Annotated in this window: 92 protein-coding genes, 4 tRNA genes and 1 pseudogene; 60 read left to right on the top strand and 37 right to left on the bottom strand. The window is 39.8% G+C overall.

The window, feature by feature from the left end; translation table 11 throughout:
* From A7P55_RS05965 to A7P55_RS05955, 3 genes are all read left to right on the top strand, one after another.
* The coding region (locus A7P55_RS05965) for a BapA/Bap/LapF family large adhesin (protein ID WP_171551445.1) at positions 1–3700 on the top strand (3700 nt) is incomplete at its 5' end.
* A 116-nt stretch (positions 3701–3816) separates the two neighbouring features.
* Entirely contained in the window at positions 3817–5490 is a 1674-nt protein-coding gene (locus tag A7P55_RS05960; RefSeq protein ID WP_171551447.1) for a poly alpha-glucosyltransferase, read from the top strand.
* Positions 5491–5501: 11 nt separating this feature from the next.
* Positions 5502–7238 carry a CapA family protein gene (locus A7P55_RS05955; protein WP_171551444.1) on the top strand — a complete coding sequence of 579 codons (1737 nt, stop codon included), beginning with the start codon at positions 5502–5504 and terminating at the stop codon, positions 7236–7238.
* On the opposite strand, the gene A7P55_RS05950 is transcribed toward A7P55_RS05955, so the two are convergent.
* Positions 7235–7960: a metalloprotease gene (locus tag A7P55_RS05950; protein ID WP_171551443.1), complete on the bottom strand. Its 726-nt coding sequence runs from the start codon at positions 7958–7960 to the stop codon at positions 7235–7237. The two genes, A7P55_RS05955 and A7P55_RS05950, sit on opposite strands and share 4 nt — an antisense overlap.
* 90 nt (positions 7961–8050) lie before the next feature.
* Between A7P55_RS05950 and A7P55_RS05945 the strand changes: the two genes are divergently transcribed.
* Positions 8051–8371 (top strand): MGMT family protein, encoded by a 321-nt coding sequence (locus tag A7P55_RS05945; protein ID WP_171551442.1) that lies wholly within the window; start codon positions 8051–8053, stop codon positions 8369–8371.
* Between the two features lie 82 nt (positions 8372–8453).
* Here the strand turns inward: A7P55_RS05945 and A7P55_RS05940 are convergent, their stop codons facing one another.
* The 6 genes from A7P55_RS05940 to carA form a co-directional block, all read right to left on the bottom strand.
* Positions 8454–8891 carry a universal stress protein gene (locus tag A7P55_RS05940; protein WP_171551441.1) on the bottom strand — a complete coding sequence of 146 codons (438 nt, stop codon included), beginning with the start codon at positions 8889–8891 and terminating at the stop codon, positions 8454–8456.
* A 235-nt stretch (positions 8892–9126) separates the two neighbouring features.
* Positions 9127–9747, bottom strand: coding sequence for a CatB-related O-acetyltransferase (locus A7P55_RS05935; RefSeq protein ID WP_171551440.1), 621 nt, complete (start codon positions 9745–9747; stop codon positions 9127–9129).
* A 167-nt stretch (positions 9748–9914) separates the two neighbouring features.
* Positions 9915–12158 (bottom strand): TonB-dependent siderophore receptor, encoded by a 2244-nt coding sequence (locus tag A7P55_RS05930; RefSeq protein ID WP_171551439.1) that lies wholly within the window; start codon positions 12156–12158, stop codon positions 9915–9917.
* 444 nt (positions 12159–12602) lie between these two features.
* The gene (gene greA / locus A7P55_RS05925) at positions 12603–13079 is read right to left on the bottom strand and encodes a transcription elongation factor GreA (RefSeq protein WP_004651928.1); all 477 of its coding nucleotides are present in this window, start codon (positions 13077–13079) and stop codon (positions 12603–12605) included.
* Positions 13080–13171: 92 nt separating this feature from the next.
* Entirely contained in the window at positions 13172–16405 is a 3234-nt protein-coding gene (gene carB, locus A7P55_RS05920) for a carbamoyl-phosphate synthase large subunit (protein WP_171551438.1), read from the bottom strand.
* 14 nt (positions 16406–16419) lie between these two features.
* Complete coding sequence (gene carA / locus A7P55_RS05915; protein ID WP_005269672.1) at positions 16420–17559, bottom strand: glutamine-hydrolyzing carbamoyl-phosphate synthase small subunit; 1140 nt, start codon at positions 17557–17559, stop codon at positions 16420–16422.
* A gap of 360 nt (positions 17560–17919) precedes the next feature.
* Here carA and A7P55_RS05910 point away from each other — a divergent pair, with 360 nt between their 5' ends.
* The gene (locus tag A7P55_RS05910) at positions 17920–18501 is read left to right on the top strand and encodes a hypothetical protein (protein WP_016543037.1); all 582 of its coding nucleotides are present in this window, start codon (positions 17920–17922) and stop codon (positions 18499–18501) included.
* 57 nt (positions 18502–18558) lie between these two features.
* Here the strand turns inward: A7P55_RS05910 and A7P55_RS05905 are convergent, their stop codons facing one another.
* Together A7P55_RS05905 and yhbY are read right to left on the bottom strand one after the other, a co-directional pair.
* Positions 18559–19095 carry a DOMON-like domain-containing protein gene (locus A7P55_RS05905; RefSeq protein WP_171551437.1) on the bottom strand — a complete coding sequence of 179 codons (537 nt, stop codon included), beginning with the start codon at positions 19093–19095 and terminating at the stop codon, positions 18559–18561.
* Positions 19096–19100: 5 nt separating this feature from the next.
* Positions 19101–19427 (bottom strand): ribosome assembly RNA-binding protein YhbY, encoded by a 327-nt coding sequence (yhbY, locus tag A7P55_RS05900; RefSeq protein ID WP_004651934.1) that lies wholly within the window; start codon positions 19425–19427, stop codon positions 19101–19103.
* A 229-nt stretch (positions 19428–19656) separates the two neighbouring features.
* On the opposite strand from yhbY, the gene rlmE reads away from it, so the two are divergent.
* From rlmE to A7P55_RS05870, 6 genes are all read left to right on the top strand, one after another.
* Positions 19657–20307 carry a 23S rRNA (uridine(2552)-2'-O)-methyltransferase RlmE gene (gene rlmE / locus A7P55_RS05895; protein WP_171551436.1) on the top strand — a complete coding sequence of 217 codons (651 nt, stop codon included), beginning with the start codon at positions 19657–19659 and terminating at the stop codon, positions 20305–20307.
* A gap of 136 nt (positions 20308–20443) precedes the next feature.
* Positions 20444–22339, top strand: coding sequence for an ATP-dependent zinc metalloprotease FtsH (ftsH, locus tag A7P55_RS05890; protein WP_016543040.1), 1896 nt, complete (start codon positions 20444–20446; stop codon positions 22337–22339).
* Positions 22340–22472: 133 nt separating this feature from the next.
* On the top strand, positions 22473–23324 hold the full coding sequence (folP, locus tag A7P55_RS05885) for a dihydropteroate synthase (protein WP_171551435.1): 852 nt from the start codon (positions 22473–22475) through the stop codon (positions 23322–23324).
* 93 nt (positions 23325–23417) lie between these two features.
* Positions 23418–24176, top strand: a complete 759-nt coding sequence (locus tag A7P55_RS05880; RefSeq protein ID WP_016543042.1) for an SIMPL domain-containing protein — start codon at positions 23418–23420, stop codon at positions 24174–24176.
* 145 nt (positions 24177–24321) lie between these two features.
* A complete protein-coding gene (locus A7P55_RS05875; protein ID WP_171551434.1) occupies positions 24322–25962 on the top strand; it encodes a VWA domain-containing protein in 1641 nt (546 codons plus the stop codon).
* 110 nt (positions 25963–26072) lie between these two features.
* The gene (locus tag A7P55_RS05870; RefSeq protein ID WP_004801585.1) at positions 26073–26387 is read left to right on the top strand and encodes a DUF5713 family protein; all 315 of its coding nucleotides are present in this window, start codon (positions 26073–26075) and stop codon (positions 26385–26387) included.
* A gap of 32 nt (positions 26388–26419) precedes the next feature.
* Here A7P55_RS05870 and A7P55_RS05865 read toward each other — a convergent pair whose 3' ends face one another.
* Both A7P55_RS05865 and A7P55_RS05860 read right to left on the bottom strand, forming a co-directional pair.
* The gene (locus tag A7P55_RS05865; protein WP_171551433.1) at positions 26420–28021 is read right to left on the bottom strand and encodes a CocE/NonD family hydrolase; all 1602 of its coding nucleotides are present in this window, start codon (positions 28019–28021) and stop codon (positions 26420–26422) included.
* Positions 28022–28144: 123 nt separating this feature from the next.
* Positions 28145–29089, bottom strand: a complete 945-nt coding sequence (locus tag A7P55_RS05860) for a DMT family transporter (RefSeq protein ID WP_171551432.1) — start codon at positions 29087–29089, stop codon at positions 28145–28147.
* Positions 29090–29458: 369 nt separating this feature from the next.
* Here A7P55_RS05860 and pnuC point away from each other — a divergent pair, with 369 nt between their 5' ends.
* Positions 29459–30064, top strand: a complete 606-nt coding sequence (gene pnuC / locus A7P55_RS05855) for a nicotinamide riboside transporter PnuC (RefSeq protein ID WP_171551431.1) — start codon at positions 29459–29461, stop codon at positions 30062–30064.
* A gap of 60 nt (positions 30065–30124) precedes the next feature.
* On the opposite strand, the gene A7P55_RS05850 is transcribed toward pnuC, so the two are convergent.
* Complete coding sequence (locus A7P55_RS05850) at positions 30125–31267, bottom strand: glycerophosphodiester phosphodiesterase (protein ID WP_171551430.1); 1143 nt, start codon at positions 31265–31267, stop codon at positions 30125–30127.
* 173 nt (positions 31268–31440) lie between these two features.
* Positions 31441–33054 (bottom strand): phosphoethanolamine transferase, encoded by a 1614-nt coding sequence (locus A7P55_RS05845; protein WP_171551429.1) that lies wholly within the window; start codon positions 33052–33054, stop codon positions 31441–31443.
* Between the two features lie 330 nt (positions 33055–33384).
* Here A7P55_RS05845 and A7P55_RS05840 point away from each other — a divergent pair, with 330 nt between their 5' ends.
* From A7P55_RS05840 to A7P55_RS05830, 3 genes are all read left to right on the top strand, one after another.
* The gene (locus A7P55_RS05840) at positions 33385–36492 is read left to right on the top strand and encodes an efflux RND transporter permease subunit (protein WP_171551428.1); all 3108 of its coding nucleotides are present in this window, start codon (positions 33385–33387) and stop codon (positions 36490–36492) included.
* A 291-nt stretch (positions 36493–36783) separates the two neighbouring features.
* Positions 36784–38121, top strand: a complete 1338-nt coding sequence (gene mgtE, locus A7P55_RS05835) for a magnesium transporter (RefSeq protein ID WP_004801570.1) — start codon at positions 36784–36786, stop codon at positions 38119–38121.
* Between the two features lie 78 nt (positions 38122–38199).
* The gene (locus A7P55_RS05830) at positions 38200–38793 is read left to right on the top strand and encodes a DUF4112 domain-containing protein (RefSeq protein ID WP_171551427.1); all 594 of its coding nucleotides are present in this window, start codon (positions 38200–38202) and stop codon (positions 38791–38793) included.
* A gap of 57 nt (positions 38794–38850) precedes the next feature.
* Here A7P55_RS05830 and htpX read toward each other — a convergent pair whose 3' ends face one another.
* The gene (gene htpX, locus A7P55_RS05825; protein ID WP_005184378.1) at positions 38851–39756 is read right to left on the bottom strand and encodes a protease HtpX; all 906 of its coding nucleotides are present in this window, start codon (positions 39754–39756) and stop codon (positions 38851–38853) included.
* Positions 39757–39973: 217 nt separating this feature from the next.
* On the bottom strand, positions 39974–40834 hold the full coding sequence (locus A7P55_RS05820) for a lytic transglycosylase domain-containing protein (protein WP_171551426.1): 861 nt from the start codon (positions 40832–40834) through the stop codon (positions 39974–39976).
* Between the two features lie 498 nt (positions 40835–41332).
* On the opposite strand from A7P55_RS05820, the gene ttcA reads away from it, so the two are divergent.
* On the top strand, positions 41333–42238 hold the full coding sequence (gene ttcA / locus A7P55_RS05815; RefSeq protein ID WP_004801563.1) for a tRNA 2-thiocytidine(32) synthetase TtcA: 906 nt from the start codon (positions 41333–41335) through the stop codon (positions 42236–42238).
* A 196-nt stretch (positions 42239–42434) separates the two neighbouring features.
* Positions 42435–42818 carry an SCP2 sterol-binding domain-containing protein gene (locus tag A7P55_RS05810; RefSeq protein ID WP_004801562.1) on the top strand — a complete coding sequence of 128 codons (384 nt, stop codon included), beginning with the start codon at positions 42435–42437 and terminating at the stop codon, positions 42816–42818.
* A gap of 56 nt (positions 42819–42874) precedes the next feature.
* Here the strand turns inward: A7P55_RS05810 and A7P55_RS05805 are convergent, their stop codons facing one another.
* Complete coding sequence (locus A7P55_RS05805) at positions 42875–43984, bottom strand: transglycosylase SLT domain-containing protein (RefSeq protein WP_005202024.1); 1110 nt, start codon at positions 43982–43984, stop codon at positions 42875–42877.
* A 374-nt stretch (positions 43985–44358) separates the two neighbouring features.
* Between A7P55_RS05805 and greB the strand changes: the two genes are divergently transcribed.
* Both greB and A7P55_RS05795 read left to right on the top strand, forming a co-directional pair.
* Positions 44359–44847, top strand: a complete 489-nt coding sequence (gene greB, locus A7P55_RS05800) for a transcription elongation factor GreB (RefSeq protein WP_005202026.1) — start codon at positions 44359–44361, stop codon at positions 44845–44847.
* 96 nt (positions 44848–44943) lie between these two features.
* Positions 44944–45033 (top strand) — tRNA-Ser (locus A7P55_RS05795).
* Positions 45034–45257: 224 nt separating this feature from the next.
* Here A7P55_RS05795 and A7P55_RS05790 read toward each other — a convergent pair.
* Positions 45258–46259 carry a hypothetical protein gene (locus A7P55_RS05790; protein ID WP_171551425.1) on the bottom strand — a complete coding sequence of 334 codons (1002 nt, stop codon included), beginning with the start codon at positions 46257–46259 and terminating at the stop codon, positions 45258–45260.
* A 331-nt stretch (positions 46260–46590) separates the two neighbouring features.
* Between A7P55_RS05790 and A7P55_RS05785 the strand changes: the two genes are divergently transcribed.
* A complete protein-coding gene (locus A7P55_RS05785; RefSeq protein ID WP_171551424.1) occupies positions 46591–46938 on the top strand; it encodes a hypothetical protein in 348 nt (115 codons plus the stop codon).
* Positions 46939–46998: 60 nt separating this feature from the next.
* Here the strand turns inward: A7P55_RS05785 and A7P55_RS05780 are convergent, their stop codons facing one another.
* From A7P55_RS05780 to A7P55_RS05770, 3 genes are read right to left on the bottom strand one after another with little or no spacing between them, the layout of a single operon-like run.
* Positions 46999–47151: a hypothetical protein gene (locus tag A7P55_RS05780; RefSeq protein ID WP_005214833.1), complete on the bottom strand. Its 153-nt coding sequence runs from the start codon at positions 47149–47151 to the stop codon at positions 46999–47001.
* Between the two features lie 26 nt (positions 47152–47177).
* The gene (locus tag A7P55_RS05775; protein ID WP_171551423.1) at positions 47178–47765 is read right to left on the bottom strand and encodes a DUF805 domain-containing protein; all 588 of its coding nucleotides are present in this window, start codon (positions 47763–47765) and stop codon (positions 47178–47180) included.
* Between the two features lie 53 nt (positions 47766–47818).
* The gene (locus A7P55_RS05770; protein ID WP_171551422.1) at positions 47819–48334 is read right to left on the bottom strand and encodes a hypothetical protein; all 516 of its coding nucleotides are present in this window, start codon (positions 48332–48334) and stop codon (positions 47819–47821) included.
* 770 nt (positions 48335–49104) lie between these two features.
* Here A7P55_RS05770 and A7P55_RS05765 point away from each other — a divergent pair.
* The 6 genes from A7P55_RS05765 (at position 49105) to A7P55_RS05740 (ending at position 55247) form a co-directional block, all read left to right on the top strand.
* On the top strand, positions 49105–49350 hold the full coding sequence (locus tag A7P55_RS05765) for an AlpA family phage regulatory protein (RefSeq protein WP_042862457.1): 246 nt from the start codon (positions 49105–49107) through the stop codon (positions 49348–49350).
* 455 nt (positions 49351–49805) lie between these two features.
* A complete protein-coding gene (locus A7P55_RS05760; RefSeq protein WP_171551421.1) occupies positions 49806–50942 on the top strand; it encodes an inovirus-type Gp2 protein in 1137 nt (378 codons plus the stop codon).
* 181 nt (positions 50943–51123) lie between these two features.
* Positions 51124–52188 (top strand): DUF932 domain-containing protein, encoded by a 1065-nt coding sequence (locus A7P55_RS05755; protein ID WP_171551420.1) that lies wholly within the window; start codon positions 51124–51126, stop codon positions 52186–52188.
* Positions 52189–52366: 178 nt separating this feature from the next.
* A complete protein-coding gene (locus A7P55_RS05750) occupies positions 52367–53509 on the top strand; it encodes a lambda-exonuclease family protein (protein WP_046738744.1) in 1143 nt (380 codons plus the stop codon).
* 153 nt (positions 53510–53662) lie between these two features.
* On the top strand, positions 53663–54565 hold the full coding sequence (locus A7P55_RS05745) for a hydrolase or metal-binding protein (protein WP_171551419.1): 903 nt from the start codon (positions 53663–53665) through the stop codon (positions 54563–54565).
* 295 nt (positions 54566–54860) lie between these two features.
* Complete coding sequence (locus A7P55_RS05740) at positions 54861–55247, top strand: hypothetical protein (protein ID WP_005214850.1); 387 nt, start codon at positions 54861–54863, stop codon at positions 55245–55247.
* A 199-nt stretch (positions 55248–55446) separates the two neighbouring features.
* Here the strand turns inward: A7P55_RS05740 and A7P55_RS05735 are convergent, their stop codons facing one another.
* Positions 55447–56376: a hypothetical protein gene (locus tag A7P55_RS05735; RefSeq protein WP_005214852.1), complete on the bottom strand. Its 930-nt coding sequence runs from the start codon at positions 56374–56376 to the stop codon at positions 55447–55449.
* Positions 56377–56719: 343 nt separating this feature from the next.
* Positions 56720–56896: a hypothetical protein gene (locus tag A7P55_RS05730; RefSeq protein WP_005214854.1), complete on the bottom strand. Its 177-nt coding sequence runs from the start codon at positions 56894–56896 to the stop codon at positions 56720–56722.
* Between the two features lie 359 nt (positions 56897–57255).
* Here A7P55_RS05730 and A7P55_RS05725 point away from each other — a divergent pair, with 359 nt between their 5' ends.
* The 12 genes and pseudogenes from A7P55_RS05725 to A7P55_RS22855 all read left to right on the top strand — a co-directional run bounded on the left by A7P55_RS05725 (position 57256) and on the right by A7P55_RS22855 (position 68842).
* Positions 57256–57465 (top strand): hypothetical protein, encoded by a 210-nt coding sequence (locus A7P55_RS05725; protein ID WP_005214855.1) that lies wholly within the window; start codon positions 57256–57258, stop codon positions 57463–57465.
* 515 nt (positions 57466–57980) lie between these two features.
* Positions 57981–58202 carry a cold-shock protein gene (locus tag A7P55_RS05720; protein WP_005214857.1) on the top strand — a complete coding sequence of 74 codons (222 nt, stop codon included), beginning with the start codon at positions 57981–57983 and terminating at the stop codon, positions 58200–58202.
* A gap of 383 nt (positions 58203–58585) precedes the next feature.
* A pseudogene (locus A7P55_RS05715) lies at positions 58586–59002 on the top strand (hydrolase or metal-binding protein); the annotation flags it as partial.
* Between the two features lie 155 nt (positions 59003–59157).
* The gene (locus A7P55_RS05710) at positions 59158–59610 is read left to right on the top strand and encodes a hypothetical protein (RefSeq protein ID WP_005058242.1); all 453 of its coding nucleotides are present in this window, start codon (positions 59158–59160) and stop codon (positions 59608–59610) included.
* 48 nt (positions 59611–59658) lie between these two features.
* Positions 59659–60858, top strand: coding sequence for a TolC family protein (locus A7P55_RS05705; protein WP_005150543.1), 1200 nt, complete (start codon positions 59659–59661; stop codon positions 60856–60858).
* Positions 60859–60868: 10 nt separating this feature from the next.
* Positions 60869–62347, top strand: coding sequence for an efflux RND transporter periplasmic adaptor subunit (locus tag A7P55_RS05700; protein WP_005058244.1), 1479 nt, complete (start codon positions 60869–60871; stop codon positions 62345–62347).
* 11 nt (positions 62348–62358) lie between these two features.
* Positions 62359–65487 (top strand): CusA/CzcA family heavy metal efflux RND transporter, encoded by a 3129-nt coding sequence (locus tag A7P55_RS05695; protein ID WP_005058246.1) that lies wholly within the window; start codon positions 62359–62361, stop codon positions 65485–65487.
* Positions 65488–65498: 11 nt separating this feature from the next.
* Positions 65499–65834 carry a hypothetical protein gene (locus tag A7P55_RS05690; protein WP_005058248.1) on the top strand — a complete coding sequence of 112 codons (336 nt, stop codon included), beginning with the start codon at positions 65499–65501 and terminating at the stop codon, positions 65832–65834.
* Between the two features lie 41 nt (positions 65835–65875).
* Positions 65876–66589: a HupE/UreJ family protein gene (locus A7P55_RS05685; protein ID WP_005058251.1), complete on the top strand. Its 714-nt coding sequence runs from the start codon at positions 65876–65878 to the stop codon at positions 66587–66589.
* Between the two features lie 11 nt (positions 66590–66600).
* A complete protein-coding gene (locus A7P55_RS05680) occupies positions 66601–67239 on the top strand; it encodes a hypothetical protein (protein WP_005058253.1) in 639 nt (212 codons plus the stop codon).
* Between the two features lie 81 nt (positions 67240–67320).
* Positions 67321–68628, top strand: coding sequence for an MFS transporter (locus A7P55_RS05675; RefSeq protein WP_005058254.1), 1308 nt, complete (start codon positions 67321–67323; stop codon positions 68626–68628).
* An 88-nt stretch (positions 68629–68716) separates the two neighbouring features.
* Positions 68717–68842 (top strand): YHYH domain-containing protein, encoded by a 126-nt coding sequence (locus A7P55_RS22855; RefSeq protein ID WP_000733641.1) that lies wholly within the window; start codon positions 68717–68719, stop codon positions 68840–68842.
* Positions 68843–68892: 50 nt separating this feature from the next.
* Here the strand turns inward: A7P55_RS22855 and chrA are convergent, their stop codons facing one another.
* The 5 genes from chrA to A7P55_RS05645 form a co-directional block, all read right to left on the bottom strand.
* Positions 68893–70245 (bottom strand): chromate efflux transporter, encoded by a 1353-nt coding sequence (chrA, locus tag A7P55_RS05665; RefSeq protein WP_005058256.1) that lies wholly within the window; start codon positions 70243–70245, stop codon positions 68893–68895.
* Positions 70246–70256: 11 nt separating this feature from the next.
* A complete protein-coding gene (locus A7P55_RS05660; RefSeq protein WP_005150545.1) occupies positions 70257–71168 on the bottom strand; it encodes a chromate resistance protein ChrB domain-containing protein in 912 nt (303 codons plus the stop codon).
* 301 nt (positions 71169–71469) lie between these two features.
* Positions 71470–72348, bottom strand: coding sequence for a toll/interleukin-1 receptor domain-containing protein (locus A7P55_RS05655; RefSeq protein ID WP_005058259.1), 879 nt, complete (start codon positions 72346–72348; stop codon positions 71470–71472).
* Positions 72349–72421: 73 nt separating this feature from the next.
* A complete protein-coding gene (locus A7P55_RS05650) occupies positions 72422–73699 on the bottom strand; it encodes a site-specific integrase (RefSeq protein WP_005058260.1) in 1278 nt (425 codons plus the stop codon).
* 214 nt (positions 73700–73913) lie between these two features.
* Positions 73914–74510 (bottom strand): LysE/ArgO family amino acid transporter, encoded by a 597-nt coding sequence (locus tag A7P55_RS05645; protein WP_171551418.1) that lies wholly within the window; start codon positions 74508–74510, stop codon positions 73914–73916.
* Positions 74511–75065: 555 nt separating this feature from the next.
* Here A7P55_RS05645 and A7P55_RS05640 point away from each other — a divergent pair.
* Both A7P55_RS05640 and A7P55_RS05635 read left to right on the top strand, forming a co-directional pair.
* On the top strand, positions 75066–76229 hold the full coding sequence (locus tag A7P55_RS05640) for an MFS transporter (protein WP_171551417.1): 1164 nt from the start codon (positions 75066–75068) through the stop codon (positions 76227–76229).
* 200 nt (positions 76230–76429) lie between these two features.
* Positions 76430–77317, top strand: a complete 888-nt coding sequence (locus A7P55_RS05635) for an ArgP/LysG family DNA-binding transcriptional regulator (protein WP_171551416.1) — start codon at positions 76430–76432, stop codon at positions 77315–77317.
* Positions 77318–77485: 168 nt separating this feature from the next.
* On the opposite strand, the gene A7P55_RS05630 is transcribed toward A7P55_RS05635, so the two are convergent.
* A complete protein-coding gene (locus A7P55_RS05630) occupies positions 77486–77821 on the bottom strand; it encodes a hypothetical protein (RefSeq protein WP_171551415.1) in 336 nt (111 codons plus the stop codon).
* A gap of 300 nt (positions 77822–78121) precedes the next feature.
* On the opposite strand from A7P55_RS05630, the gene A7P55_RS05625 reads away from it, so the two are divergent.
* From A7P55_RS05625 to A7P55_RS05615, 3 genes are all read left to right on the top strand, one after another.
* A complete protein-coding gene (locus A7P55_RS05625; RefSeq protein WP_171551414.1) occupies positions 78122–78532 on the top strand; it encodes a J517_1871 family lipoprotein in 411 nt (136 codons plus the stop codon).
* Positions 78533–78605: 73 nt separating this feature from the next.
* Entirely contained in the window at positions 78606–79229 is a 624-nt protein-coding gene (locus A7P55_RS05620) for a MarC family protein (protein WP_171551413.1), read from the top strand.
* A gap of 219 nt (positions 79230–79448) precedes the next feature.
* A complete protein-coding gene (locus A7P55_RS05615) occupies positions 79449–79970 on the top strand; it encodes an acyl-CoA thioesterase (RefSeq protein ID WP_004801507.1) in 522 nt (173 codons plus the stop codon).
* A gap of 135 nt (positions 79971–80105) precedes the next feature.
* On the opposite strand, the gene A7P55_RS05610 is transcribed toward A7P55_RS05615, so the two are convergent.
* A complete protein-coding gene (locus tag A7P55_RS05610) occupies positions 80106–80300 on the bottom strand; it encodes a hypothetical protein (protein WP_171551412.1) in 195 nt (64 codons plus the stop codon).
* 477 nt (positions 80301–80777) lie between these two features.
* Here A7P55_RS05610 and A7P55_RS05605 point away from each other — a divergent pair, with 477 nt between their 5' ends.
* From A7P55_RS05605 to pgaD, 7 genes are all read left to right on the top strand, one after another.
* The gene (locus tag A7P55_RS05605; protein WP_171551411.1) at positions 80778–81788 is read left to right on the top strand and encodes a GTP-binding protein; all 1011 of its coding nucleotides are present in this window, start codon (positions 80778–80780) and stop codon (positions 81786–81788) included.
* 79 nt (positions 81789–81867) lie between these two features.
* Positions 81868–82398 (top strand): YaeQ family protein, encoded by a 531-nt coding sequence (locus A7P55_RS05600; RefSeq protein WP_171551410.1) that lies wholly within the window; start codon positions 81868–81870, stop codon positions 82396–82398.
* Between the two features lie 30 nt (positions 82399–82428).
* Positions 82429–82770 carry an FKBP-type peptidyl-prolyl cis-trans isomerase gene (locus A7P55_RS05595; RefSeq protein WP_004652009.1) on the top strand — a complete coding sequence of 114 codons (342 nt, stop codon included), beginning with the start codon at positions 82429–82431 and terminating at the stop codon, positions 82768–82770.
* Positions 82771–83134: 364 nt separating this feature from the next.
* Positions 83135–83536, top strand: coding sequence for a hypothetical protein (locus A7P55_RS05590; protein WP_004801498.1), 402 nt, complete (start codon positions 83135–83137; stop codon positions 83534–83536).
* Between the two features lie 255 nt (positions 83537–83791).
* On the top strand, positions 83792–85789 hold the full coding sequence (gene pgaB, locus A7P55_RS05585; RefSeq protein ID WP_171551409.1) for a poly-beta-1,6-N-acetyl-D-glucosamine N-deacetylase PgaB: 1998 nt from the start codon (positions 83792–83794) through the stop codon (positions 85787–85789).
* A 13-nt stretch (positions 85790–85802) separates the two neighbouring features.
* The gene (pgaC, locus tag A7P55_RS05580; RefSeq protein ID WP_171551408.1) at positions 85803–87059 is read left to right on the top strand and encodes a poly-beta-1,6-N-acetyl-D-glucosamine synthase; all 1257 of its coding nucleotides are present in this window, start codon (positions 85803–85805) and stop codon (positions 87057–87059) included.
* Positions 87060–87092: 33 nt separating this feature from the next.
* Positions 87093–87509: a poly-beta-1,6-N-acetyl-D-glucosamine biosynthesis protein PgaD gene (pgaD, locus tag A7P55_RS05575; protein WP_171551407.1), complete on the top strand. Its 417-nt coding sequence runs from the start codon at positions 87093–87095 to the stop codon at positions 87507–87509.
* A gap of 154 nt (positions 87510–87663) precedes the next feature.
* Here the strand turns inward: pgaD and A7P55_RS05570 are convergent.
* Positions 87664–87749, bottom strand: a tRNA-Leu gene (locus tag A7P55_RS05570).
* Between the two features lie 213 nt (positions 87750–87962).
* Between A7P55_RS05570 and A7P55_RS05565 the strand changes: the two genes are divergently transcribed.
* The gene (locus A7P55_RS05565) at positions 87963–89723 is read left to right on the top strand and encodes an alkaline phosphatase D family protein (RefSeq protein ID WP_171551406.1); all 1761 of its coding nucleotides are present in this window, start codon (positions 87963–87965) and stop codon (positions 89721–89723) included.
* Positions 89724–89849: 126 nt separating this feature from the next.
* On the opposite strand, the gene A7P55_RS05560 is transcribed toward A7P55_RS05565, so the two are convergent.
* Positions 89850–89935: transfer RNA gene (locus A7P55_RS05560), tRNA-Leu, on the bottom strand.
* A gap of 8 nt (positions 89936–89943) precedes the next feature.
* Positions 89944–90017, bottom strand: a tRNA-Cys gene (locus A7P55_RS05555).
* Positions 90018–90169: 152 nt separating this feature from the next.
* Here A7P55_RS05555 and folD point away from each other — a divergent pair.
* From folD to A7P55_RS05540, 3 genes are all read left to right on the top strand, one after another.
* Positions 90170–91018 (top strand): bifunctional methylenetetrahydrofolate dehydrogenase/methenyltetrahydrofolate cyclohydrolase FolD, encoded by an 849-nt coding sequence (gene folD / locus A7P55_RS05550; RefSeq protein ID WP_171551405.1) that lies wholly within the window; start codon positions 90170–90172, stop codon positions 91016–91018.
* A 48-nt stretch (positions 91019–91066) separates the two neighbouring features.
* A complete protein-coding gene (locus A7P55_RS05545) occupies positions 91067–91735 on the top strand; it encodes a 50S ribosomal protein L11 methyltransferase (RefSeq protein ID WP_171551404.1) in 669 nt (222 codons plus the stop codon).
* Between the two features lie 145 nt (positions 91736–91880).
* Positions 91881–92165 (top strand): GNAT family N-acetyltransferase, encoded by a 285-nt coding sequence (locus A7P55_RS05540; protein WP_005322836.1) that lies wholly within the window; start codon positions 91881–91883, stop codon positions 92163–92165.
* Positions 92166–92226: 61 nt separating this feature from the next.
* Here the strand turns inward: A7P55_RS05540 and A7P55_RS05535 are convergent, their stop codons facing one another.
* On the bottom strand, positions 92227–92649 hold the full coding sequence (locus A7P55_RS05535; protein ID WP_004801483.1) for a hypothetical protein: 423 nt from the start codon (positions 92647–92649) through the stop codon (positions 92227–92229).
* Between the two features lie 261 nt (positions 92650–92910).
* Here A7P55_RS05535 and glpK point away from each other — a divergent pair, with 261 nt between their 5' ends.
* The gene (gene glpK, locus A7P55_RS05530) at positions 92911–94425 is read left to right on the top strand and encodes a glycerol kinase GlpK (RefSeq protein ID WP_004801481.1); all 1515 of its coding nucleotides are present in this window, start codon (positions 92911–92913) and stop codon (positions 94423–94425) included.
* A gap of 50 nt (positions 94426–94475) precedes the next feature.
* Positions 94476–95234, top strand: a complete 759-nt coding sequence (locus tag A7P55_RS05525; protein ID WP_004652022.1) for a DeoR family transcriptional regulator — start codon at positions 94476–94478, stop codon at positions 95232–95234.
* A 273-nt stretch (positions 95235–95507) separates the two neighbouring features.
* Here A7P55_RS05525 and A7P55_RS05520 read toward each other — a convergent pair whose 3' ends face one another.
* Entirely contained in the window at positions 95508–95780 is a 273-nt protein-coding gene (locus A7P55_RS05520; RefSeq protein WP_171551403.1) for a hypothetical protein, read from the bottom strand.
* 439 nt (positions 95781–96219) lie between these two features.
* Between A7P55_RS05520 and glpD the strand changes: the two genes are divergently transcribed.
* Positions 96220–97740, top strand: coding sequence for a glycerol-3-phosphate dehydrogenase (gene glpD / locus A7P55_RS05515; RefSeq protein WP_171551402.1), 1521 nt, complete (start codon positions 96220–96222; stop codon positions 97738–97740).
* A 53-nt stretch (positions 97741–97793) separates the two neighbouring features.
* Here glpD and A7P55_RS05510 read toward each other — a convergent pair whose 3' ends face one another.
* The 3 genes from A7P55_RS05510 to A7P55_RS05500 form a co-directional block, all read right to left on the bottom strand.
* Positions 97794–99962, bottom strand: a complete 2169-nt coding sequence (locus tag A7P55_RS05510) for a TonB-dependent siderophore receptor (RefSeq protein ID WP_171551401.1) — start codon at positions 99960–99962, stop codon at positions 97794–97796.
* Between the two features lie 163 nt (positions 99963–100125).
* Complete coding sequence (locus A7P55_RS05505; protein ID WP_171551400.1) at positions 100126–100833, bottom strand: hypothetical protein; 708 nt, start codon at positions 100831–100833, stop codon at positions 100126–100128.
* 223 nt (positions 100834–101056) lie between these two features.
* Positions 101057–102886: a phosphoenolpyruvate carboxykinase (GTP) gene (locus A7P55_RS05500; RefSeq protein ID WP_005296119.1), complete on the bottom strand. Its 1830-nt coding sequence runs from the start codon at positions 102884–102886 to the stop codon at positions 101057–101059.
* A gap of 397 nt (positions 102887–103283) precedes the next feature.
* On the opposite strand from A7P55_RS05500, the gene A7P55_RS05495 reads away from it, so the two are divergent.
* The 3 genes from A7P55_RS05495 to A7P55_RS05485 all read left to right on the top strand — a co-directional run.
* On the top strand, positions 103284–104222 hold the full coding sequence (locus tag A7P55_RS05495) for a diacylglycerol kinase family protein (protein WP_171551399.1): 939 nt from the start codon (positions 103284–103286) through the stop codon (positions 104220–104222).
* On the top strand, positions 104203–104967 hold the full coding sequence (locus A7P55_RS05490; protein WP_171551398.1) for a metallophosphoesterase: 765 nt from the start codon (positions 104203–104205) through the stop codon (positions 104965–104967). Before A7P55_RS05495 ends, A7P55_RS05490 begins: the two co-directional genes overlap by 20 nt.
* A gap of 415 nt (positions 104968–105382) precedes the next feature.
* Positions 105383–106594: Ig-like domain-containing protein (locus A7P55_RS05485; RefSeq protein WP_171551397.1), on the top strand; the 1212-nt coding region annotated here is incomplete at its 3' end.

The following is a 106594-nucleotide window of genomic DNA, read 5'->3' as shown; positions in this document are numbered from 1 at the left end:
AGCGACCTTCACCGATGCGGCTGGTAACAGCAGCAATGTGACGGATACACAACTGTACAGTGTGAATTTAAGCTCGATCATTGCCTATGACAACTTTGATACAGCAGTACTTGCACCACAACCATTGCTGGTACAAGACGATGCGGCACTCGGTAGTAAAACATATTTAGCACTTGTTTCACTTCTAGGACTTAATTTACAACTAGGTTCGGATGGCGTTGGTTTTACTGTTGGAGCAAATCAAGAAGGTAATGCAACATTCACCTATAGCGCACTCATCGGTGTGAATGCACTGGCGGATTACTCACTCGTGGTTCAGAAATTAGATCCAGTGAGTGGGCAATGGACTTCGGTATATGGTGGTGGTCAAGCCGATATTATTAAACTTACGCTATTAGGTGCTACTCCTGGTGTCACTATTGATGGTCTTGAGGAAGGACAATATCGTGCGTTTATGGCTTATACAGGTGTAGCAGGTATTGGTTTACTCGGTACTTTAACTGGTACGATGGATATCTATGATACGATGCAAATCGGTGGATTCTACACAGAAACTGCCACTGGTAACGTGATTGTAGACATTAATGATAGTGGTCAAGCTGATGTGGTAACGCCAACAACTGTGATTAACGCAGTCAATGGTCAACCAGTGTTAGCAGATGGTACTGTAATTACTGGTGCCTTCGGTGATCTGGTTATCAATCTCGATGGTTCATATGTCTATACACCGAACTCAAATGCTGCAGGGATTGGTCAAGTCGATCACTTTACCTATGTCTTAAGAGATTCAGCAACTGGTGATCTGGCTCAAGCGACATTGAACATCCAATTAAGCTCTGTGAAAGCAGCGGATAACCTTGCTGTTGCAGAAATTAATCCAGAAGCCTTGCTTGTTACTGATGATCTTGCACTTGGAAGTGAGAGTTATCTGGCTGCCGTTTCTCTGGCTGGATTAAACTTACAATTGTTGGGGAATGCCACAATTGCATTTAATGTTGATGCTGATCGTGAAGGAACTGCAACATTTACATTCAGTGGATTACTGACTGCGAATGTATTGAGTGACTATACATTGGTTCTTCAAAAATATGATGCAACAACACAACAATGGATCTCTATCGGTGGTACCAATCCACAAGCGACCTTGGTTGATTTATCCCTCATTGGTGGGGTTGCAACTGCGGTGGTGGAAGGTTTGGAAGCAGGTCAATATCGTGCCTTTATCGGTTATGAAGGCTTGTTAGGTGTTGGACTTGGCGGAACATTAACAGGCACAATGGATGTTTATAATCCATATGTTATCGCTGGATATTCAGTTGAACCAATCTCTGGCAATGTCATTAATGATGTGGGTATTAATGGTGCAGTCGATGCAGGAAGCAGTAATGCCGTCATCTCAATGGTGAATGGTAATCCTGTAAGTGCAACGGGCACAACTACAATTGTCGGTGCATACGGTACCTTGGTGATTGATCAACACGGTAACTATACCTATACACCGAATGCGAATGGATTGAATCTTGGTCAGGTTGACGAGTTTACGTATACCTTACGTGATCCAGTCACAGGCAATACTTCACAAGCTATTCTATATGTTCACTTGGATAGTAGTAGTGTCGATATGACTTGGAATCCAGCAGACCCATCTCAACCTGCTGTGATTACAGGTCCAGTGCCGGTAGATGCAATGGATAACGTTGCGTCAGCTGAGATTGATCTGGTTTATCCAACCACGACTCAGTTCTTTGATAATGCAATCAGCTATAACTGGTTACTCGGTATCGGCGGTATTGTGATCGGAAACAAAGAGGGTACAGCACAGTTCACTGTTGCCCCTGGGCATGTCACAGAAGCAATCTTTGCTGTGAACTTTGGTTCAGTTGCGACGGTTGTTGATGGCTTGCATGTGGTGTTAACCCGAGTTAATCCAGACGGTACACGTACTGTAGTTGCAGATAGCTCGAATACTGGTTTACTTGACTTACTCGGTATCTTTGGTTCTGAAGTGAAATTCAAAGTGGATAACCTTGGTGCGGGTACTTATGAGTTATTTATGGAGAGTAATACTCTTCTTACCGCGCTCGGTAACGTCACGGCGGATATCACCTTGAATCATGGTGACATTACTCAAATACCGACATTGGTGGTAGATCCAATCACAGGTAATGTGCTTGCAGATAATAATTCAGGTGTGTATGGCTCTGGCTATACGCCAGACTATATTACGACCACAACGGTTGTAACTTCGGTGACAGCTGAAAATGGTAATACAGCGGGTGTCAGCACAGGCTTAGCGACTGTTATTGTGGGTGCATACGGTAGCTTAACCATTAATTCAGATGGTAGTTATAGCTATCAAGCGACCGCGAATACTCTGAATATTGGTAAAGTAGATAACTTTACTTATACGGTGGTGGACCCAGTCACAGGTAGAACAGATACAGCAAACTTACATATCCAAATTGGTTCGCCAGATGTGGATATTAATTGGAATATTGCTAACCCTGGCGCAGATGCTGTTATCCCTTCACCAGTAGCGAATGCGGATAGCAATGATGCAACGATTAGCATGAAACAAGTCACTGATGCGGCTGTGGATGTATCAGTTCCAAATCCATCAGTAACTTTGATTGGTAGTCGTACCGTGAGCTCTGATTCATTTACTGTAGTAGCGAATACAGTCAATGATGTGGCAATTAAGGCCTTCCTCCAATCAGGTCTAGGAGTTGGACCTACTGTAAGTTATGTGATTCAAAAATCTAATGATAATGGCGCGACTTGGGTGAATACAGTGTATTCAGGTTCAAAAACTGCGTTGGCTTCTTTAGGTTTAGGCGGTACGATTCTAAATGAATCAGTTCCTCATCTAGAAGTAGGTCTGTATAGAGTGTCATATACACTGACAACGATTGCTGTCGGTTCGGTCACTATTGATACGCAAGTATCTACTGCAGTGACACATCTAAATCAATATACACCAGACAGCTTAACAGATTGGATTCATGGCAATATCTTGTTAGGCGATACAACAGGTGGAGTGGCAGATATCAAAGATGCTTCGCAGTTGTATGTTGAAGTATCACCAGGCAATTATCAAATAGCAGCGGGCCAAGCAGTAAATACTGGAGAGGGTACATTGTATCTCTACAATGATGGTTCGTATTACTACAAAGCATTTGATAGTGCAGCGAATGCTACCTTCGATTCGATTAACTACAAATTGATCTCTGTGACTGGTGCTGAGTCAACTAGCACATTGACCATTAACTTAAGTCAAGAGTTGAATAGCCTTGCAGTCAGTACTTCTGCAAATGAGACTTTCACCCTTGGTAATGGCTCGGATACCTTGATTTATAACACCTTGACCGCTGCAAACGTTAACAATGCTACAGGTGGTAATACAACCGGTGGAGGTGTTGATCTATGGACTGACTTCCACTTTGGAAACGTAGCGACCGATAGTCAAGCGGATAAGATTGATCTGAGTAACTTGTTAATTGGTACTCAAAGTAATCTAACAATTGGCCTATATGTATCAGTCAACTATGATGCGGCAACTCAAAATGCCACAATTAGTGTTGATCGTGATGGACTTGGTGGTTCGTATTCAAGTACACAGTTGTTAACGATCCATCTTGATGAACCAACTGCTTCATTAACGCTGAATGATTTACTGAATAATGGGCAAATCATTTACTAAACCAGATCCTTTCCTTTAAAAAAGAGAACCTTCGGGTTCTCTTTTTCATTTTGTGAAGGACGTAAAAATATGTGATATGGTGTGTGAAACACTTAAAAATTCTAAAAACCAAAGATATGAGCATTACAACGATTTCAGCCCTTGAACAATTGATGCATTTGTTGAGTGAGCAATTTTTTAAACAGGTTCAGTCACATCTTGATGTGTCTAAAGTAGTGATCTTCTGTTCTTATGGCGAACAGACACAACGTTGCCAAGTTTGGAATTCATCCTGCTCAGATTTTTCTGATACTCAACAACAATTGTTTGATTTTCTAGAGCAAAAAATCGCTGTAACTGAAAAACTGCCTACATTTCTAAAATTCGATGTGGCTTTTAATATCCAGCAAGAAAGTTGGCAGGGCATTGAACAGACTTTAAAAAACCAGTTTCATAATAATCATTATCGGAAAGGGATTAGTTTCGATGCCGGTTTTAACTATTGTTTCCTAGAACAAGAGCTTTATGGCAAAGCCATTATTCGTGCGCTGAGCTACAACACGCCTAATTTTCTTGATGAAAATAATCTGAATAGCAGTATTTTAAAAAAATATCCGAATCAGCACCACAGTATTAAAATTGAAGAACTTGAACAGCTGTGGACGTTTGATACTTATGCTGTGATTTATGAGGCAGGGCAGTTGATTCCTTTGCACAGTCAGTTCACTGAAAATGGCGTGCGTTATCTAGTTGAGCCGAAAAAACAGCATTTTAAAAAAATGATAGAAAGCAATGCTCAATTTCTTTATCAGCAAATTCAGCAAGATGGGCGATTCATCTATGGTTTTTTCCCCGCCTATGATCGTGAAATCAGAAGCTATAATACAGTTCGGCATTGCACTTCAGTTTATGCTTTACTCGAAACTTTAGCGATTCAATCGCATCAGGCCTATATCGAAAAAATTCAGTTGGCGATTGATTATGCTTTACAGCATTTCTATATCGAGAAACAGACGAAATTGGCGTATATGCTGGATGGTAATGAAGCCACCGGCCTAGATGAAATTAAGCTAGGCGCCAATGCTGCGGCGATTTTAATGCTCAGCAAATATCAAGAAATCACAGGAGATGACAGTTATCTGGTTTATGCACAGGCCTTAGCCAATGGCATTTTATCTATGGTCAACGATGCGGGTGAAACCACACATGTATTGCATTATCCAAGCTATGAGATCAAAGAAAAGTTCCGAATTATTTATTATGATGGCGAAGCGGCCTTAGCCTTATTACGTCTTTACCAACTGCACGAAGAACAAAAATTACTTCAAACCGTCAAATGTATGTTTGAACGCTTCATAGAAAAAAAATATGACCGTTATCATGACCATTGGTTAAGTTACTGCAGCAATGAACTAACCAAAATTTGCCCCGAAGAAAAATATTTCCAGTTTGGCCTGAATAATTATTTAAGGCATCTGGTGTTTATCCGTAACCGTAAAACAGCTTATGCCACTTTGTTGGAAATGATGATGGCAGCCTATCAAATGGTCCTTCGGATTCGAGCACTGGGTTTAGGACATGTGTTCGAAAAGGCACAGTTCGACGATTTAAAAAAGCTGATTGAGTTTCGGGCTGAGTTTCAGCGTACAGGATTTTTTTATCCTGAAGTAGCCATGTATATGGCACGCCCAGATAAAGTATTGAATGCCTTCTATGTGCGGCATGATCGTTTTCGCGTACGGATTGATGACCAAGAACATAATCTTTCTGGCTATGTTGCTTATGTTCAGCACTTTGAAACGGAAGCTTGAGGATGGAATCAATGAGTACACCTCAAGAAATCAAAATCATCAGTCAGATGGGCAATCAAGACTTTCAATATCCTGTTTGGCAGACAGAAATTTCAGGGGATTGTTCAGCTTGGATTCTATTATATTTAGCTTTACAGGCAGTTGTTGACGGTCAGTTACAACTTGAATGTGGGATTATTGTTGATGCGAATTTCCAAGCGAAGCAAAGTGATCAGCCTGATTTGATTTTGAATCCAAACCTTACAGTTTTACAGTTATTGCAATATCTAAGCTTTACTCAAAACCAAGTTGCCCAACAACTGCTTGGTTGCCAACTGTTTGGAAATTGGCAACAGGCAGAAATTGAAATCGCCAGTAAAGCAGGGCAGTTTGGATTGAGTCTTCAGCATCAACATGGTTCAGCCAAAAATACCCTGCAAAACTTATATGGCTTAGCTCACGCCATTTTTAGCATGCCGATTGAGTTGTTAAATCAAGTCTTTGTCAAAGCACTCAAGATCAATGGACAAGAGATTTCTCCGATCCACTCGTTATCGACCTGTACCCAACTTGATGCAGTGCTTTATCTCACCGATCAAAAACACGATTATTTTTTTTCTTATCGTCATGAGAATCAGAGCTTAGGTGTTTTTCTGCTATTAGATCAGCTACATCGAATTGATCATTTAGTCCCGTATTATCATTATTTCCAACAAGGCCTATTAGCCACTAAACAACTACAGGCCAAAACCGAATGGATCAATATTCTTGGTGATACCTATTTGGGTGAGTTTTATACCCAAAAAAGAAAAAACAAAGGCATAGAAGATGCTTTGCAACGTTATGGTTATAGCCATTCTTTTGAAGCAATTAAACAATTTTTTGGGCCTGATGATATTAATATTGCTAATTTAGAAGCAGTTTTTAATCTCGAAGAAAATTCAATTTTAGCAGGAAGAAAAGACTATATTTTGGGGGCAAAAGCTCAGGAAACCTTAGCTGAATTTAAACGTATTCATCTCAATACCTTGTGTTTGGCCAATAATCATTTAAAAGATTATGGTGAAGCCAGCCTAAAACATACTTTAACTCAGTTAGAGCTTGCCAATATTGATGTTATTGGGGCGGGCAATGATCAACAACAAGCACATCAATGTCTAGAAATTAAAAATAATACAGGGCAATGTTTGGCTATCTTTAATGGCTATTGGCATAGACGACCAGCCTATCAAGTGTATGATTTTTATGCCTTAGCTAACAGTGCTGGGGTGGCTTGCATCAATGCGATTTTATTTGAACAAGTCATGCTATATCGAGTCGCACATCCCAAGCACAAAATTATGGTGATTTGTCATTGGGGTGTCGATTTTAAGTCGATTCATCCTGAGCAAGAAAAATTGGCCAAGGTCCTGACTCAGATTGGGGTTGATGTGGTGATTGGTCATGGCGCTCATACTATCCAGCCGATTCAATCCATTCATCAAAAGCCCGTTATTTTTGGTATTGGTAATGGGGTGTTTAACAGTAACGGTGATTTTGAAAAATATCAGGCCTTGCCGTATGGGGCAATTGCGCGAATCAATTTAACTGAATCTCAATTAAGACTATATCCAATCTATACCCATAATCGCGAGACCTTTTGGCAACCTCGCGTTGTTGATGAACTGCAATTTGAACAGGCAAAATCATTATTGACCCATCAACTTGATTCCGAAAATTACATCGTTGGGCAGGATGACTTAGGTCATTATCTTCAGCTCTGTTTTTAAGGATATTGGTTGTAATTGTTGAGCATGATGTTCAGTTGTTCTTTGTTAAAACCTAGATTGCGTAAGCCGCCACTGCCTAAGCGACAATCATAACTGCTCATAATGTTGGTCGGTGTGGTCTTGGTGGCTTTAGGTGAGCAAACATGACTGAGACCAAAGGCGTGTCCCATTTCATGGATACTGGCAGCTTGAGTTTGGTAATTCAGTCGTTGCCAATCAATTAAAATAAATGGTTGCCCCTGATTGCGGAATCCCCAACTGGTGATATCGGCATCTTTTAATTTTTCGCCATAAGAATCATAAATAATAAACAGCACTTCCTTGCTCTTTCGGCGAGGGAAGCAGGTTCTGACCGCACTAGGTAAATTGTCTGGAATGATGGCTTTGGATTGGCTTAATTGATTGGCAAGATCACATTTGCGTTTACTAAAATCTTGATAGGAATAGTAACGATGAATTTTAAATTTAAAGATTTTTTGATTATTTTCATCGATAAAGTATTGGTTCAAGATTGCCAATTCTTTATACATTTGTGCTTTACGATCTAGGGCTTTTACTTCTGGACGATTGCTAGTCACAATAAAACTGACATTGACCACAGGTAAGTGGTCGGCATCTAGCGGATACTGATACGGTAATTTTTTTATCGGGGCTTTTTGAGTGGTACAAGATGCACTAAAGATCAGACATAATAGCGTCAGGGCAGTGATTTTTAACCGCATTTTTTGTTCTCTCAAATGGTCGCGTTTTAATTATTGTAAAGCTAGCTTTTCGCATGATTTTGATTATCTTAGCAGATTTTTGGAGCTTGTATGGTGCAAGATACCAATGAACTACATCGGCAAATTTTAGAAGTGATTGCTTTAATTCCTTATGGGAAAGTGGCAAGTTATGGACAAATCGCCAAGCTGGCAGGTTTACCCAAACACCCCCGTCTAGTCGGTTATGTACTTAAGCATTTAGATAAAGACAGTGAGATTCCTTGGTATCGTGTGATTAATTCACAAGGAAAAATCAGTGTGACTCGAATTAATGAGAAGGGTGAAAATGTTCAGCAAAGTTTATTAGAGCAGGAAGGGGTGTATTTATTAAATGGCAAGGTGAGTTTAAAAATATTTGCTTGGCAGCCTTAATCAGGAGTTAAGTTTAGAACGCATAATCTGTTATTGAATAATTTAACCAATAAAAATTATACGTTCTTGAACTCTTGATTGCTTAACGCACAATTAATACGGGAATATGACTTTCTGCTAAAACTTTCTGCGCCACGCTACCCAGTACAAATTGTTTAAAGCCTGTACGCCCATGCGAACCCATGATGATCAAATCTGCACCTAGGTTTTGCGCTGCGCTAATAATTTCCTGATGCACTGAAAAGCCTTCTAAGACTTGAGTAGCGACAGTGAGACCATGTTCTTCAAACTTTTGTTCAGCTTTAGTTAAATTCTCTTGAACATAACCTCTGACACGTTCAATCAAATCATTGCTTTGGCCCATACGAATATAGGCATCTGCAAGATAAGGATCTAAGGTCATCACTTCGACCACCGTGAGTTCACTGTTTAAAGCCTTTGCCAGTTGTGCTGCTTCTCGAATGACATTTGCCGCAATTTCAGAGTCATCAATCGCCACTAAGATTTTGTGATAAGCCATGTTAGTTACTCCTTATACTTATGATTTTGCATTGAATTCTGGAATTAAAAAATTGTTTAAATTACAAGCTCTATGGTTATAGTAAACCTGTTGAAAGATAAATAAAACCTAGCATTTTTATAGGGATAGTTATTATTTATAGGATTATGGTTAAGCACTGATTTTATTTAAATTACATGAAATTTCTATAAAAAGGAACATGGGTATAACTCTGATTTATCTATAAAAAGTTAGATTAAGTTTGCTCGAAGTATTGGAGAAGGGCTTCTACATCATCCGTCTGCAATTGTTCACGCATTTTCAAAATCAGTTTTTCATCTAAGTCATAAAGTTTAAGGGAAAGCAGTTTTTCAATGTCTTGTTCAGGAAAGCGGTATTTGATGACTTTGGCTGGGACACCACCGACAATCGCATATGGTGGCACATCTTGCGTGACTACAGCACCTGTCGCCACCACAGCACCTTCCCCCAATTTAACGCCTTGCATGATCATGGCACGGCTGCCAATCCAGCAACCATCAGCAATGACAGTATCACCCGCAGGTTGAAAGCTACGTGTATCAAAAGGGAAGGTTGATATCCAGTCAGGGCGGTGCAATTGGTTGCCACCCATCATAATCACGCATTCCGCGCCAAAGCAGACAAAGTTACCGATATGCAGCTGATCAATTGGCTTTTCAGGGGTTGAGGCTTTGTCGTGTAGATAACGCACCACACAGCGTTCAAAACCCTGATCCCAATAAGCGGAATAATAAGAGTAATTGCCTTTGATATGGATATTTGGATTTTTCACCGTTTTAGCAATAAATTCGAACTCACACCAATGTTTAACAGGGGAGTTGATTAATGGATCCATATCAAGACAAAATTAAAAAAAAGCTGGGCTATTATACCGAGTGTTCGAGGGAATAAATATAAAACCTCGCCATACTTAAGTATGGCGAGGTGTATTTGAGTTTAAAGCACGTATTGTCTTTTGACTTTATCTGCGAAAAGTAATCTATTGCTTAATAGCTTAATAGCTCAATACTTAAAGCTTAAGCTTGCTGTTACGCTACGTGGCGAACCATACATATTTTGACGTATCCAATAATTCACTTTTTCATAGTATTTTTTATCAAATAGATTATCTACGTTAATTGCAAATTTATAACGTGGATTAATTTGATAACCTAGGCTTGCAGAAGCCAGTGTATATCCATCTTGTTGCACACGCTGACTACCTGATCCATCGTAATAACTAGATACAGCTCTTAAACCAAATCCAAGATTGACTCCTTCAACGATTGTTGCTGGTAGTTTATAGGTCGTCCATAAATTAAAATTATGCTTAGGGGTAAACGTGTTAACGGGTTGGCCCTGTAGATCTGGGTCAGTTAGGTATTTACTTTTGGTGTAGGCATAGCCTGTTGTGATTTGCCAATTATCGGTAATTTGTCCACTTGCTTCGATCTCAAAACCACGGCTACGTGCTTTACCTGCCGCCACTGAATAGTCGAGACCTTCAGGTGCTGAACGATCGGCAATCGCACGGTTTTTGTCTTCTAGTTGATAGATTGCAGAAGAAAGATTTAAACGGTCATCGAAGAAAGCCGCTTTCAGTCCAGCTTCAACCTGAGTACCAGTCCGTGGATCAAGTTGTTTACCTTTACCATCTGCTATAGGATCATAGCTAAAGTTATTTTGTGGTTTAAAAATTTCCGAATAGCTAGAGTACAGCGACACATTTGGATTAAGGTCGAATAATACTGCTGCATAAGGGGTAAATTCTGCTTTTGCATCGTGGGTCGCTGCTGGTTCGGTGCTGTCTTCCCCATCAGCTCGTAAGGTGGTTGAAACTGATTTCCACCAACTCACACGGCCACCTCCGACCAAGGTTAAACGTTCGAGTGGTTTGATTCTTAATTGGCTATAAATGCCATAGTTTTCTATTTTTTCTTTGCTGACATTGGTGTCGTAATCAAAATCAGGCTCAGCAAATTGGTGCTGGTTGTCATGATGGATATTGATTGTACCTATTAGTGGTGTTCCCCAAGATGAATAGTTGGTCTTTGAGTTGCCTTTTAGATAATCGGCACCGATTAGGAAGTTATGTGTCTGCCCAGCAAACAGGAAAGGGGTGTTAAAAAATAAATCTGCACTAAAATCTTTATCCTCGCGTTTAAAGGCCAATGCACTAAATTTGGACATATCACCTTTTACATCGGGTAAAGACGGATCGCTATATTTGGCATGATTATCACGTATACTTTGGCGCAAAGTCGCTTTGATCAGCCCATCATTATTTAAATGATGCTCCAGTTCTGCAAAAAATTCTTTATTGGTTAGATCCTGCTTGTTCCAGTCCTGCACAAAGCTTGTTTTACGCGAAATATTGAGAAGCTTTCCATCGGGGCCATACGGTAAACCACGTGATAAGACCGTATTAATATCTTGATAAGTCGCACCGAGTGATAGCGTGGTATTGTCCTGAATATCATATTCCAGTGTGCCGTATACCAGTTTCTTATTGCCATCAATGCCGTTCATAAAGGTATCGTAATCTTGTACTGCTGTGACCAGTCGGCCGCGCAATGCGCCATCCTGCGTAAGCTTACCAGTAACATCTGCCTCGCCACGATAGTTATCCCACGAGCCAGCACTTACCTTACCCGTCAAGGCAAAATCAGCCAATGCACGCTTGCGCACCAGATTAATAGAAACACCTGGTTCACCTGCGCCACTGAACATACTCGATACACCACGTAATACTTCAATACGGTCAAATACAGACAGATCCAGATAGGTTCCGTTTGAATCGGTTCTTAAGGTTGTACCATCCATTTGGTAGGTATCACTGCCATAACCCCGTGCATTGAAATCATTATAATTTCCTGCTGCATCGTAACGTACCACACTCAGCCCCGTGACATATTTCATGGCATTTTCAAGGGTCGAAATATTTTGATCATCCAGACGTTGACGGGTAACCACAGAGACCGATTGTGGTGTTTCTTTGAGTGATTGTGGGGTTTTGCCAATCGCTATTTTTTTAGTTGTGTATGAGGTTGATTGCTCTTTTTCTGCAGCGACTTTGATGGTGGGTAAGGTATTTGCGGTGACTGATCCGTTGATAATGTTTTCGCGGTCCGACGTGGTTGGTTCAGCCATCGCCTGTGTGAATTGACCACACAGTAATAATATAGGTAAAGCGACTTTAGTGCCTCCTGCGATCAACAGTAGCGCACGGGAGAGGGGATGTTGGGTGAATCTTACAGTCTGCTGCATAAGGGAATACCTATTAAATATGCATAATGTTTATTTTTGTTAATGATAATTATAATCAATAGCGTTATCAAATAATTCTCAGCAGAATTCTAATTTTTATGATCAATGGTTATTTGAGCTTTAAAAGCGAAAACTTGAATTCGGGAAAAATTTTCAAGGCCAAGTAAACACGTGTTGAATTTGATTGGGAAAGATAAAGCCGAACACGGCACAGAGCAGGGCTGTATTGAAAATAATAAGTGCAGAACTTGTATCAGAATTCACATGAAACGCCCATGTGATTGCGACGCATACGCCTAGAAAAATTCCAGTAATGGTACAGATCAATGAGTTGATAAGTAGATCTTACATTTCTGCATTTCATTTTTATTTAGAAATAAGGAGCGTGAAACAAAAGAACTCTTCAATTGATGAAGAGTTCTTTAATCGACTTAGTCGAGTGGATTAGATATATTCCACACTTACGATTTCGTATTCAACTTCACCTTGTGGTGTTTGAATTTTTGCTTCGTCGCCTTCATTTTTACCTAAAAGACCACGTGCAATCGGTGAGTTCACTGAGATTTTATTGATTTTAAAATCTGCTTCATCATCACCGACGATTTTATAAGTCTTACGTTCTTCGGTATCAAGATTTTCAATCGTTACAGTCACGCCAAAGACAACACGGCCATTTTGCTCAAGTGTTTTGACATCAATTTCTTGTACTGCGCCCAGTTTACCTTCGATATCCTGAATACGACCTTCGCAGAAACCTTGCTGTTCACGCGCAGCATGATATTCAGCATTTTCCTTTAAATCACCGTGTTCACGAGCTTCAGCAATCGCTTGGATAATACGTGGGCGATCCACTGTCTTGAGCTGTTGTAATTCTTTCTCTAAGGCAACCTTGCCTTCGGGAGTCATAGGATAACGTTGCATTCTGGTCCCCTCTAAATTGGTTGGGAAAATACAGGATTAAAAAAAGAAAAAGCCCGCCACCGATAAGGTGACGGGACTTTATCGGTAGAGAATTAACCTACAGTTTGTAAATCTTGCAAGCGGTATACATCCATTGGCAATTTCACAGCAAATGCTTGGCAAACTGCTTCTGCACCGTTAATTGTCGTGGTGTAATACACCTTGCCTTGGAGGGCAGCACGACGAATCATGGCAGAATCATACTGAGCTTGTTTGCCTTCAGTTGTGTTGACAATAAGATGAATTTCACCATTTTTCAAGCGGTCAACAATATGCGGGCGACCTTCGGTCACTTTATTCACTGCTTCACACTCAATGCCTGCTTCTTTGAGTACACGATGTGTACCATTGGTTGCTACAAGCTTAAAGCCATACTCGATCAACTGTTTCGCGATATTGGCAATGTATTTCTTATCTGATTCACGAACCGATAAGAAGGCATGCTTTACTTCACCTTCAGTTGGTAAGCCTGGTAAACGTTCATTTGAACCAAGCACCGCTTTGTAGAATGCTTCGCCAAATGTTTTACCCACGCCCATCACTTCACCTGTAGATTTCATCTCAGGCCCAAGCATTGGGTCTACGCCAGGGAATTTGGCGAATGGGAATACAGCTTCTTTAACTGCAAAATGAGTTGGAATGATTTCTTGAGTGAAACCTTGTGATTCCAACGATTGACCCGCCATACAGCGTGCCGCAACTTTTGCTAAAGAGTCACCAATACATTTAGAAACGAAAGGAACGGTACGTGATGCACGTGGGTTCACTTCAAGTACATAAATGTCGTCGCCTTTGACTGCAAACTGAACGTTCATCAAACCGATTACGCCAAGTTCTTTTGCCATTGCAACCGTTTGACGACGCATTTCATCCTGTACTTCTTGAGAAAGCGAGTATGGAGGAATCGAACATGCTGAGTCACCTGAGTGAATACCCGCTTGTTCAATGTGCTGCATGATTCCACCGATCACAACGTCTTTACCGTCAGATACGCAGTCCACGTCAACTTCTGTTGCATCGTCAAGGAAACGGTCAAGCAGGACAGGGGCTTCATTCGATGCTTGTACGGCTTCACGAAGGTAACGTTTAAGTTCTTCTTCGTTATAGACGATTTCCATTGCACGACCACCCAATACATAAGATGGACGAACAACCAGTGGGTAACCCACTTTAGCTGCTTCTGAAATACCTTCTTCAGCAGATTTTACGATGCTGTTGTTTGGTTGACGAAGCTGTAGACGTTGAATCATTTGCTGGAAACGTTCACGGTCTTCTGCACGGTCAATTGCATCAGGAGATGTACCAATGATTGGTGTACCTGCTTCTTCCAAAGCACGTGCCAATTTCAAAGGTGTTTGACCACCGTACTGTACGATCACGCCTTTAGGCTTCTCGGTACGTACGATTTCAAGTACATCTTCAAGCGTTACTGGTTCGAAGTATAAACGGTCAGATGTGTCATAGTCGGTTGAAACCGTTTCAGGGTTACAGTTCACCATGATGGTTTCATAACCGTCTTCACGCATTGCAAGCGCAGCGTGTACACAGCAGTAGTCAAACTCGATCCCTTGACCAATACGGTTAGGACCACCACCAATCACCATAATCTTGTCACGGTTTGATGGATTTGCTTCACATTCTTCATCGTAAGTTGAATACATGTAAGCAGTACCCGATTCAAACTCGGCTGCACAGGTATCAACACGTTTGTAAACTGGATAGACACCCAAGTTCCAACGTTGCTTACGGAATTGCTTTTGTGAAATACCCATCAAGTCAGCAATACGCAGGTCAGATAAACCTTTGCGCTTGAATGAACGGATATTGTCAGCGTTTAAGTCACCAAAACCTAATGCTTTTACTTGAGCTTCAGTTTTAATGATGTCTTCGATTTGGATCAAGAACCAACGGTCGATTTTGGTTGCTTCAAATACGTCATCTAAAGAGAAACCGTGGCGGAATGCATCGGCAACATACCAGATACGTTCTGGGCCAGGAACTTTAAGCTCTTTTAAGATGATGTCTTTGGCATTGGCAGTACCCGCTTCAACTTTCTCGTCAAAGCCACTGACACCTACTTCAAGACCACGAAGTGCTTTTTGTACAGATTCTTGGAAGTTACGACCAATTGCCATCACTTCGCCCACAGATTTCATCTGAGTTGTTAATACAGGCTCAGCTTGTGGGAATTTTTCGAAGTTGAAACGTGGAATCTTGGTCACAACATAGTCAATCGACGGTTCGAAAGATGCTGGAGTTACACCGCCAGTGATGTCATTTTTCAATTCATCAAGGGTATAACCGACCGCAAGTTTCGCTGCGATTTTCGCAATTGGGAAACCTGTTGCTTTAGATGCAAGTGCCGATGAACGTGACACACGTGGGTTCATCTCGATCACAACCATACGGCCGTCTTTCGGGTTAATACCGAATTGAACGTTCGAACCACCAGTCTCTACACCGATTTCACGAAGAACTGCAACAGAGGCATTACGCATCAATTGATATTCTTTGTCCGTCAATGTTTGCGCAGGTGCAACCGTGATTGAGTCACCTGTGTGAACGCCCATTGGGTCGAAGTTTTCGATTGCACAGACGATGATACAGTTGTCGTTTTTGTCACGAACAACTTCCATCTCGTATTCTTTCCAACCAATGAGTGATTCATCGATCAATAACTGATGCGTTGGAGAGAGGTCGAAACCACGTTCACAGATTTCAAGGAATTCTTCGCGGTTATAAGCGATACCGCCACCAGAACCCCCCATCGTGAATGATGGACGAATGATCACTGGGAAGCCGAAGCCCGCTTGGATCGCCAAAGCTTCTTCCATTGTTTCAGCAATAGCAGCTTTTGGACATTCCAAACCAATTTTACGCATCGCGATATCAAACAGTTTACGGTCTTCTGCTTTTTCAATCGCTTCTTTTGATGCGCCAATCAGTTCTACATTATATTTTTCAAGAACACCGTGCTCGTCTAGGGCAAGGGCACAGTTCAATGCAGTTTGGCCACCCATGGTTGGCAGGACTGCATCTGGACGTTCTTTTTCAATGATTTGTGCAACTGTCTGCCAAGTGATTGGCTCGATATAGGTTGCATCCGCCATTGCAGGGTCAGTCATGATGGTCGCTGGGTTAGAGTTCACCAAAATAACGCGGTAACCTTCTTCACGAAGCGCTTTACATGCTTGCGCACCTGAATAGTCAAACTCACACGCCTGACCAATGACAATAGGACCAGCACCAATAATTAAGATGCTTTTAATATCCGTACGTTTAGGCATTATTCGCTCCTTAATTACTTCTTAGCGGCTTCAATAAGTTCGATGAAATGATCGAACAGTGGAGCACAGTCATGTGGACCCGGGCTAGCTTCAGGGTGACCCTGGAAGCTGAATGCTGGTTTATCCGTACGATGGATACCTTGGTTTGTACCGTCAAACAGTGAACGATGTGTCACTTTTAAGTTTGCAGGTAAGGTACTTTCATCGACAGCAAAGCCGTGGTTTTGAGAAGTAATCATCACTGTACCATTCTCAAGATTTTGTACAGGATGGTTGGCGCCGTGGTGACCGTGATTCATTTTCATGGTCTTCGCACCCGAAGCAAGCGCTAAAATTTGATGACCTAAACAAATACCGAATACAGGTAGTGTTGTGGTTTCAACAATGGTTTTCACTGCTTCAATCGCATAGTCACATGCTGCTGGGTCACCAGGACCGTTTGACAAGAACACACCATCTGGATTCAATGCGAGCACTTTTTCAGCAGGGGTTTGCGCAGGAACAACTGTTAATTTACAACCACGGTCTGCGAGCATACGTAAGATGTTGGTTTTGACACCATAATCGTATGCAACAACATGAAATTTAAATTCTGGTTGAGTAAAGCCCTGACCTAAAGTCCAAGAACCTTCAGTCCATTCGAAACCCGTCGGATCACAGCATTCTTTTGCAAGATCTAAACCGTTCAAACCGCCGAATGCACGTGCCTTGGCAATTGCTTCTTCTTCTGTAATATTTTCGCCAGCAAGGATGCAACCATTTTGCGCACCTTTGTCACGTAAAATACGTGTCAATTTACGTGTATCAATATCAGCAATTGCAACAACATTGTGTTGTTCCAAGTATTCACTGAGTGATTGTTCAGCACGGAAATTACTGTGTAATAAAGGAAGATCACGAATAATTAAACCATTCGCCCATACTTTATGGATGCGACCTGATTCAACGTCTTCACTATTACAGCCAGTATTTCCAATATGAGGATAAGTCAACGTCACAATTTGTTGCGCGTAACTTGGGTCAGTCAAAATTTCTTGATAACCAGTCATGGCTGTATTAAAAACGACTTCACCAGTCGTACTACCCGATGCACCGATAGACGTTCCTTTAAAGATCGTTCCATCTGCGAGGGCTAAAATGGCGGGGGTGCTCAAACCAAAGCTCCTGAACTAAGACCACAAAAATAGGGCTGTAAAAAAGCGAGTAGACATAAAAAAAGGCAGGCCGTCTTAAAAAAACATGCCCCTCCTTCCAGTCTGCTCGCTTGTAACTTAACCGCGCATTATACGCATGAGTGTGTGAAAAGTCTATGTGTTTTATTTATTAAAGTCACAATTCAGCAATTTCTTTTATAAGCATCAATAGGGCAATGTCTATTGCAATATCAATCATCCTTCTATCGATATTCTGAGATATTATGCAAATTGTCAGACAATTTTTTTTGAGTTTGAGAGGTTGTGGTTTTATCTTATTATCTAGCCAAAAATCAACAATCAATAAAGAGGGTAATCAACATGGCTGCGAATCAAACAACTCCTGCTGCAACTGCTGAAGAAGTGAAAGATGCTGTAGTGGAAAAAGCTGCAAAAGCAAAAGACACTGTTGCTGAAAAGACTGCTGAAGTCAAAGAAGTCGTTGCTGAGAAAACTGCAAAAGCGAAAGAAGTGGTTGCAGAAAAAACAGCGAAGGCAAAAGAAGTCATTGCTGAGACTCAAGAGCAAGCAAAAGAAGTGATTGCTGAAACTCAGGGTCAGGTCAAAGAAGCACTTGCTGAAACTCAAGAGAAAATTGAGACTGAAGCGAAAGAATTGAACCAGAACATTCAAAATCAATTGACTCAAATCAAGCAAGATCTGTTAGAGCGTATTGAGGTGATTAAAACTCAACTTAATTCATCTCAAGGTAACTTGCTTGAATTGAAAAATGCATTGAAAACAGAATTAAATGCATTGATTGAAGATCTGACTAAAGTCAGCAAAGAATTGAAAGATGACATTAGCCAGATTTCAGTGAAGCATAAAGATACTTTAGTGGGTAGCTTTAAGCGTACCAAAGAGCAAGCAGTTGAAGCTTGGAACAAAGTACGTGCCAGCTAATTTGGCGTAGCGATAAAAAAAGCGAGAATTTTTCTCGCTTTTTTTATGCTTAAGATATTAAAACTGATGTAACCAATCGCGCTTGTTATGGAAATCGGCTTGAGGGCTACTGTGTTGCATTGCAAAATAATGCATACCTTGGGTGGTATTTAACACGGCTGTTAAACCGATATACAGGTCAGCCCATTTGAGTTGATGCTCACGCATAAATTGCGACAGATCTAAACTGACATTCAAACCGTAATGGGTACGCTGTAAATGATTCAGTTCGATATCATATGCGGCAATGGGTGGCATATCTTCTGGGAAGCGGTATTCTTCAAATTGATAGGCTTGCCAAGCTTGAGAAGGGGAAAGATTGATTTCACGATAGAAATCCTGATCTTTCACACCCACAAAAATTTCATAGCAAGTTTGTTCCCATAAAAAGTCATGGCGTGGGTTCGCTGCAACTTGATCCGGGTAAATCAAAAATTGATTTGGGTCACGAACCCAAAAACCAACATTCAGTGTTGCTGGTGTTTGTTGCTCAATCGCGCCAACCACCGTAATGGAGCTAAAGCGATCAAAAGCAGACAGTTCATAACTTGCCATCGTAATTACTTATTATTTAAATGAGCAAAACGAACCAAGTTAGACAGGTGTTGGTTTTGCTTTGCTGCTTTTTTATAAAGCAAAACAATTTTACCAATTTTCTGTACAGATTCCGCACCTGTTGCTTCAACAATCGCGTCAATCACTGCCGCACGTGCATCACGGTCTTCGCCCGCAATTTTTACTTTAATCAATTCATGATCATTCAGTGCACGATTTGTTTCTTCAATGACGTTTTCTGTAAGACCTTGGCCACCGACCATTACCACTGGATTAAGTGCATGACCAATTTGACGTAAACGCTTACGTTCATGGATAGATAAAGCCGCCATTAAAAATACCTGATTGGGAAAACGACCTAGTATAACTTGCATCCCGTTTCTAAGATAGATTCAGCAGACAGGCACTTGAAACAAATCTGTGAAAAATTGCCGAAATAACCAATGGTGATGATCGAAAAAAATCTGTAAAAGTTCGTGTGAATGAAGTACATCCGTACTGTAATGAGAGTAATTTTCACGTACAATGACCCATCAGAAGTTTTTTGAAATTTAGTGAGTTATGGCGACACGCATTACCAATCAAAAATTGTCTAAAAGCAGTCGTGTGTGGATGCGAGAGCACTTAGATGACCATTTTGTGAAGAAAGCACAAAAGGAAGGTTATCGCGCACGCGCGGCGTATAAGTTACTTGAAATCCAAGAAAAATATAAAATGATCAAACCTGGGATGACGGTGGTCGACTTAGGTGCGGCGCCAGGTAGTTGGTCGCAAATTGCAGGCAAATTGGTCGGATCAAAGGGATTAGTCATTGCCTCAGATATTCTGGCAATGGATGCTCTTCCAGATGTAACCTTCTTGCAAGGTGACTTCCGCGAGGAAGAAGTTTTCGAAAAATTGTTAAATATTTTAAATGGACGTCAAGTAGACGTTGTAATTTCAGATATGGCCCCCAATACATCAGGTAATAGGGCTGTTGATCAACCGCGTCAGATTTACTTATGTGAATTGGCTTTGGATTTTGCTCAGAAAGTACTCGGACCCAACGGACAGTTTCTTGTTAAAGTGTTCCAAGGTTCAGGATTCGATGAGTTCAGAAAACAAGTGGTCGATAGTTTTGATGTATTAAAAACAGCCAAACCTGCGGCTTCACGTGCTCGATCGAAAGAGGTTTTTTTGATTGGTCAAGGTCGTAAAAAGGCATTGCAATAAAAGTGTACTTGCCAAGTTGTTAAAAATTGTGCATTTTGTACCTTTTAAGTTTTTTGCAACGCAAATTCATTGCTGTTTTTGTGAAGGTCAGCCAAGATTAGGTATGATCAAATTAGATTGATATGGGAATAAAGCCTTGAGCGATTACTTCAAGAATGCCGTATTGTGGCTCATCATACTCGGTGTTCTGATTTTGATTTTTAGCAACGTCAGTGACCGCAATAAGCCTGCAGCGATGAAATATTCTGATTTCGTTGCAGCGGTGAACGCTGGGCAAATTAAACAAGTCACAATTGACGGTTTAAATATTAATGGTGAAAAAACCAATGGTTCTTCATTTGAGACGGTTCGTCCACAAGTCGAAGACACTGAGTTGCTACCAAGCTTGAATAAACAAAATGTAGTGGTTGAGGGCACAGCGCCACAACGTCAAGGCATTTTGATGCAACTTCTCATTGCGAGTTTCCCAGTATTGCTCATCATCTTATTATTCATGTTCTTCATGCGTAATATGGGCGGTGGTGCTGGTGGCAAAAACGGTCCTATGAGTTTTGGTAAGTCAAAAGCAAAAATGTTATCTGAAGATCAAATCAAGTTAACATTTAGTGACGTTGCAGGTTGTGATGAAGCAAAACAAGAAGTGGTTGAAATCGTTGATTTCTTAAAAGACCCAGCCAAATTCAAACGCTTAGGCGCAACCATTCCTCGTGGTGTATTGATGGTTGGTCCTCCAGGTACAGGTAAAACATTATTGGCGAAAGCAATCGCAGGTGAAGCTAAAGTTCCATTCTTTAGTATCTCGGGTTCTGATTTCGTTGAAATGTTTGTCGGTGTCGGTGCTTCACGTGTCCGTGACATGTTTGAACAAGCAAAACGTCATGCGCCATGTATCATCTTTATTGATGAGATTGATGCAGTTGGTCGTCATCGTGGTTCTGGTACAGGGGGTGGTCATGATGAGCGTGAACAAACCTTGAACCAAATGCTTGTTGAAATGGACGGGTTTGAAGGCAATGAAGGCGTTATCGTTATTGCTGCAACCAACCGTGTAGACGTATTGGATAAAGCTTTGCTTCGTCCAGGGCGTTTTGACCGTCAAGTGATGGTCGGTTTACCTGACATCCGTGGTCGTGAGCAAATCTTGAATGTTCACTTGAAGAAATTACCTTCAGTGACAGGTGTGGATCTTAAAGTACTTGCACGTGGTACACCGGGCTTCTCTGGTGCGCAATTGGCAAACTTGGTCAACGAAGCTGCATTGTTTGCTGCTCGCCGTAATAAAAACACGGTGGATATGCATGACTTTGAAGATGCGAAAGACAAGATTTACATGGGTCCTGAACGTAAATCGATGGTGATTCGTGAAGAAGAACGTCGTGCAACGGCTTATCATGAAGCTGGCCATGCGATTGTTGCTGAAATTTTGCCAGGTACAGATCCTGTGCATAAAGTAACGATCATGCCACGTGGTTGGGCATTGGGTGTGACTTGGCAGTTGCCTGAGCAAGATCAGACCAGCCATTATAAAGATAAGATGTTGAATGAACTTTCAATCTTGTTTGGTGGTCGTATTGCAGAAGAAGTGTTCATTAACCAAATGTCGACAGGTGCATCTAACGACTTTGAACGTGCAACCAAAATGGCGCGTGCAATGGTAACCAAATATGGTATGTCAGATCGCCTTGGTGTGATGGTGTATGAAGATGAAAACCAAAATGGTTTCTTCGGTAATGTGGGCAGCCGTACCATTTCTGAAGCTACACAACAAAAAGTAGATGAAGAAGTTCGCCGTATTTTGGATGAACAGTACAAAGTTGCACGTGATATCTTGGAAAATAACAAAGATATCGCACATGCCATGGTAAAAGCCTTGATGGATTGGGAAACAATCGATCGTGACCAAATCCGTGACATTATGGAAGGGCGTGAACCGCAACCACCTAAAGTTTATGTTGCTGATAATCCAGTGGCTGCATTTGAACCGCCGAAAGATGGTCCATCAACGCCACCACCATTACCAGCAATGGGTTAATTAAAGATAAAATAAAAAGAGCGACTTCGGTCGCTCTTTTTTTGTCTTGATTTTGGCCTAAACTGAAAATAAATCAGCTACGCAGCAATCTCTGTCTTGTTAAAATAAGCCGATTCCAATGTGGAGCATTTTGATGCAATTGATGCCCTTAACACAATGTCAGTTACCGTGTGGCCGTTTTAAATTAGACCTTTCCCAACCCCAAGTGATGGGAATTTTAAATGTCACGCCTGATTCATTTAGTGATGGTGGGCAACATCATCAAAGAGACCAAGCCATTCAACATGCGTTGCAGATGATGCAAGATGGCGCCAGCATTATTGATATTGGTGGTGAGTCGACCCGCCCAAATGCTTCGCCTGTTGCATTGGAAGAAGAAGTTCGCCGTGTGATTCCTGTGGTTGAAGCATTATCTAAATACGATGTGATCATCTCGATTGATACCAGTCAGCCTGAAGTGATGCGTGCAGCCGTTCAGGTTGGAGCGCATATCTGGAATGATGTCCGTGCATTGACTCGGCCTCAGGCTTTAGAAACGGCTGCAGAATTGAATATCCCAGTGGTGCTAATGCACATGCGCGGTGAACCCACCAATATGAATCAGTTGGATCAATATCAGGATGTGACCGAAGAGGTAATTCAGGAGTTACAACAACGCTTAGAGCAAGCGATTGCAGTTGGGGTGAGAAAGGAAAATATTATTATTGATCCTGGTTTTGGTTTTGCTAAAAATGCACAGCAAAACTTTCAATTACTGAATGAGTTCTGGAAGCTTAATCGAATGGGCTATCCGATCTTATCGGGCCTATCACGGAAACGTTTTATTGGTGAAGCCTTAGATGGTGTACCTGCACAGGAACGTGCTGTAGGGAGCGTAATGGGGCATCTGCTGAGTATACAGCAGGGGGCCAGTATTGTACGGGCACATGATGTAAAAGCCACCAGTGATGCGATTAAAGTCTGGAATAGGATGCAAAATCATTAAGCTTGTATGCGTCAGTAGGATCCATGGGCTCTATTGACTTGCTGAATCAGATTAAATATAACAAATGTATAATGAAGATGAGTAATATTAAAAATGGAAAATAAAACAATCACATATAAAAGTTTATGGGTGTTTGCCCTGATTCTGAGTCTTGGTTTTATTGTTTCAGCAGGTGTGATGGGTTATGCGCTTAAACAGTTTAATAGCACAAAAAATTCAATTACAGTCAAAGGTTTAGCTGAAAAGCCGATTCAAGCAGATTCCGCACGATGGGAAATCAACTTACAAACCAACCACACTTCTGACACGATCCCAGAAGCCTATCAATTACTTGATCAACAAATGAAAGCATTACAGGCGTTCTTTGTTGAACATGGCTTTAAAGCCGCAGATATGCAACTCGGAAATAAACGTTCTGATTCTTATTATGAGGAAGTTGATACAGGTGAGGGGCGTACTAAGCGTGAGTTCAAAGGCTATATCGCATTACAATCGTTGGTGATCAGTAGTCGCGATATCAAGAAAATTGAACAGGCGGCAAAAGATGCTTATTTACTGGATGAAAAAGGCATTGCGATTGAGCAAAAACCTGAATATCTAGTGTCGAATTTAGAAGAAATCAAAATGTCTTTGATTGCCAATGCTACCAAAAATGCCTATAGCCGTGCCAATGAGTTTGCCAAAGTCGGTGGGGTAAAGGTCGGGATGATGCGTTCAGCCAGTCAAGGTGCATTTTATATTTTGCCTGAAAGTGGTTCTGACGATGACAGTGATTATGGGGGGGCTTATGACAAAGCCACCATTAATAAAATTGCCCGTGTGGTGGTCACCATCAATTATGCGATTGAATAGTGTTTCAGTGTTGAATTGAGCCAAGAGCTGCTAAATCAATCGAAAGAAGGATACATACAAATACCATGTATCTTTCTTTTTTTGCATACAATCTTTGAATATCACCTTCATTTGAAAAGACTAAATAGAATTTAGGAATTTAAGCATGTACCAATCCACAAAAATACTAACACTAAGTTTGCTCAGTTGCATGATCATGGCTTGTAGTAGTCCTGTCAAACACAATGACCAAGTGATGATTGAAACAACGATGCCTGTATCGCCTGCACCAATTACCCAGTCAAATCAGGGATTGGCTCAGACGCGTAAGATGATTGCACCCGCATCTTATATTGCAGTAATGCCAACGATGGAGAGACCGAGGTTAGAGCAGAATACTGAAAAATACCAAAAAAATGAGGTCAACCCAGTTCATCGCGTGGCGGAGCAAGCTGTTTCAACTTTTAGTATAGATGTGGATACAGGCAGTTATACCAATACCCGCCGTTTTTTGAATGATGGCCGTTTGCCGCCTGTTGATGCGGTTCGTGCTGAGGAGATGATCAATTACTTTGATTATCAATATCCACAGCCGAATAGCATTCATCCATTTTCTGTCACGACTGAAACTGTAGATTCACCTTGGAAGGAAAATGCCAAGCTGATTAAGATTGGTATTCAGGCTAAAGATCTCACCACCAAACAATTACCTCCTGCCAATCTGGTATTTTTGGTGGATGTCTCTGGCAGTATGGACGCAGCAGACAAACTCCCTTTAGTTAAGCAAACATTGCGCTTACTGACGGAGCAATTACGCCCTCAGGATAAAGTGACCATTATTACTTATGCCAGTGGTGAAAAACTGGTTTTAGAGCCTACGTCTGGAAATGAAAAAGACAAGATTTTAGCCGTGATTAATGCCTTGCAGGCAAGCGGGGCAACAGCGGGTGAACAAGCCATTCAACTGGCTTATAAACAAGCTGAAAAAGCTTTGGTGAAAAACGGTATTAACCGAATTTTATTGGCGACAGATGGTGATTTTAATGTGGGCATCACCGACTTCAATACCTTAAAAGGCATGGTAGCGGAGAAACGAAAAAGCGGGATCTCGTTAACGACTTTAGGTTTTGGTACAGGCAACTATAATGAGCAGTTGATGGAACAACTGGCAGATGCAGGCGATGGAAACTACAGCTATATCGATAATAAAAATGAAGCGAAAAAAGTGGTACAACGTCAGCTTTCTTCGACATTGGCAACTGTCGCTCAGGATGTCAAAATTCAGGTGGAATTTAACCCAGCCACGGTGAAAGAATATCGCCTAGTCGGTTATGAAAATCGGATGTTAAAGCAGGAAGATTTCAATAATGATAAAGTCGATGCAGGTGATATTGGGGCAGGCCATAACGTCACAGCAATTTATGAAATCATTCCAGTCGGTCAGCAAGGTTGGCTCAATGATTCACGTTATCAGGAATCTTCGAAAACAGATGCAGCGAAAAAGTCTGAATATGCTTTTGTAAACTTGCGCTATAAATTACCAAACCAAGAAAAAAGTATTTTGCTCAATCAAGCGGTGAAAGCTGAAAGTAAAACCCTTGCACAGGCCAATAACGATACTCGTTTTGCGATTGCAGTGGCTTCCTATGCGCAGCAATTAAAAGGCGGCCAATATAATGGTGCAATGGGCTGGGATCAAATTATCCAATTGGCACAACAATCTGCAAAACCAGATCCTTATCAAATGCGAGAAGAGTTTGTGGAGCTGGCGAAAATTGCCAAAAGCTTAAGCGCCAAAAAAGATTAAACCTCATTTAAAAAAAGCGGTTAGAAAAAACCGCTTTTTTTATGACTTAATGTCGTGATTTTGGCTAGATTATGTTATAAGCATGGCGTTTTATTGGCATATTATTTTTTATGTTTGAAAATTTACTCCTCCCCATGTTTGACGATGAATATTATCCCGATATTCTCGTTGCCGAAGTGAAACAGCATATCCAGCAGTTTTCAAAAAAGGTCAGTCGTACCGACCTATCTGAAACGGAAATCTATCGTTATGCACATCAGACCATGATTGAAATTAACGAAATGAAGCCGCAGTTTGAAGATTTGGAATCAAGCTTGGATGACACCGCCGCAGATTATATTGCTGAAGCAATGATGATGGTGGTGCAAGATGTCGGCTATCTAGATGTTGAAATGGAAGAATTGATTGCCAATCGAGAGTGGTAAAATACACTCTCGATTACTGATAATAAGTAAAACTATTTTGAAGTCGTCTCATCCCACAGTTTCGGTAAGATAATTTGTCCAGAAATCCATGCTTCAATTTTAGGTTGTTTGGTGCTTTGGAAATATAGACTTTGGCTATTGATCAATAAACCTAAAGTATCACCTTCATTTAACTGTCCATGTACGCTGGCTAACTCGATCGTTTGATCTTCTCCATGCTGATGGGTTAAATCTGATCTAATCTGATCGTAATTTTTCTTTTTCGCTGGATTAAACGGCACAGTTTGATCATTTAAAATCGTATATTTCCCTGTCATCTTTGATTTGATCGCAACTGAAATAAATAAGGTTGCATCTGCATATTCAGGCGTTGTTTCCATATCTAAGGAAACAACTGGTGAGCCTGTCATTGATGTTGATTGCTGTGCTGTTTGAATCGGTATAAATACCGCTTGGCTTGCTGTCGGTGCGATCCATGTTTTTTTAAGATCGTAGCTGGTTACAGGTTTAAGATCGGCAAAATGATTGACAGGGCTTTGATCGACACATAACTCAGGTAATGACGCTGTAGAAGGTTGATCTTTTAGCTTCTGGTTAAACCAAGTCAAAATGGTTTTTTGTAGATTGTACTGCTGTTGACTGCCACAGCGAACCGATTTGCCAATATACCAAAAAGGGGTACTGCCTAAGGGAGAGTGCTGGGTGAAAGGCTGTAAATGGCCGCCTTGTACCCCAATCAAACGTACCTCATGTTGCGCCTGCTGGATACATTGTGCTGCTTTAACCCCTTCATTAAAAGGGAAGAGCACATCTCTGAATCCTTGAATAATTAAGGCATCTGCCTGAGGGGCTTGGTTGTGACTGCAGAACCAGCTGGCTTGATGAGTTTTGAGAAAATCATAAGTCGATTGTTTTAGTTGACCTTGCTGCGTATCCAGATAGGCCTGTTTCAGCTCAGGATCAAACTTATTCCAATTCCACCAGTCACCAATCAGATTGAGGAAAGCAATCCAGTTACTTTTCGGAATGCCGTTCGGTGCGAGACTATGCACAATGTCATACCACGTGGTAATCGGTACAATCGCCTGTAAGCGTGGATCTAAAGCTGAAGCAAGATATTGCACACCACCCGCATAAGATTCGCCAATCATACCGGTACGTACACCGTTTTGATTTTTGGTGAGTTGCGGCAGGTTTTTTTCAGCCCAGTTCATCAGCGTGATGACATCTTGTGCTTCTTTCGTTGGATCAGTCAGACGAATTTTGCCCTGACTGTCTCCATGTCCACGTTGGTCATAGCTGATGACCCAATAACCATTTTGCCAAGCAGTTTTTGCCACTTGCCCTGTGGGTAATAAAAAACCATACAAACTGAGCTCTGGGCGTTTCATGCGAGACAGACCAAAGCCATGGGTATGTAAGAGTAAAGGGGCAGTTTGATTCGATGTTAAATGGGGTTGATACACGGTAAATGCGAGTACCGTGCCATCAGGTGCAGTGGTTTTGGCTTGATAATAGCGCTGTTTGAGTTCTGCTGTTTTGAGCGTTATTGAATTGGGCTGTGTCGTCGCATGCACACAACCCTGTAACACCAATATCAGACTACAGCAAAGCCATAAAACGTAAGAACGCATCGATTACTTCATCCTTGAACAAATCTTTGAGATGTCACGCGGAGCGTTTGGACAGTGTACTTGAGCCGATCAATAGATACTATCACGGATCGGTGTTGTTGCCTGACCAACCCGTTTGCACATTTATTGCAGGCGGTTGCGGTAGGCATAAAGAAACAAGCCAAAACACAGCAACATTAAACCCATGACCAGATGTGAGCTGAGAGTTTCTTGATTGAACAAAAAGCCCCAACAGGTGGCAAAGACAGGCGTCAGAATGGTAATCAGCATGACTGTGGTTGGGTTGAGTTTCTGAATTAAATGAAAGTAAAAAATCATGGCCAGCACAGAAGAAAATAAGGCGCTATACAGCAGTGCCAAACTGGTTTGCAGGCTTGGAAATTGTGTTGGCATATCAGACAAGAAAAAGGGCAGTAAACACAGGTAGCCGAACCATGAAACCAGCGTTGAGCCTGTGGTTTGGATAATGGGATGAATCTTGGCGCCGACTTTAGCAACGGCAAACATAGAAAATACATAGAGTAATACTGCAATCATTTCATACAACACCCCAAGCGAGTCTAATTGAATATGATCAGTACCAATCCCCAGTGTCAGAGACAAGCCAAAAAGTGCCAGTGTGAGTCCATACCACTGACGTTTTAAAAAGCGTTCACGTTTTAGAATAAACACCGCAATTAAACCAGACCAGAGTGGTGCTGTGCCATAAATAATCGAAATCATACCCGATGAAACACGGGTTGCGCCCATATAACAAAAAGTCATGGAACCAAATAAACCGACCGCACCTGCGCTATAACTGATCAAAGCCTGAGGGGTCAGAATAAGCTTTTGTCGAAAATAAAACAGGCAAATCAATGCCAATGGAATGGCGATACTGAATCGGAAAAATAGTCCCCAAGCCCAATGAATTTCATGCACAGTCAAAACTGCGGCCAAAGGTGTGAATGACCAGATCAGCACGACTGCAATAAATTGACCGACTGTGGCAAGGCGAGGGGAAACGAGGGCCACAGCCGGTTGCATCTGTGTGCTGGATATAAAATTCTTTTCGGGTAACTGGCTCATGTTGAGGTTCCTGTTATAACAACGCTAGATGGGGTTAAAAAATTTAGGCAACAAAAAAGGTCGCTGTTGAGGCGACCTTGGAGTTCAAATGATGCTTTTTTAAGGGGTCATCGTATGAAGCAGCACAAAGTCTCCTCGCATAAAAATGCAGACACGTCGCCATGCCGCATGGGCTGCAATAGCATGTGAAATCACGAAAATGGGTGCTGAAGACACTTTGTTGCTGAACATATCAATATTCTTAAATTAGCTTTAGATTTTTATAACATAGGCTTTGGGTGAAAAATAGTCGTTTTCTCAAATAAAGATAAAAATATAAGCAAAGTAAATAAACAATTGGGCATTGCTAAAATTGCAGATTTTTCCATAATGTTGCCATCAAATTCTGAAAGAAGTTTGCTCTTGTCTGCCTTTGAAATTTTTGCGGTGGTGATTAGTCTGATTGGTGTGACTTTGACCATTCGACGCAATATATGGTGCTGGTGGTTTAATTTTCTGGCGTGTAGTTTGTATGCCTATTTTTTCTTTAGCATCAAGTTATATGGTGAAACGATCCTGCAATTTTTCTTTATTGCGATGAATGTTTATGGATTCTATTACTGGCTCAAAGGAAAACGTCAAGACCATGATATTCGGATTGAACCGATTGCCAAGACCACTGTATTGGCGCAAATGTGTTTGGCACTGATTTTTGGTGTGCTGTTTGGTTTGGTTCTGAAGCATTTTACCGATGCTGCTGTACCAATGTTAGATTCACAGTTGGTGGCATTTAGTTTGCTAGCAACTTATTGGACCAGCCGTAAGCATATTGCCACTTGGATTCTCTGGATTTTTGTCAACATCATCTATGTGGGTATGTTTATTTACAAAGAGGTTTTCCTTACGGCGGGACTCTATGCTGCTTTTATTGGACTGGCAGCCTATGGTTGGTGGCAATGGCAACAGGTCAAACAAAAACAACAGTTCCAACTATAAAACAGTTTCAGCGATAAATAACAAGGGCAGCTGAGCTGCCTTTGTTATTGTGTATAAGGATTATTTCGTCGGTGCTTGATAAGTCTGTACCGCTTGACGGCCTAAGGCTGGATCATCGGTAAATACGCCATCGACCCCCGCTTTAAAATAAAGTTGCATTTCTTTGATGGACCCTGTGCTGCAACGCTCAGCTGCTTTCGCAGCATCAGTACTACATTTCAGCGTGTCGGGTAGGAAGTTGTTTTCTGGGCGGAAGGTATAAGGATGGACTTTTAAATTGACTTTATGCGCATCCGCAATAAATGAGGTGGTCTGTGTCATTGCTGCATCTTTAAAGACATAGACTTTCCATGGACCGACACCATTGGCGTAAGCCGAAACGTCTTTGAGGCCCTGTGCCGTTGCCAAATCCGCATAGGTTTTAGGATTATTTTGCGCAACATAATCTGCTGGTCTTGTTTCTGGCGCATCATAGAGCTGAATTAATTGTGCGTGCTTAACACTCTTGTGTAAGTCGAGTTGGCTTTTTAAATATTTTAAATTTCCAACTTCAAAAGACTGCAAATAAATAGGTGCAATATCTCGGCTGTATTGATACTTGGATAAGGTTTTCAGTAAAGCATCTTCCATCGCCAAATTCTGTTGTTGGAAGTAGGTCGGATGTTTGGTTTCAATATATAGACCAATGATTTTACCTGTTTTTTTATAATGTGCTTCTGCCAGTTCAATGATTTGTTCTAAGGTTGGAATCGCATAGAGATCATTATATTTCTCGTTGTCTGGTCGGAATTGTGGAATGCGTTCACGGGCTTTCAGTTGTTGTAACTCTTTTAAAGTGAAGTCTTCGGTAAACCAGCCTTCTAAAGTTAGCCCATCAATGACTTTAGTTTTTTTACGATCTGCAAATTGAGGTAGGGTGGAAACATTGGTGGTCCCACCAATTTCATTTTCATGGCGTGCGACCAAGATACCATCTTTGGTTGAAACCAAATCAGGCTCAATAAAATCTGCGCCGTCGTCAATGGCTTTTTGATAAGAGGCGAGGGTATGTTCTGGTCGAAGTGCACTGGCACCACGATGTCCAATCACTAAAATTTTTGGCAGTTGATATTCAGGTGGAGTGGTATTAGTTTGATTATTATTGTCATCATTACAGCCTGCAAGACTGATCAGGCAGAGACAAAGCGCAGCTTTTTTAAACATGAACAAACTCTTCAGTTTTTATTTAAGCGACTAGTTTGAAAGCTAAAGTTATCAAATAAATGACAGTTGTATGATGGTTTGATGAAAATATGAAGAATTCTACAGTTGAGATCTGAAGAATAAAAAAATCCAGTTTAGATAGAAGCCCAAACTGGATTTTTTATTCATGATTGTTAAGACTTATGCTTCCAATACGGCCAATTAATTTCTGGGGTAAATTGATAGTTTTCATCTTGCCAATAAGACTGTCGTGGTGATGATTTGTCCTTAAGTCCCATAATATGCATCAGGTTATTATCAAGTTCGGCGGTATTGATGGTTCTGTCTTTGTTGACCCCAGTGGCGAGCATTTTATCCGACCACATGATGACAGGAACCTGATAGCCTGCTTTGGTATTGGGGCTATGTCCAGCATAGTCAATCTCATGTCCCACTTCATTGCCGTGATCTGATACAACGGTGAATGATCTAAAGTCTGGCACTGCATCCGCTCTCAAATCATCTAGAAACTTAGCCAGTAAAAAGTCCTCGTATAAAACTGCATTATCATAATCATTGCGTAGCGAGCGAATCCAAGGGTCAATATCTCGACCTTTAAGTTCAAGTTCGACCTGATCATTACTGGTGCTGGTAAATTTATTGAATGTATCTGGGTAACGCTCTTTATAATTCGGATGAGCACCAATCAGATGAAGAATAATTAACTTTTTCGGATCAGGATCTGCAAGTGCTTGCTGATAATCAGGCAGTAAACTTTCATCTAATGAGGTGCTACTCCGTCCAGAGCGGGTATTTTTATAAACCGCTTTATCGGCATAGGAACCAAATAAAGAAGACAGATAAGTATCATCTTGGTTACTGAGCCAATAAATTTTATATCCCGCAGCACGTGCGTAAGCCAGCACACTCTCAGGCGAATATTGATCATGTTCAGAAGCAGGGCTTTCGGTTAACAAGACTCGTAATGCATTAATCGTAGACGGTGATGGTGAGAAGGCATTACAGAATACTTTGATGTCAGCCAGTCGTTTGGCTAATTCAGGTGTGGTATCGCGTGCATAACCACACACCCCCAAATTCAGACTGGTTAGGCTTTCAGAAAGTACCAGTACATGGGTTTGTTTGCCAGCTGCTTGTTGGGTCAGTGCGAGATTTTGTTTAGCACTGACATCCCATTGCTGATGGACATCTTTATGTTGCTTAATTCTATTTTGGAAATCTTCAATTTTAGTTTCAAACTCAGTCCAGAAAATAATGGGGTGAACTTTTCGTGAAGGTTTCATCAAATAGCTGGTCACGGTCAGTAATATCAATAAAATAATGCAACTGCGATAAATGCGACTGTGCCAGAGTTGACTAAAATGAGCAGGCTTAACCAGTTTAAATAAAGAAAAACTATAGATAGTCAATACACTGAGTAAAGCAAAAACCACCGCAGCAATCGTAACCAGATGCAGCTGTAAAAATCCCCAAATCTCTTGATGATTGGTATTGGCAATTGCTTCAATAATGAAATAGGCTTCATTATCACTATTAAATAAAAACCAAGTACTTGAACGTAGCAAGGCATCTAACCAAGCAATAAACCACCAAGCAATGGTCAGGATATACCAATATGTTTTCTGGCGCGTAATTGCCAAATAAATAAACAAAACACCAGGTAGAGATAAAAAGCCGAGCCTTAAACCATCAGATAAATTACCTGCAGCAATGAGCAAGCCGCCTGTAATGAATGCAGGCAGCAAAATCAGCAGCAGAATATTTAAGTTTTTTAAGCTGGCCTTCATATATGCCTAGTACTGTGAGGGAGAAAAGTTAAGCGGCTAATATCGGTTTAACGGGGGAGTGTGTCAATTCTAAATTAAGAAGTATTTGATTGCACAGTAAATTAAATTAATTAGCACAGCTAAACTGTTAAATTAGTGCAAAGATCGTGCATGAAGTTATGCAGAAGCGTCTCAAAATCCATTATTTCTCCTCAATTTCTACTTTTTGAAATGATATGTTAATAGGGATGGTGTTTGCCTGAAAGCTCGGTAATGATCATAGTTTGAACGTACTCGTATTCTCTCTATCTTTTTGAAAAATTGACTGTTTCTAGAATGGAATAAACAGCCATGTTATCTAAGTTTTTTATTCATCGCCCGATCTTTGCTGGTGTACTGGCAATCATCGTCATGGCTGTGGGTCTCTTTTCAATTCTAAAGTTACCAGTGGAGCGTTATCCCGATATTGCACCACCACGAATTACTGTTGCGGCAAATTATAGTGGTGCAGATGCACAAGCAGTTGAAGACAGTGTTACCCAAGTTTTAGAACAACAAATTAAAGGCATTGATCATCTGCTGTATTTCAACTCTAGCAGTGATGCCAGTGGTAATAGCCGAATCAGTCTGTTCTTTGATCAAGGTACTGATCCTGATCAAGCACAAGTTCAGGTTCAAAATGCGATTAATGGCGCGATTAACCGCTTACCAGAAGATGTACAACGACAAGGTGTCAATGTTCGCAAGTCGCTGAGCGATTCGTTTATGGTGATCGGTCTGGGAGATAAATCAGGGCGTTCAACCAATTTAGATATTTCAGATTATTTAACCAATAACTTTGAGTTAAATCTCAGTCGAATCGAAGGGATTGGCGAGGTCAGTGTATTCGGGTCGCAATATGCCATGCGTATTTGGCTTGATCCACAACGCTTAGAACGTTATCAATTACAAGTCAGTGAAGTGCGCTCTGCCTTGGAAAACCAGAATGCACAGGTAGCAGCAGGTGCGATTGGGGATTTACCTGCCGCTCAAAATCAATATTTAAATGCCAAAGTCACATCAGGTTCTTTATTACGAACACCAGAACAGTTTGAAAATATCATTGTTAAAGCCAATACAGACGGCAGCTTTGTCTATTTAAAAGATGTGGCACGGGTTGAAGTCGGTGCTGAAAACTATCAGGTGTTTAACCGTCTAAATGGTTATCCTGCATCGGGGCTTTCACTGTCCTTGACGGTCGGGGCCAATGTGATGCAGGTTGCCGATGCGGTGTATAAGGAAGTGGCACGCTTAGAAAAAGCGCTCCCTGAAGGCTATTTTGTGGTCTATCCTCGAGATGATACGCCTTTCGTAAAAGAGTCGATGTCGCAAGTGGTATCAACCTTGATCGAAGCCATTGGTCTGGTGGTTTTGGTGATGTTTATCTTCCTGCAAAACTGGCGGGCTACTTTAATCCCAGCGGTTACCGTGCCGGTGGTGATTCTAGGAACTTTCGCCGTTTTAGCGGTTTTAGGGATGAGCATTAATACATTGACTTTGTTTGCGATGGTGTTGGCGATTGGTTTGTTGGTCGATGACGCGATTGTGGTGGTGGAGAACGTTGAGCGACTGATGCATGAACAGCAACTTAGTGCCAAGGAGGCCTCAATTCAGTCCATGCATGAGATCAGTGGTGCCTTGGTCGGGATTACTTTGGTACTGACCGCGGTTTTTATTCCGATGTCTTTCTTTAGTGGCGCAACAGGGATTATTTACCGCCAGTTCTCGATTACGCTTGTGGTCGCCATGGGACTTTCATTGTTGGTGGCTTTGATCTTAACTCCTGCACTTTGTGCCATTCTATTGAAACCGCAGCAGAAACAGGCACGTTGGGCGATCAAGTTCAATCAGGGCTTGGATTATATTAAAACGCGTTATCTCAGTGTTTCACAAAAAGTCATTAACTTAAAAACCATTTCGCTGTTGGGTATTGTACTGCTGATCGGTAGTTTTATTTGGGTTTATCGTGATCTGCCAACCAGCTTTTTACCACAAGAAGATCAAGGCTTATTAGGGGTTCAATTCCGTTTACCGGAAGGAACACCGATGAGCAAAACCGAAGAGGTCGGAAAACAAATTTCAGATTATTTCCTTGAACATGAAAAGGTCAACCTGAATGGCGTGATGGTGATTCATGGGCGTAACTTTTCAGGAACAGGACAGAATTTGGGTCAGGCCTTTGTTTCATTAAAACATTGGAATGATCGTAAAGGCACAGAAAATAGCGCTCAGCAAATTCGTGCGCGAGCGATGAAATATTTCTCCCAAAATAATCAAGCGCGTATCACGGTGCTGATGCCTTCGGTGATTCGTGGACTCGGAAACTCTGACAAAATGGAGTTTTGGCTGCAGGATACTAAAGGCTTGGGTCGAGAAAGCTTATTGAACTCTTTCCGAAGTTTGCAGCAACAAGGGAATGCGCTACCTTCGGTCGAAAATCTAGATAAAAAAGGCAATGATGATCAGGCCGTATTGAACATCAAGATTGATCATAAAGCTGCGATGATTCATGGTCTTAATGTCAGTGAAATTAACCGCACACTCTCGACAGCGTGGAGTGGCAGCTATATCAATGACTTTATTGATCGTGGTCGTATTAAACGCGTCTATTTACAAGGTGATGCACCGTATCGTTCTAAGCCAGAAGACCTGAATTACTGGTATGTCAAAAATGCCAATGGGCAGATGGTACCCTTCTCGCAATTTAGTCAGATTGCTTGGCAAGGTGCACCACCGATGTTAGAACGTTTTATGGGCTATCCTGCCATCAGTTTGGAAGCAGATGCAGCCAATGGTTTTAGTAGTGGGCAGGGGATGCAGGCCATTCGTGGACTGGTGGATAAAATGCCTGATGTCGGTTTGGAATGGAGTGGATTGTCTTATCAAGAACAGGAATCCAGTAATCAGGCGATCTGGTTATATTTGGTGTCTGTTGCCTTTATTTTCCTTTGTCTTGCCGCACTCTATGAAAGCTGGTCAATTCCTTCGGTGGTCATGGCTGCGATTCCGCTTGGGATTGGTGGTACGATTCTATTTAGTTATTGGTTTGGTTTTGCCAACGATATTTATTTCCAGATTGCATTGCTGACCACCATTGGCCTGTCTTGTAAGAATGCGATTTTGATGGTTGAGTTCGCAGCAAGTCTACAACAACAAGGCCGAACAGCATTAGAGGCAGCATTACATGCAGCTGGGCTTCGCCTCAGACCAATTTTAATGACTTCGATTGCATTTGGTGCAGGCGTGATTCCATTGATGTTCTCCAGTGGTGCGGGTGCATTGAGCCGACAAGCGATTGGCTATAGTGTGTTTGGTGGCGTGGTGTTTGGTACGATTCTGGTGCTGATCTTTATTCCATTTATGTATGTACTGGTCAGAACCTTGTTTAAGCCTAAAGATAAGGTTGAGCTAGCTAAGTAAGAGCACTATTAGTTAGTGGCAGACATGAATAATTCGTTCCTCTAATAAAGGTTCGAATTGTTCATTTTTGTTGTCTAAGTTGAGAATATAAAAAAATATTTGTAGTATTGCCGTGCCGTATAAGCGGCCTAATGAGGTTTGATTCCCTAAATGGACACGCAGAGTTGTAGTTTATTTCAAATTACACATTTTTATATTAATCAAAATCTGAATGAAGTTTTCTATTCGATCGTAAAATAATACGCTGCGTTTAGTCCTTCATTGCAGATACTTTGTAGTGAAGAGGCGAATATGAGCTACAACAACTTTTTATATTTATTAAGCGACGCACTTAAAAATAATCATATTGAACTTGCACTTGCATCAGTTGAAACATTTCAAGCCGTCGATATTGCAGATGTATTAACACAGCTTTCGGCTGAACAAAGTCAATTGCTGCTGACGCATTTACCTGATCGTGCCTATGTCTTTTCATATCTTCCACCCAATGAACAAGTCAAATTGGCCCAAGCCATGCCCAGAAATATTCTGGCAGAGATTATTGGGGAAATGTCATCGGATAAACGCGCTGACGTTTTTAAGTGTTTGGATGAAGAACAACAAAATGCGCTATTACCAGCCTTAGCACAGGCGGAGAGAGAAGATATCCGGCAACTGTCTTCCTATTTAGAAGGAACAGCGGGTGCGATCATGAGCTCCGAATATGCGACCTTAAAGCCGAATATGACGGTCATGGATGCAATCAGAATGTTGCGTCTCGAAGCCCCCGATACTGAAATGATTTATTTCGCTTATGTATTGGATGAAGCACGCAAAATTCTTGGGGTTTTATCTTTAAAGCAATTGATACTTGCGCCTGAAGAGCAAAATATTAATGAGCTCATGGAAACCAATGTCTTAACCGCTTATGTGGATACAGACCAAGATGAAGTGGCAAAAACCATTGCACGTTATGATTTATTAGCGCTGCCAATTATCGATCATCAAAACATGATGGTCGGGATTGTGACCTATGATGATGCGATGGATGTTGCCAGCGAAGAAGCCACCGAAGACTTCTTAAAAGTCGGTGCGGTCAATGCATCATCTAAACTCAGTATTAAGTCGGCACCCATTTTGCAACTTTACCAGAAACGGGTATTTTGGTTGGTTTTCTTGGTGTTTGGTAGCTTGTTGTCAGGGATTGGTATTGCCCACTATGAAGATGTGATTGCGAAAAATCTGGTATTGGTTTTCTTTTTGCCCTTATTGGTGGGAAGCGGCGGAAATGCAGGTTCTCAGTCTTCAACATTGATGGTCCGAGCCTTAGCAACGGGTGATGTGCAATTTAAGGACTGGTTTTATTTACTCGGACGGGAAAGTTTGGTTGCACTGTGCTTAGGTGGCACCATGGCGGTTGCAGTGTCATTACTTGGTTATTTCCGTGGTGATGAAATGGTGGCGTTGGTACTGGCGCTGAGCATGATGGGCATTGTATTGATGGGCTGTTTGATCGGCATGAGTTTGCCGTTTATTTTAAACAAGGCTGGACTTGATCCTGCCAGTGCTTCCGCGCCGTTGGTTACCTCAATTTGTGATGCGACAGGTGTGTTGGTGTATTTATTTATCGCCTCGATGATTTTATTCTGATTGGTAATAATAATTGTACCGACAAAATGGAAAATCTGCTTTATTCTCAAGCATAAACATGGTTTTTAGGTTGAGTGAATGACGGCTCCAACACAACAAAAAAAATTAACTCAGCAGCAAGCGATTGCTGTCGAACGTGATTTAGCAAAATTTGCCAATACCATGGACAGTTTGGTTCGGATTCCTTTCACAAAACAAGGTGTTGGAGCCGATGCTGCGCTGAGTACCATTCCTTTTGCAGGTGATATCGCAGGTTTTATTTTAACGCTGTATGCGTTTAAAAAGGCGAGAGAGGTCGGTGTACCACAACATAAACTGAAGGGGGTGGTTAAGCTGGCAATTATGGATATGCTGGTCGGATTTGTTCCCATTGTCGGCACTGTATTCGATGTCTTTATTCGACCAAGCCGCAGGACACTGGAAATCGTACATGCGCATATCCGTGAAGAGTATCAGGTGCATAGTGATATTCATGTGGTGCATCCATTTCTACACGAATCACTGGAACAAAAGCAGAAAACATCGGCATTTTGGCGTAATCCGATCGTGAGTTGGATTTGGTTACGTATCCCCGATTTATTGGGAATCGCAGTCCTTCTTTTATTGATTGTCGCGGTTTGGGCAGGCTTCAGTTATCTGTGGCAGTTTTATCAATCTTTCCAAGCGCACTAGATTTTAAGCAAAAATAAAGCCTCCGTGATGGAGGCTTTATCATTTATCTGATACTGATTATTGAACATTTAATTGCTGTAATGCAGCAACACGTTGTTCAATGGTTGGGTGAGTTTGGAATAAAGCAGCTAAGCTAAAGCCTTGTTCCTTACCTTCCGCAATCGCAAATGCTTTCATTTCTTTCGGCATTTGATCTGGCATTTCTGATTCTGCTTGTAAACGAAGTAGAGCAGAGATCATTGCTTGTTTACCTGCTAAACGTGCGCCGGCTTCATCTGCGCGATATTCACGTTGACGAGAGAACCACATCACGATGGCAGAGGCCATAATACCGAATACGATGTCGAGTACGATCGTAATGGCAAAATAAGCAAGGCCAGGTGCTTCACCTTCTTCACGACCAAATACATTACGGTCGATGAAATCACCTGCAATACGTGCAAAGAACATGACAAAGGCGTTAACCACACCTTGAATCAGCGCAAGGGTCACCATGTCACCGTTTGCAACGTGACCGATTTCGTGCGCGAGTACTGCACGAAGTTCATCTTTGTTCATACGCTCAAGTAGGCCGGTTGAAACAGCTACTAATGCGTCATTTTTATTCCAACCTGTCGCAAATGCATTGGATTGGTAAGAAGGGAAAATACCCACTTCAGGCATGTTAATACCTGCACGTTGGGATAATTGCGCCACTTCCTGTAATAACCAAGCTTCTGCTTGACTACGGGGTGCATTTGGGTCAATTAATTCAGTCCCAGTGGTTTTTTTAGCCATCCACTTCGACATGAACAGGGAAATAATAGAACCCACCATACCAAAGACAAAACAGACGACTAAAAGGTTGCCTAGATTCAAGCCCCCTGCGCCATGGTAACTACCGACACCGAAGAGTGACAAGATAATGCCAGCTACAACCAGTACCGCGAGGTTGGTTAGCAAGAACAAACCAATCCGCATCATTGAGAAAACCCTCTTATAAAGAAAAAGTGATCTGATTTATAAATTATAAATCATAACGCTAATATGCAGGGCGAATTGTAAAAATTCAAGCAAAAAATAGGCATAGATACATTTAGCCTATAAAACGATGAACTGGCTGATAAACAGTGACTTAAAACAATTTCTGTATGAAAACAATCAGCTAAAATCACGTTGTGAGAATAGCATTCTTGAATTGTTAATCACTCAGACGGATTCGAGCAGATGCAGTGGCATTGGTCGTGGTATAGGTCCCTGATGGTGCATCGGTAAAGGTACCATCTGCAAGGGTAATAATCTGACGATTATATTGTTTTGGTGCCGGTGCAACTTCTACAGCTTCGGTGGATGGCGTAGTGTAATTGGCAGATTGTGCAATCACTTGAGTAGTTGAGCTTGATGATGAGCCGATACTTGATGCATATAGATTTTGATAACGACTGGTGACACGACGCACATAGTCTTGGGTTTCACGAAATGGAGGAATGCCACCATATTTATCGACATTGCCTTCACCTGCGTTATATGCGGCGATTGCAAGTTGCGTATTGCCATTAAACCGTTTAAGTAACCAACTTAAATATTTTGCACCAGCAAAAATGTTTTGTTGTGGGTCATAGGCATTATTCACATTAAAACGGCGTGCAGTTGCTGGCATCAGTTGCATTAAACCTTGCGCTCCTACTGGAGAGCGGGCATTGATATTAAAGCCTGATTCAGTATGCATGACCGCTTTAATTAATCCCTCAGAGACACCATGTTGCTGTGCCGCTTGGCGAATCAATGGATCGAATGCATTTTTATTACGGCTATAGCTCGGAAGTACTGAAGCCTCACTCGTACCCCAGTTACTATAACTATGGATATTACTGTCTGGATAATAGGTCGCTTTCACCACTTTTAAATGGCTATATTCTGCTTTCTTCTTATTGGTCAGCAGCGTTGTACCATTGTTGTCTTTAAATTGATAAATCGTCTGCCCAGCATAGCTTGGTGCTACACCATTAAAAAAACCGATTGTCCCCAAGCAAAGGGTAAAAAAATATGTTGTTTTGTTCATCATTATAATATTCACGAAAGGATGAGCATAAGTTCTTCACAGCAGTGTAACAAAAAAAAGTAAAAAAAGAACTTTCGCTACAATTTTTTTATTTTCGACTGTTAGACAAAAATCAAGTCATTTTGTTCGAATGTTCAGCAAAAAAAATTAAAAAAATTTTTTTAAAAACTAAGTCTTGACTTATCTAAGTCATTGATTTTATTTTTATAAAATCATTGGTTAAAAAATGATCAATCCAATCAGAAGCCTTATTTTAAGATAAAAAGAGTTTGTCAATAGCGAAGAAATCCACAAATTTATCCACAGCTTTTGTGGACAACTGTGGAAAAGTTTGAAATATAAGCAATCCAGCCGAATCTAAATTTTTTTGGTCAGAATTTTACCAGTATGAAACTCAAATATGACGATTGGAAGAAATTGAAAAATTCTTTAGATGCGCATTTTTTCGGAATGAGATAAAATCTTGCGGGTATTTTTGTTTATGAGTAAATCACGTCTATGTACGCGCCAGTGGAATCCAACCAAGGATTTAATTTCAAGCCAGAACTTCCGACAAGTTCAGCGTATTATCGCCTGTTGAAAAAGCTTCGTCGTCAGGTTGGGCATGCAATTCGTGATTACAACATGATCGAAGACGGTGATAAGGTCATGGTGTGTGTGTCTGGTGGTAAAGACAGCTATACCTTATTGGATATCTTGTTGCAGTTTAAACGGATTGCACCCATCAATTTTGATGTTGTAGCTGTGAATCTGGATCAAAAGCAACCTGGTTTCCCAGAAGATATCTTGCCGCGCTATATGGAAGAGAACAATATTCCATATTACATTCTTGAAAAAGATACTTATACCATTACTAAGCGTTTAACACCTGAAGGCAAGACCTACTGCGCAGTATGCTCTCGTTTACGCCGTGGTTCGCTGTATGGCTTCGCACAAGAAATTGGTGCAACCAAGGTTGCATTAGGTCATCACCGTGATGACATTATGGCTACGTTCTTCTTAAACTTGTTCCATGGTGGTAGTTTGAAGGCGATGCCGCCAAAATTACTTTCATCGGATAAAAAGAATATCCTGATTCGTCCTTTGGCTTATGTCGAAGAGAAGGACATTATCAAATATGCGGACTTACGCCAGTTCCCGATTATCCCGTGTAATTTGTGTGGCTCACAAGAAAACTTACAACGCGCCATTATTAATGACATGTTGCGTGAATGGGATAAACAGCATCCAAAACGTTTACACAGTATTTTTGGTGCCTTACAAAATGTGTCTCCATCACAATTGGCGGACCGTGAGCTATTTGATTTTGAAGCGTTGGATGCTCAACGTGAGTTTGATATGAAAGACCCAGAAGAGCTGAAAAATCGCTTAGATGTGGTCAATCTCAGTTTTGCTGCTGAGTAAAGTGTAAAAGTTTTTGAAAAGGTACTTGTTAAGTACCTTTTTTTTATAAAAATTTTAAAAATTGAATCACGCGTACAAAAAATCATAGCCTAAAATAAAAATTACATGCTATAACAGGGCACGAGCAAATTGCTTCATGAGATGTCGTCTGGATAGATGGCACAAGAAATTGAACAAATACATTTGAGGAATAATCATGGCTGCATTTTTAACTGATGATTGGTTTGCAACTGTTGAAAAACTTACTGCTGAAGCAGGTGATTTAAACTTGCCACCAGCACTTGCGAATTTAGCGATTAACTTGGTTGTAACAGATGCAGCTGGTAATACAGAGTTGGCTTTAGATGCGGGTAAAATCCAAAAGGGTTTATCTTCAAATGCTAAAACAACTTTGAACATGGATGCTGAAACTTTACGTAAAGTATTCTTGGAATTTGATATGGCTGCTGCGATGCAAGCATTCATGACGGGTAAAATCAAAGTACAAGGCGATATGTCTCAACTTATGGCTTTACAAACAGCGAAGCCAAGCCAAGAGCAAAAAGATTTATTCAAGAAAGTACTTGAGCTTACTGCTTAATTCTTTCCGAATAAAAAAAGCTTACCCAGAGGTAAGCTTTTTTTATATCTATTCAGTTATACATCAATACGACTATTGGTCTTGAGATGTTCTAAATAGGTACGAATACGCGTCACATATTGTACGGCTTGTTTATATCGACCATTTCGTGCTTGGTTACGCTGTAAATAGTCATATAAATTGACCCACTGATTTGGATCTTTGCCTTGTGCACGGATACGTTTCTGAATCTGGCTAACTGCACCAGGACCCATATTGTATGCAACCAAAGCATACCAGTTACGGTCTGGATAAGGCACATTGCCAAATTGATCTAACATCAGATCAAAGTACTTTGCACCACCTTGAATACTTTGCAGTGGATCTGAGCGATTGCTTACGCCCATCGCTTTGGCGGTGCTGTTGGTCAACATCATTAAACCACGTACGCCAGTGGGAGAAACTGAGCTGGGTTTAAGATAAGACTCTTGATAGCCAATTGCTGCGAGTAAGTGCCAATCTAAATTGTATTTAGATGCGCTTTGTTTAAAACTTGCTTTATAAATCGGTAAGCGTTGCTTCAAATCTCTTTGAATCGTAGACCAAGACTCTGGTTTAACCACATTGCGGTTATAGAATGAGGCCAATTGCTGGGTTGTACCCGATTGCTTACTTTGACAGATAAAGCCACTCGCCGTAAGTGTGAGGGGATCATCCGCTTGCTTAAACACCCAGTTTAACTGAGGATTTAAACCATTTTTGCTTAAGCTTGCTTGATCGCCACAACTTGCTGAAAATGAAACCAGTTGTTTATTTTCAATCGCAGCCAGATTGGCTGTTGTCATGGCAATGTTCGCTTTACCTTGAGCAACCCATTTCAATGCCGTGGCATTGTCAGGAACGGTTTTGAAATCAAGCTTTACATTTAAGCTTTGTGCGTAATTACGCACTAGGTCATAACCAAAACCATGTTGGAATTGACCGTCTTTAAAGACTGTGGTTGGACTTTCAACTGCAACGACAGTTAAAACGTTGGTATTCACAACCGTGTTGTATTGATGTGATTTTTCAGCATTCAAGCTATTGAAAGGAAGGATTGCAGCTCCTAACGCTAAAGCTTGAAAAGGTCGTTTGGAAGATAAAGAGTTAAGGCTAGGCCTCGACCCAGAACTTGAATTACTGTGCATGTTGTCTCCGCTACAGGTAATTTATGCCCAAAAAGCTCAGCAAAACACTGCCTTAACTTTTAAAAGTTGATAAATTCAATAAGGGTGGGCAAGTCATGAACGTCATTCAGTAATGACATTGAGTTAAAGGGAAAGATGGAGTAAATGTTTCACAACATTTACAAAGTGTATAAAAAATAAACAAAAACAAACTTAGGGGCGCATATTAAGCGCCAAAATCAAGAATGTCAAATTTTGCACAATAAAAAAATGAGAGTTACATCACAAACCTATGATTTGGAAAAGAATAAAATTTATACACTTTAGTCGTGGCTAAATAAGGCATACAATGCAAAAACTTGTAAATGGACTGTTGTATTAACGTATTTGGGCTTATGAAATCGAATTTAATTACGCGTACTGGACATGACCTTTTGGTTGCTGAGCTAAAAAAGCTTTGGCATGACGAACGTCCTGAAATCACTAAAAAAGTAAACTGGGCGGCAAGCCTTGGTGATCGTTCTGAAAATGCTGATTATCAATATAATAAACAAATACTTAGGAAAATAGATCGTCGAGTTCGCTATTTAGGAAAACGTTTAGAAGAATTAAAAATTGTCGATTATGTGCCTGAGCAGGAAGGAAAGGTCTACTTTGGTGCTTGGGTGGAAATTGAAAATGATGCAGGGGAGCAAAAAAAATTGCGTCTCGTGGGTGTCGATGAAATCTACGATCATCATCCGCAACATATTTCGATTGAGTCACCTATGGCGCGTGCTTTACTGGGGAAACAAGTGGATGATGAAGTTGAAGTGCATACGCCATTGGGAAAAAAACTGTGGTATATCAACTCAATTCGCTATGAAAAACCTGAAAATGCTTAAAATTACAGAGTGTTGATTTTATTTTGAGCGGTTGATGCATTATTTTGAATAAAAGATTTGCCAAGTTGAACTTTTATTTATATGATAGCCGCCATTGGAAGCGTGGCAGAGCGGTTTAATGCACCGGTCTTGAAAACCGACGAGGGTGTGAGTCCTCCGTGAGTTCGAATCTCACCGCTTCCGCCAAATATCTAAATAAGCCCTTGTTTTTACAAGGGCTTATTTTTTATCTGCGTGCTTACCCCTCAACCTACCCCTCATCAAACCTCGGATTGGATCATATAATTTAGAACTTCATAGGATAAGAACAATTAGCTTATTTGTTTCTTGCTAATAATGATCTGTACTTCCAGAGTAAGCTTTAAAGATCATAACGTAATATAGAAAGCCGGATTTCATATCTATTTTCATTAATATCGGGAAATATAGTTATCAACATCATCAACGATTTTAGGCTGGATTGTTGAGGGGAGGGTTCTTGTTGATTCTGAGGACTCTTTAGATGTTTTACTCTTTTTCGCTATTTTTTTTCTTGCAGATACGGGTCTTTTATCAAAGTTTCTTTTGTTCCATGTGCTTTGTATTTTTTCTAAAACCTTAGAATATGCTTCTGAATCAATACAAAACCAAAAGTTTAATTGTAAAAGTACCAGTTCTTTTTTTTCTTCTAATGTTACTGGTGTATAAGGAAACTGTGTTTTTTTATCAAGATAATTGTATAGCCATTCAATGAAAGTCTTATTTGATATCTTTTTATTGATAATGATACGTGATATTTTTTGTATTTCATCATAATATTCTATTATTACTTTTAAGTTACTAATAAATTCTAAAGGTAGGGATATAAGTTCATATTTACTAAAATTTAAGATAATTTCTTTATTTGCTTGAATAGTTGGGTTTTTAAAAAATTCTTTATTTGGAAGTGAGGGAAGTTTCTGGTAGAGATCACTTTTGTATTTGTAATCTTCAGACAAAAAATTATTTATTTCTGATCGAATTTCTCTTAAATTAGATATAGGATTTTGAGTAGTAGTTAAATAAAAAAAAGCAAAATTTTTATCACTATTTATTAGGGTTAATAATCTTATTAATTCTAGATCAAATACAATATCAACCTCCAGTTTCATATATTCAATCAACTCTTGGAAAAAAATTTCTCGTTCCAATTCGGTTGATATATTTTGATGAATCAGCTTTGTGAGGTTGGTCATTGTAATTTGTCTGACCTCTTTAAGAGAGGTTAGATTTTCTAGTTCTATCAGTATTTCATCAAAATCTCTAATTGAATGGCGATCTATGATGCGTTCTGCATGGCGGATTATATGGGCATGAATCCAAATATTCATGACAGGATTATAGCTGTTGAGTTTCTTCTTGAACTGCTCTGAATAAGATGGTTTAGTGGTCATTTTTATGTTTCTATACAGTGTTTAAATTGCCAATAGAGTAGTAAGAATATTTTAAGAAAATGGTATGAAATTGGTTAGAGTAGGGTAACTTTTGAGTAAGAAATAAGTAAGAATTTATCGGTTCTGTCACTCATTAAACGTGGGTTTTTTCCACTATTTGGATACTTTAAGGTGAAATTTCTCTCTTAACTGTATTTTTATAAGCTCTTATGTCAGAAAAGTCAATGTGTGCTTATCTACTATAATTGGTTAAGAGAGATTCCATATTCATTGAAATACATATCATCTCCATGAACACAATCCTGTGTTCATACTAAATAGGAGAATGGATATGTCTAATCAATGTCCTCGGTGTCAGTCGACACACATCAGTAGCAGGAACTATGGTCGCAAGGTCGGCGGAACAGTAGGTACTACGGCTGGAACGGTGGGTGGTGTAACCACAGCTTTATCTAGCGCTCAAGTAGGTGCAACGATTGGTATGTTTGCAGGACCTGTCGGGTCAATCTTTGGTGCGCTCGCAGGTGCAGCGATTGGTGGATTGGTCGGTGGGGTGGCAGGGTGCAGTGCAGGTACAGCACTGGGTGAAATGATTGATGAAAACGTACTTGATAATTATCAATGTCTCAGTTGTGGCTATTGCTTTGCTCAGTCCGATTGCAGTGACCTAACCGATTAAAATCAATTATCCCACACGACTCATGATGATCGTGTGGGATTCAAGTCTTCAACATCTTGTTTATTTGCCAGAAATGACCTTAAGAATCAGCCATGCAAACAATGGGCTGATCAATGTGGCAATGAAAAACCATAGCCAAAAGCTACGGCCTTGTCCCATCGCGCTGAATCCAACAAATACCGCAAAAATAAACCACAATAAAATAATAGGCATGGTGATAGTAGCTCCTGTAATCGGGATTACTTGCTAGGCTGGCCATAAAGATTGGCATGTGTTTCACCCTCCTTGGTGAACCAGATGATCAGGACAATCATTCCTAATAAAGGAATCAGGCTGATCAGATACCACCAACCAGACTTGCCAATGTCATGGAGTCGTCTAATGGAAACAGCGAGCGCAGGCAGGGCCATTGCTAAAATGTAGATGGCGTAGAATATGATTTCTGTCCCAAACACCGTATCGAGTACGAGTGCTGTAAAACATCCCAGCATATTGAACAGCATGAAGAACCAGAACTCCTTACGTCTGGCACGTCCACCAAAATTGAGATAGTTTTTCATGCACTTTAAAAACCAGTCAAAAGCTGAATACTGTTCTTCTACTTTCTCCTGAAACTGACTGATGATGCTGCTTGAACTTGATGCCAATGCAGCGTAGACCCCAACTGCCTGTTGCTGCTCATTGACATCAAAGTCAACGCTCATACCACGTTTGGGGAGTTGCTGTTCTTTCCATTCACTTCCTGCAAATGGATAGCGCTTTTGATCATCCCCAGAAATAATCCCTGAGTTGGTTTGAATTGAAAAATCTAAAATCTTGCCTTGCATAGGTTCACCTTGTCATCTTATTCATTTGTTGTGCTGTTATGGGTGAGGAGTGATTAAAAGTTAAAGGTATAAGTACCAATGTCAGTATCCACAGCCACTTCCTTGACGGCATTGAAGTCACAGCTAATGTGAGCACGGACGGACTGACCAAATTTCAATGGACCGTGACCTCGCCAATTGCCATACCAAAATCCTGGGGCACAGGTATTCCCGCGATTTACGGTCACGTTGAGGATGTTGACATCATCAACAATGGCACTGAGATCGAGCTGTAAATAGTAACCATTGCCCATCTTGGCAGCATGCTCATTAAATTGTTGACTGAGGCGCAGGTCTACAGGAGGCTGATCCGAGATTGGAGTGATCTGATTGATTTGCTCAGTTGGAGCATCTTCTTCGTAATATTGCGCATCTTCCGCCTTGACCTCAGAAATATCCGCATTGGCAATATTCTGAGTCTGTTCCGCTGCTTTGCTTTCAGCAGGCTGGGAGGCGTGCTCGGTTGACTTGAGTGGGTTGCAAGCAGACAGGCTTAATATCAGTAAGCCCATGAATGTTATTTTTTTCATGATGTTCCCCATCACTTTCTTTGCGTATAGGCATGTGAGACCACAGGGTGTAACACCTGTCGTTCAAATGGTCGCAATAAAGTTGTTAGATTGAATTCAGTTGTTTAAGTACTGCCTGAAATAATCTAGGAGGGGCGTTGTGGGACAGCACAATCAATAGAATCAGTACATTGGCCACAGTCAGACTGACTTGACCAAATAGGAGGGTCAAAAAATAGGGGAAGAGTAAGTAAAACGAGATTAGTCATGATTGACTCCTATATGCAATAGAAGTTCTACCGAATCACTGCTAAATGATTATGGTGGCAGAACGAAAAGGGGTTAGCAGACTGGGCATATAGAACCAGCACGCGCGAACGCGTCCCCCTCCCGTTCTACCGCAAAGAGGGACGAGAAGGTTTTTACACATATGGAGAATACTCAGATGAATAAACTCTGATGCGCTATATACAACGGTCTGCTAAAACCGACTGACCATGAGGGTCAGTGTGCACAGCATAAGATGAGCGGATGGGGGTGTCAAGACCATGAAAACCTTGGGTTGTTTGTTTTTTCATCCATGTTGCTGGACTGAATATTTTTTTACATGAATGCAAATAATGATGCCTTGCCTTGTTGTTATGGAGGAATACTCATCACACAGATTCACGATTTGAACGACATAGAATCTGGGATGTGCTTCCTGTTACTGAAACCATAACACCTCAATGGAGAATCCCATGAACAACTTGGCAAGCACACATAATATAGCGCCTGTAACTACTGAACCAATGCCGCAACCAATCAAGAAAATTATCCGTTTAAAACGGGTGATAGAACTGACAGGGCTGTCACGTTCTACCATCTATGATCGTTTGAACCCAAAGTCTAAGCGTTACGATGCCAGTTTCCCTAAATCGGTCAAACTGGGTTCGGTACACCTCAATACCAGTGCGGTGGGATGGATTGAAGCAGAGATTCAGCGATGGATTGAGCAGCGTATTCAGCTCAGTCAGAACACATTGCCAGCGGCATAATTCAACCACTGAATTTCTATCAATATTTCTTTTCCACAATTCATCCAAAGCCGCATGATATCTATGGTTGCAGGCTATTCATTGTTGTAGATCAATCACTTAAAACAGCTCTAACATTCTGGTATTTATATTATTAATTATATGAATACAATCTAATTACTCTAAGCACTTGATGAGCAGTATGAACACTCTCCAGTGTTATAGAGATTTGGAGCTATGGCTAGATTGATCAAGGATACAATCATTCAGTCCACAACCTATTTTCTCTTGTCATGAACAGCACTGACCTAAACGAATCTTAAGATATGTAATCTTGAGAGTCTCCATCTCGCCCATGTTTATATGATGAACCTGTTGAACTTGCCTATGCTCACGCATCGAGGTATCGATAAGTCATGTCTGTAAAATGGTGGTTGGGATAGTACAGGGGAAAGTAGATATCAGGTGGCTCGGATATGACCGAGAACACCAGTATGATCAATTTATTTAAACAACAAAAATTAAGAGCATTAAGCAATGATGACTACGCATTATGGCAGCAAGTAATGGCTGTAATTAAACGTGTGGTTAACGCGATTGCATCCATGAGGAACTTTAAACCCATATTTGAATATGGGCAGCGATATTACCTCCCTAGCTATAAGGACAAAACAGGTCATTTCTACCATGTGGATGTCTATAAGCCATATTCAGATTTAACGGACTTAGCAGAGGACTTCCTCTATGGACTCTCCATGATCCGATGGCTCGATCAATATTATCCACTACATTACTACCCGCTACATTTCAGGGTGTTTATTGAATGTGTTGAAGATTATCGGCTGGAGCGCATTAACTGTGAGCAGACACGTTTTCAGTCTCGTTATATCGACCGCTTCAATGACTGCATCTACTGCATTTATAAAGATATGAAAACTGACAGCAACATGCTGGAATTCAAACGGGTAAGAGATCAGGTCTCACATCGGAAACGTAAGGTGAATGACTATATTCAAAAATTACTTGGATGTCATTCTCGGTTGGTGGCAATACGGGTTGATTTTGGCTATCGGGAGGATGCAGAGGTAAGCTATGAACTGATCAGCGAACATCGAGAGAAACTGCTTCGTTATCTAAGGGAAAGACATGATGGCGATGCCTTTGCAGGCTTTATCTGGAAACTGGAATATGGGCTAAGAAAATCCTATCACCTACATACCATGATTTTTTTGGATGGTTCCAAGGTGCAGGAGAGCATTTCACATGGCAAGCTGATTGGACACTACTGGATTGATGAGATGACTGAGGGAGAGGGCGTTACGTACAATTGCAATGCCCATATGGATAAATATCAGCATTGTGGGCTGGGACGAGTAGATTATCATGACCAGAGAAAGATTGAGAATCTTAAAAAGGCTTGCCAATATCTCACCAAATACGATGAGTCGCTTGAACTACTGCATTATGGTTATCAGGCAGGCTATGATCAGGATAGACAGCCTGAACAGGATGATCCACTGATTCAGCCGATTCATTCTGAACTGGGTCGGGTGTTTGGGACTGCGCGATTACCTAAACCTAGAGTGCAGTTAGGTAGACCGCGTAGGAAGTAACCCGTTAAATAAAACCATACTCCGCTACAACTACAAACTATTTATCAAGGAACATAAAAGAGTAGGCAGCCCATTGAGGCTGCCTACTCTTGTGTTTGTATAGTCGAATTGCAAATTATTTCAGATACATATCATCGCCATGAACACTCAACAACTTGATCTTAAATTAAGGAGAACACTCATGGCACATTTGGTTGAAACAATGGCATTCGTTGGACAAACCCCTTGGCACGGTCTAGGGAATCAACTCACACCGAATCAACCCTTAGAAGTTTGGGCACAGCAGGCAGGCATGGATTGGCGCATTGAATCCTCCGATGTCAGTTACATGGCACAAAACCATCGAGGACAAAACATTATTATGCCCTTTGAAGAACAGCGCGTACTTTACCGATCCGATACCCACGCACCCTTGTCGGTGGTGAGTCAACGCTTTCAAGAAGTCCAACCGATGGAAATTCTACACTTCTATAAAGACCTGACTGAACAATCAGGCTTTGAACTGGAAACTGCGGGGGTGCTGAAAGGCGGTAAGAAATTCTGGGCATTGGCGAAAACAGGACAAACATCTGCTTTAAAAGGTAAAGATATCAGCAACGGTTATATTCTTTTAGCTACGGCTTGTGATGGCACACTCGCCACCACAGCACAATTCACTTCTATCCGTGTGGTGTGTAATAACACTTTGGCGATTGCACTCAAAGCCCATAACAGCACATCGAGCAATGCTGGTGTGGTTAAAGTCCCGCACAGTACCAAGTTTGATGCTGAAAAAGTCAAACAACAATTGGGTATTTCAGTTCGTGCATGGGATGAACACATGTATGAAATGAAGCAACTCAGTCAGCGTAAAGTCACCCAACAGGAAGCGGCAGCCTACTTTGATGCGGTGTTTAACAACAGTAGTCTGAGTGTGGCAGAACAGGATGAAAGCATCATTCAATTCTATCGCAATGCAGCCATGCCAAATCAAGGCATCAACACAACAACTAAAGCGGACAATAAAACTGAGCCAAATAGAAGAGCCATGTCTAAGGTGATGACTATGTTTAATGGACATGGGCGTGGTGCGGAACTCAGTTCAGCCAAGGACACGGCATATGGTTTATTGTGTGCAATCACTGAATTCACAGATCATGAACGTCGAGCGATGAGTACTGATCATCGACTCGATTCAGCATGGTTCGGTGCAGGGGCAGCGATTAAACAACGAGGACTTGAACAAGCCCTGCGAATGGTGGCTTAAAACTATTTGACTCGCTGAAATTATTTTCAGTTTTATTTAAGCTAAGCCAATTAATTTAAACATACGGTAAAGCCGTAACAAGCATTGCAATTCTCATTTCGCCACATCATCCCCGATGTGGCTTTTTTTATGCTCGAAATTCAGCTTTTACACTTTTACCGCTACAGGAATATTTCTAATGAATACGAATACTCAGATTCAGAACACACTAAATAACCCACCACTACAACCCTATGTACCTAACTTAAATCAACTCACACAAAACTCATCAACCCAGCAGATTGAGGTAGGAACCCGAAGCAAACGTGATCGACCGAATACGCAACCACGAAAAACCAAAGCTCCAGTAGCCAAGCGTCTCGCCAATACCAAGCAGATGAATTATCAGCAATGGCTAGAGGTCAGAAAACAGGGGATTGGCAGCAGTGATGCCGCTACCGCTTGTGGACTGAATCCTTATATGTCGATGTTGGAACTGTGGATGATCAAAACAGGTCGGATGCAACAAAACATCGAGGATGAAAGTGCAGGCTATGCCCCTTTGTACTGGGGCAAACAACTTGAACCATTGGTCGCTGAATACTACAGCATGCACACCAATAATAAGGTGCGTCGAGTCAATGCAGTGCTGCAACACCCTGATGAAGACAAACGCTTTATGTTGGCGAATTTGGATTATGCCGTAGTGGGTAGTGAAGAAGTTCAAATCTTGGAATGTAAAACCGTGGGGGAATATGGCTCTAAGCTTTGGCGAGATGGTGTACCACTTTATGTCCTCTGTCAGGTACAACATCAACTGGCAGTCACAGGTAAACAAGCCGCACATATTTGTGCCTTGATCTGTGGACATGAAACCAAGATTTTCAAAGTCACACGGAATGAAACCGTGATCCAGCACATCATTAATGCCGAACGTCACTTCTGGCAATGTGTGGAATCAGATATTCCACCGAGTGTCGATGCTTCTGATTCAGCAGCCAAAGCTTTGCAGCAACTCTACCCTCAGCAAATTCCGTTATCAGTAGAAGACCTCAGCCAAAATGAACAAGCCAACTATTTATTTAACCAATTGCTTGAGGAAAGGCATAAGGTTGAGCAACACCAACAGTATTTTGATGAACTCAAACATCAACTACAAATGATGATGAAAGATGCAGAGAGAGCGGTATTTACAGGTGGATCAGTCACTTGGAAAAAGTCTCAAGACTCGGTCAGCCTAGACAGTAAATCCTTACTGAAAGAGCATCCTGAATACCTACAGCAGTTCCCTCAAACTAAAGCAGGAACGCGAAGATTTCAAATCTACCCGAATGGTGGATAAGGAAGAAACGCATATCCACCATTTATTTCCTAACTACGTATCAAATCAATCAATATCAAAAAATCACTGATCCCATGCCTCAATAGGTATGGGATTTTTTATGCGCAAAATTTTATTTACCCGAATTTATACATCACTATAGAGGACATCACCATGATTAAAGGTTTAGCTATTACCCCACCTGTACTCGGTCGTATCAGCATCGGCAAGATTGTCGAAAAGAATGGAAAAAGACTGCCTGAAAAGGATGATCAGTTTACCATTACCAGCCAAATCCAAAATAAGGATGGTTGGGTGAAACATCCATTAGATGAGCAACTACGTGCTAAAGCACCCAATCAAAACCAAAAACTCAGAACCATTCCAGTACGGATGATTTTCAATGATCCTGAATTGAACCTACGAGCAGAGTACAGCTTATTTGATCGACAAACAGGACGTTTAATCTGCTCAGGCAATGGCGAAAGCTGTCAGCGACTTGGACCAAATGGCATTGAACAACACTCATGCCCATCACCTGATTTATGTCCACTGGCACAGGGTGGACTATGCAAGCCCTACGGAAGACTCTATGTCAATTTAGATGAATCAGATGAGTTTGGTACATTTATCTTTAGAACCACAGGCTTTAATAGTATTCGGACGCTGGCAGCACGACTGAGTTATTACCATGCAGCTTCAGGTGATTTACTTTCATGCTTGCCATTACAACTGACTTTACGAGGTAAAAGCACTACACAAAGTTATCGTACTCCGATCTATTACGTGGATTTAACCTTACGTGACGGCACAAATCTTAAAGAAGCGATTACTTCAGCCAAACAAATTGATGAGCAGAGTAAGGCAGCAGGATTTTATCAGGAGGCTTTGGATTATGTGGCAAGGCAGGGTTACGGCAATGCCAGCTTTGAGGTCGGTGGTGAAGAGGGGTTGGATATTGTGGAGGAGTTTTATACAGATGAACCCAAACAAGAATCATCTCAGTCAACACATGACCTGAGTCATGTGCAGGATATTCAGAAAGGGTTACAGCAGTCGGTGCAGGCTTTGAACTAAAATAAAAAGGCATCAAATGATGCCTTTTTATTTTCTTTAATTTTTAAAATAATGTAGAGAAGCTTGATTTTTATTATTAATATATGGAATTTAAAAATGTAAAATTTTTATAGCCTAAATTTAAGAAATAATATGATATTTATTAATTTAAATATCTTAACTGTGATACTATATTTTAAAATATTCTATAATTTATATATTAATTTTTTATAGAAATTGATTTTAAGCATGAAATTATGCTGTGTATAATTTTATATATTTTTTTGATAATTATAAAGATGATAAAGGATACTTTATGAAACATGCTGTATTAAGAATGTTAGTGTTGATGATTAATAGTGATCTTGAAAAAGTAAAAGATGGTATTGCTGTAACTTTGGCTGTCAATGGTCTAATGATTTCAGGAAGAATTATTCCACGAGATGACTTTTATAATATAGAACAAAATCTCGTCCTAAAAACATTTAGGGAGAGTGGACGAAAAAGTCTCACTACTGAACAAATTTCCAAAGAGGAAGATGACTTAACCTATCTTAAGAACATCGATACCTTACATCTTACAGATGCAATTTATGTGATCGGTACCCAAAAAGTACCTACCACTACTACCACCAGCATTATTGTGGATATTGACTCCATTGATGCCTATAACATGGGTTCAATGAACTATTTAGAAAGATGACAATAAAAGTAAATGATGCTTTAACTCTTACAAATATAGAAATGAGATCATCTTTAGTTTATTTGAAACACTTTTATGTTTAGATGTTAATAAAGACATATAAAACAGATAAATAGTTGCTATATTCAAATAATGTAGAATAAAATTAATCAAACATCTCCATGTTATTCTGATATTTTTCAATGATTTTTAGAAAATATTAATATATTTTTTCTTGTCCATCTATTCTGGTTTTAAACCTTCGATGAAACCACATATATTGAGTAGGCTGTGTTTTGATCTGTCTTTCCAAAATAAGATTGACTCTAGTCGCATCTGCTACTTCATCATTGCTTGGAAAGTTATCAAGAGGAGGTTCTAATAAAATATGATATTGAGGATTTTTGATGTCTCCAGTTCTATAAAAAAATAGTGGGATGGCGACAGAATTTGTAATTTTTATTAGCCGTCTATGTGCAGTTAGTGTTGCTGCGGGTATGCCAAAAAATGGAGCCATTACACCCTGTTTAAGACCGAAGTCTTGGTCGGGACTATACCAAATGGCATGACCATGTTTTAAGTTGCTGATCAGTGCTCTCATATCATCTTTAGAAATCTGATTTTTATAAATTTGAGAGCGGCATCTGGTAATCATCATATCTAAAAGGGGATTATTTTGTGGTCTATAAACCACATCTAAATCGAAGAAACGGCTACTCACGAAACCACCAGCATCCAATAGTGTTGTATGGCTACCTAGTAATAAGATGCCTTTGTCATGAGAACTTTTTAGATATTCTGTACCATGAACATGGATTCTGTTTACAAACCACTGCGGTCGGTACCATGCATTTAGGGCTTCGAAAACGCCAAGCATTGCATTGAAAAAAACCTGTTTTGCATCTGTTTCAATTTCTTCATATGTTTTGTTAGGGAAACATAGAGAAAGGTTTTTGACTGTAGTTTTTCTTCTGGAATGTAGAAATTTCCATGACAGGTTTGATAAAATTTTCGCAAATCGACATTGTATAGACCAAGGGAGTAAAGCAAATATCATCAGAACAATGATGGCAATCCATATACCCCAATATCTGGGTAATAAAAAAGACCACTGAAATGCACTTGCCTCATATTGTTGTTTAGAATTCATGGCAAAGCGTTTCTTAAGAAAACTCAACAGAGTAGCACATGAGAAATAAAATTATGTTCTTTTTTAAGCTGCGAAATTATAAATAGCGTGGAAAATAATTTTTTGTAAAGAAAGCAATTTCTATGTTGCTCACGACTTCTTATGTTGTATTAGAGCAATTAAAAAAGCCCCTCAGATTTGAGAGACTAGTCATATTAATTTTAGGAATGAATAGTTGCAATTTCTTAAAGAGCTAAACAAATTAAATTGATAAAATAATTAACAGTAAAGTAAATCACTGTATTACTTTTCTCACGATAATAGCAGAGCCTTAAATAAGTTTTAAGGCACTGTTAATAAGGAATTATTTATTGTTAGGATCTGGTTGGTCATTATTTCCAGATTGATCACTTTCAGAACTTGGAGTTTGTGAAGGCTGGGTTTCAGTAGGGGACTTTACTTCTGAATGCTCATTTGCTTGAACTTTAATTGTATTTGCATGGGTAGTAGTATTTTGTGAGAAACTTTTGAAACCTGACATTTTTATCTTCTTAACTTCACTGTGGAAAACCCATAGTACGCTGTAAAAGCCGTTACACTACGATAGTTTTAAGACCTATATGTGTTGATATGTGCCAAAAATGCTGTTTATCTCGATGAAATATTTCATAAATAAAATCAATTATATATAAATGCTTGAGTATTATCATATAAAGTCTCGAAATATATCATTTAAATTTCAAGTAGAGCTACATAAAACATACATATATAATTTTTTGATCAAATTTTTATCACAGTATTTAATTTTCTGAAAATTAATGAAATTAGGGAGTGGTTAAATTATCAATTGTATATATGCACTACTAGGCATACTATGTTTGATTAAATTGGAGCATATTTATGCTAAAAGACATTACGGTTGTTGATTATCAGGGTAGAGAGAAAAGAGCGCACGCAAATTACTCAGATGAAAATACTGAAAGTGCACTTCAAAAAAAACGAGTTCAAAGTTTAAAAATTGAATACATTTTGATAAAAGGGGAAATTATTTACCCTACGCTAGATTGGGTTTTTAATAGTTTAGATGGTAGTAGCTACTATATAAAGTAAAAATACTAGCTTTATTGAGTTTGAATAGACTCATTTTTATTTTTTCTTGTAAAGAATAAGCTAATATCTTTGTATTGTTTATTACATTTTTTATCAATATTGATGAGCAGAATTTATAATGTATTAAGAAGTGACGAAATATATTCCTGCTCTGGATCAGGAAGAAGAGATACTATAGATAAATTTTAAAGAGATGTAAGCTATTAGGTAGGATATTTTAGATAAAAATAAGCCAAGAAAGTTATTTTAAAAATTATAATCATATGGCGTGAGAGGACTATGATTATGATATTTTTGAAGTTATCGAAGAGGTAAATATTTGTAATATTCACCTAAAATAATATAAGTTGCTATTAAAAATTAAGAGTGTATAGTTGATTCTAACGATAGGAAAATATATTTGTCTCATTAAAATTCTTCTTTTGCATTTTTCGCTTATTTGATATTTTAGTTTCAAAATTATTATTTTAAAGTTTAATTTATTAATTAAATTCTCAAAAGAGAAATGATTTTTTATGTCTAGTTATATGAATGGCACAGTTAAATGGTTTAACGAAACAAAAGGTTTCGGTTTTATTCAATCTGATGATGGTCAAGATGTTTTTGCTCATTATAGTTCAATCGCAAATAGTGGTTTTAAAACTCTTTTCGAAGGTCAGCGAGTTAAATTTGACGTCTTGCAAGGAAAAAAAGGGCTACAGGCGAGTGATATTACAATTATCCAGTTAAATTCTTAACTTTGGATCAAATAGTTTTGATCGAATCCGTAGGCGATACGGTAGTATTTGAGCAGTGAATAGAATAAACGTATTCCTAACACTTAGCCATGATCGAGCTATAATCGACAAGTTCAAATATCAACGTTAAGCATGAGATCGCATCATGCCGATCAAAAAAAATTAGTTTTAGTGGTTTTAACTAAAATTTTAATTATAAAAAGTTTATAGCCTAATTTACCAAAATTAGGCTTTTTTTACTGATATCTAAATTAGATTTTGGTACAGAATTGTGTTTTATTTTTTTCATCTGATAAATAAGCTCATAGACGCTTCGCCAAGATAAGATAATTGCTCCTATAGTCACATCCCAAACGTATCTAGAAGAGTGGCCTATTTCATTTTTTAATAAAATACTCGCTTTAGCAGTACGGCTGCGTTATTACCGATGCAGCATCGGATGATCTTTTATAATACCTGTCATTACAACTTACTTCATGAGGTAAAAGCACCATAGCTTGTTATATTAATTGAGCTTAACCATAACTTATGGAATGAGCTTTCATGGGGCAATTAGCTCAGCCAAACAGACGGATGAACAAAGCAAAGCAGTAGGGTTTTATCAGTAGACTTTAGACCATGTGGCAAGGCAGAGCTATTGTAATGCCAGTTTTGAGGTGGGTGGTGAAGAGGGCTTGGATATTGTTGAGGAGTTTTATACGGATGAAACGAAGCCAGAGCAGCATCAACAATCTTATGATCTCACTCATGTTCAGGATATTCAGAAAGGGTTGCAGCAGTCGGTGCAGGCTTTGAATTGAAATGAATTTAATTAGAAAAGAGTACTCGTACTCTTTTTTTGCAGATTTTGGTCTGTAGATAAGAAGATATTCACTTCTAGAATATCTGAGAGATGGATTTACTTTAATAACGCTTTTTAGTATTTTGTTAGCAAATCAGAAGTATGTCCATCGTCATGCGTTCAAGTAGGTTGTCTAAGCTTATACTCGCATTTATCCTGTTTTTGTTTACGATAACAATTACGGGAGTTCATGCGTGGGCACCTGTTTTACTTGAAAATATTGAACACCAACATGAATTAAGTATTGTTGTGGAAGATGATGCATCAAGTCATTGGTCTTTGCAGCACTCAGGTGATTCTTTTACAAGTATGACTGATCATGATGTAGAAACACACACTTGGAAGAATTTTGATGAGCCAATCTACCATCACTCGGTGAAGCCTATTTCTTCTGATAGTGATCTAAGCATAGACCCTGTGTTTATTCTAAGTTTTATCACTGCTCTTATTTTTCTGTTCCTAAAGTTATCTGAACATCAGATTCGGGTATTTGACTTTAGAAAAAGAATATTTATTTTACGTAATTCTTATACCTATACAAAAGCTCTTATTGTTCTAAGAAATTGATTTTTATATACAAAAAATAATTATTCATTTTTTTGTATAGGTAAAGTCATGTCTAAAATTTATCAGCTATTCCTTAGCTGTGGTTTTGTAGTAACGGCAGCAAACGCATTTGCGGAAACGAATTATGCTGAACTACAAAAGCAGGTTATCGCAAGTGATGCTGTACTCAATAGCCTACAGCAGTCCGAGCAAGCTTATGAAATCAACCAAAAGTTTGCTGGCAGATTAAATAATCCTACTTTCAATGTGGAGTTGGATAATCTTGGTAATTCCAAATTGAAGGGTTTGGATGGCTCAACAACCTTGTTAGGGTTGTCACAAGAGATTCCTCTTAGTAATAAACTCTCCTTGAGAAAGCAAATTGCGAGTTTTCAAGGTGATCGTAATCAGTTCGAAATAGCAAAGCGTCAGGCTGAACTCAAAGCAGATTTAAGAATCTGTATGGCGAACTGGTATGTGGCAACTCAACGTGCTGAAGTTTATTCAACAGAAAGCAAGTTTAATGCAAGACAAGCCAATGTTCTTTCGGAAAGGCTCAAGTTTGGGCGAGTCATTCCTTCGGATGCTCAGCTCAGTGCAGCACTTTCATCTGAATCAAAACTACGTTATCAAAATGAAGTGAAAAAGGGGCAGTTTCAGAAGAATCTGTGCTCTAAGTTCACATCGAATCTACCAAGTAACGCTTTAGAAGTTCCTCTAAGTTTTAATTTCACAGACAAAATTAGTTTGGCTGAGCAAGAAGCGTTTCTGAGTTCAAAATTGAAAAAGACACAATTTGAACTCGCTCGTAAAGAAGCAATACCTGATATCACTTTGGGTGTTGGGGTCAAAAACTATCAAGAAACCAATGACAAGGTATTCCAAGTTTCAACCTCAATACCACTCAATATCTTCAACCGAAATAAAGGCAATATTGCGATTGCCCAAGCGGAACAGATGAAAGCTGAAACGCAGTCTGTATGGGTTAGCCGTAATTCTAAAATTGAACTGGAAAACAAGTCCATTGAGGTTTCTAACTTAATCGATGTGATCCACCAATATGATCAAACCGTTTTGCCCGCAACCAATGAAAGTCTTCGCATTGCAGAGATGGGATACCAAGCAGGGAAAAACTCGTTACTTGAGTTCAATAGCATTAAGCAAATTTGGTTAGACAAACATCTTGCTCGATTCGATTTGTGGTTGGCTTTGCAGACAGAAATTGCAGAAGTCGAGCGCAACTACATTACTCATTTAGATCAAGAATAAGGGCAAGAATATGAATAAACCAACCAATACTTTAATGGCTACGGGCATTATTGCCTTGCTTGTCGTGTTATGTGCTGTGGCATGGTACAAGACAGGTCAAAAGACTCAGTCTTCTTCAGCACATGGGGAAGCAACAGAAGTAAAAGTTGCAGTAGCAGGTGACGAGAAAGGACCTCATGGTGGACGTTTATATCGTGATGGCGATTTCTCAGCGGAAGTGAAAATCTTTGAGCAGGGCGTAGAACCACATCTCCGTGTTTATGGGTATTTCAAAGATAAACCGCTTAAACCTGAAGCATTAACGGCAAATGTCTACATCAAACGTTTGGATGCAGAGCAAAATATTCAATTTAAACCAGAGAGTGATTACTTGATCGGTAATGAAATTGTCTATGAACCACATTCATTTTTAATGATTGTCAACGTTGATTATCAAGGTAAAAAACATACGTGGAAATGGGACACCAAAGAAGGTCGTGTCACCATGTTGGACAGTAGTATCAAGAGCAGTGGTTTAGAGCTCCTAAAAGTTGAATCCATGATGTTTGAAAATGCTTTAGAGTTAAAGGGAGAATTGAAGTTCCCTGATAATTTTGAAAGTTTTATCACACCGAAAGCAAGTGGAACACTCATCAAAACATATCGCACGATTGGCGATAAAGTAAGTCAAGGTGATTTATTAGCTACAGTACAAAGCCAAGACTTGATCCGCTTAAATGCTGAGCGTTCTATTGCAGTAGATAATTTGCAATTTGCACGTAAAAAGATGGAGCAAGAGCGAACGTTATTTCAAAAACGAGTATCGCCTGAAATTGACTACATTAATGCAAAGCGTGAATTTGATAATGCTCAGATTCGTGCCAATGAACTGAACAATTTAATCAGCTCTTATGGTGGTTCAGGCAACGGTACAATTGAAGTTCGGGCTGCGATGTCTGGCACAGTCTTACAAGTGCTAGGGGCAGTTGGATCAAATGTCACACCAGCTTCGCCAATATTTAAAATTGCCAATACATCTCAGTTACTTGCAGTAGTCAATGTTCCTGCGGATAAGCTGAATACAATTAACCCGAATGCTAAGGTGACTGTAAAACCTCAAATTCAATCAGGCACAGAAGAAGCATTGGGGACGATCAAATACATCAGTGATATCATTGATCCAAAAACACGTACTGCTCAAGTCTTTGTTGAAATTGCCAACCAATTTAAATGGCGTTCAGGTCAATTGATCACCGCACATATTTTTGAAAATCAAAGCTTGAAGCCTATGGTGGTTCGTGAAGATGCTTTACAAAACTTCCGTGATTGGGATGTGGTGTTCATTCGTGTAGGCAATGATTTTGAAGCACGTCCATTAGAGTTGGGTGAAAAATATAACGGGTTTGTTGAAGTTAAGTCAGGCTTAAAAGCAGGTCAGGTTTATGCGGCAGGCAATTCTTATTTATTAAAAGCAGAGCTAGGTAAATCTGGCGCTACTCATGATCATTAAGGGGTAGTACTATGTTTGACCAAATTGTTAAGCTTTCGATTAAGAATCGTTGGCTTGTACTGATCGTCTTCCTATTCGTAGCTGCATTGGGTGTTTATAACTATTTTAAACTACCTATTGATGCTGTTCCTGATATCACAAATGTACAAGTCCAAATCAACAGTGAAGCACAAGGCTTGTCTCCTATGGAGATGGAGTCACAAGTCACTTACCCGATTGAAACAGCTTTGGCAGGTATCCCTAATCTTGAATATACACGTTCTGTGTCGAGATACGGTTTATCTCAGGTCACGGCGATATTCAAGGAGGGGACGGACATCTATTTTGCCCGTCAAATTGTCAATGAAAAATTGCAAGGCGTGACACCAACACTACCAAGCGGCATATCGACTTCAATGGGACCTGTTTCTACAGGGCTTGGCGAGATCTTCATGTATACAGTTGAGAATGCCAAGAATAGTCTAAACCCACTTTCACCCACTGAATTAAGAACCTTGCAAGATTGGGTCATTAAACCTCAGCTTCGAAATGTAGAGGGTGTGAATGAAATCAATACTATTGGTGGCTATCTAAAACAATTTGTTGTTCAACCTGATTATGCTTATTTGCGTAGTATAGGGCTGGATCAGAAAGCTATTTTAGAGGCGATCTCTAAGAACAGCATGAACAAAGGTTCAGGGTACATTGAGAAAAATGGTGAGCAGTATTTAATCCGTTCTGATTCTCAAATTAACTCGATTGAACAAATCCAAAATATTCCGATCACGACGAGCAATGGTTATATCCTCAGATTGAAAGACGTTGCAAAAATATCGATTGGTCATGAATTACGGACAGGTGCTGCGACCAAAGATGGGCAAGAAATTGTACTGGGTACAGCGTTCATGCTTATTGGCGAAAACTCTCGAAATGTTGCTCATGCTGTAGATCAAAAGCTACAACAGGTTCAAAAGTCGCTACCTGAAGGTGTTGAAGCGAAAGCAGTCTACAACCGAACAACTTTAGTTGATGCAACGATTCAGACAGTGAAGAAGAATTTACTTGAAGGTGCAATTCTGGTCATTGTGGTACTTTTTCTTTTTCTTGGACATTTCCGAGCAGCCTTGATTACGGCGATGGTGATTCCATTATCCATGTTGATGACAATTACAGGCATGGTTAACCAAAAGATCAGTGCCAATTTAATGAGTTTAGGTGCACTCGATTTCGGAATTATTGTTGATGGTGCGGTGGTTATTGTCGAGGCATCTCTCGCTAAATTAGCCATGAAGCAAAAAGAGTTAGGACGTATTCTGACTCAAAAAGAACGTTTTACGACTGTGTTTGAAGCAACAAAGGAATCTCGAAAAGCGATTCTTTATGGTCAATTGATCATTATTTTGGTTTATCTGCCTGTGATGACTTTGACTGGTGTTGAAGGCAAGATGTTTACACCAATGGCTGCAACGGTAGTTATGGCTTTAGTTGGTGCAATGATTCTGTCAATTACGTTTGTCCCTGCAATGGTGGCATTAGTTACTACAGGTGAAATTAAAGAAGAAGAGTCAAAGATTGTTCATTTTATTAAGAAATTGTATAGCCCAATTTTAGATTGGTCTTTAAATCACAGATATTTACTGATCGCCTTTGTCTCAATATTCTTTATATTCAGTGCAAGTCTTTCAACTCGTTTAGGTTCAGAATTTATACCTTCTTTAGATGAGGGGGATGTGGCATTACATGCTTTGCGTATCCCAGGTACTTCATTAACTCAAGCCGTTGAAATGCAATACACGCTTGAAAAAGAAATTGTGAAAATTTCTGAAGTTCAGACCATGTTTGCCAAAGTTGGAACAGCAGAAATCGCCACTGACCCAGTTCCACCCAATGTGGCTGATAACTTTGTCATGTTGAAGCCACGTAGCGAGTGGCCAAATCCAAAGAAACCAAAAGCGGAAGTCGTTGCAGATATTGAACGAGTAGCTAAAGGTGTTTATGGAAATAATTACGAGTTCACTCAGCCGATTCAAATGCGCTTTAACGAACTTATTTCAGGTGTCCGTACCGATGTTGCTGTGAAAATATATGGTGATGATCTAGGTCAACTACTTGAATCAGCAAACGCTGCCGCTAAAATTTTAGAGGGAGTGAATGGTACTGCTGACTTGAAAGTTGAACAGATGACGGGTTTACCCATGGTATCTGTCGAGCTGAAAAAAGACATGATTGCCAACTATGGGCTTGATGCTGAGGATGTACAGCAACAGGTTTCTAGCCTCATCACTGGTGAGACAGCAGGTAAGGTATTTGAAGGTGATCGAAAGTTCGATATTGTTGTTCGAATGGATCAAAACTCTGTCACAGACTTAGAAAAACTCTATCAAGTTCCTGTGAATCTGCCTGATGGTTCAAGTGTACTTTTATCAGAATTGATCGAGTTAAAAAATGTTCAAGGACCAAACCAAATTTCTCGTGAGAATGGTAAGCGTCGTATCGTCATCACAGCAAATGTCCGTGGTACAGATATTGGTAGTTACATTGCAGAAGCACAATCTAAGCTGAATGCAGATTTTAAATTACCAGAAGGCTACTGGCTGACTTGGGGGGGTACATTTGAACAAATGGAGTCTGCATCGAATCGACTCATGGTTGTTGTTCCAATTGCTTTAATTCTGATCTTTGCCATGATCTACATGGCTTTAGGTAATGTTAGAAACAGTGTCTTGGTATTCACAGGCGTACCATTTGCATTAACAGGTGGTGTGATCGCTTTAGCTTTACGGGATATTCCATTCTCAATTTCTGCTGCCGTCGGCTTTATCGCATTGTCAGGTGTGGCTGTGCTGAATGGCTTAGTTCTTGTTTCTGCCATTCAAAGGCTTCGAGTGCAAGGGGAAAGTGTCATTGATGCGGTGAGACATGGTGCAATGGAACGACTTCGCCCTGTGTTGATTACAGCCTTAGTGGCTTCTCTAGGCTTTATCCCAATGGCTTTAAACGTAGGTATTGGTTCTGAAGTTCAACGTCCAATTGCAACTGTCGTTATTGGTGGGATTATTTCATCAACCTTACTGACTTTGATTATTTTGCCGACCTTATATGTGTGGTTTAACCAAGGTTGGTCAAGAAAATCAAACGATGCTACTGAACAGGTTGTTTAGGGGCATCTTTAATGACAAATATATTGCGAGATAAACAAAGCAAATTTGTGATGATGTGGCTAGTCTGCATGATCAGTCTCGCTTTATGTTTGCACTTTAATGAGCATGTAACTGAAAATGAATTTCAGAGACACGTTTCAATTGACGCAATTCATTCTCATCATCATGAGGTCAGCCAACAACATTCACATGGTCATCAGGATAACTACTATGAACATTTTGTTGGTTATGACGTACTTAAATCGATTGCTTTAGCTCATCTATTAAAGGGGATATCGATTCTAGATTGGTGTAAAGAATATGTTTTTTTGATGATAAGCCGTATTTTTAAACCGCCCAAAAAGTGAATGGATTTTCAATTCATTTTAAATTTTGGAGTTTGATATACATGCAAATTATTGATTCACACATTGTGAAATTAAGTGCTTACATAAAGCGATTACTTACTTTATTCATTACATTGGCAAGTCCTACACTTTTTGCTCATGGTGTAGCAGAAGGTGATAAGGGCTACATTCAAGAAATTTATGGCGTTCATGTGATTCCATTCATCTATTTGGGTGCTAAGCATATGGTCACTGGATATGACCATTTATTATTTCTTGTTGGCATTATCTTCTTTTTATATCGAATGAAAGATATCGGCTTGTACGTCAGCCTATTTGCACTTGGGCATTCGATTACCATGCTCGTGGGTGTTTATTACAATATCTCGATAAATGCTTACATCATTGATGCAATCATTGGTTTTTCAATTGTTTATAAGGCTCTTGATAACTTGGGGGCTTATCAGCGTTGGTTTGGTTTTCAACCAAACACGAAAGTAGCGACTTTAATTTTTGGTCTGATTCATGGTTTTGGACTCGCAGTAAAAATTCAGGAGTATGAAGTTCCGAGTGATGGACTGTTGGCAAATTTAATCTCATTCAATATTGGGGTTGAATTAGGTCAGTTTATGGCTCTGTGCATCATCATGTTATTGATGACGTTTTGGAGAAAGACATCGTATTTCTTTAAAACAGCCTATCAAAGCAATGTCTTCCTCATGTTCCTCGGTTTTTTACTTGTTGGCTATCAACTTACTGGCTTCATTACTCAATAAGGATCTAAATTATGTATAACGCTGAAATTCCAAAAGATATCGAATTACCTTCATCAAGAAAGTTAATTAAATCAACAGCGATAGCTGCCGTTAGTGCTGTGGTCGTGTTGGTTACCTGTGTCATGCCTGCGGAGTATGCGATTGATCCGACGGGTATAGGTAAAGTGCTTGGCTTAACGAAAATGGGTGAAATCAAACAATCACTCGCTCAAGAATCAGTGAATGGTCTCAATGCTCAACAGGTAGTGAATAGTGCTGAAGAAATGTCAGTAGAAACTCCGACTCAAACGGCAATTGATACTGTTCAGATGACCATGCCTGCGATTAATAAAGAGAGCATTAGTATTGAGTTAAAACCTGGGCAGGCAACAGAGGTAAAACTAACAATGCCACAAAGTGCAAGTGTCAACTTTGATTGGAAAGCTGTAGGAGGTGGTCTTAACTATGATACTCATGGTGATCCCGTAAATGCCCCTAAAGGGTTCTATCATGGCTATGGAAAAGGCAAGAATGAGACAACTCAACAAGGTGTCTTAAAAGCAGCTTTTGATGGTAAACATGGTTGGTTCTGGCGTAACCGTACAGAAAATCCAGTGACTGTAACTCTACTTGTAGAAGGACAGTTTAGTGAAATGAAGAAAGTCTTTTAAGCTTTAATCAATCTCCTTGGAATAGTCTTCCAAGGAGATTTAATCGTTATAGATGTCAGATTCTAAAAAGGAATCCATAAAATGCTAGAAGTACTAAAAAATACCACATATCGGCATTTGTTCTTGGCCCAAGTGATTGCACTCATTGGAACAGGGTTAATCACGATCGCCCTAGCTTTACAGGCATACGATATTGCCAAGGGAGAAGCTGCTCAAGTTCTTGGTATTGCTTTGGCAATTAAGATGATTGCTTATATCGGTGTAGCACCTATAGCATCAGCATTTGCAGAGCGCTTACCAAGAAAACAGGTATTGGTTGGATTAGATATTATCCGAGCATTAACAGCTTTGTGCCTACCATTTGTGACACAAATCTGGCAAATCTATATTCTCATTTTTATTCTGCAATCTGCATCTGCTGCATTTACGCCAACATTTCAGGCAATGATTCCAGATGTTCTGCCTGAAGAAAAAGACTATACCAATGCTTTGTCATTGTCTCGACTAGCCTATGATTTAGAAAACATTATCAGCCCAATGTTGGCAGGTTTCTTACTCACTGTCATGAGCTACCATAATCTGTTTTTAGGAACAGTATTAGGTTTTATCGGTTCTGCTTTGTTTGTGGTAAGTGCAAAATTACCAGTCGCCAAAGTGCCTGAGTTTAGAGGTGTTTATAGCCGTATAAAGCAGGGAGCTAAAATTTATTTTAATACGCCGAGACTTAAGGCGTTGCTTGCTTTAAATTTAGCTATTGCTTCGGCGAGTGCTGTTGTGATTGTAAATACTGTTGTATTGGTTCAATCGACATTTAAACTTACCGAAAATGCAACGACATGGGCATTTGGTCTTTTTGGACTTGGGTCAATGTTATCTGCTTTTGTTTTACCAAAGATATTGGATAAATTTCCTGATAGATCAGTCATGTTGACGGGAACAACAATTCTTGTCATTGGACTATTCAGTGGTTCTTTGATTGCATCTTATAATGGTTTGTTAGCACTTTGGTTTGTCCTTGGTATTGGATATTCAGTTTCACAAACACCTACAGGTCGCTTGATTCGTAAGTCTGCATCAAGTGAGAATAGAACATCATTGTTTGCCGCCCAATTTGCTTTCTCTCATGCTTGTTGGCTGATCACTTATCCATTGGTTGGATGGTTGAGTACGAATATAGGCACATTACAGACTTTTATTCCGATGGCTGTTATTGCGATTATTGCTCTCATTCTTGCATTATGCTTATGGACAACTAAAGATGAAGATTTTCTAGCACATAGCCATGATGATTTACCCGCAGACCACGAACATGTGATTCAGCATCAAATTAATGGTGTACATGTGCATGAGTATGTGATTGATGACCATCATCAAAAATGGCCTAAATAATTCTTTTCGACTAATGGCTTAGAAGTAAATCGTTTGTTTGTTGTACAATTTCAAACTTGTTTTATCGTTCAATAAAAAGGGAAACAATATGAAAAAACTAATCTTGGTATGTTTAATGGGGCTTGCGGTAACAAATGCTTTTGCTCATTCAGGTGGTACTGATTCTTCAGGATGCCACACGAATAGTAAAACAGGGGATCGTCACTGCCACTAATGGTATAAAAAAAGGAAGCTAAGCTTCCTTTTTTATTAAAAATTATAAGTTTACGCACCAATGTACAAAATCAAACCACAGAATGCCGAAGCTAAAATGACATACATGACTTTGACTTCAAAATGGAACAAGGCGATGAATGCTGCAATCGCAATAACCATTGCTTCATAGTTGAATGGATGATCGAATCCATTTGGCCATAAAACGTGGTAACTGAAGAAAAGTGCAAGATTTAAAATTACACCAACAACAGCGGCAGTGATTGCCGTCAAAGGTGCAGTAAATTTTAATTCATTGTGGGTTGATTCAATCACTGGAGCACCAGCTAGAATAAAAATGAAAGAAAACAGGAAAGTAAACCAAGTCACAATCACAGCACCCAACGCACCTGCCAAGAACAGATGATCATTGCCTAACAGAGCATGATTAAAGCCACCTAAGAATCCTACAAACGCAACAACCATGATCAGAGGACCTGGGGTGCTTTCTCCAAGGGCTAAACCATCGATCATTTGTGTTGGACTCAACCAACCATAAAAATTAACAGCACCTTGATAAACATAAGGTAATACTGCATAAGCACCACCAAATGTGAGCAAAGCAGCTTTTGTAAAGAACCAAGCCATTTGAGTATAAGCATGATCCCAACCAAGCGTTAAAACCAAACTGAAAATTGGGGCAAGCCATAGGATTGCTCCAATCAAAAGTATCTTAGCTAAATGTTTCCAACTAAATATGGCATGTTCTGGGGTAGGTGTATCATCATCAATTAATGCGGGACCATAATCTTTTTTACCTTGCTGATGTGAACCTCCGCCTGTAAAAACGCTTGGATATTTTTTACTTGCTAAATATCCAATGATCGCAGCCGTTAGAACGATTAAGGGGAATGGCAAGTTAAAGAAAAATATAGAGATGAATGCAAGCGCAGCGATTGCCCATAAAAACTTATTTTTCAACGATCGGCTACCAATCCGATATGTCGCATGAAAAACGATAGCAACAACAGCTGGTTTAATCCCATAAAAAAGACCTGCAATAATAGGAACATCACCAAATTTTACATAGACCCATGACAGACCAATCAGGATAAATAGAGAGGGTAATACAAAAAGGATTCCTGCAACTAATCCACCAACGGTTCTATGCATCAACCAACCGATATAGGTTGCTAATTGTTGTGCTTCAGGCCCAGGCAGTAACATGCAGTAGTTGAGAGCATGTAAAAAACGCTTTTCAGAAATCCAACGTTTTTGTTCAACGAGTTCTTGGTGCATAACAGCGATTTGCCCCGCTGGTCCACCAAAACTAATAAACCCCAATTTAAGCCAAAATAAGAAAGCTTGCCAAAAATGAACTGGCTGTGCTGGTTCTTCATGTACAGCGGCTTGTTCTTGTTCCATGATTATTCTCTTTATAGGTTGGCATATAAGCCATCGAAAATGTGATTTGATAAGGCAAATAGGTGGTCATCGTCACTTATCTGGCTTCTAATTCCTTGAATAACCTTTTCAATACCGATTGCTTCGGGAGGCTCAATTCCACCGACATCTAAGTAATGAACAATTTCAGCAATTTTCTTTAATGCAGGTGTTTCTAAATTAAAACTATGTAAAAGAACTTCGAAGGTCACCCAATGATTGACATGACTGAAAGTTGCACCATCAAAATCGAATCCTAATGCTGCTTCTGGGCAGTCACTTGGCATTTCTAACCAAATGAATGTTGGTGAGGTATCAATAAATGTCTTTATTAGCCATGCAGAGGCTAGACGATCAATCCAAGGTCTTTTACGTGTTGCCCAAATTCTGTTTTGATAACTAGCTTTATCTAGAAGTTGAATATGAGCTTGTATCGCTTGAGGCTCATTCACTTCACCAAGACGTGCAATTGAAAGTTCTAATGAAGATAGCTCATTTAAAACCTGTGCTTGAGTCTCATCGGGGTAGAAGTCAATTTCTACAAGCGCATCGATACTTTTTCTCAGTTTACGAACTTGCTTGAGTAGCTCTTTCTTTTCATCTTTAGTCTGTCGATCTCTTAACTCAGAAAGTTGTTTATAGAGAGTGTCGTATTCTTCTTTTCGATTGAAGAAAGGAGCAAGTTCAAGATTTAAGGGTTGCTCAGCATGAAACACATAAGCAGTTCCTTGTTCTGAAATAACATCATTAGCAATAGGGTCAAACTTTTCACTATGCGAAATAGGGAGTAAGTAGACCCCATCTCTTAGAATTGCTGCGCCACTTGCTTTGAGAGATCGCCAGACTCTCATACGAGTGGTTGTGTTCTGCGTAGGCAATGAGGATATGAGTAAGGATATTTTCATGTAATATACTCAACTTATTTGTTTAATATATTACATATAAAAAATTAAAGGGCAAATACAAAGAAGTGATTTCTTATATCAGAAGAAATATTAAAGTGCGGAAATGACTAAAGAGCAGTTGTTTTTTAAGTTTATGATTTTATATAAATTATTTGGTTATATATTGTTTCAGCACACTTCAATATTTGTGAGTTTAGTACTACTTATCAAAAAAATTGTTTAAATTGCAGGGTGTGCAAAAGTTGACTGAGAATTAGGTTCTTTGTAAATCTCAGTCAAAATTTTAACTCTTAGAAGGTGCTTATCGATTTAAGATGACATCAGCTAATTGATGGGCAATTTCCTCAATACTATTTACAGAAGTATTTAAGGCGACTTTATCAGCTAAATTCGGACTATAATCTAAAACATCATTTTTAGTAATTCTGTGCCAAATCGGTAGAATCATTTTGTGACCATTCATTTCACGGGCTACTAAGCCATCAAGTTCATAGTTGGTCCAGTCTTTTTTTATAAAGTCAGTTGAAAGAACAACGGTACCGTATTTAGAGTTTCGGAGACCACTATCAATTTTACGACGCAAACTATCCCCAACTTTTAACGTGAATTCGTCGTACCAAACTTTTACTCCAAGTTGCTGTAATGTCTCTGCAAGTGGTCTGACAAAATCTTCTTTATCTTCTGAAGCGTGTGAAATAAACAAATCATATTCTGGTTCAATCTCAGGTATTGTATTGTTGTAAGATGGTATTGAAACATCAGTAATGTATTGGGTAGAAGCCTTAATAGCATCAATTTCACGTTTCAGTTTCTTTTGATGTTCAATTTCGTCTTTCTGATGTTTTTTAGTCAGAGCCTCTAATTTTTTTCTTTCCAGTATTTCTTCTTTTATAAGGTTCTGTTTTTCTTTCAGTAGCTTATTGTCAATATCAGTTTTCTTCTTTTGCAAGTCTGAAAGTTTTGATTGTATTCGAGCGTTTTCTTGTTCTTTCCGACTAATTTCTGTTAACTTTGTTTTTAATGTAGAAGGGCTAGTTGTCTTCCCGATAGAATTTTGAATTTGTAAAATTTTAGAAATTATATCAGCTCCCTTTTTCTGTTCTAAGCTCATTCGATGGGTAATATCTGCTAACTCCTTATTTAATCTTGTTATGGTACTGCTTATAGTTTGTATTGACATGTTGGCTCAATGATAAATATTAAAGAATAAGATTATTATTTGGTTGGGTTAAATACAAGGTCTATGTATTACGTCATTGTGTAAGCGTAGAGCAATACTCTGCCCAATCAGCCATTAAACCTTTACGCTTTCCTAGATAATTTCCACGTAGATAAGAAGCTTCAACTTTATCTGGCAATTTATGTGCTAACACATGTTCACATACTGCACGATCGTAATTAGTTTTATCTGCCGACCAGTCACGGAATGTGGAACGAAAACCATGCGTAGTAATCACCCGATTTTGTTTAGGATCAATATAGCCTAAGCCATTTTCTTTAAGCTTTTGTTCATGCATTCGTTTGATCAATGTGGTTAATGACATATCAGAAAGCATTTCTCCAGAACGTGGAGCTGGAAAAATGAAATCTTGTGGTTGGCTATATTCTTGAATTGATTCAAGCAACGTAATGGCTTCTTCAGACAAAGGTACACGATGCTCTTTATCGGCTTTCATCCGTTCTTTAGGAATAATCCAGACCTTATTCTTAAAATCAATTTCCTGCCATTTCGCCCCAAAAATCTCACCAGAACGACAGGCGGTTAAAATTGCAAATCCCAAAGCTTTAGGTGAAATTCCTTTTTTCTGTCTTAGATGATGGATGAACTCAGCAACTTGTTCATAAGGCAGGGATGGGTGAGGGCGTGATTCCTGCTTTAAGTTACCCAAGATTGGTTCAAGATTACCTTTCCATTCAGCAGGGTTGTCACCCTCAAAATATCCCATAGCCTTGGCATAATCAAAAATGGTTTCTATACGACCACGGATACGTTTGGCTGTTTCGTTTTTCTCAACCCAAATAGGTCTTAAAACTTCAGCAATTTCGGCTTTAGTAATGTTACCAATAGTAAGATTGCCCAAAGTTGGGTAAATATAAGTTTCTAGTGTCGATGACCATTGTCCAATATGTTTTTCATTTTTGAGTTCACGGGTTTTATTGCCAATAACAACTTTTGCACATTCCATGAATGTTTTGTTCCGTAGTTGCTGAACATGAAGCTTTGCAAGCTGTTCCTGTTGATGGACAATTGGATCAATACCACTTCGTATTTGTAATTTTAATTCAGTGGCTTTGGCACGAGCTTCAGCTAAAGAAACTTCAGGGTATGGACCAATACCAATATCACGGCGATGAGGTTTTAATTTTCCATTTTTATCCAGACGTTTTCCCACAACGGCACGTAAAATCCAGACACGGGAATCTCCCTCGATATTTAAACAAAGACCATCAACACCGCCTACGTGGTATCGACCAGTCTCTTTAATTCTTGCTACACTGAGTGCAGAAAGCTCTTTGGATTTCTTTGGCATGCCTTTGATTTACCCCTCAACCTACCCCTCATAAAATACTGGAAATGGTAGGATTAGACAAGATGGATTAGGATGATATAATTATTAAGTATTTGAATAATATATTTTTATAGCATTTATTTGGATTGCTTAGGACTATTGTTAGACGGACACCGCTTCCGCCAAATACGAAAAAGCCCTTATGAAAATAAGGGCTTTTTTATTTCTCTGTGTTTTAGATTAATAACTTGGTTGCAATTGCCCACATCATCAGTCCAACAACAACATCAAGAATTCTCCATGAACTGGCCTTTTTAAACCAAGGCAATAAGATTCTTGCGCCATAGCCTAATGCGAAAAAGAAGATCCATGAGGAGAGTATGGTTCCAGCTGCAAACAAGTACAGATGATCTGCAAACTGAACTGAAATCGAACCAACCAGAATCACGGTGTCTAGATAGACATGTGGATTTAGCCAGGTGAAGGCCAAGCACATACCAATAATTTTAAGCAGTGAGTCCTTTTCAATTTCACTAGGATTCAGTGCCGAACTATTGTTGATGGCTGAGTAGAAATTTCGAAGCCCATATAAAAATAAAAAAGCAGCACCAAAGTACTTGGCAATGGTAACGATCAAAGGGAAGTCGATTACGATTTTTGAAAAGCCCATGACCCCTAAATAAATCAAGATAGAATCCGAAAGCGCACAGATCAGGCAGACCCAAAAAACATGCTGCTGTTTTAAGCCTTGTTTTAGAACAAAAGCATTTTGCGCGCCAATCGCTAAAATTAAAGAAAAGCCAATACCAAGCCCATAGAAAAATGCAGTCATATTTTGGTTCCTCAATCATATAGGGTGGTCTGTGCTGGCTTTGGATGGAAAACAACGTGCATATGCTTAGGCAAAGGCAGTTCGTCTAACGCTTAGATCAAGTGTTAGATGCTTTTTTTTCCATTAAAAATTTACTGTTTGCTATTATCTTTTTTTATTTATAAAAGTCAGTAAAATTAAGATTATTTTGGTTTTGCTAAATTTTTTTTAGGATTTGTATTGGACACAAAATAAGGTGAAGTATCTTTTGCTGTAGCTGAAAAGGGGTATTTTGAATAGACTGTGATGAGGCATTGAGAATAAATGCCAATGGGTTGTACGATAGATTTTAGCTGCAGCTTTATTGATCTGAGAGTGATATGACTGAATAAGTGTTTAGAGGTCGGTTGATACAACAAAGCTGTTTAAATATTGTTGTCCGAATTACCCCCCTTATTTTTCAATTATTGCCCTTATTTTCAGAATTGTTTTAGATCAAAATTAAAAACAATCGACACAGGAAGTGTTCGAAGGAATATCCAAGCACATATTTAAAAATAATGAAGTGAGTCAAGCATGGACCTCAATCATCATATTCAAGGTGTAAACAATCCGATGCTCAGTAAAACAAGGAAAGTGATTGCGCTGGGTTTTGCGACACAAGGCCTTGGCTATGCGACCGTGATGACTGCACTCCCCACAATAAAAGGTCGATTCAGACTTTCAGATGATCAATTATCACTGATTATTCTGGGAGTATGTATTGCAGCGGCACTCGGTTCAATTTTAGCTGATCGTATCGCAGTCAAGCTTGGCTCACGACTTGCCGTAGTGACGGGTTTTATTTTTGAAGCGATAGGAATAGCACTTGCTGCATTTAGTCCAAATGTGATCCTCATGATTGCGAGTTTTTTGCTTTATGGACTTGGATTAGGCTGTTTGGATGCAGCACTGAATATGCAAGCGGTTATGATGGAGCAACGGCTTGGTAAAAGTGTATTTGGTGTTTTTTTTGCATGTTATACCGCGGCTGCATTTTTAGGAGCATTGATTATGTCAGCCACGGTTTCAACTGCACTTGGAGCAACGACAGCATTATGCATTGCAGTGGTGATTGCCTTCATCACCTCGCAACTCTCTAGGCAATGGTTATTTCAGCAAAAACAATGCTCAGAAATACTTTCGCAAGAGAAACCAGCGATTCCATATCAACAGCTTCTTATTTTTGGGCTGATTATTTTGATTGTGTTTACTGTCGATTCTGCAATCAGTACATGGAGTTCAATTTATCTCAAAGATGTTTTGGCAAGCTCTGCAACGATTGCACCTTTAGGGTATGCCGCTTATCAAATTGGAATTCTACTCACACGCTTAAGTCTTGATTATTTGCTGCAATTTAAAACAGCGACATGGATTGCTTTGGTCACGCTCCTGATAGGCGCATTCGGATGTGTATTATCTGGAATCAGCCATTCATTAGTTACAGTTATTTTAGGTTTTGCATTGGCTGGTGTTGCTGTAGGTGCTTTGGTTCCGCTTACATATTCTGCTGTAGGTCGTTTGGATGAAAGCCGACGCGATGAAATTATTGCTCGTGTTAACATTTTTAATTATGGCGGCGCAGTAGCCGGTGCGGTCATCGTTGGGTTGTTGGCAACACCTTTTGGTTATGCGCCGTCTTTTATTGGTTTGGCATTTGCCTTACTCAGTATTATCTATTTAAGAAAAAGACTGGTTTGATCTACCTCAATCAGGACAAAGCTATTTTGTGCCGGTCATGATCAGGATGAACTTACCAAAACCAGTGATGCCAAGATAAATCAGAATCGCACCAGACTTTAGGCAGATCAACATTTTCTAATTATGATCATCTTTTTTTATTTTTAAAATTTAATAAGATTAATGTTATTTTTATTTACCTAAATTTTTTTAAGATTTTTATGCTAGACAATAAACAATGTGAAGCCTTCTTTGCAGTGGCTGAAAATGGAAGCTTCGAACAAGCAGGTGCCAAGCTCTGTATTACTGCATCAGCGGTGACATTGAGGGTCCAAGCACTTGAAAAAGAATTAGGGCAACTACTGTTGATTCGTGGTCGTCCTTGTGTCTTAACACAAGCAGGTCAGCAGATCTTCGAACACATACAGCACATCCGACGTTTAGAACAAAACTTACTTCATGGTTTGACTGGGGGAGGAGAATCACATTTTTTTAAGACTGTGATTGGGTCGAATGAAGACTCTTTAGCGACATGGTTGCTTCCTGCATTAAAGGATGTATTACTCAAAGAAAAGATTGTGATTGAGCTGAGAACAGATGACCAGTCTCATACCTATTCATTATTAGAAAAGGGGACGGTGAGTGCCTGTATTTCAATTGAAGATCAACCCATGCGTGGTTGCCGTGCGCAATATTTAGGTTTGATGCGTTATCAAATGATGGCGACAGAACAATTTAGACGAAAATGGTTTGCAGAAGGCGTTCATCGAGAAACTTTACGTGCTGCACCAGCGATTATTTTTAATGAAAAAGACCGTATGCATTTTGATCTTCTGGAAAAAAACTATGGATTGATGAAAGGGACTTATCCTTGTCATTTAATTCCATCTTCAGAGTCTTTTGTGACCGCCATTAAGTTGGGGTTAGGCTATGGCATGGTGCCCGAGCTGCAACTGAATATTGAAAATAAAGCAGAAGTATTGGTTGGGTTATTGCCTGATATTAGCGTTGATATTCCACTGTATTGGCATCATTGGGATCAACAATCAAAGCCATTACAGCTTTTGACTGAGCATATTGTAAATCATGCTCGATTAATTTTGGCCTGAGATGAGAGAATAACAATAAAAAATATTATATCGTGTATAGAGCAAGATTTTAAATGCATGAGCTAACATTACTTCTAAAACGTTTAATTGGTGAAATGAAACCTAATAAATGTTTAGAAGTAATGTCAAAACTAAAACAAGCCTAAATATTATATTGGACGACAAGGCTTAGAAAATTCTAGAGCTTCCAATATATTGTTTAGAGACATTGTTTAAGGCGGTTAATATACGGCTATCATCTTTCGTGTTTAATGCTTCATTCAGCTCATGCATATAAGCTACAATTTGTGCTTTTACTTTGTCTGCGAAAACTGGCGTGACAGCTTGATCTTCATAGAGTAGGACATAGTTTTTTGCAAAACCATAAATAAGAAACAAAGCGTTGTGTTCAAGCGGGTGCTCAGCAGCCACAATGGCTTGTTCACATTGATGTTTTAATTGTTGGTAGGCATCCGTTCCATTTGGAAGAGTTTGAAACGTTTCAAATATAGATTGGAAATTCATTTGAATTACTCGCTCAAAAAGAAAATCTACAGATGATTGAACTAAAAATCAAGGAAAATTTATTATTTTTGATGATGAATTGTTTGTGAAATGATTTAGATTATTTTGCTTTAAAGAATTAAATACTTTGTTAGAGGTTTTAGTTTTATCTCTGTACAAAACTTGAATATAACGGTGATCTCACAGATTTATTTAATGTTTTTACATTTCCGATACTAGTCATATACATGCGGTACAAATCAAAAAAGTCCTTAATATGGGAAAATGGTAACAATTGTTTGATTTTGATCGTTTTAGGTGATGATTGTGAAGAATATTTTATTACCCGCGATTTTAGTATTGGGTTTGGTTGGTTGTACTTCGATCACGACGATGTCTCCTGCTCAATTTAACCAACTCAGTACAACACAGATTCCATTTTCAGGAAGTTGGACTGGTGAAGCGGGTGCTGCATCAGTTGCGTTAATTCTGAACCGTCAAGGCAGTGGGATGCTGTGTATGGATGACCGTAAGGAAGTCATGTCTTATCAGGTAAAGTTGGTTGATAACACCCTATACAGTGATAAAGGGGTCAAGTTTAAAGTCAAAGCGTTGAATAACAGCAAGGCCAACATTCACATGAGTCTATTGGGATTAGGGGTTAATCTTGATCTGAATAAAGATGATTCGTTAAAGAATGCCACTGTGGGGTGTAAGCAAGCCCTAAATTAATTTTGTATTGTGACTCTAAACCTTGCCTGTGATTGCAGGCAGTTAAAATTTTCCGCAGATTAAAGAGACCGTTATGTTTTCTCCTTATATTCATGCGTTTGCATTATTTTTCTCATTGCTCAATCCCTTCCTTATGAGTGTTTACATGGTCGGGATGATCCGTAATACCGATGCAAAGGTATTTAGTAAAGCCTTGATACAGGGCAGTTTGATCGCCTTCGGGGTATTTATTCTATTTGCCTGGGGTGGTGAGAATATTTTTAGCCGCTATTTGAATGTTCGTTTCGAATCTTTTCAAATTTTTGGTGGTTTAATTTTCTTGGTCATTGGTTACCGTTATGTATTTCAGGGGGCGGAAACAATTGGAGAAATGCGGGGTGCGCCTGAGCATCTGGCTGGTACCATCGCGATGCCATTTATGATCGGTCCAGGCACAATTAGTGCAGCGGTGGTCACAGGGGTGAGTGTACCTTTTACGGGTGCAATGGCTGTTATTGCAATTACCTTGATTTTAACCTGTAGTATTTTGATCCTGATGAAGTTTGGTCATGATCATTTACGCTATAAACATGCAAAATATATTGATCGCTATTTTGATATTGTCGGACGTTTATCTGCTTTGCTGATCGGTACGATCGCAATTGATATGATTGTAAACGGTATCATTGGGCTAATTCGTTCAGCTAATCTGGGTTGAATTGTATAAAGCCCTGATTTCTACATCTCAAGTATTTTTTTCAAACATTCGCTTTGTTTTGAGGACGCATTGAATCAAAAATACTTGGGATGTCATTATTTTGAATTAAACAATAACAAGATCATAAAAAGAATTGATGATGTTTTATCGTTTTGCACATATGTTTATACCCATGAATAAACGATAATAATCATGTTGTATTCTCTATGAGCTCTTCCCATGTATCAATTAGATCAAGCAAACCAAGCACCTGATGACCAGTCAGAGCTGACAATGACCGTTTTGATGACACCTGATATGGCTAACTTTTCAGGTAATGTTCATGGTGGAACGATTTTAAAGCTACTTGATCAAGTGGCTTATGCTTGTGCAAGCCGATACTCAGGCAGCTATGTTGTGACTTTATCTGTTGATCGCGTTAATTTCAAAGAACCCATTTATGTGGGTGAGCTAGTGACCTTTTTGGCCAGCGTGAATCACGTTGGGCGTACTTCGATGGAAATAGGTATTCGTGTTGAAGCGCAAAATATTCAGAAGCGTACCATCCGCCATACCAATACCTGTTATTTCACCATGGTTGCAGTGGATGAGCAGCGTAAGCCGAAAGAAGTACCACAATTAAATCTAGATACTGAATGGAAGCGTTGTCGCTTTGAAGCCGCAGAGCAGCGTAAGGCAACACGTTTACAAGAAGTCCATCAGCCTTCATGCAGTATGTTTAAGAAAACCACTCAATGCTAATTTTTTAATGCAGGGCGTATTCAAAAATAAAAGATCGAACCGCAGCATGGTTCGATCTTTTTACATTTGTAATGAAGTAAATTTTAAATCATTACAAATGTTGGTCCAAAGGTCTGGAGGAACCTTAAGATCTGATTAGTTTGTTGGCGCAGGTGTAGATGCAGGTGCTTCAGTTGTTGTTGCATCAGTTGCAGCTTGACCTTGAGTTTCAGGTTGCTCTTGAGTTGAAACAACAACCTTTTCTTCAGTTTGTTGTTCTACTGGTGCTGCAAATGTAGAAGCTGCTGCAAGAGTAAGTGTAGTTGCAAGAACAGTTTTGATAAATTTCATATTAGGCATCCTTATTTCATTTAAAATAACAACCTCAATAGGAGGATTGGTTAATTCCAATCTCTCAATTTCGGCATGAGGTCCATGCTATGTGCCAAATGTATTTGCGGCAATGTTCTTAACAATCTATTACGCCTATCTTAACAATATGAAATATTGAATCGTCTTATGTAGTTTCTATGTAAAACATCATGAAGAAATTAAGGATTAAAATGTATGGAAATATGTTTTTGTGATTAAAAAATAATCTAGTATTTTACGTGTTTTAAACACTAGCTTTGCTTTTATAAAAAATGCTTAATTGAATAAACCATTTATATCTTATTTTTAAATAAGATTTTTAGATTTAATGTGTGATTAAAATCTCATATTTTTTGTTTAATAGGTTTTGAGTCTAATTATACTAAAAAGCATTCTTTATTTTATTTCATGGGTATTTCTCTTTAGAATGAAATAAATTCCGAATAAGAGTGTGTCGTGAAACTTCTTGCCCCCAAAACTGTTGCTACGCATATTATTTCTGGCTTTTTAGGTGCAGGTAAGACCACATTATTACAGCACTTACTGACTCAGAAGCCTGAAAATGAAGTATGGGCCGTTTTGATGAATGAGTTTGGGCAGATTGGGGTTGACCAACAACTGCTTACTCAACAGCAAGGTTATGCGGTGAAAGAGCTGTTAGGTGGTTGTTTGTGCTGTAGCAGTCAATTACCGATGCAGATTGCACTTTCTCGCTTGCTGAGTGAAAGCAAACCTGATCGACTATTTATTGAACCAACGGGTTTAGGGCATCCAGCACAATTATTGGAGCAATTGACTGAACCGCATTGGCAGAGTAGTTTGGCTATGCGAGCTTTGGTGATTGTTGTCGATGGAAGTCGTCTACATGATCAGGATTGGGTCAAACAGAATTTATATACCGATCAATTAAAAGCGGCTCAAATTGTGGTGTTGTCGCATATCGACTGTATGACAGCAGCAGATCATCAAGCCTATGCGGCTTTAAAACAAGAATATGAAACCTATGTCCAGTATTGGATTGAAGCCGAAAATGGGCAGGTGGATATGCAACAATTGGATATTCAGCAGCAACCTGTACAACGTAAGATCCAACCCTTATTAAGATTGCAGCAAACACAAGCTGTTGAACAGACGCCAGAAATAAAGCAACTCCCTTATCATTATGTTGAAACGGCTCAGGGCTATACGGTCGCAGGTTGGAAATTGCCGAAACGCTGGCAATTTAATTTTCATGATTTATTAGATGTATTGTGTGCGCAACAAGACTGGGTACGAATTAAAGGAATTTTTAATACCGATCTCGGTTGGAAAAGTTTTAATTTTAATCCGCAGCAGTTTAACTATAAGTCGGCCGAGGAGAGCATCGATAATCGAATTGAGGTGATTTGTCAGTCATCACGTGACTGGTTGGCTTTTGAAACACAATTATTGCAGTGCCGTATCGATCCGATTGATGATCAACCATAATCAAATCGCATATGCTTCTCGGTAAAATAGAGTATGCTTAGCGCCAAATTTGAGAACACAGTATTTAAGAGTTTAGTTTATGGCGTTAAAAGCAACGATATATAAGGCAGACCTCAATATTGCCAATATGGATGAGCATATCTATGCAGATTATCAGCTCACACTTGCTCAGCATCCTTCTGAAACCATTGGGCGTTTAATGGTTCGTATTTTGGCTTATGCACGGTTTGCCGATGAACGTTTAGAGTTCACCAAAGACTTATTTGAAACTGATGAGCCAGCACTATGGCAAAAAGATCTGACAGGGCTGTTAGAGAAATGGATTGAAGTCGGTTGTCCATCTGAAGATAAAGTTAAAAAAGCCAGTGCGCGTTGTAAACAGGTTGCAGTGGTGACCTATGGCGCTCAATCGGATGATTGGTGGCAGAAAAATACCAAGATTAAAACCTTAAGTAATGTGCAAGTATGGCAATTGGCCCCACAAACCACACAAGCACTTGAAGCGTTATGCGAACGCACCATGCAATTGCAGTTGAATATTATGGATGGTGAGTGGACTTTGTTAAGTGACAAAGGACAGGTCGACATTCAGTGGCAACAATTGCAATAATTTTAGTTTGAGTGATGTGGAGAGATAGAAATGAGTGCAGAATTAGAAATCATTGACTTGAAAGTAGGTGAAGGTAAAGAAGCGGTTCGTGGTGCTTTGATCACGACTCACTATACAGGTTGGTTGGAAGATGGAACCAAGTTTGACTCGTCTTTAGATCGTGGCAATTACTTTGAAACTGTGATTGGTACAGGTCGTGTGATTAAAGGTTGGGATCAGGGCATTATGGGTATGCGTGTGGGTGGAAAGCGCAAGTTGATCGTACCTGCACATTTGGCCTACGGTTCACGTAAAATGGGCAAAATCATTCCAGCCAATGCTAATCTGACTTTTGAAATTGAATTATTCGATGTAAAAACACGCGACGAATAACCAGTTTTGATTGAATGAATTGAAGCGGTTTAGTTTTTTTAGGCTAAATCGCTTTAAAATCATAAAGATAAAATAATATTAATAATTGTATAATAAGATTTTGATTTTAAAACATTTCTTTCATCTGAATTTTATTACAGCCCAAGAAAAATATATTGATTCTGTATACAGTCCTGTATATCTTTGAGTTAAAAGAGCAATTTTTCTATGACCCTTATTGTTAAAGCATAAATCGGTATTCTCAGGGTGCGAAATATTGTGCTTTAGGTGACGATAGGTTGATGGGGGTAAGTCAGCTATAGTTCATCGATGATAAAAATGTGGCAAAAAGTAATGATAAGAATTTGAGTGAGTAGAGGTCGATATGAATGATTATTTGGATATCACTGCATCAGAACTATTAAGAGAGTTAGATCATTTTTTTCTGATTGATACCCATGATGGCGCCCAGACTGGTTTTTGGGTCAATGAAAAAGCGCTGACGGACAAACACTACTGGATGGATGGGGATTATAAGGTTGAAATCCTTAGGTCTTTACAGCCTTCGCATCAGTATGCGCCACATGATTATAAAATCACGCGTTTGGCAGTAGGCGAAAATGACAGTAATGTAGTGTTATTGGACTATGATGGGGTGCATAAAAAAATTCAGACTTTCCGCCGTGGTGAATGGGTGAACCGTCTGAATAAATATTTTTACCAAAAAGAGCGCCACTATTTACAGCAGCTTGCAGATCATCCCAACTTTCAATTAATACAGTATTAATCTCGTATAAGGATACTTAAATGCCCCTAATTCAAATTTTGAAATAGGGGTTGGTGTGCTTACCAAAAAATATTCAATTAAAATGTGATTGATTTCATAAAAAATACATTTAAGTTTATTTTCAGCTTTTAAAATTATAAATACAATCCGTACTTCCAGCTGACCATCAAAAACATCTTATTTTTCCATAAAATTGTAAGATGATGCAGGCATGATCTGCGATCAGCGAATTTCTAATCTTGAGACGATATCTCTATGACAACACGTTTAGTGTCCCCAACTTTAAAAACTGTTTTAGGTCTTGTGTTTGGGGTGGTTGCCTGCACCACAACTTTTGCGGCAAATCCAAAAATTGATGCAACCACATTGACAGTCATTGGGTATCACGAAATCACAGAACGTAAAGATGCCTTGATTCCAAGTTATGCCGTGACAGCAAAGCAGTTCGGTGAACATATTGATTGGCTGAAAAAAAATGGCTATCACTTTATCAATGTTGATCAACTGATTAAGGCACATCAAGGTAAATATAAACTGCCGACTAAACCTATTTTGCTGACGGTGGATGATGGCTATCAGTCGTTTTATCAAAATGCCTATCCGATTATTCGTGCGAAAAAGGTTCCAGTGGTTTTGGCTGTCGTGGGGTCTTGGTTAGAACCTAAAGCGGATCAGAAAGTTGATTTTGGTGGTGAGCTGATTGAGCGCAATAAAATCTTGAGTTGGGATGAGCTGAAGGAAATGCAGAACAGTGGTTTGGTTGAAATTGCCAGCCACAGTTACCATTTACATCAAGGCATTAATGGTAATCCGCAAGGAAATTCAGAACCTGCGGCGATTACGCGCATTTATGACCCCAAAAGCAAGAGCTATGAAAGTGATGCAGCTTATCAAGCCCGTGTTTATCAAGATTTAAAAACTAATAATGATCTTTTAAAAACACATGGTTTACGTTCACCGCGTGTGATGGTATGGCCGTATGGCCGTTATAATATGCAATTGGTACAAACCGCCAAACAGTTGGGGATGCCGATTACCATCACTTTGGATGATGGAGCAGACCACGCCAAGCAATCACTACAAAATATGAGCCGTATTTTAATTCAGGGCAATATGTCGACCAGTGCTTTGGCGCAAGAGATTAAAAATCGTGAACTGAATCTGAATGACAATAATCGACCGCAAAAAATTATGCATGTCGATTTAGACTATATTTATGATCCGGATGAGAAGCAGCAAGAACGTAATCTTGGTCATTTGATTGACCGTATTAATGGCATGGGCGTGAACACAGTCTATCTACAGGCTTTTTCTGATCCTGATGCCAATGGTTCCGCCGATATGGTGTATTTCCCAAATCGTCATATTCCAATGCGTGCAGATTTGTTCAATCGTGTGGCTTGGCAAATCCAAACCCGTACGCCTGTACAGCGTTTATACGCATGGATGCCACTCTTGGCGTGGGAACTGCCTAAGACTGACCCAGTGTCGAAAGATTTAGTTGAAACCCAACAAGCCAAAGCGGGTGAGCATTTGAATATGGGCTATATCCGTCTCAGTCCATTCTCGCCAGAAGCTCGTCAGACCATTAAAGAGATTTACCAGGATTTAGCTAAATCAACGCCGTTCGATGGCTTGTTGTTCCATGATGATGTGACATTGTCAGATTATGAAGATGCCAGTCCTGATGCGTTGGCGGCGTATGCCAAACAAGGCTTACCAACTGACCTTGCTAAAATTCGTGACAACGATGCCGACTTGCAAAAATGGACGGCTTATAAAACCAATTATTTAGATGATTTTGCAATGGAGTTGGCAGGCGAGGTTCGTCAGTATCAACCATTCCTAGTGACTGCTCGTAATCTTTATGCGCAGGTGGCGTTAAATGCCTATGCGGAAAACTGGTATGCACAATCTCTAGAACAATCACTAAATCGTTATGATTTTACTGCGATTATGGCAATGCCGTATATGGAGCAATCGGACAATCCAGCTAAGTTCTATTCAGATATCATGAATCGCGTGAAGCAGTATCCAAACGGCATTAAAAAGACCGTGATGGAGTTACAGGCGGTAAACTGGCGCAATGACCAAAAAGTGCCATCTGAAGAAATGGCTGCGACGATTAAGTCCTTATATGAACAAGGTGCAATGCATGTGGCATACTATCCAGATGATCCGATCAAAGGACATCCAGATGTTGAAACCATGCGTAAGGCTTTTGGTCTAAAATCATCTCAATTAGTACCATAGTCGAGTAATGTAGATGAGTTGGATTGCTTTATTGTGGTCATATGCCATTAAGTTTGTTTTTTACTATCCATTATTTATGTCGTATTTGTGGATGGTGGGGGCACTTATTTTCTATTGGAGAGAGCGTCAAGATCCTCCCTATCAGCAACCTGAGGCCTTACCTGAATATCCTAAAGTTGCGGTTTTGGTTCCCTGCTTTAATGAAGGGGATAATGCTGAAGAAACCATTAGCCATGCACTTAAGCTGGATTACCCTAACTTTGAAGTGATTGCGATTAATGATGGTAGTTCTGACAATACGGGTGAAGTATTAGATCGATTGGCGGCACAGTATGAAAAATTACGTGTCGTACATCTGGCACAGAACCAAGGCAAGGCCATGGGGCTACAAGCCGGTAGCTTGATGACCGATGCAGAATTCCTGATCGGGATTGATGGTGATGCTCTGCTTGATCCCCATGCTGCCAAATGGATGATGCGTCATTTCTTGGAAGATCCAACAGTGGCAGCGGTAACGGGTAATCCGCGTATTCGGACACGTTCGACTTTACTTGGACGCATTCAGGTCGGGGAGTTTTCCTCAATTGTTGGTATGATCAAACGCGCCCAACGAAGCTTTGGTCGTTTATTTACCGTATCGGGTGTGATTACCGCTTTTCGTAAAAGTGCCGTGCACCAAGTCGACTATTGGTCACCAAATATGTTGACTGAAGATATTGATATCACTTGGAAGTTGCAGCGCGCAGGTTGGGACGTCCGTTTTGAACCAAATGCCTTGGTGTGGATCTTGATGCCAGAAACCTTAAATGGTCTATGGAAGCAACGTCTACGTTGGGCTATGGGCGGTGCACAGGTCTTGGTTAAAAATATTGATGTGTTTTTAAAGCCTAAACTTAATTTTTTATGGCCTTTGATGTTTGAACTATGTTTGACACTCATTTGGTCATATTTGATGCTTATTATGGCAATCATCTGGTTATTGCATTTTATCTTTGCAATTCCAGCACTGGCGGTGGTGAGCTCGCCATTTTTACCCTACGGCAGTGGAATTTTATTGGGTGCGACCTGTTTAATTCAGTTTGCTTTAAGCAAATGGATGGATAGTCGTTATGAACCAAACCTTGGGAAAAATTATTATTGGATGATTTGGTACCCGTTTGTGTTTTGGTTGATCACAATTACTGCTACAATCGTCGCCTTTCCAAAGGTACTGTTGCGTAATGATGAGAAACGTGCCCGTTGGATTAGCCCAGATCGTGGAATTCGTTGAATCCTAAAGATTCATTTTGCTGAGTAAAAAGCAATGAAAGCAGATAGCTTGATTATTGATGTGCGTCGCCAACTCCCATGGCATAAACGTTACTTCTCAACCACCACCACTGCAATGATGTGGGCGGGCTGGTTGTTGTTATGGCGACCATTTATTTTGGTATGGGTGTTGGTTGAATTACAAAAGACCCATATCGCACAGCGTTTAATGTCTGCATTTAGTGATGGCATTGAGCACGGTGTAACGGCATTATTTATGTGTGCGGTTGCATTATTGCTTTGGAGTTTGTTACCAGCAAAACGTGTGCATCAAAAGCATGCTGTTGAAAAGACCTTGCCTGATTATGCGCGTTATTTCGAATTGCCTGAGCAAGAAATTCAGGTTGGACGCCAGCAGAAGGTCAGCATCGTCCATCATGATGAGAATGGTAAGATTGTTCGCGTAGAATAAGACTTATTTTTCTAAATTAAGAATATCAAATGCCTTAATTAAAAATTAAGGCATTTTTTATGTCTGAAATTTATGATCAGATCATAAATTTCAGACATAAAAAAACCAGCTTTCGCTGGGTTTTTATTTGCACCATCTTTCACTAGTTGAAAGATGGTGCCCGAGGCCAGACTCGAACTGGCACGCTTTGTGGGCGGGGGATTTTAAATCCCCTGTGTCTACCGATTTCACCACTCGGGCATGTGCGCAATAATAGAGGACACTTTAAAACTTGGCAAGAGCAAAACCTGCTATTTGCTTTCTTTTCAATCAATTCATGTGCTTATCTGATGAAAATTAAGCACTGTCATATAACTTTCATGATTCTTTCATCAAACTGAGATCAAAGCTTCATTTAAGCCGATTAATTTAAGTCATTTATTTATAGTGATAAAAGTTAAGGTAGCTATCCAAATGACAGCAAAAATTTCACGACGGGAACTTATTCAAAAAAGTCTATTCGGTTTCGGGGCGTTGTCTTTATCTGCAGGTTTTACAGGATGTAATGACAGTTCAGATCAAGAGACAGCAACATTACAAGTGAATTTTGAACATGGGGTTGCCAGTGGTGATCCTTTACAAGATCGCGTGATCTTATGGACGCGTTTGACGCCAAGCGAGAGTAGTGCACGTCTGCAAGTGACATGGGAAATTGCGTTAGATCAGAAATTCAAACAAATCATTAAAACCGATAAAGTCACGACAACGGCTTCACAAGATTTTACTGTGAAGGTGGATGCAACAGGTCTAAAACCAGATCAAAGCTATTTCTACCGTTTTATCTTTGGTGATAAGACCTCACCTGTGGGTCAAACCAAGACTTTGCCAAGTAGTGCGACAAAAGTCAGTTTTGCGGTGTGTTCATGTTCAAACTATCCAGCAGGTTATTTCTATGTATATCGCGAAATGGCCAAGCAAAATGTCGATGTAGTGATTCATTTAGGTGACTATATCTACGAATATGGTGCAGATGGCTATGCAGCAGAAGATGCGGCTAAATTGGGGCGAAGCCTAGCTGCAGATAACAGTAAAGAAATTATTAAATTGGATGATTATCGCAAGCGTTATGCGCTCTATCGTAAAGATAAAGACTTACAGGCATTGCATCATCGTCACCCATTTATTGTGATTTGGGACGATCATGAGTTAGCTAATGATGCATGGCGAGAAGGGGCGGAAAATCATCAGCCGAACGAAGGACCTTTCCTTGATCGTAAATTGGCAGCTCTACAGGCTTATTTTGAGTGGATGCCAATTCGTCCTGTCGATGATCAACATACCAAGATTTATCGCCAGTTCGATTTTGGTAATCTGGTTCAATTAACGATGTTGGATACGCGTATTATTGCGCGTGATGAACAGTTGGACTATGCCAACTATATGACAGCAAATGGTTTGGATATTGCAAAATTCCAAGCAGATTTGACCAATCCAACACGTACTCTAATGGGCTATACCCAACGCGATTGGCTGATTGGAAAACTGCAACAGTCAAATGCAACATGGAATGTACTGGGTCAGCAAATTCTAATGACCAAGATGTTAGTTCCTGCTGAGCTGCTGCTTGCTTTGGCTGAAATTACTGCAGGGAATCCAACTGCCGATACTTTAAATAAGATGAATGCCCAAATCACTGAATTAGTAAAATTGAAACTTCGGTTATTACAAGGTGATCCGACTTTAACAGCACAAGAAAAAGCACGTGTTTTGACAGTTGCACCTTATAACTTAGATGCATGGGATGGTTATTTTGCTGAGCGTGAGATTGTGTATGCTGCTTTGGCACAATTAAAGAAAAAAGTGGTGGTGCTGGCGGGAGATACGCATAATGCATGGTCATCAAATTTATACAGTAAAGATGGTGCATTCGTTGGGGTAGAGTTAGCAACTAGTTCGGTGTCTTCACCAGGTTTGGAAAAATACTTAAATATTCCATTGGCACAACTGCAACAGTTTGAATTTGCATTCACAACTTTGATTGATGAGTTAAATTACTGCAATTTAAATCAAAGAGGCTATTTGATTGTTCAATTTGATGCTGCACAAGTTCAGTCACAATGGATTTATGTCGATTCGATCAAAAAGCCTGAATATGTGATTGATAAAACACGGGGCTATCAATTAAGTTTGGATAAAAACTTATTGCCTGTGAAAACAGGGCAGCAAGTGGCTTAAGTTTCAAAGATGGTAGGAAGCCAAGTCAATGAACTTGGCTTTTTATTATCTGTCCTTAAATTTTAGACATAAAAAAACCAGCTTGCGCTGGATTTTTATTTGCACCATATTTCATTAGCTGAAAGATGGTGCCCGAGGCCAGACTCGAACTGGCACGCTTTGTGGGCGGGGGATTTTAAATCCCCTGTGTCTACCGATTTCACCACTCGGGCTTTACCAATGGAGGCGGAGGTCGGAATCGAACCGGCGTACACGGAGTTGCAGTCCGCTGCATGACCACTCTGCCACCCCGCCATCTCTTGGTGATGCACATATTAGCAATCTTTAAAAAAAAAACAATAGTGTTTATTGCGAATATGGACATAAAAACAACATCTAAAAGAATATTGCTCAAATTATCATGTATTATTTACGCAATTGATTCATACCCACTTTGGAGATGCGCTGTGGCATTGGTTTTAGACGGTCGTGCATTAGCAAAACAAATTGAAACGGATTTGTTGGTACGTGTAGAAGCATTAAAAGCAAAATCGGGGCGTACCCCAATCTTGGCAACCATTTTGGTTGGTGATGATGGTGCATCTGCCACTTATGTGCGTATGAAAGGGAATGCTTGCCGCCGTGTTGGTATGGACTCTCTGAAAGTTGAGCTTCCAAAAGAAACCACAACTGAACAATTATTGGCTGAAATTGAAAAATTAAATGCCAATCCAGATGTACATGGCATCTTGTTGCAACATCCAGTGCCTGAACAAATTGATGAAAGAGCATGTTTCGATGCGATTTCGTTGGCGAAAGATGTGGATGGTGTGACGTGTTTAGGTTTTGGTCGTATGGCAATGGGCGAGGCTGCATATGGTTCTGCAACGCCAGCTGGCATCATGACCATTTTGCAAGAAAACAAAATTGAAATCGCAGGTAAACATGCGGTTGTGGTTGGGCGTTCTGCTATTCTGGGTAAACCAATGGCGATGATGTTATTACAAGCCAATGCAACTGTGACCATTTGCCATTCTCGTACTCAAAACCTTGCCGACTTTGTAAAACAAGCCGATATCATTGTTGGTGCAGTCGGTAAAGCTGAATTGATTCAAAAAGATTGGATTAAGCAAGGTGCAGTTGTGGTTGACGCGGGTTTCCATCCACGTGATGGTGGTGGTGTTGGCGATATTCAATTAGTCGGTATCGAAGAAATCGCGTCTGCTTATACTCCAGTACCAGGTGGTGTGGGGCCGATGACGATTACCACTTTGATTCGTCAAACTGTAGAAGCCGCTGAAAAAGCATTAGCCTAAAGATTAATAACCCCCTCGCGAAGAGGGGTTTTTTAGAATTAAACAAATATGAGCTGTACTTTTCAATTTGCCAAAGCACCTAAACATTTGCTCGATGCTTTGCATCAGGTGATTCCTAATACTGATTTATTGGCACAACAATTACCTGAAACGCCGATTTCACTCTGGTTAATTCCCCCAGTATTCCCAACCGACCGTTTAGATGATGAGGTGATTCGACGGATTTGGAATGAAACGCCGTATTGGATTTTTTGTTGGGCTTCTGGTCTAGCGATGGCACAATGGCTATTGGCTGAGCCGCATCATGTTAAAGATAAGGTGGTTTTAGATTTTGGTGCAGGTTCAGGTGTGGTTGCGATTGCGGCAAAAATGGCAGGGGCTAAACGTGTGATTTGCTGTGATATCGATCCAATCAGTCTGGCGTCATGCCGTGAAAATGCATTACTGAATGATGTTGAGCTTGAATATTTGGACGATTTGTATCAGTCCGAGCAGGTTGATGTATTACTGGCAGCAGATGTGTTGTACGACCAATCCAATCGTTTCTTTCTGGATGAGTTCTTAAAGTTTGCACCTGAAGTATGGGTCGCTGATAGTCGAGTCAAAAACTTTAGTCATCCCCAATATCTAAAAATTGACGAACGTAGTGCAAGCACTTGGCCAGATTTGGATGAAGCCAAAGAATTTAGAAACGTCAGTTTTTACCGAACCAAATAAATATTTCTTGTTAAAAAAGAACAATAGGGTGGAGGTTATCAAATCTCAACACAATCGCCTTACCACGCATGCTAAAACATTGAAATGAAATAAACAGATGGCCTTTGGGCTGATATATCGCAGAATGTTTAAAAAAGGAACGCGTATGAGTATTCAGCAGATTGATGATGGGAAACATGGTGCATTTAAGTTGTTCGAAGGCGAGGTGCTTGCTGGTGAGATGGCATACACATGGGCAGGGGATAGCATGCTCATTATTGACCATACCGATGTAAGTGATCAATTTCGTGGGCAGGGTGTCGGGCATAAATTGTTAAAGGAGTTGATCGCCTTTGTACGTGAACGTCAGGTGAAAGTCATTCCTTTATGCCCATTTGCAAAATCGGTGTTTGATAAAGATCTTTCGATTCATGACGTATTGAAAGGCTAGGCTGAGTTGGATGTATTCTCAATGCTGAAATACATCCATTTTCACTGATCAGATTATAAAATTAAGAACAGGTATAACGAACCACTTTAAGTGTGCTTGGACGTGTTTCAAGTGCCTGACGGGTTGCATAGCCTTCACTATTATTCAAATCTGGCGAATTAGATAAACCAAATGTTGCGCGGCTATTACCGATTTTTACGCCATATTGCTCTTGTTGGGTTGGATTGACGATTTCATTGACACTCAATACTGCAAGTTTATAGGTTTTGTCTGCACCTAAAATTTGTTTGCAGGCATGTTGTAATTTTTTTTCATCGAGATCGCTATTGCTACGTGCCGCGAGGGTATAGGCAACAGTCGCGGAAGTGGCCGTTTTATTTTCAATTTGATAACCCGTTGTACCATTGTATTGATGTGGACTACTTTGACAGGCTGCAAGAACAAGAGCACCGCTCATAATTAACAATAAATTGGTTTTTTTCATATCAATGATCCTGTTATTTCTGGTTTTAGTATCGCATAAAATAAGTTTTTTATTGTGAGGAATCTTTAAAACACAGGCTATTCATCGTTTTTTAGCTTCAAATATAAAGAAAGAATTTTCGTTTTCGAACAATTTTGCATATAATCTGCCAAGTTTTTTATTTAATACAGAAGTCATTGCTTTTTTGTAGTATTTGAGCCCGTTTTTTAACGGGCATTTAATTTATTGCACTATACATAAGCAAGTCTGGATAGGTATGTCATGATCTCTACAGATAGTCAAAAGAAATACGTGGTTGCATTTGACCAAGGTACAACCAGTTCACGTGCGATCGTATTGGATCACGATGCGAATGTCATCAGTATTGCTCAGCGTGAATTTACGCAAATTTACCCACAACCAGGTTGGGTTGAGCATGATCCAATGGAAATCTGGGCAACGCAAAGTGCGGTATGGGTTGAAGCTTTAGCGCAAGCAAGTATTTCTAGCGAGCAAATCGCAGCGATTGGGATCACCAATCAGCGTGAAACCACTGTCATCTGGGATAAAAAGACAGGTAAACCTATTTACAATGCAATTGTATGGCAAAGCCGCCAAAGCAATGAGATTTGTAATCAACTGCGTCAAGATGGTTGGCAAGATTACGTTCATAAAGTGACTGGTTTGGTTCTTGATCCGTATTTCTCTGCGACTAAAATTAAGTGGATTCTGGATCGCGTTGAAGGTAGTCGTGAACGTGCAGAACGTGGCGAGCTTTTATTTGGTACCATCGATACATGGTTGCTTTGGAAATTGACCAATGGCCAAGTTCATGTGACTGACTATACCAATGCATCTCGCACCATGTTATTCAACATCGAAACGCTTGAATGGGACGATAAACTGCTTGAAGCGTTAAATATTCCTAAGGCGATGTTGCCTGAAGTTCGTGGTTCTTCTGAAGTCTACGGTTATACACATACCATTAGTGGTCAAGAAATTGGGATTCCAATTGCAGGTATTGCAGGGGATCAACAAGCCGCATTGTTTGGACAAATGTGTGTTGAAGCGGGTCAGGCAAAAAATACCTATGGTACAGGTTGCTTCTTGCTCATGAATACAGGCAAACGCATTGTGCAATCTAATCATGGTTTATTGACCACAATTGCCTGTGGTCCGCGTGGTGAAGTGAACTATGCATTGGAAGGTGCGGTGTTCAATGGTGGTTCATGTGTGCAATGGCTACGCGATGAACTTAAAGCGATCAATGATTCGCATGATTCTGAATACTATGCAACCAAAGTAAAAGACAGCAATGGGGTCTATGTGGTGCCTGCATTTACAGGTTTAGGTGCGCCATATTGGGATCCGACAGCACGGGGTGCGATCTTGGGGATTACCCGCGGTGTAAGTATCGAGCATATTATTCGTGCCACATTGGAGTCGATTGCTTATCAAACTCGTGATGTGCTGGATGCCATGCAGCAAGATTCAGGTGAGAAATTACGTACCTTACGTGTCGATGGTGGTGTGACTGCCAATAATTTCTTGATGCAATTCCAAGCCGATATCATGGGGACTTCAGTTGAACGTCCTGCGATGAAAGAAACAACGGGTATGGGTGCAGCATTCTTGGCTGGTTTGGCTGTCGGTTTCTGGTCGGATTTAAACGAATTGAAGAGTAGAATGACCATCGAAAATACCTTTGTGCCAGAGTGCAGTCAGGATGTGACTGAAAAACTCTACAAAGGTTGGTTAAAAGCCGTCGGACGCACTCGTGATTGGGCGGAAGACTAAGCTAAAATAGACCGTTTAGTATGACTTAAAACAACATAGGATGGATGAGCATGAGCTTGATACTACGCCAACAAAAAACCCTCGAACTAGTAAGAGAGCGTGGCTATATCAGTATTGAAGAACTTGCTCAACATTTTGATGTCACCCCACAAACCATCCGTCGTGATATTAATCAATTGGCGGATGAGGGCTTGCTAAGACGTTATCATGGTGGTGCCGCGCATGATTCAAGTGTGGAAAACACTGAATATACGATGCGTGTTGGTCATATGTTGGAACAAAAAAGAACAATTGCAGCCGCTGTGGCTGCTGCTGTTCCTGATTATGCCTCTTTATTTATTAATATTGGGACCACAACCGAAGCAATTGCACATGCATTGTTGAACCATACGGGTTTAAGAATCATCACCAATAATCTTAATGTCGCCAAAATTCTCAGTACCAAAGAAGACTTTGAAGTATTGATTGCCAGTGGGCGTGTGCGTCCAGATGGTGGTGTGATTGGTCAGGCTACAGCGGACTTCTTTAAGCAGTTTAAAGCAGATTATGCTTTGGTTGGGATTAGTGGGATTGAAGAAGACGGTACTTTGCTGGATTTTGATTTCCAAGAAGTATGTGTCTCTCAGGAAATTGTTTCCAGTGCCCGACAAGTGTTTCTTGCTGCGGATAGTAGTAAGTTTGGTCGTAATGCGATGATCCGTTTAGGTTCACTTAAGCAAGTCGATTGTATTTTTACCGATCAACAGCCGAATGATGAATTTATGAAAACCATTCGAGATTTAGATGTTGGCTTGATTGTTGCCCAATAAATCTTCATTTTCGAACAATTTTATTCTTTTGAAATAAACTTTTTTAGTTACAGCTCTTTTTAAGAATCAGTTTTGAAAAATGTTTGATTTGTCAATTTTATTTTATAGGTATATAACCTCATTGTTTTTATAGTTTTTTATTATGTTAGTTTAAAAACATAGATCACATAGTTTTGAATGAAATATGATTCATGAAAATTAATCATATTTCATTCTATTTTTGAAAAATGAAAATCAACTTTTATTGAAATATCAAATTAGTTTTAGTAAAAATTATAGCGTAATTGTGTCTGAACATCTTCCAGATGGATAGCGCGGAACAACCAGTGAATAAGTTTCTGTTAAGAAAGCACCTCCATTGGGTTTAATTTGATTACGTTTATAAGTACATTTAATCCAATAAGTATCAGGTTCGGATTTAATAAGATACCACGGTCCCCATTGTTTTGGACCATTATTGCCAATAACTGAATCAGCAGAGGTAATTGTACTGATTGATAGAAGTGAGAGGAAAAATGATATAAATAATATTTTAATCTTATTCATAATAGTGATCTCGATGATTGTTAATAATTTAATAGTAAGTTTTATTTTAGATATTCTAAAATAAATGTTTATTTAAAATAAAAATTTATTTTACAATCTACTCACAATATAAATTATTTTATCAAAAGGTAAAATAAATATTTTTTATTAAAAGTGTGTCGTTAATTTATAATTTTTTATTTGTACTGAATTGTGATTATTTCAAATAAAATATCTGATGCTTTTGGCTGGATGATAAAGGTTGCTTAGGTTTTATTCTATTTACTTTTCAATTTTCTTTTTTGCGATTAAGTTGTTTTTGATTAATAGCTTTCAATTTTGACCATTTATCTAAAAATGCCTATCAATTGGCATTTTTTTGACGTTTTTTTATTGTTTGTTTTCATTTTACATGTTTAAATGTTCGTTATTGAACAATAATGAAAATTTGCGGTGACTTATGCAAACTTCTCCTCAGTCTAACGACAAAATTTATGACCTCGCTGTAATCGGTGGTGGTATCAACGGTGTTGGTATTGCAGCAGATGCATCAGGTCGTGGCTTATCAGTATTCCTATGTGAAAAAGATGATTTGGCCAGCCATACATCTTCTGCAAGTAGTAAGTTGATCCATGGTGGTTTACGTTATCTTGAACACAAAGAGTTTCGCTTAGTACGTGAAGCGCTGGCTGAACGTGAAGTATTGTTGGCAAAAGCACCACACATTATCCGTCCCATGCGTTTTATCATGCCGCATCGTCCACACTTACGCCCAGCGTGGTTGATTCGTACAGGTTTATTCTTTTACGATCACTTGGGCAAACGTGAAAAGTTATTGGGTTCGAATAACGTTTATTTTAAAGAAGACAGCCCTTTAAATACTGCAATTACTCGTGGTTTTGAATATTCAGACTGTGCTGTAGATGACTCTCGTTTGGTGGTGTTGAATGCCATGCATGCCCGAGAAAAAGGGGCTGATGTTGTGACGCGTACCCGTTGTCTATCTGCACAACGTGAAGGTCAATACTGGATTGTTGATTTGGAAAATGAAAAAGGTCAATTCCAGATCAAAGCCAAGGCTTTAGTGAATGCGGCTGGCCCTTGGGTGGCACAATTCATTAAGCAAGATTTACAGCTTAAATCACCGTATGGCATTCGTTTGATTCAAGGTAGTCATATCATTGTGCCTAAGCTGTATGAAGGTGATAAAGCTTTTATTATGCAGAATGATGACCGTCGTATTGTGTTCGCAATTCCGTATTTAGACCAATACACCATGATTGGTACCACGGATCGTGAGTATCAAGGTGATCCTGCGCAAGTCAAAATTACCCAAGAAGAAATTGATTACTTAATTGAAGTAAGTAATGCACACTTTAAGAGCCAATTGACACAAGCTGATATTATTTCGACTTTTGCTGGTGTACGCCCATTATGTGATGATGAGTCGGACAATCCATCTGCAATTACCCGTGATTATACTTTGGCTTTATCGCAAGAATCGGAAGATCAAGCCCCATTACTGTCTGTGTTTGGCGGTAAGTTAACCACGTATCGTAAGTTGGCTGAGTCTGCCATGCAGCAGCTCAAAGCTTTCTTCCCTGAGATGAAGGGCAGTTGGACCGCGACAGAAGCTTTGCCTGGTGGCGAAAATATGGCATCTGCTGAGCAGTTGGCAAATGAAATCCGTGCACAAGTGACGGATACGTCTGAAGCGTTAGCAAAACGTTGGGCATCTGCTTATGGTTCACGTATTTGGAATATTTTAGGTGAGGCAACTTCTGTTGAGCAGTTAGGTCAGCATTTTGGTCAAGGTTTGTATGCGAAAGAAGTAGACTATTTATGCCGCTTTGAGTGGGTAACGACTAGTCAGGATATCCTGTGGAGACGTTCAAAGCTTGGCCTCAACTTTGCACCAGCTGAAATCGAAAGCTTAGATGCATATTTAGCAAATAAACCAAATACCACGGTTGCTGCTTAATCGTTCGCAATAAAAAAGCCCCTTTGAATAAGGGGCTTTTTTACTGGTCTTAATTAGTACTTGAAGCGGAAGGCAACGGTGTAATTTGCAGGTGCGCTGTAGAAGGCTTGCCCGTCAGTAAAGCTGTTTAAGTATTTTTTATCAGTCACGTTATTGGCATTGGCTTGGACCGAAAGATTTGGACTAATGTCATAACTTGCCATCAAATTCAGCAAGGCATAATCACTTTGTTTGAGGTAAGTGCTATAGCTTGGGTCAAAACGGGTGATTTTACTTTGCCATTTTACACCTGCACCAACTTTCAGTTTTGGTAGCTGAGTAGGGGAATAGGTGGTTAAAAGATTAAAGCTTTGTGTCGGGTTGTACGTTCTTGCTGCACCACCATTTTTCAGATCTTGCAGGCTAAACTGAGTGTAGCCGAGAGAAACATTGACCTGATCGGTTAATTGCCCAGCCAGCCCAACTTCGACACCTTGTGAACGTAGATCACTGATTGCTGAAGTACGATTCAGAGGGTGACTATCTGTTGGGCGAAGTGGGTAATTATTCTCTTCAGTTCTAAACACCGCCAATGTTCCTGTCAGCCTATTGTCTAACCAAGAACTCTTAAATCCGACTTCATAGCTTTTTCCTTTAATCGGATCCGCAACTTTTCCTGTTTTTTCATCGACTGCAGTTTGCGGTCGAAAAATCGAGGTATAACTCATATAACCCGTATATTCAGGGGTGAAGTTATAGGTAATGCCTGCATAAGGGGAGACTTTACTTTCATCATAAACCATGGGTGCATCGTAACTTGTACCTTCGCTTTTGGCTTTTACATAGTTTGCCCCTAAGGTAACTTTTAGATCATCGTTAAGGTGAAGGCGTGTTGCTGCATAAACCGATTGGTTGCGTTGTGTATAGTCTGCGGTCTGAGAAAAATCAGACCAAGTGACATTGTTGGGAGTCCAGCTTGCCCAATCTGTGGTGTAAGGGACATTATCGGCATAGTTAATATTACTGTCGTGCAAAGTGCCATTTTTTGCATGGTCATTTTGATGGCTGTTTGAGAAGGTATAGCCGATGATTGCTTCATGCTCTTGATTGAACAGGTCAAATTTGCCTTGTAGATTTAAATCGGCCGTATGTAGTTTATTATTTTCTAAAAAGCCGCTTGGTGTTAGCGAAATGCCTGAGCCATCCGCATTTGGATAGCCATAGTAGTAGAGCAGTTGGCTTTTACGATCTTTCTCATTGTAGTTATAGCTTAGGTTGGCAGACCAAGTTTCTGATAATTTTTGTTTTAACTCAAAAAATGCATTACGTGAAGTGTTGTCCCAATAGGTCCAATCTGGATTAGGATTATACGAATGATCATAACTGATTTGTTTACCTGTAGAATCCATCAGCGGTAAAGCCCCCCAGTTATTGGCATTGGGCTTATTTTTTTCTTGGCTAGCACCAACGGTTAGTAAGGTATTCTCTCCAAGATCAGCTTCCAAAATTCCCGCAATGCCATTTTTCTCAGAGCTATAACGGTCTAAGTTTGAATCCCCTGTTTGTTGGAAACCAGACACACGGCCGCGAACAGCACCATCCGCTGATAAGCGGCCTGAGGCATCTGCTTCATAGCGCTGCGTATCCCATGAACCATAGCTTAAGCCAGCGTTGGCTTGGAACTCTTTGGTGGGGCGTTTACGGATGTAGTTAATGGTTGCACTTGGATCACCAAATGCATTGGTCAGTGCATCTGCACCTTTAATCACTTCAATGCGATCATAAAAATAGCTGTCAGGATTGGTGTCATTATAATTCCATTCACTAGAAGGGAAGCCGACACCATCGACTAGAATATTTGAGATTTCAAAGCCACGTGCCATATATACCGAGCGCTCAGTTTCTAGCGAGTTTACGGTTACGCCGGGGGTGTTATTTAAAACATCTCTTGAACTGGTCAGGCCGAAATCTTCAATTTGCTGACGTGTTACCACATTGATGGTTTGTGGAATTTCTTTGGCTTCAATATCGAGTTTGGTGGCACTTGAACTATTTTTAATACTATATGCTTTAGTTTTCTCGCTGATATCGCTGTCCTGAGTTGCTTGGACTTTGATGGTTGGAAGTTGTTGAGATTCCCCGTCAAGTGCATAACTATAAGAACTGATACTGACTAATGTTGAGATGGCTAAAAACAGTGGAGTGCGTTTAAACAGCGGGGAAGAACTCATAGCTACAACCATGTAAATGAGAAATATTATTGTTACAATTATTGTTAATGTTCGTTAGTTTTGCAATTTATTTTAGCTAAAGCTTAATGGGAATACCTAGGGTGGTGTGGAAAGTTGATAGGAATTTTCGAAATTTGAGCAATAAAAAAAGGCCGCTGTAGCGACCTGTGATCAGTTATGTCCAGTCAAATGTAAATAGGACACGTCGAGTTTCGGGTTGGTAAAACATCAAGATATTGTCGGCACCATGATTGCAATACTCCCAACCGGATGCTGAGGCAATAAAATAATAACGTCGTTGCTGTTGGTCAAAGATGTGTACAAAACAGTTGTCATCTTGTTCCATATTTTCTAATTTAAGTTGTTCTTCAATCGGGTAGCACCAGTTTCCATATTCAGCATCACCACCCAGTTGATTGAGTAAAATGGTGGGTTTGTCATTTTGATAATTGACATCAGATGTGCTAACCACTCTTTTTTGTTCTAAGAAGCGTTGTTTAACCTGTCTAAAGTCTTCATGCATTTCTTGACTGTGAGTCAAAACCTCAGTGTATGAAGGATGGTTTTTATTTTCTAAAATAAAATAGTGTTGATCAGCCAGCCAATGATATTGAGACTGCTCATCCAACTGTAAAATAAACCAATTTTCATGTGCAAATTCGTTATAAAACTCAGCAGTTTCTGAGCCGATGTAGCATTCATAAGGCTCAATTGGATTGACTAGATGAATCCAACCTTGCCATTCAGGATTGATCTGGGAAAGGTCAATCGAAATGAGGGGGAGTAAATGCTTTGCGAGAAAAGAGTCTTTGGCTGCAAAAATGGTGTCTGAGTCTGGGATTAATTTTAAAAAATCTTGTGCAATTGTAATGTCTTGCTGCATAACTTTTCCTGTTTAAATCGATGAGATACAGATCTCTTTATATTTTTTTAACGGACTTTTTCTGGCACATTAAAGTCTTTATTTGTTCATCATTCGCTGAATGAAAATCACTTTTGAGGCTGTTAGTTTATTATAGTTTTGCAATGTAAGATGGCAAAAAAAGGCCGCCGAAGCGACCTTTTCTAATCTCCTTAATCCTCTTTAATCAAGAGGGATGGAGGAGTTAAGCAGATTTAACAGCTGCTAATAATTCATTTTGACGATCTTTAAGTGCTTGAGGTAAGCGAGCACCAAGTTTAGTGAATAACTCAGTGTGGCTTTCAAGTTCTTTGATCCATTGATCTTTGTCTTGAGCTGTAACAGTGTTGAATTGCTCTTTAGAAAAGTCAATACCAGTCCAGTTCAACTGTTCGTAAGTTGGAACATAACCGATTGGTGTTTCAGTCGCTTCAGCGCGGCCTTCACAACGATCAATGATCCATTCAAGAACACGCATGTTTTGACCGAAACCTGGCCATACGAAGTTGCCTTCAGCATCACGACGGAACCAGTTTACGTTGAAGATTTTTGGTAGTTTATTACCAGCAGCTTCAGCTTTTGCACCAACTTCTTGACCAAGTTGTAACCAGTGACCGAAGTAATCAGCCATGTTATAACCCGCAAATGGAAGCATTGCGAATGGGTCACGACGAACAATACCTTGTTGACCAACCGCTGCTGCAGTTGTTTCAGAGCCCATTGTTGCTGCTTTATAAACGCCATCAACCCAGTCAAATGCTTCAGACACTAAAGGCACTGTATCTGCACGACGACCACCGAAAATGAATGCAGAGATTGGTACGCCTGCTGGATTTTCCCAGTCAGCGTCAATCGAAGGGCATTGACCAGCAGAAACAGTAAAGCGCGAGTTTGGATGCGCTGCTTTTTCGCCTTCAACGTATGGTTGACCTTTCCAGGTGATCAAGTCTGCAGGAACTTCTTTAGTTAGACCTTCCCACCATACTTCGCCATCTTTAGTCACAGCAACGTTGGTATAAATCACATCTTTATGCATAGTTGCGATGCAGTTCGGGTTAGTTTTGGTATTTGTACCAGGCGCAACACCGAAGAAACCAGCTTCTGGATTGATTGCATATAAGCGACCATCTTCACCTGGTTTGATCCAAGCAATATCGTCACCTACAGTTTCAATCTTCCAGCCTTCGTAACCTGCTGGTGGAATCAACATCGCAAAGTTTGTTTTACCACATGCAGAAGGGAATGCTGCTGCGATGTAGTGTTTTTCACCTTGTGGATTGGTCACACCTAAAATCAGCATGTGTTCAGCTAACCAGCCTTGCTCACGGCCCATTGCAGAAGCAATACGTAATGCTAGGCATTTTTTACCAAGTAATGCATTACCGCCGTAACCAGAACCGTAAGACCAGATTTCACGCGTTTCTGGATAGTGAACGATATATTTTTCGTTGTTACATGGCCAAGCAACATCTTTTTGACCATCTTTTAATGGTGCAGCAACAGTGTGTACGCATGGGATAAACTCACCATCTGTACCTAACACGTCATAAACTGCTTTACCCATACGTGCCATTTTAGTCATGCTGACTGCAACGTAAGGTGAATCTGTTAATTCGATACCGATGTGAGCAATGTGGCTTCCTAAAGGACCCATCGAGAAGGGAACCACATACATGGTACGGCCTTCCATTGCACCGTCAAATAATCCATTTAATTTTTCGCGCATTTCTGCAGGAGCAACCCAGTTGTTTGTTGCGCCAGCATCTTCTTCATTTTGCGAGCAGATATAAGTACGGTCTTCAACACGAGCAACGTCAGAAGGATCAGAATTTGCAAGATAAGAACCAGGATGTTTTTCTTGGTTAAGTTTTTGCATGGTGCCGTTAGCGATCATCAAGTCCATGAGACGTTGATATTCTTCTTCGCTACCGTCACACCATTCGATTTTTGCTGGTTTGGTCAATTTTGCAATTTCTTCCACCCATGCAATCAGCTTAGGGTGACGAACGAATTCTGGTGCGTTCACTTGGGTCATGGTGATGCCTTTTTAAAGTGTGTACGACGTACAAATTCTATCCACTGGATGGCAGTGAGACAGATGAAGTAAAAAAAGTGGCTGTATTAAAGCATAAAATCATAAAAAATATAAGACTAAAGAATAGGTAGGTGTGTAAGGTAGAAAATGTTGAATTGTGATTATAACATTGTTTTTTAATAACTTTATTATTCTATATTTTGTTATTTTGTTTTTTTATATGTAATATTTTTTTTATAAATTTCTTTGTTAATCAGTGTTTTAATTTATTTTTAATTTTTTGAGAATTGTTATTGATTATATGAATAATGTTCATTCAAAATTTACATAAACTTGCTTTTATTTGTTGATTTTGTAAACAAAAATAGGCTTATCAAAAGCCTTAAGATTGATGCGAATGAGTCGGAATTTACAGCCTTTATCTATTATTTATAATCAAAAATCAGGTTTCCATGCTGCGCAGCAAGATGATGAATATGAGCGCCTCATGACATATTGGACACAATATGGGTTTGAAATTCAGGTTTTTGAATTAAATCAGCAGGTTAATTTTGATGACATGATGAGAACTGTTTTGGCTAGGCATCAACAGACTGAATTACGTGGGGTTGTGGTTGCGGCTGGGGGAGATGGAACTTTGAATGCGGTTGCAAAACAGTTAATCCATACGGATATTCCGATGGGAATTATACCGCTAGGTACCTTTAATTATGTTGCACGGGCGTTGAATATCCCGATTGATGTTGCGCAAGCGGCAGAAGTGATTGCAACGGGTAAGATACAAGCAGTACACGTTGCTGCAATCAATGATCAAATTTATCTCAATAATGCGAGTTTAGGGCTGTACCCTTTATTTATAAAAAAACGTGAATTATATAATCAGCGACTTGGACGTTTTCCGCTAAATGCTTATACATCGGGTTTGGATGTATTACTGCGTGAACATAAATCCTTAAAACTTGCGGTGACTATTGATGAACAGCGCTATCCAGTAGCGACCCCTTTAGTTTTTTTTGGTAATAATCAACTGCAACTGAGTGATATGAAATTAAGAATTGCAGAATGTGCTGCGAATGGCAAGTTAGCAGGGGTTGTTGTTGCCAAAAGTGATCGTTTCAGTTTAATGAAAATGTTATGGAAATTGGTTCAGGGCAAAATTGATCAAGCTTCTGATGTGTATTCATTTTGTGCCGAACATATACTGGTCAATTGTAAAAAGCCAAAATTAACGGTGGCAATAGATGGAGAGCTTATGGAGATGGACACCCCATTAAAATTTTCAGTGAAAAAATCTGCGTTAAAAGTGATGGTTCCGAATGATATTACACCTGTCTGATCTACATTTTGGAACGGAACGTGAAGGTTGCATTCAAGCGATAAAGCAATTTTGCCAACAACATCGTCCTGAAGCCATTGTAGTCAGTGGTGATCTCACACAGCGTGCGCGTTTTAAGCAGTTTTATGCATGTCGCCAATTTCTAGATTCTCTCAACCTTCCTTATATTGTTGTTCCGGGTAATCATGATATTCCGCTGTACCATGTCTGGAACCGTTTTTTTTCGCCTTTTGTACGTTATCAAGCTTTTTTTGGCCGCTTAGAAACGACCTTAGAAACCGAACATTTTTATATTGTCGGGATGAACAGTATCCGTCGGCGCTATCATACACGAGGGCATATTTCGCTTGAGCAAATTCATGAGACCTATGAAAAGTTAAGCAATGCACCCTCCAATAAAATAAAATTGGTAGTCTTTCACCAACCTTTTTATACCTTCCCTAATGAACATGGTGATAAAGACTGTCCCGTTCTTGGAAAAATTGCTTTAGAAAAATGGGGGGCAACCGGGCTATTTGGTTTATTGCACGGACATTTGCATAAAGTCGCTGTGCATGATTTAAATCAAATTTTTCAGTTGGGATTTGATCATCCAATTTTAGATATCCATGCAGGCACAGCGACTTCAAATCGATTACGCTTTGGATTAACCAATAGTTTTAATGTAATTTCGGATGATGGCAAGATTGAGCATTATTGGTTTGATGAAAGCTTAGGGGTTTTTCAAACCTCGTCAGGGCATTGATTGACAAGAGAAAATTATAATTTTTTTATTATGTGTGAATTATCATCTAATTAAAGATGTTTAACTAATGCAAGCTTATCAGAATAAGAAAAATGTAGCTTTTCATATTATTGAATTTAATTGTTTTATTTTTTTGATTATGGCAGTTTTTTTAAGAAAGAAAAAGTGAATATTATAATCTTAATAATATAAAACAGCACTATACAGATAAGTATATTCCTCATTTGAGGAATATAACCGTTAAAATAAAACACATAAAATATTTCGAGAGTCCGTAGGTTTTACTTCTCATGCTTTTTGAGATAGGGAGCAAAAGACTTTAGATTTTATTAAATACTTTAAAAAACATATATATGCGAAAAAGTTAGTGAATACGAAAACTTTTACGCTTTCTGCATGCTGAAGGGTGATAAAAATGACACGTATATATTTGGTAGATAAAAATATTCATAAAATGGGAACAGCAACAGCGTCTTTAGCACCAATACAATTACCTCTGGATCAAGGGCTAATGACAAAGTTTGAAATTAACCCGGAACAAATTTCCTCAATTGTTCGGGTCGGAAACAATGCAATTGTACACTTAAAAGATGGTACGCAAGTTATTTTGGAGGGCTTCTTTGCTCAGGAAATTTTACCCATTCCATTACAAGATGGACAAAGTCTTTGGGCAACATGGGTTGAAGATGGCATCACAGAAATACCACAGGATGATTATTTAGTATTAGATGGTGTTCCACCGAATGCAGTTATGTCAGATAGTTCTGTTGTAGCGCCAGAGAGTTTAACTGCAGAAATACCTGCTGCAATTGGAACTAATGCGGTCATTACTGCCAGCAGTCCAGTTGGGGCTTCTGTTGCAGCAGCGTCAATTCCAACTTGGGCTTTGGTTGCAGGGGGTATTGCTGGTATTGGTGCGATTGCTGCCGCTGCGAGTGGTGGAAGTGGTGGGAATAAAAATAATGAGTCTACGCCAGATACAACAGCACCAACTCAACCTCAAAGTGGTTTCACAGGAAATCATGATGGTAAAACGATAACAGGCCAAGCTGAAGCTGGAAGTACAGTGTTTGTTAAAGACTCAACAGGTAAAGAGTTAGCAAAAACTATCGTTGGAGCAGATGGTCAGTTTAGTGTGACTTTGGTGAAAGCATTGACCAATGGTGAAAAGGTAAGTGTTACGGTTAAAGATCCTGCGGGGAATGAGAGTAGTGCCACAACTATAACGGCACCAGATACAACAGCACCAACTCAACCTCAAAGTGGTTTCACAGGAAATCATGATGGTAAAACGATAACAGGCCAAGCTGAAGCTGGAAGTACAGTGTTTGTTAAAGACTCAACAGGTAAAGAGTTAGCAAAAACTATCGTTGGAGCAGATGGTCAGTTTAGTGTGACTTTGGTGAAAGCATTGACCAATGGTGAAAAGGTAAGTGTTACGGTTAAAGATCCTGCGGGGAATGAGAGTAGTGCCACAACTATAACGGCACCAGATACGACAGTGCCAATAGGGGGAACATTAGGCTTTAAGAGTTTAAGTGATACAGGTTCTTCTGCAACGGACCGAATCACCCAAGATAAAGCCTTTAATTTAAGCCTGACAGGTCAAGAACAGGGCACAACAGTT

The sequence above is a fragment of the Acinetobacter sp. Ac_5812 genome (genome assembly GCF_013072695.1).
GTDB lineage: Bacteria > Pseudomonadota > Gammaproteobacteria > Pseudomonadales > Moraxellaceae > Acinetobacter.
This window is presented reverse-complemented; position numbering and strand designations above follow the sequence as displayed.

Bases quoted from the DNA above. Each gene is read 5' to 3' on its own strand.
- pgaB (WP_171551409.1), top strand. From the start codon at position 83,792: ATGACAACACGTTTAGTGTCCCCAACTTTAAAAACTGTTTTAGGTCTT.
- glpD (WP_171551402.1), top strand. From the start codon at position 96,220: ATGCAAACTTCTCCTCAGTCTAACGACAAAATTTATGACCTCGCTGTA.
- chrA (WP_005058256.1), bottom strand. From the start codon at position 70,245: ATGGAACAAGAACAAGCCGCTGTACATGAAGAACCAGCACAGCCAGTT.
- A7P55_RS05680 (WP_005058253.1), top strand. From the start codon at position 66,601: ATGTATAACGCTGAAATTCCAAAAGATATCGAATTACCTTCATCAAGA.
- A7P55_RS05545 (WP_171551404.1), top strand. From the start codon at position 91,067: ATGAGCTGTACTTTTCAATTTGCCAAAGCACCTAAACATTTGCTCGAT.
- A7P55_RS05720 (WP_005214857.1), top strand. From the start codon at position 57,981: ATGTCTAGTTATATGAATGGCACAGTTAAATGGTTTAACGAAACAAAA.
- A7P55_RS05905 (WP_171551437.1), bottom strand. From the start codon at position 19,095: ATGGCAAGTTATGAACTGTCTGCTTTTGATCGCTTTAGCTCCATTACG.
- A7P55_RS05775 (WP_171551423.1), bottom strand. From the start codon at position 47,765: ATGCAAGGCAAGATTTTAGATTTTTCAATTCAAACCAACTCAGGGATT.
- A7P55_RS05725 (WP_005214855.1), top strand. From the start codon at position 57,256: ATGCTAAAAGACATTACGGTTGTTGATTATCAGGGTAGAGAGAAAAGA.
- A7P55_RS05600 (WP_171551410.1), top strand. From the start codon at position 81,868: ATGGCGTTAAAAGCAACGATATATAAGGCAGACCTCAATATTGCCAAT.
- pnuC (WP_171551431.1), top strand. From the start codon at position 29,459: ATGTTGCCATCAAATTCTGAAAGAAGTTTGCTCTTGTCTGCCTTTGAA.
- yhbY (WP_004651934.1), bottom strand. From the start codon at position 19,427: ATGGCGGCTTTATCTATCCATGAACGTAAGCGTTTACGTCAAATTGGT.
- A7P55_RS05710 (WP_005058242.1), top strand. From the start codon at position 59,158: ATGCGTTCAAGTAGGTTGTCTAAGCTTATACTCGCATTTATCCTGTTT.
- A7P55_RS05690 (WP_005058248.1), top strand. From the start codon at position 65,499: ATGACAAATATATTGCGAGATAAACAAAGCAAATTTGTGATGATGTGG.
- A7P55_RS05735 (WP_005214852.1), bottom strand. From the start codon at position 56,376: ATGAATTCTAAACAACAATATGAGGCAAGTGCATTTCAGTGGTCTTTT.
- A7P55_RS05650 (WP_005058260.1), bottom strand. From the start codon at position 73,699: ATGCCAAAGAAATCCAAAGAGCTTTCTGCACTCAGTGTAGCAAGAATT.
- A7P55_RS05640 (WP_171551417.1), top strand. From the start codon at position 75,066: ATGGACCTCAATCATCATATTCAAGGTGTAAACAATCCGATGCTCAGT.
- A7P55_RS05525 (WP_004652022.1), top strand. From the start codon at position 94,476: ATGAGCTTGATACTACGCCAACAAAAAACCCTCGAACTAGTAAGAGAG.
- A7P55_RS05790 (WP_171551425.1), bottom strand. From the start codon at position 46,259: ATGACCACTAAACCATCTTATTCAGAGCAGTTCAAGAAGAAACTCAAC.
- A7P55_RS05505 (WP_171551400.1), bottom strand. From the start codon at position 100,833: ATGCAGCAAGACATTACAATTGCACAAGATTTTTTAAAATTAATCCCA.
- A7P55_RS05875 (WP_171551434.1), top strand. From the start codon at position 24,322: ATGTACCAATCCACAAAAATACTAACACTAAGTTTGCTCAGTTGCATG.
- A7P55_RS05765 (WP_042862457.1), top strand. From the start codon at position 49,105: ATGCCGCAACCAATCAAGAAAATTATCCGTTTAAAACGGGTGATAGAA.
- A7P55_RS05685 (WP_005058251.1), top strand. From the start codon at position 65,876: ATGCAAATTATTGATTCACACATTGTGAAATTAAGTGCTTACATAAAG.
- A7P55_RS05940 (WP_171551441.1), bottom strand. From the start codon at position 8,891: ATGGCTTATCACAAAATCTTAGTGGCGATTGATGACTCTGAAATTGCG.
- A7P55_RS05595 (WP_004652009.1), top strand. From the start codon at position 82,429: ATGAGTGCAGAATTAGAAATCATTGACTTGAAAGTAGGTGAAGGTAAA.
- A7P55_RS05610 (WP_171551412.1), bottom strand. From the start codon at position 80,300: ATGAAATTTATCAAAACTGTTCTTGCAACTACACTTACTCTTGCAGCA.
- A7P55_RS05740 (WP_005214850.1), top strand. From the start codon at position 54,861: ATGAAACATGCTGTATTAAGAATGTTAGTGTTGATGATTAATAGTGAT.
- A7P55_RS05615 (WP_004801507.1), top strand. From the start codon at position 79,449: ATGTATCAATTAGATCAAGCAAACCAAGCACCTGATGACCAGTCAGAG.
- A7P55_RS05655 (WP_005058259.1), bottom strand. From the start codon at position 72,348: ATGTCAATACAAACTATAAGCAGTACCATAACAAGATTAAATAAGGAG.
- A7P55_RS05500 (WP_005296119.1), bottom strand. From the start codon at position 102,886: ATGACCCAAGTGAACGCACCAGAATTCGTTCGTCACCCTAAGCTGATT.
- mgtE (WP_004801570.1), top strand. From the start codon at position 36,784: ATGAGCTACAACAACTTTTTATATTTATTAAGCGACGCACTTAAAAAT.
- greB (WP_005202026.1), top strand. From the start codon at position 44,359: ATGAAATCGAATTTAATTACGCGTACTGGACATGACCTTTTGGTTGCT.
- A7P55_RS05845 (WP_171551429.1), bottom strand. From the start codon at position 33,054: ATGAAGGCCAGCTTAAAAAACTTAAATATTCTGCTGCTGATTTTGCTG.
- A7P55_RS05520 (WP_171551403.1), bottom strand. From the start codon at position 95,780: ATGAATAAGATTAAAATATTATTTATATCATTTTTCCTCTCACTTCTA.
- A7P55_RS05780 (WP_005214833.1), bottom strand. From the start codon at position 47,151: ATGCCTATTATTTTATTGTGGTTTATTTTTGCGGTATTTGTTGGATTC.
- A7P55_RS05745 (WP_171551419.1), top strand. From the start codon at position 53,663: ATGATTAAAGGTTTAGCTATTACCCCACCTGTACTCGGTCGTATCAGC.
- A7P55_RS05770 (WP_171551422.1), bottom strand. From the start codon at position 48,334: ATGAAAAAAATAACATTCATGGGCTTACTGATATTAAGCCTGTCTGCT.
- A7P55_RS05620 (WP_171551413.1), top strand. From the start codon at position 78,606: ATGTTTTCTCCTTATATTCATGCGTTTGCATTATTTTTCTCATTGCTC.
- folP (WP_171551435.1), top strand. From the start codon at position 22,473: ATGCAATTGATGCCCTTAACACAATGTCAGTTACCGTGTGGCCGTTTT.
- A7P55_RS05810 (WP_004801562.1), top strand. From the start codon at position 42,435: ATGGCTGCATTTTTAACTGATGATTGGTTTGCAACTGTTGAAAAACTT.
- A7P55_RS05840 (WP_171551428.1), top strand. From the start codon at position 33,385: ATGTTATCTAAGTTTTTTATTCATCGCCCGATCTTTGCTGGTGTACTG.
- A7P55_RS05700 (WP_005058244.1), top strand. From the start codon at position 60,869: ATGAATAAACCAACCAATACTTTAATGGCTACGGGCATTATTGCCTTG.
- A7P55_RS05695 (WP_005058246.1), top strand. From the start codon at position 62,359: ATGTTTGACCAAATTGTTAAGCTTTCGATTAAGAATCGTTGGCTTGTA.
- glpK (WP_004801481.1), top strand. From the start codon at position 92,911: ATGATCTCTACAGATAGTCAAAAGAAATACGTGGTTGCATTTGACCAA.
- A7P55_RS05950 (WP_171551443.1), bottom strand. From the start codon at position 7,960: ATGCGGTTAAAAATCACTGCCCTGACGCTATTATGTCTGATCTTTAGT.
- carB (WP_171551438.1), bottom strand. From the start codon at position 16,405: ATGCCTAAACGTACGGATATTAAAAGCATCTTAATTATTGGTGCTGGT.
- A7P55_RS05730 (WP_005214854.1), bottom strand. From the start codon at position 56,896: ATGTCAGGTTTCAAAAGTTTCTCACAAAATACTACTACCCATGCAAAT.
- A7P55_RS22855 (WP_000733641.1), top strand. From the start codon at position 68,717: ATGAAAAAACTAATCTTGGTATGTTTAATGGGGCTTGCGGTAACAAAT.
- A7P55_RS05910 (WP_016543037.1), top strand. From the start codon at position 17,920: ATGGCTGCGAATCAAACAACTCCTGCTGCAACTGCTGAAGAAGTGAAA.
- A7P55_RS05760 (WP_171551421.1), top strand. From the start codon at position 49,806: ATGACCGAGAACACCAGTATGATCAATTTATTTAAACAACAAAAATTA.
- A7P55_RS05755 (WP_171551420.1), top strand. From the start codon at position 51,124: ATGGCACATTTGGTTGAAACAATGGCATTCGTTGGACAAACCCCTTGG.
- A7P55_RS05830 (WP_171551427.1), top strand. From the start codon at position 38,200: ATGACGGCTCCAACACAACAAAAAAAATTAACTCAGCAGCAAGCGATT.
- greA (WP_004651928.1), bottom strand. From the start codon at position 13,079: ATGCAACGTTATCCTATGACTCCCGAAGGCAAGGTTGCCTTAGAGAAA.
- A7P55_RS05870 (WP_004801585.1), top strand. From the start codon at position 26,073: ATGTTTGAAAATTTACTCCTCCCCATGTTTGACGATGAATATTATCCC.
- A7P55_RS05705 (WP_005150543.1), top strand. From the start codon at position 59,659: ATGTCTAAAATTTATCAGCTATTCCTTAGCTGTGGTTTTGTAGTAACG.
- A7P55_RS05750 (WP_046738744.1), top strand. From the start codon at position 52,367: ATGAATACGAATACTCAGATTCAGAACACACTAAATAACCCACCACTA.
- A7P55_RS05635 (WP_171551416.1), top strand. From the start codon at position 76,430: ATGCTAGACAATAAACAATGTGAAGCCTTCTTTGCAGTGGCTGAAAAT.
- pgaC (WP_171551408.1), top strand. From the start codon at position 85,803: ATGAGTTGGATTGCTTTATTGTGGTCATATGCCATTAAGTTTGTTTTT.
- A7P55_RS05805 (WP_005202024.1), bottom strand. From the start codon at position 43,984: ATGCACAGTAATTCAAGTTCTGGGTCGAGGCCTAGCCTTAACTCTTTA.
- A7P55_RS05535 (WP_004801483.1), bottom strand. From the start codon at position 92,649: ATGAAAAAAACCAATTTATTGTTAATTATGAGCGGTGCTCTTGTTCTT.
- rlmE (WP_171551436.1), top strand. From the start codon at position 19,657: ATGGCGACACGCATTACCAATCAAAAATTGTCTAAAAGCAGTCGTGTG.
- A7P55_RS05860 (WP_171551432.1), bottom strand. From the start codon at position 29,089: ATGAGCCAGTTACCCGAAAAGAATTTTATATCCAGCACACAGATGCAA.
- A7P55_RS05660 (WP_005150545.1), bottom strand. From the start codon at position 71,168: ATGAAAATATCCTTACTCATATCCTCATTGCCTACGCAGAACACAACC.
- A7P55_RS05675 (WP_005058254.1), top strand. From the start codon at position 67,321: ATGCTAGAAGTACTAAAAAATACCACATATCGGCATTTGTTCTTGGCC.
- A7P55_RS05590 (WP_004801498.1), top strand. From the start codon at position 83,135: ATGAATGATTATTTGGATATCACTGCATCAGAACTATTAAGAGAGTTA.
- A7P55_RS05865 (WP_171551433.1), bottom strand. From the start codon at position 28,021: ATGCGTTCTTACGTTTTATGGCTTTGCTGTAGTCTGATATTGGTGTTA.
- A7P55_RS05510 (WP_171551401.1), bottom strand. From the start codon at position 99,962: ATGGTTGTAGCTATGAGTTCTTCCCCGCTGTTTAAACGCACTCCACTG.
- A7P55_RS05930 (WP_171551439.1), bottom strand. From the start codon at position 12,158: ATGCAGCAGACTGTAAGATTCACCCAACATCCCCTCTCCCGTGCGCTA.
- pgaD (WP_171551407.1), top strand. From the start codon at position 87,093: ATGAAAGCAGATAGCTTGATTATTGATGTGCGTCGCCAACTCCCATGG.
- A7P55_RS05495 (WP_171551399.1), top strand. From the start codon at position 103,284: ATGAGTCGGAATTTACAGCCTTTATCTATTATTTATAATCAAAAATCA.
- A7P55_RS05540 (WP_005322836.1), top strand. From the start codon at position 91,881: ATGAGTATTCAGCAGATTGATGATGGGAAACATGGTGCATTTAAGTTG.
- A7P55_RS05630 (WP_171551415.1), bottom strand. From the start codon at position 77,821: ATGAATTTCCAATCTATATTTGAAACGTTTCAAACTCTTCCAAATGGA.
- A7P55_RS05960 (WP_171551447.1), top strand. From the start codon at position 3,817: ATGAGCATTACAACGATTTCAGCCCTTGAACAATTGATGCATTTGTTG.
- A7P55_RS05645 (WP_171551418.1), bottom strand. From the start codon at position 74,510: ATGACTGCATTTTTCTATGGGCTTGGTATTGGCTTTTCTTTAATTTTA.
- A7P55_RS05850 (WP_171551430.1), bottom strand. From the start codon at position 31,267: ATGTTTAAAAAAGCTGCGCTTTGTCTCTGCCTGATCAGTCTTGCAGGC.
- htpX (WP_005184378.1), bottom strand. From the start codon at position 39,756: ATGATGCGGATTGGTTTGTTCTTGCTAACCAACCTCGCGGTACTGGTT.
- A7P55_RS05490 (WP_171551398.1), top strand. From the start codon at position 104,203: ATGATATTACACCTGTCTGATCTACATTTTGGAACGGAACGTGAAGGT.
- A7P55_RS05955 (WP_171551444.1), top strand. From the start codon at position 5,502: ATGAGTACACCTCAAGAAATCAAAATCATCAGTCAGATGGGCAATCAA.
- A7P55_RS05820 (WP_171551426.1), bottom strand. From the start codon at position 40,834: ATGAACAAAACAACATATTTTTTTACCCTTTGCTTGGGGACAATCGGT.
- A7P55_RS05565 (WP_171551406.1), top strand. From the start codon at position 87,963: ATGACAGCAAAAATTTCACGACGGGAACTTATTCAAAAAAGTCTATTC.
- A7P55_RS05785 (WP_171551424.1), top strand. From the start codon at position 46,591: ATGTCTAATCAATGTCCTCGGTGTCAGTCGACACACATCAGTAGCAGG.
- A7P55_RS05880 (WP_016543042.1), top strand. From the start codon at position 23,418: ATGGAAAATAAAACAATCACATATAAAAGTTTATGGGTGTTTGCCCTG.
- A7P55_RS05625 (WP_171551414.1), top strand. From the start codon at position 78,122: ATGATTGTGAAGAATATTTTATTACCCGCGATTTTAGTATTGGGTTTG.
- A7P55_RS05945 (WP_171551442.1), top strand. From the start codon at position 8,051: ATGGTGCAAGATACCAATGAACTACATCGGCAAATTTTAGAAGTGATT.
- A7P55_RS05935 (WP_171551440.1), bottom strand. From the start codon at position 9,747: ATGGATCCATTAATCAACTCCCCTGTTAAACATTGGTGTGAGTTCGAA.
- ttcA (WP_004801563.1), top strand. From the start codon at position 41,333: ATGTACGCGCCAGTGGAATCCAACCAAGGATTTAATTTCAAGCCAGAA.